99 protein-coding genes and 4 pseudogenes (1 of these 103 running past the window's edge) are annotated in these 113674 nt (G+C 71.1%); 49 read left to right on the top strand and 54 right to left on the bottom strand.

Annotated elements, in window-relative coordinates:
• The first annotated feature begins 224 nt into the window (after positions 1-224).
• Positions 225-1117 (top strand): annotated as a pseudogene (locus tag QQM39_RS36575) (DMT family transporter).
• A 33-nt stretch (positions 1118-1150) separates the two neighbouring features.
• Positions 1151-1669, top strand: a complete 519-nt coding sequence (locus tag QQM39_RS36570) for an NUDIX hydrolase (RefSeq protein ID WP_302001876.1) — start codon at positions 1151-1153, stop codon at positions 1667-1669.
• Here QQM39_RS36570 and QQM39_RS36565 read toward each other — a convergent pair.
• Positions 1648-2439: a hypothetical protein gene (locus tag QQM39_RS36565; protein ID WP_302001875.1), complete on the bottom strand. Its 792-nt coding sequence runs from the start codon at positions 2437-2439 to the stop codon at positions 1648-1650. The two genes, QQM39_RS36570 and QQM39_RS36565, sit on opposite strands and share 22 nt — an antisense overlap.
• Positions 2440-2504: 65 nt before the next feature.
• Between QQM39_RS36565 and QQM39_RS36560 the strand changes: the two genes are divergently transcribed.
• Positions 2505-2897 (top strand): YidH family protein, encoded by a 393-nt coding sequence (locus QQM39_RS36560; RefSeq protein ID WP_302001874.1) that lies wholly within the window; start codon positions 2505-2507, stop codon positions 2895-2897.
• A complete protein-coding gene (locus QQM39_RS36555) occupies positions 2894-3223 on the top strand; it encodes a DUF202 domain-containing protein (RefSeq protein WP_302001873.1) in 330 nt (109 codons plus the stop codon). Before QQM39_RS36560 ends, QQM39_RS36555 begins: the two co-directional genes overlap by 4 nt.
• A gap of 33 nt (positions 3224-3256) precedes the next feature.
• On the opposite strand, the gene QQM39_RS36550 is transcribed toward QQM39_RS36555, so the two are convergent.
• Positions 3257-4234, bottom strand: a complete 978-nt coding sequence (locus QQM39_RS36550) for an NADP-dependent oxidoreductase (protein ID WP_302001872.1) — start codon at positions 4232-4234, stop codon at positions 3257-3259.
• A gap of 113 nt (positions 4235-4347) precedes the next feature.
• On the opposite strand from QQM39_RS36550, the gene QQM39_RS36545 reads away from it, so the two are divergent.
• The 3 genes from QQM39_RS36545 to QQM39_RS36535 all read left to right on the top strand — a co-directional run bounded on the left by QQM39_RS36545 (position 4348) and on the right by QQM39_RS36535 (position 7072).
• The gene (locus tag QQM39_RS36545; protein ID WP_302001871.1) at positions 4348-4644 is read left to right on the top strand and encodes a hypothetical protein; all 297 of its coding nucleotides are present in this window, start codon (positions 4348-4350) and stop codon (positions 4642-4644) included.
• Between the two features lie 184 nt (positions 4645-4828).
• Positions 4829-5851, top strand: a complete 1023-nt coding sequence (locus QQM39_RS36540; protein ID WP_302001869.1) for a phosphotransferase family protein — start codon at positions 4829-4831, stop codon at positions 5849-5851.
• A 6-nt stretch (positions 5852-5857) separates the two neighbouring features.
• Positions 5858-7072 (top strand): acyl-CoA dehydrogenase family protein, encoded by a 1215-nt coding sequence (locus tag QQM39_RS36535; protein WP_302001868.1) that lies wholly within the window; start codon positions 5858-5860, stop codon positions 7070-7072.
• 258 nt (positions 7073-7330) lie between these two features.
• Here QQM39_RS36535 and QQM39_RS36530 read toward each other — a convergent pair whose 3' ends face one another.
• Genes QQM39_RS36530 through QQM39_RS36520 form a run of 3 tightly spaced genes read right to left on the bottom strand, consistent with a single transcriptional unit; the run spans position 7331 to position 10414 of the window.
• Positions 7331-7924: a TetR/AcrR family transcriptional regulator gene (locus tag QQM39_RS36530; RefSeq protein ID WP_302001867.1), complete on the bottom strand. Its 594-nt coding sequence runs from the start codon at positions 7922-7924 to the stop codon at positions 7331-7333.
• A gap of 55 nt (positions 7925-7979) precedes the next feature.
• Complete coding sequence (locus QQM39_RS36525; protein ID WP_302001866.1) at positions 7980-9644, bottom strand: class I adenylate-forming enzyme family protein; 1665 nt, start codon at positions 9642-9644, stop codon at positions 7980-7982.
• Positions 9641-10414, bottom strand: a complete 774-nt coding sequence (locus QQM39_RS36520; RefSeq protein ID WP_302001864.1) for an SDR family oxidoreductase — start codon at positions 10412-10414, stop codon at positions 9641-9643. The genes QQM39_RS36525 and QQM39_RS36520 overlap by 4 nt, the downstream gene beginning before the upstream one ends.
• A gap of 162 nt (positions 10415-10576) precedes the next feature.
• Between QQM39_RS36520 and QQM39_RS36515 the strand changes: the two genes are divergently transcribed.
• Both QQM39_RS36515 and QQM39_RS36510 read left to right on the top strand, forming a co-directional pair.
• The gene (locus QQM39_RS36515) at positions 10577-11815 is read left to right on the top strand and encodes a DUF1343 domain-containing protein (protein ID WP_302001863.1); all 1239 of its coding nucleotides are present in this window, start codon (positions 10577-10579) and stop codon (positions 11813-11815) included.
• A gap of 107 nt (positions 11816-11922) precedes the next feature.
• A complete protein-coding gene (locus tag QQM39_RS36510) occupies positions 11923-13269 on the top strand; it encodes a serine-threonine protein kinase (protein WP_302001862.1) in 1347 nt (448 codons plus the stop codon).
• Between the two features lie 3 nt (positions 13270-13272).
• Here QQM39_RS36510 and QQM39_RS36505 read toward each other — a convergent pair whose 3' ends face one another.
• On the bottom strand, positions 13273-16068 hold the full coding sequence (locus QQM39_RS36505; RefSeq protein WP_302001861.1) for a penicillin acylase family protein: 2796 nt from the start codon (positions 16066-16068) through the stop codon (positions 13273-13275).
• Positions 16069-16298: 230 nt separating this feature from the next.
• Here QQM39_RS36505 and QQM39_RS36500 point away from each other — a divergent pair, with 230 nt between their 5' ends.
• Together QQM39_RS36500 and QQM39_RS36495 are read left to right on the top strand one after the other, a co-directional pair.
• On the top strand, positions 16299-16904 hold the full coding sequence (locus QQM39_RS36500) for a hypothetical protein (RefSeq protein ID WP_302001859.1): 606 nt from the start codon (positions 16299-16301) through the stop codon (positions 16902-16904).
• Between the two features lie 111 nt (positions 16905-17015).
• Complete coding sequence (locus tag QQM39_RS36495; protein WP_302001858.1) at positions 17016-17747, top strand: 3-keto-5-aminohexanoate cleavage protein; 732 nt, start codon at positions 17016-17018, stop codon at positions 17745-17747.
• Here the strand turns inward: QQM39_RS36495 and QQM39_RS36490 are convergent.
• A complete protein-coding gene (locus tag QQM39_RS36490; RefSeq protein WP_302001856.1) occupies positions 17717-18220 on the bottom strand; it encodes a hypothetical protein in 504 nt (167 codons plus the stop codon). The genes QQM39_RS36495 and QQM39_RS36490 overlap by 31 nt on opposite strands.
• 373 nt (positions 18221-18593) lie before the next feature.
• Between QQM39_RS36490 and QQM39_RS36485 the strand changes: the two genes are divergently transcribed.
• Complete coding sequence (locus QQM39_RS36485) at positions 18594-19661, top strand: RNA ligase (ATP) (RefSeq protein WP_302001855.1); 1068 nt, start codon at positions 18594-18596, stop codon at positions 19659-19661.
• 296 nt (positions 19662-19957) lie between these two features.
• On the opposite strand, the gene soxR is transcribed toward QQM39_RS36485, so the two are convergent.
• The gene (gene soxR / locus QQM39_RS36480; protein WP_302001854.1) at positions 19958-20515 is read right to left on the bottom strand and encodes a redox-sensitive transcriptional activator SoxR; all 558 of its coding nucleotides are present in this window, start codon (positions 20513-20515) and stop codon (positions 19958-19960) included.
• Positions 20516-20634: 119 nt separating this feature from the next.
• Here soxR and QQM39_RS36475 point away from each other — a divergent pair, with 119 nt between their 5' ends.
• On the top strand, positions 20635-21096 hold the full coding sequence (locus tag QQM39_RS36475; protein ID WP_302001853.1) for a MaoC family dehydratase: 462 nt from the start codon (positions 20635-20637) through the stop codon (positions 21094-21096).
• 17 nt (positions 21097-21113) lie between these two features.
• On the opposite strand, the gene QQM39_RS36470 is transcribed toward QQM39_RS36475, so the two are convergent.
• From QQM39_RS36470 to QQM39_RS36460, 3 genes are all read right to left on the bottom strand, one after another.
• Positions 21114-21737: a TetR/AcrR family transcriptional regulator gene (locus QQM39_RS36470; RefSeq protein ID WP_302001852.1), complete on the bottom strand. Its 624-nt coding sequence runs from the start codon at positions 21735-21737 to the stop codon at positions 21114-21116.
• 145 nt (positions 21738-21882) lie between these two features.
• On the bottom strand, positions 21883-22170 hold the full coding sequence (locus QQM39_RS36465; protein WP_302001851.1) for a YiaA/YiaB family inner membrane protein: 288 nt from the start codon (positions 22168-22170) through the stop codon (positions 21883-21885).
• Positions 22171-22243: 73 nt separating this feature from the next.
• Complete coding sequence (locus QQM39_RS36460; protein ID WP_302001850.1) at positions 22244-23395, bottom strand: acyl-CoA dehydrogenase family protein; 1152 nt, start codon at positions 23393-23395, stop codon at positions 22244-22246.
• Positions 23396-23518: 123 nt separating this feature from the next.
• Between QQM39_RS36460 and QQM39_RS36455 the strand changes: the two genes are divergently transcribed.
• The 3 genes and pseudogenes from QQM39_RS36455 to QQM39_RS36445 all read left to right on the top strand — a co-directional run bounded on the left by QQM39_RS36455 (position 23519) and on the right by QQM39_RS36445 (position 26022).
• A complete protein-coding gene (locus QQM39_RS36455; protein ID WP_302001849.1) occupies positions 23519-24160 on the top strand; it encodes a TetR/AcrR family transcriptional regulator in 642 nt (213 codons plus the stop codon).
• 47 nt (positions 24161-24207) lie between these two features.
• The gene (locus QQM39_RS36450; protein WP_302001848.1) at positions 24208-24918 is read left to right on the top strand and encodes a helix-turn-helix transcriptional regulator; all 711 of its coding nucleotides are present in this window, start codon (positions 24208-24210) and stop codon (positions 24916-24918) included.
• A 230-nt stretch (positions 24919-25148) separates the two neighbouring features.
• Positions 25149-26022, top strand: a pseudogene (locus QQM39_RS36445) (DMT family transporter).
• A 1-nt stretch (position 26023) separates the two neighbouring features.
• Here the strand turns inward: QQM39_RS36445 and QQM39_RS36440 are convergent.
• From QQM39_RS36440 to QQM39_RS36375, 14 genes are all read right to left on the bottom strand, one after another.
• Positions 26024-27346 (bottom strand): MFS transporter, encoded by a 1323-nt coding sequence (locus tag QQM39_RS36440; protein WP_302001847.1) that lies wholly within the window; start codon positions 27344-27346, stop codon positions 26024-26026.
• A 192-nt stretch (positions 27347-27538) separates the two neighbouring features.
• Entirely contained in the window at positions 27539-28621 is a 1083-nt protein-coding gene (locus QQM39_RS36435) for a Zn-dependent alcohol dehydrogenase (RefSeq protein WP_302001846.1), read from the bottom strand.
• Between the two features lie 59 nt (positions 28622-28680).
• The gene (locus tag QQM39_RS36430) at positions 28681-30069 is read right to left on the bottom strand and encodes an aldehyde dehydrogenase family protein (RefSeq protein WP_302001845.1); all 1389 of its coding nucleotides are present in this window, start codon (positions 30067-30069) and stop codon (positions 28681-28683) included.
• Positions 30070-30175: 106 nt separating this feature from the next.
• Positions 30176-30637 (bottom strand): DUF3574 domain-containing protein, encoded by a 462-nt coding sequence (locus QQM39_RS36425; protein WP_302001844.1) that lies wholly within the window; start codon positions 30635-30637, stop codon positions 30176-30178.
• 29 nt (positions 30638-30666) lie between these two features.
• Positions 30667-32004 (bottom strand): ABC transporter ATP-binding protein, encoded by a 1338-nt coding sequence (locus QQM39_RS36420; protein ID WP_302001843.1) that lies wholly within the window; start codon positions 32002-32004, stop codon positions 30667-30669.
• Positions 32005-32129: 125 nt separating this feature from the next.
• Positions 32130-32810 (bottom strand): class F sortase, encoded by a 681-nt coding sequence (locus QQM39_RS36415; protein ID WP_302001842.1) that lies wholly within the window; start codon positions 32808-32810, stop codon positions 32130-32132.
• Complete coding sequence (locus QQM39_RS36410; RefSeq protein WP_302001841.1) at positions 32797-33450, bottom strand: hypothetical protein; 654 nt, start codon at positions 33448-33450, stop codon at positions 32797-32799. The genes QQM39_RS36415 and QQM39_RS36410 overlap by 14 nt, the downstream gene beginning before the upstream one ends.
• A 99-nt stretch (positions 33451-33549) precedes the next feature.
• Positions 33550-34785 carry an MFS transporter gene (locus QQM39_RS36405; protein WP_302001840.1) on the bottom strand — a complete coding sequence of 412 codons (1236 nt, stop codon included), beginning with the start codon at positions 34783-34785 and terminating at the stop codon, positions 33550-33552.
• A 50-nt stretch (positions 34786-34835) separates the two neighbouring features.
• Positions 34836-36254: a CitMHS family transporter gene (locus QQM39_RS36400; RefSeq protein WP_302001838.1), complete on the bottom strand. Its 1419-nt coding sequence runs from the start codon at positions 36252-36254 to the stop codon at positions 34836-34838.
• Positions 36255-36388: 134 nt separating this feature from the next.
• Positions 36389-38641 (bottom strand): molybdopterin oxidoreductase family protein, encoded by a 2253-nt coding sequence (locus QQM39_RS36395; protein ID WP_302001837.1) that lies wholly within the window; start codon positions 38639-38641, stop codon positions 36389-36391.
• Positions 38642-38787: 146 nt separating this feature from the next.
• Positions 38788-43689, bottom strand: a complete 4902-nt coding sequence (locus QQM39_RS36390; RefSeq protein WP_302001836.1) for an NB-ARC domain-containing protein — start codon at positions 43687-43689, stop codon at positions 38788-38790.
• Positions 43686-44075 (bottom strand): hypothetical protein, encoded by a 390-nt coding sequence (locus QQM39_RS36385; protein ID WP_302001835.1) that lies wholly within the window; start codon positions 44073-44075, stop codon positions 43686-43688. Before QQM39_RS36385 ends, QQM39_RS36390 begins: the two co-directional genes overlap by 4 nt.
• A 138-nt stretch (positions 44076-44213) precedes the next feature.
• Entirely contained in the window at positions 44214-44828 is a 615-nt protein-coding gene (locus QQM39_RS36380; RefSeq protein WP_302001833.1) for a TetR/AcrR family transcriptional regulator, read from the bottom strand.
• 97 nt (positions 44829-44925) lie between these two features.
• Positions 44926-45447 (bottom strand): hypothetical protein, encoded by a 522-nt coding sequence (locus QQM39_RS36375; protein WP_302001832.1) that lies wholly within the window; start codon positions 45445-45447, stop codon positions 44926-44928.
• A 160-nt stretch (positions 45448-45607) separates the two neighbouring features.
• Between QQM39_RS36375 and hmgA the strand changes: the two genes are divergently transcribed.
• From hmgA to QQM39_RS36360, 3 genes are all read left to right on the top strand, one after another.
• Positions 45608-46924 carry a homogentisate 1,2-dioxygenase gene (gene hmgA / locus QQM39_RS36370; RefSeq protein ID WP_302001831.1) on the top strand — a complete coding sequence of 439 codons (1317 nt, stop codon included), beginning with the start codon at positions 45608-45610 and terminating at the stop codon, positions 46922-46924.
• Between the two features lie 27 nt (positions 46925-46951).
• A complete protein-coding gene (locus QQM39_RS36365) occupies positions 46952-47701 on the top strand; it encodes a GntR family transcriptional regulator (RefSeq protein WP_302001830.1) in 750 nt (249 codons plus the stop codon).
• 140 nt (positions 47702-47841) lie between these two features.
• Entirely contained in the window at positions 47842-48990 is a 1149-nt protein-coding gene (locus QQM39_RS36360; protein WP_302001829.1) for a type ISP restriction/modification enzyme, read from the top strand.
• A gap of 48 nt (positions 48991-49038) precedes the next feature.
• On the opposite strand, the gene QQM39_RS36355 is transcribed toward QQM39_RS36360, so the two are convergent.
• Positions 49039-49752 (bottom strand): TetR/AcrR family transcriptional regulator, encoded by a 714-nt coding sequence (locus tag QQM39_RS36355; RefSeq protein WP_302001828.1) that lies wholly within the window; start codon positions 49750-49752, stop codon positions 49039-49041.
• A gap of 63 nt (positions 49753-49815) precedes the next feature.
• Between QQM39_RS36355 and QQM39_RS36350 the strand changes: the two genes are divergently transcribed.
• Positions 49816-50769, top strand: coding sequence for an ATP-binding cassette domain-containing protein (locus QQM39_RS36350; RefSeq protein WP_302001827.1), 954 nt, complete (start codon positions 49816-49818; stop codon positions 50767-50769).
• Positions 50766-51548 (top strand): ABC transporter permease, encoded by a 783-nt coding sequence (locus QQM39_RS36345; RefSeq protein ID WP_302001826.1) that lies wholly within the window; start codon positions 50766-50768, stop codon positions 51546-51548. The genes QQM39_RS36350 and QQM39_RS36345 overlap by 4 nt, the downstream gene beginning before the upstream one ends.
• Before the next feature lie 178 nt (positions 51549-51726).
• Here QQM39_RS36345 and QQM39_RS36340 read toward each other — a convergent pair whose 3' ends face one another.
• The 3 genes from QQM39_RS36340 to QQM39_RS36330 form a co-directional block, all read right to left on the bottom strand.
• The gene (locus QQM39_RS36340; protein ID WP_302001825.1) at positions 51727-51996 is read right to left on the bottom strand and encodes a hypothetical protein; all 270 of its coding nucleotides are present in this window, start codon (positions 51994-51996) and stop codon (positions 51727-51729) included.
• A 126-nt stretch (positions 51997-52122) separates the two neighbouring features.
• Complete coding sequence (locus QQM39_RS36335) at positions 52123-52941, bottom strand: anti-sigma factor (protein WP_302001824.1); 819 nt, start codon at positions 52939-52941, stop codon at positions 52123-52125.
• Positions 52938-53480: a sigma-70 family RNA polymerase sigma factor gene (locus QQM39_RS36330; protein ID WP_302001823.1), complete on the bottom strand. Its 543-nt coding sequence runs from the start codon at positions 53478-53480 to the stop codon at positions 52938-52940. The genes QQM39_RS36335 and QQM39_RS36330 overlap by 4 nt, the downstream gene beginning before the upstream one ends.
• A gap of 230 nt (positions 53481-53710) precedes the next feature.
• Between QQM39_RS36330 and QQM39_RS36325 the strand changes: the two genes are divergently transcribed.
• The 4 genes from QQM39_RS36325 to QQM39_RS36310 all read left to right on the top strand — a co-directional run bounded on the left by QQM39_RS36325 (position 53711) and on the right by QQM39_RS36310 (position 60460).
• The gene (locus QQM39_RS36325; protein ID WP_302001822.1) at positions 53711-55246 is read left to right on the top strand and encodes a DUF4331 domain-containing protein; all 1536 of its coding nucleotides are present in this window, start codon (positions 53711-53713) and stop codon (positions 55244-55246) included.
• A 94-nt stretch (positions 55247-55340) separates the two neighbouring features.
• Positions 55341-57029, top strand: a complete 1689-nt coding sequence (locus QQM39_RS36320; RefSeq protein ID WP_302001821.1) for a lipopolysaccharide assembly protein LapB — start codon at positions 55341-55343, stop codon at positions 57027-57029.
• A complete protein-coding gene (locus QQM39_RS36315; protein ID WP_302001820.1) occupies positions 57026-58675 on the top strand; it encodes a nickel transporter in 1650 nt (549 codons plus the stop codon). Before QQM39_RS36320 ends, QQM39_RS36315 begins: the two co-directional genes overlap by 4 nt.
• 156 nt (positions 58676-58831) lie before the next feature.
• Positions 58832-60460: a serine/threonine-protein kinase gene (locus QQM39_RS36310; RefSeq protein ID WP_302001819.1), complete on the top strand. Its 1629-nt coding sequence runs from the start codon at positions 58832-58834 to the stop codon at positions 60458-60460.
• Between the two features lie 21 nt (positions 60461-60481).
• Here QQM39_RS36310 and QQM39_RS36305 read toward each other — a convergent pair whose 3' ends face one another.
• Complete coding sequence (locus QQM39_RS36305; RefSeq protein ID WP_302001818.1) at positions 60482-61291, bottom strand: SGNH/GDSL hydrolase family protein; 810 nt, start codon at positions 61289-61291, stop codon at positions 60482-60484.
• Between the two features lie 314 nt (positions 61292-61605).
• On the opposite strand from QQM39_RS36305, the gene QQM39_RS36300 reads away from it, so the two are divergent.
• The 7 genes from QQM39_RS36300 to QQM39_RS36270 all read left to right on the top strand — a co-directional run bounded on the left by QQM39_RS36300 (position 61606) and on the right by QQM39_RS36270 (position 71446).
• The gene (locus QQM39_RS36300; RefSeq protein WP_302001817.1) at positions 61606-62811 is read left to right on the top strand and encodes a S8 family peptidase; all 1206 of its coding nucleotides are present in this window, start codon (positions 61606-61608) and stop codon (positions 62809-62811) included.
• Between the two features lie 228 nt (positions 62812-63039).
• Positions 63040-63417, top strand: coding sequence for a hypothetical protein (locus QQM39_RS36295; protein ID WP_302001816.1), 378 nt, complete (start codon positions 63040-63042; stop codon positions 63415-63417).
• A gap of 1 nt (position 63418) precedes the next feature.
• The gene (locus QQM39_RS36290; protein ID WP_302001815.1) at positions 63419-64540 is read left to right on the top strand and encodes a GNAT family N-acetyltransferase; all 1122 of its coding nucleotides are present in this window, start codon (positions 63419-63421) and stop codon (positions 64538-64540) included.
• Between the two features lie 373 nt (positions 64541-64913).
• Positions 64914-65735 carry a glycosyltransferase family 2 protein gene (locus QQM39_RS36285; protein WP_302001814.1) on the top strand — a complete coding sequence of 274 codons (822 nt, stop codon included), beginning with the start codon at positions 64914-64916 and terminating at the stop codon, positions 65733-65735.
• Positions 65732-66751 (top strand): glycosyltransferase family 2 protein, encoded by a 1020-nt coding sequence (locus QQM39_RS36280; protein WP_302001812.1) that lies wholly within the window; start codon positions 65732-65734, stop codon positions 66749-66751. The genes QQM39_RS36285 and QQM39_RS36280 overlap by 4 nt, the downstream gene beginning before the upstream one ends.
• Positions 66748-67548: a polysaccharide deacetylase family protein gene (locus QQM39_RS36275; RefSeq protein ID WP_302001811.1), complete on the top strand. Its 801-nt coding sequence runs from the start codon at positions 66748-66750 to the stop codon at positions 67546-67548. The genes QQM39_RS36280 and QQM39_RS36275 overlap by 4 nt, the downstream gene beginning before the upstream one ends.
• Positions 67541-71446: a lipopolysaccharide biosynthesis protein gene (locus QQM39_RS36270; RefSeq protein ID WP_302001810.1), complete on the top strand. Its 3906-nt coding sequence runs from the start codon at positions 67541-67543 to the stop codon at positions 71444-71446. The genes QQM39_RS36275 and QQM39_RS36270 overlap by 8 nt, the downstream gene beginning before the upstream one ends.
• Before the next feature lie 46 nt (positions 71447-71492).
• Here the strand turns inward: QQM39_RS36270 and QQM39_RS36265 are convergent, their stop codons facing one another.
• The gene (locus QQM39_RS36265) at positions 71493-72905 is read right to left on the bottom strand and encodes a xylan 1,4-beta-xylosidase (RefSeq protein ID WP_302001809.1); all 1413 of its coding nucleotides are present in this window, start codon (positions 72903-72905) and stop codon (positions 71493-71495) included.
• Between the two features lie 101 nt (positions 72906-73006).
• Between QQM39_RS36265 and QQM39_RS36260 the strand changes: the two genes are divergently transcribed.
• Together QQM39_RS36260 and QQM39_RS36255 are read left to right on the top strand one after the other, a co-directional pair.
• Positions 73007-74119: a DUF5925 domain-containing protein gene (locus tag QQM39_RS36260; RefSeq protein ID WP_302001808.1), complete on the top strand. Its 1113-nt coding sequence runs from the start codon at positions 73007-73009 to the stop codon at positions 74117-74119.
• 23 nt (positions 74120-74142) lie between these two features.
• Positions 74143-74913 (top strand): DUF72 domain-containing protein, encoded by a 771-nt coding sequence (locus QQM39_RS36255; RefSeq protein WP_302001807.1) that lies wholly within the window; start codon positions 74143-74145, stop codon positions 74911-74913.
• Here QQM39_RS36255 and QQM39_RS36250 read toward each other — a convergent pair whose 3' ends face one another.
• On the bottom strand, positions 74914-75282 hold the full coding sequence (locus tag QQM39_RS36250) for a GntR family transcriptional regulator (RefSeq protein WP_181449789.1): 369 nt from the start codon (positions 75280-75282) through the stop codon (positions 74914-74916). It lies immediately after the preceding gene.
• A gap of 71 nt (positions 75283-75353) precedes the next feature.
• Between QQM39_RS36250 and QQM39_RS36245 the strand changes: the two genes are divergently transcribed.
• Positions 75354-76283, top strand: a complete 930-nt coding sequence (locus QQM39_RS36245) for a GNAT family N-acetyltransferase (protein WP_302001806.1) — start codon at positions 75354-75356, stop codon at positions 76281-76283.
• Positions 76264-76764, top strand: a complete 501-nt coding sequence (locus QQM39_RS36240; protein ID WP_302001805.1) for a DUF402 domain-containing protein — start codon at positions 76264-76266, stop codon at positions 76762-76764. The genes QQM39_RS36245 and QQM39_RS36240 overlap by 20 nt, the downstream gene beginning before the upstream one ends.
• Positions 76765-76838: 74 nt before the next feature.
• On the opposite strand, the gene QQM39_RS36235 is transcribed toward QQM39_RS36240, so the two are convergent.
• Positions 76839-77459 (bottom strand): bifunctional 2-polyprenyl-6-hydroxyphenol methylase/3-demethylubiquinol 3-O-methyltransferase UbiG, encoded by a 621-nt coding sequence (locus tag QQM39_RS36235; RefSeq protein ID WP_302001804.1) that lies wholly within the window; start codon positions 77457-77459, stop codon positions 76839-76841.
• A gap of 138 nt (positions 77460-77597) precedes the next feature.
• Here QQM39_RS36235 and QQM39_RS36230 point away from each other — a divergent pair, with 138 nt between their 5' ends.
• On the top strand, positions 77598-77735 hold the full coding sequence (locus QQM39_RS36230; RefSeq protein ID WP_302001803.1) for a hypothetical protein: 138 nt from the start codon (positions 77598-77600) through the stop codon (positions 77733-77735).
• A 27-nt stretch (positions 77736-77762) separates the two neighbouring features.
• On the opposite strand, the gene QQM39_RS36225 is transcribed toward QQM39_RS36230, so the two are convergent.
• Positions 77763-78212: a GNAT family N-acetyltransferase gene (locus tag QQM39_RS36225; RefSeq protein ID WP_302001802.1), complete on the bottom strand. Its 450-nt coding sequence runs from the start codon at positions 78210-78212 to the stop codon at positions 77763-77765.
• 167 nt (positions 78213-78379) lie between these two features.
• On the opposite strand from QQM39_RS36225, the gene QQM39_RS36220 reads away from it, so the two are divergent.
• A complete protein-coding gene (locus QQM39_RS36220; protein ID WP_302001801.1) occupies positions 78380-79372 on the top strand; it encodes a lytic polysaccharide monooxygenase in 993 nt (330 codons plus the stop codon).
• A 99-nt stretch (positions 79373-79471) separates the two neighbouring features.
• On the opposite strand, the gene QQM39_RS36215 is transcribed toward QQM39_RS36220, so the two are convergent.
• Positions 79472-80344 carry a triacylglycerol lipase gene (locus tag QQM39_RS36215; RefSeq protein WP_302001800.1) on the bottom strand — a complete coding sequence of 291 codons (873 nt, stop codon included), beginning with the start codon at positions 80342-80344 and terminating at the stop codon, positions 79472-79474.
• Positions 80345-80515: 171 nt separating this feature from the next.
• The gene (locus QQM39_RS36210) at positions 80516-80962 is read right to left on the bottom strand and encodes a MarR family winged helix-turn-helix transcriptional regulator (protein ID WP_302001799.1); all 447 of its coding nucleotides are present in this window, start codon (positions 80960-80962) and stop codon (positions 80516-80518) included.
• A 104-nt stretch (positions 80963-81066) separates the two neighbouring features.
• Here QQM39_RS36210 and QQM39_RS36205 point away from each other — a divergent pair, with 104 nt between their 5' ends.
• A complete protein-coding gene (locus tag QQM39_RS36205; RefSeq protein WP_302003855.1) occupies positions 81067-81441 on the top strand; it encodes a cupin domain-containing protein in 375 nt (124 codons plus the stop codon).
• Here QQM39_RS36205 and QQM39_RS36200 read toward each other — a convergent pair.
• Both QQM39_RS36200 and QQM39_RS36195 read right to left on the bottom strand, forming a co-directional pair.
• On the bottom strand, positions 81419-82459 hold the full coding sequence (locus QQM39_RS36200) for a hypothetical protein (RefSeq protein ID WP_302001798.1): 1041 nt from the start codon (positions 82457-82459) through the stop codon (positions 81419-81421). The genes QQM39_RS36205 and QQM39_RS36200 overlap by 23 nt on opposite strands.
• Positions 82456-85913, bottom strand: a pseudogene (locus QQM39_RS36195) (DNA polymerase III subunit alpha). Before QQM39_RS36195 ends, QQM39_RS36200 begins: the two are co-directional and overlap by 4 nt.
• Positions 85914-86089: 176 nt before the next feature.
• On the opposite strand from QQM39_RS36195, the gene QQM39_RS36190 reads away from it, so the two are divergent.
• A complete protein-coding gene (locus QQM39_RS36190) occupies positions 86090-87133 on the top strand; it encodes a DUF3533 domain-containing protein (protein WP_302001797.1) in 1044 nt (347 codons plus the stop codon).
• 94 nt (positions 87134-87227) lie between these two features.
• Here QQM39_RS36190 and QQM39_RS36185 read toward each other — a convergent pair whose 3' ends face one another.
• The 3 genes from QQM39_RS36185 to QQM39_RS36175 form a co-directional block, all read right to left on the bottom strand.
• Complete coding sequence (locus tag QQM39_RS36185; protein ID WP_302001796.1) at positions 87228-88310, bottom strand: S1 family peptidase; 1083 nt, start codon at positions 88308-88310, stop codon at positions 87228-87230.
• A gap of 449 nt (positions 88311-88759) precedes the next feature.
• Complete coding sequence (locus QQM39_RS36180; RefSeq protein WP_302001795.1) at positions 88760-89665, bottom strand: S1 family peptidase; 906 nt, start codon at positions 89663-89665, stop codon at positions 88760-88762.
• Between the two features lie 366 nt (positions 89666-90031).
• Positions 90032-91279: a DUF5685 family protein gene (locus QQM39_RS36175; protein ID WP_302001794.1), complete on the bottom strand. Its 1248-nt coding sequence runs from the start codon at positions 91277-91279 to the stop codon at positions 90032-90034.
• Positions 91280-91602: 323 nt separating this feature from the next.
• Here QQM39_RS36175 and QQM39_RS36170 point away from each other — a divergent pair, with 323 nt between their 5' ends.
• Positions 91603-92040, top strand: a complete 438-nt coding sequence (locus QQM39_RS36170; protein WP_062701561.1) for a cell division protein SepF — start codon at positions 91603-91605, stop codon at positions 92038-92040.
• 51 nt (positions 92041-92091) lie between these two features.
• Here the strand turns inward: QQM39_RS36170 and QQM39_RS36165 are convergent, their stop codons facing one another.
• Both QQM39_RS36165 and QQM39_RS36160 read right to left on the bottom strand, forming a co-directional pair.
• A complete protein-coding gene (locus QQM39_RS36165; protein WP_302001792.1) occupies positions 92092-93282 on the bottom strand; it encodes an acyl-CoA dehydrogenase family protein in 1191 nt (396 codons plus the stop codon).
• Positions 93283-93469: 187 nt separating this feature from the next.
• Complete coding sequence (locus QQM39_RS36160) at positions 93470-95071, bottom strand: MFS transporter (protein ID WP_302001791.1); 1602 nt, start codon at positions 95069-95071, stop codon at positions 93470-93472.
• 478 nt (positions 95072-95549) lie between these two features.
• Here QQM39_RS36160 and QQM39_RS36155 point away from each other — a divergent pair, with 478 nt between their 5' ends.
• The gene (locus QQM39_RS36155) at positions 95550-96611 is read left to right on the top strand and encodes a phosphatase PAP2 family protein (RefSeq protein ID WP_302001790.1); all 1062 of its coding nucleotides are present in this window, start codon (positions 95550-95552) and stop codon (positions 96609-96611) included.
• 102 nt (positions 96612-96713) lie between these two features.
• Here QQM39_RS36155 and QQM39_RS36150 read toward each other — a convergent pair whose 3' ends face one another.
• On the bottom strand, positions 96714-96929 hold the full coding sequence (locus tag QQM39_RS36150) for an I78 family peptidase inhibitor (RefSeq protein ID WP_302001789.1): 216 nt from the start codon (positions 96927-96929) through the stop codon (positions 96714-96716).
• A gap of 466 nt (positions 96930-97395) precedes the next feature.
• On the opposite strand from QQM39_RS36150, the gene ctaD reads away from it, so the two are divergent.
• The gene (gene ctaD / locus QQM39_RS36145) at positions 97396-99075 is read left to right on the top strand and encodes a cytochrome c oxidase subunit I (RefSeq protein ID WP_302001788.1); all 1680 of its coding nucleotides are present in this window, start codon (positions 97396-97398) and stop codon (positions 99073-99075) included.
• Positions 99076-99106: 31 nt separating this feature from the next.
• Here ctaD and QQM39_RS36140 read toward each other — a convergent pair whose 3' ends face one another.
• The 3 genes from QQM39_RS36140 to QQM39_RS36130 form a co-directional block, all read right to left on the bottom strand.
• A complete protein-coding gene (locus QQM39_RS36140) occupies positions 99107-99514 on the bottom strand; it encodes a hypothetical protein (RefSeq protein ID WP_367669468.1) in 408 nt (135 codons plus the stop codon).
• A 69-nt stretch (positions 99515-99583) separates the two neighbouring features.
• On the bottom strand, positions 99584-100879 hold the full coding sequence (locus tag QQM39_RS36135) for an ABC transporter substrate-binding protein (protein WP_302001787.1): 1296 nt from the start codon (positions 100877-100879) through the stop codon (positions 99584-99586).
• Entirely contained in the window at positions 100854-101435 is a 582-nt protein-coding gene (locus tag QQM39_RS36130; protein WP_302001786.1) for a hypothetical protein, read from the bottom strand. Before QQM39_RS36130 ends, QQM39_RS36135 begins: the two co-directional genes overlap by 26 nt.
• Before the next feature lie 156 nt (positions 101436-101591).
• Between QQM39_RS36130 and QQM39_RS36125 the strand changes: the two genes are divergently transcribed.
• The 3 genes from QQM39_RS36125 to QQM39_RS36115 are packed head-to-tail and all read left to right on the top strand — an operon-like array spanning position 101592 to position 105585.
• Positions 101592-102068: a hypothetical protein gene (locus QQM39_RS36125; RefSeq protein WP_302001785.1), complete on the top strand. Its 477-nt coding sequence runs from the start codon at positions 101592-101594 to the stop codon at positions 102066-102068.
• Positions 102068-104905, top strand: coding sequence for an ATP-binding cassette domain-containing protein (locus QQM39_RS36120; protein WP_302001784.1), 2838 nt, complete (start codon positions 102068-102070; stop codon positions 104903-104905). Before QQM39_RS36125 ends, QQM39_RS36120 begins: the two co-directional genes overlap by 1 nt.
• Positions 104902-105585, top strand: a complete 684-nt coding sequence (locus tag QQM39_RS36115) for an ATP-binding cassette domain-containing protein (protein WP_302001783.1) — start codon at positions 104902-104904, stop codon at positions 105583-105585. The genes QQM39_RS36120 and QQM39_RS36115 overlap by 4 nt, the downstream gene beginning before the upstream one ends.
• On the opposite strand, the gene QQM39_RS36110 is transcribed toward QQM39_RS36115, so the two are convergent.
• Together QQM39_RS36110 and QQM39_RS36105 are read right to left on the bottom strand one after the other, a co-directional pair.
• Positions 105518-106060: a transglycosylase family protein gene (locus QQM39_RS36110; RefSeq protein WP_302001782.1), complete on the bottom strand. Its 543-nt coding sequence runs from the start codon at positions 106058-106060 to the stop codon at positions 105518-105520. The two genes, QQM39_RS36115 and QQM39_RS36110, sit on opposite strands and share 68 nt — an antisense overlap.
• Before the next feature lie 118 nt (positions 106061-106178).
• Positions 106179-106844 (bottom strand): transglycosylase family protein, encoded by a 666-nt coding sequence (locus QQM39_RS36105; RefSeq protein WP_302001781.1) that lies wholly within the window; start codon positions 106842-106844, stop codon positions 106179-106181.
• A gap of 537 nt (positions 106845-107381) precedes the next feature.
• Here QQM39_RS36105 and QQM39_RS36100 point away from each other — a divergent pair.
• Positions 107382-108164 carry a hypothetical protein gene (locus QQM39_RS36100; RefSeq protein WP_302001780.1) on the top strand — a complete coding sequence of 261 codons (783 nt, stop codon included), beginning with the start codon at positions 107382-107384 and terminating at the stop codon, positions 108162-108164.
• A gap of 103 nt (positions 108165-108267) precedes the next feature.
• Entirely contained in the window at positions 108268-108618 is a 351-nt protein-coding gene (locus tag QQM39_RS36095) for a hypothetical protein (RefSeq protein WP_302001779.1), read from the top strand.
• 47 nt (positions 108619-108665) lie between these two features.
• Here the strand turns inward: QQM39_RS36095 and der are convergent, their stop codons facing one another.
• From der to aroH, 5 genes are all read right to left on the bottom strand, one after another.
• On the bottom strand, positions 108666-110144 hold the full coding sequence (der, locus tag QQM39_RS36090; protein WP_302001778.1) for a ribosome biogenesis GTPase Der: 1479 nt from the start codon (positions 110142-110144) through the stop codon (positions 108666-108668).
• Between the two features lie 81 nt (positions 110145-110225).
• Positions 110226-110813: a 1-acyl-sn-glycerol-3-phosphate acyltransferase gene (locus QQM39_RS36085; protein ID WP_302003854.1), complete on the bottom strand. Its 588-nt coding sequence runs from the start codon at positions 110811-110813 to the stop codon at positions 110226-110228.
• Between the two features lie 53 nt (positions 110814-110866).
• A complete protein-coding gene (cmk, locus tag QQM39_RS36080; RefSeq protein ID WP_302001776.1) occupies positions 110867-111553 on the bottom strand; it encodes a (d)CMP kinase in 687 nt (228 codons plus the stop codon).
• 406 nt (positions 111554-111959) lie between these two features.
• Positions 111960-113045: a prephenate dehydrogenase gene (locus QQM39_RS36075; RefSeq protein ID WP_302001775.1), complete on the bottom strand. Its 1086-nt coding sequence runs from the start codon at positions 113043-113045 to the stop codon at positions 111960-111962.
• Positions 113042-113404, bottom strand: a complete 363-nt coding sequence (gene aroH, locus QQM39_RS36070; protein ID WP_302001774.1) for a chorismate mutase — start codon at positions 113402-113404, stop codon at positions 113042-113044. Before aroH ends, QQM39_RS36075 begins: the two co-directional genes overlap by 4 nt.
• Before the next feature lie 153 nt (positions 113405-113557).
• Between aroH and QQM39_RS36065 the strand changes: the two are divergent.
• Positions 113558-113674: pseudogene (locus QQM39_RS36065) on the top strand (DUF6529 family protein); its annotated part runs 93 nt beyond the window's last position; the annotation flags it as partial.

Genomic DNA, 113674 nt, shown 5'->3' with positions numbered 1-113674 from the left:
CAAGGGCCGCTGCCGCGTTACACGCGTCAACTCGCGTGACTGATGGGGTAGTTGTGACTCGACCGTCGCCCGCAATGCCCGATTTGTTCGGAGCGTGTGGCGTACGTCATGGCGTCGCTGCCCGTCGGCATCGCAGGATTGCGGGACGCGCATGCCGGGCTCTGGGGCCGCTACAGTCGGCCCTTACGCGCCCCGTCCGCCCGGCAGGATTCGAGGTTCGCAGCGTGTCGCTTCAGATTCTGATACTCGCCGTGAGCGCCGCATGCTGCCTGGGCTTCGGCTTCGTACTGCAGCAGAACGCGGCCCAGAAGGCGCCACTGAGCGACTTCCTCTCCCCCGGATCCTGCTCGACCTGATGAAGGTGCCGCGCTGGCTCGGCGGTATCGGGCTCATGGTGGTCGGCATGGCACTGGGCGCGATGGCACTGGGTCAGGGCAAGATCTCCCTGGTGGAGCCACTGCTGGCGACGAACCTGCTGTTCGCGCTCATGCTCTCGCGCCGCCAGACCAAGCAGTCACTGGGCCGCCAGGGCTGGGCGGGCCTCGCCCTGCTCGCGGGCGGCGTGACGGCGTTCATCGTCGCCGGACAGCCACACGGCGGGACGGCGACCAGCGACCCGCTCCGGCACTGGCTGATCATCGGCGTCATGATCGGAGTTGCCCTGCTGCTCACGACATACGCCAAGCGCTCGCGGCTCAGCGCGGGTCCGGCGCTGCTGGCGACGGCCGCCGGCCTGCTGTACGGCGTCCAGGACGCCCTGACCCGCGTGACCGGCCAGCGTTTCGCCGAGGGCGGCATGGCGGAGGTCCTGACCGGCTGGCAGCCGTACGCCGTGGTGGCGCTCGGCCTCACCGGCCTGATCCTCGTCCAGAGCGCCTTCGAGACGGCGTCCCTGCGCATGTCCCTGCCCGCCCTGACCGCGGCCCAGCCGCTGGCCGGCATCGCCTGCGGCGTCGGCTTCCTCGGCGACCGGCTGCGCACCGACGCGGGAGCACTGGCGTGGGAGGCCGCGGGGCTCGCCGGGATCGTGGTGGGCATCATCCTCCTCGGGACGCATTCCGCGATGCCGAGCGGGGCGGTCCGGCCGACGCGGGCCGCGGCGGTGGCGACGACCTGACCGCACGGGTGCCGCCCTGGTTGGATGGCCCCCATGAGCACTGCTGACGAGATCCTCGACATCGTCGACGAGCAGGACCGGGTCGTGGGGCAGTCGCCGCGCGGCGAGGCCTACGCCAAGGGGCTGCGCCACCGCTGTGTCTTCATCGAGGCCCGGGACGCGCAGGGCCGCCTGTTCGTGCATCGCCGCACCCCGACGAAGCTGGTGTTCCCGTCGCGGTACGACATGTTCGTCGGCGGAGTGGTCGGCGCGGGCGAGTCCTACGAGGACGCCGCTCTGCGCGAGGCCGAGGAGGAACTCGGCGTGAGCGGCCTGCCGCGTCCCTCGTACCTCTTCAAGTTCCTCTACGACGACGGCGCCGGACAGACCTGGTGGTCGGCGGTGTACGAGGTGCGCTGCGAGCTGCCGGTGAGCCCGCAGGCGGAGGAGGTCGCCTGGCACGACTTCCTGCCGGAGGCCGAGGTCGAGCGGCGGCTGACCGAGTGGGTGTGGGTGCCGGACGGGCTGGCGGCGTACGAGCGACTCAGGGCCTACCGGGCGGCGGCCGGCTGATCCACCCGCGGACCGCCCGCGAGCGCGTCGGCAAGAGCCCGCTCCTGGTCGGCGGTGAGGCCCAGGCCGGGCGGCACGGTGCGCGGACTGTACTGCCCGTCGCACAGCGCCAACGGGCTGCCGGGCTCGGCCGTGGTCCCGCTGAGCGGGCTGCGGCCCCGTACCGCCCAGGTGGGCCCGTCCCAGAACTGGTGGTCCAGGAGCCGCTCCGCCACGTCGGGCGCGGCGTCCTCGGCCACCCCCACCGCCCTGAGCGCACCGGATATCCGAGCCACCGCCTCCGCCTCGGGCACCTCCGCGTCGCCGAAGGCGGGCAGCAGCAGGAGCAGCCGCAGCCCGGAATCCACGACCCCCGCCGCGTCGGCCGGGGCGGACTCGGCCACAGCGACCAGCTCCGGCCAGGACAGTCCCGGGCCGCTGTAGTGGCCGTCGAGCGAGGCCAGGCAGGCGTGCCGGTCCCAGTCGGGGTGGGCGATCAGAAAGTCCGTGCCCGAGTCGTCCGGGAAGTTCCGGTGGACGATCCACAGCACATGCCCGCCCGCCATGGGTATGCGGAACGCCGGCCAGATCTGCTCCGCCCCGTAGAGCGCCTCGGCTGCCTCGTCGACGTCGGCCGAGTCGGCGCCGAAGACCTCCGGATCCGCCACGAACTCGTCCCGGACCGGGGCGTAGAACGCGGGCCAGAACCCGGGCGTCCCGAGCAGCTGCTCGGCGGGGGCGATGCCGTGTCCGGGCATCGCGTACCCGGCCAGTGACGTGGGAACTTCCATGCCCCGAACCGTAGCGGGCGGCACTGACAACGCCCCCTCGCAGCCGCCCGGATAGGGTCGTGCATGTGATCGAGTTCGTACGAAACGTCCGGCTGTGGTTCGCGCCGCAGCAGATCCGGCAGGAGGGCGGCACCCCCGACTACCGGTTCTCGCTGGCGAACGAGCGCACCTTCCTGGCCTGGTTGCGTACCGCGCTCGCGCTCATCGGCGGCGGCTTCGCCGTGGACCAGTTCCTGCCGGACCTGCGCTGGGGCTGGCGCGTCGGGCTGGCGCTGGCACTGCTCGCGGCGGGCGTGTTGTGTTCGTTGCGCGCGGTCAATCACTGGGTGCGCTGCGAGCGGGCGATGCGCCGGGGCGAGGACCTGCCGGTGTCCCGGTTCCCGGCGTTGCTGGGCATCGTGGTCGCGGTCGTGGCCGTCGCGATGGTCGTCGTCGTGCTCGTGGGGTGGGAAGGGTGACCACCGTGGCGGGAGCGGAGCCGGTGCGGGATCCGGGGCTGCAACCCGAGCGGACGCGCCTGGCGTGGCGCCGTACGACGCTGGCCGGCACCGTGGCCGCCGTACTCGCCGCGAAGACCGCGCTGCACGGCCGGCTCTCGGTGGTCGGCGTCGTCGTCTGCGCCCTGTGTTTCGGGCTGTGGCTGGGCTTCCTGGCTCTCGCCCACCGCCGCATCCGCGTCCTGGCCTCGTCGGCCGAACCGGCGGCACTCGCGCCCCGGCATGCCGCGGCCACGGTCCTGTTGACCGTGGCCCTGGCCGTGTGCGGCGCCGCCCTCGTCCTCTGACCCGGCACCCTCTGGAGGCCCCGGACAGCACACCTAGTCCGCCGCCTGCCACAGCCTCTCCGGCGCCGCCGCCTCCTCCGTCTCCCAGTCCACCGTCATCACGATCTTGCCGCGCGTGCGGCCCTCCTGGCTGAGCCGGTGCGCGTCCGCCGCCCGCTCCAGCGGGAACGTCTGTGAGACATGCACGGACACCACCCCCTCCTCCGCCAGCTCGGACAGCCGCAGCAGGTCCTCCGCGTCGGGGCGGACGAAGTAGTAGCGGCCGCCGTAGTCGAAGACGTCCGGGTCGGCGATCGACACCAGGCGGCCTTCCGGGGCCAGGAGGTTGGCCGAGGCCTTCAGCGCGTCGCCGCCGACCGTGTCGAAGGCCGCGTCCACGCCTTCGGGCGCGAGCCCTCGCACCCGTTCGGTCAGGCCGTCGCCGTACTCGACCGGCTCGCCGCCGAGGCCGCGTACGAAGTCGTGGTTGTGCCCGCTCGCCGTACCGATGACCCGGGCGCCCAGATGGCGGGCGAGCTGGACGGCGATGGAGCCCACCCCGCCGGCCGCGGCGTGCACGAGGACGGTCTCGCCTCGCCTGACCTGGAGCACCTTGATCAGCACCTGATACGCCGTCAGCCCCACCAGGGGCAGACCGGCGGCCTCCTCCCAGGTGAGGTTGCGGGGCTTGCGCGCGAGGGTGCGGAGCGGCGCCGCGACGTACTCGGCGAAGGTCCCGCGGGAGAGGAGGTCCTCGCGTACGTAGCCGATGACCTCGTCGCCGACGCCGAACTCCGCGACGGACACGCCCGGTTGGACCACGACACCCGACACGTCCCACCCCGGGACCACCGGGAAGGCCGGCTCGAGCATCCGGTCCATATAGCCCTCGCGGCACTTCCAGTCGACCGGGTTGACCGCCGCCGCCCGCACCTTGACCAGCACCGAGTCGGGGCCGACCTTCGGGTCGCGCACCTCTCCGTATGCGAGCACCTCGGGGCCGCCGTAGCGTGTGTAGCTGATGCCCTTCATGGGTTCGACCCTCTGTGGTCACAGGACGCCACGCAAGCCCGAATGACCTGATATGCGCCGTTCGCGTGGCAGCCTGTCCGTCGTCACAACCCGCACCTCCGAAGGCGAGCAGCATGACCACCCTTCATGTGGAACACCCCTCCCACACGCACGCCCACGGCCCCGACTGCGGACACGCCGCGGTGCCGCACGGCGACCACACCGACTACGCGCACGACGGCCACCTCCATCGCGAGCACAGCGGCCACTGGGATGAGTGCGAGAAGGACGGGCACGTCGCGCACGAGAGCCACAGCCACCAGCACGGCGCCGACTGCGGACACGAGAGCGTCCTGCACGGCGACCACGTCGACTACGTGCACGACGGCCACCGGCACGCCGCCCACGAGGGCCACTGGGACGACCACTGAGCCCACCGAACGCCCACGAAAGCCGTACTGGCCGAGAAAACACCACCGACAGCTCCCCGGCGCACCGCGCGGGGAGCTGTCGGCCTATCGTGGCCCCGATCACGTTCGGCTCCCGCACTGGACTACATACCGACTGGTCGGCATCATGAGTCCAGTCCCGTTCACCTGCCTTCAGGAGCGATGTATGAGCCCCGACCATCCGCCCGGTCTCGATCTCGACCGGCTGCGCGGCCTGCTCGAGCGCGAGCGGCCCGGTCTGGCGCAGGGTCCGCTGACCGGCCGGCTGATCGAAGGCGGACGGTCGAACCTCACCTACGCGGTCTCCGACGGCACCTCGAAGTGGGTCGTACGACGCCCCCCGCTCGGCCATGTCCTCGCCACCGCGCACGACATGAAGCGCGAGCACCGGGTCATCAGCGGGCTGTATCCGACGAACGTGCCGGTGCCGCGGCCGGTGCTGCTGTGCGAGGACGAGGAGGTGCTCGGGGCGCCGTTCTACGTCATGGAGTTCGTCGAGGGCACCCCGTACCGCACCGCCGACCAGCTGGCCCCGCTCGGCCCTGAGCGCACCCGGGGCGCGGTGCTGTCCCTGGTGGACACGCTCGTCGAGCTGCACGCGGTGGATCCGGCGGAGGCCGGGCTCGCGGACTTCGGCCGCCCCGAGGGTTTCCTGGACCGGCAACTGCGCCGCTGGGGCAAGCAGTTGGACGCCTCCCGCAACCGCGACCTGGCCGGCATCGACGAGCTGCACGCCACCCTCGGACGGCGGCTGCCCGCCTCCCCCGCCCCGGCCGTCGTGCACGGCGACTACCGGCTCGACAACGTGCTCATCGGTGACGACGACCGGATCAAGGCGATCCTGGACTGGGAGATGTCCACGCTCGGCGATCCGCTGACCGACCTGGGCCTGCTGGTGATGTACAGCATGCCGCTGGGCATGGCGGACTCCCCGGTCTCCACGACCGCCGAGGCTCCCGGACATCCCTCGCCCGGTGAGCTGATCGAGCGGTACGCCGCGCGCTCGGGACGCGATGTCTCCGCGGTCTCCTGGTACACGGCGTTCGCCTGGTTCAAGCTCGCCGTGATCCTGGAGGGCATCCACTACCGCTACACGCTGGGCCAGACGGTCGGCCGCGGCTTCGACCGCATCGGCGACCTGGTTCCCGTCTTCATCGAGCACGGTCTGACCACTCTTCAGGAAGGCTGACGGCATATGGACTTCGCGTTCGACGCACGTACCGAGGAGCTGCGCGGCAAGCTGCTGGCCTTCATGGACGAGCACGTCTATCCGGCCGAGGCCGTGGCGGAGGAGCAGCGGGCCGCGCTGGCCTCCCCCTGGGACACCCCTGACGTGGTCGAGGAGCTGAAGGCCGAGGCACGCCGCCAGGGCCTGTGGAACCTCTTCCTCCCCGACGCCGAGTACGGTGCCGGGCTGACCAACCTCCAGTACGCCCCGCTCGCCGAGATCACCGGCCGCTCCCCGCAGCTCGCGCCCACCGCGCTGAACTGCGCGGCGCCGGACACCGGGAACATGGAGGTGCTGTCGCAGTTCGGCGACGAGCAGCAGAGGAAGCAGTGGCTGGAGCCGCTGCTGGCCGGTGAGATCCGCTCGGCGTTCGCGATGACCGAGCCGGAGGTGGCCTCGTCCGACGCCACCAACATCACCACGTACATCGAGCGGGACGGCGACGAGTACGTCATCACCGGCCGCAAGTGGTACATCTCCGGGGCGATGAACCCGGACTGCAAGATCTTCATCGTGATGGGCAAGACGGACCCGGACGGCGACGACATCCGCCGTCAGCAGTCGATGGTCCTGGTCCCGCGCGACACCCCGGGCGTGACGGTCAAGCGTGCCATGCAGGTGTTCGGCTACGAGGACCACTACCACGGCGGCCACGCCGAGGTGATCTTCGACCACGCGCGCGTACCGGTGTCCAACCTCATCGGTGAGGAGGGCGGCGGATTCGCCATCGCCCAGGCGCGGCTCGGGCCGGGCCGTATCCACCACTGCATGCGGCTGATCGGCATGGCGGAGCGGGCGATCGAGCTGATGTGCCGCCGGGCCGCGTCCCGTACGGCCTTCGGCAAGGCGCTGGCCCAGCAGGGCGTGGTGCACAACTGGATCGCCGACGCGCGGGTGACGGTCGAGCAGCTGCGGCTGCTGGTGCTGAAGACGGCCTGGCTGATGGACACCGTCGGCAATCGAGGTGCCCACACGGAGATCCAGGCCATCAAGATCGCCACGCCGCGTGCGGTCGTCGACATCATCGACCGGGCGATCCAGTTGCACGGCGCGGGTGGTGTCAGCCAGGACTTCCCGTTGGCCGAGCTGTACGCCGGGGCGCGGACGCTGATGATCGCCGACGGGCCGGACGAGGTGCATCAGCGGTCGCTGGCGCGGCGGGAGTTGAAGAAGTACCTGTGACTCCGTCGGCGGCGGGGGGGGTTCTCGCCCCCGCCGCCCCTACCCGTCCCATCCCTGGGGGCTGCCGCCCCCGGACCCCCGCTTCGGCCCTGAACGGGCCTCGTCCTCAAACGCCGGAGGGGCTGACGTACTCAGCCCGTCCGGCGTTTGAGGAGCGGGGGTCCAGGGGGCGGAGCCCCCTGGGAACGGGGTCGAAGGGGCGGAGCCCCTGGGGATGGGAAGGGTAGGGGCGGCGGGGGCGGAAGAAGCCTCGGTCGCCTAGGGTCGCAGCGCCCGCAGCAGCAGGTCCGCCAGGTGGTCGGCGACCTCCTGGGGGCTCATCGGGCCGTCGGGCCGGTACCAGGTCGACAGATGGTGGACGGACCCGAAGTGGTAGTCGACGACCAGGTCGGCGGGGGTCGCCTTCGAGAAGACGCCCGTCTCCTGGCCCTCCTCGACGAGCGCGCGGAAGCGTTCGTGGTAGCGCCGGCGCTCGGCGCGCACCTGCTTGTTCTTCTCCGGGCTCAGGTGGTGCATGGACCGCCAGAAGATCATCGCGTCGTCGAGGTTGTCGATGGTCGTCACCACGACGTCCGCCGCCGCGGCCCGCAGCCGCTTCTCCACCGGCTCGTCGGCCTGCGCGAAGGCGTCCAGGCGCTCCTGCTGGAGGCGCAGCACGCGCGCGTACACCTCGTGCAGGAGGTCGTCCTTGGAGCCGAAGTAGTGGTACAGCGCCCCCTTGGTGACGCCGGCCGCCTCGACGATCTCCTGCACCGAGGTGCGGTCGTAGCCCTGCTCGGCGAAGAGCCGGGTGGCGGCGGCGAGCAGCCGCTGCGGGACGGGCGTACCGTCACCGTCCGTCGTCCTGGCCACTGTGCCGCCACCTGCCTTTCCGAGATGTCTGCCTGCTGCCCAGCAGTCTTGCTGTCTAGCCGTCGTTCGCGCGGGAACGAAGTTCCCGACGGAGGATCTTCCCACTTGCCGTCTTGGGCAAGTCGGGCAGGATCTCCACCTGCCGCGGATATTTGTAGGCGGCCAGTCTCTCCCTGCAGTACGCCGCGAGTGCGTCGGGGTCCGTTTCCGCACCCGGACGGAGGCTGATGTACGCCTTGACGGTCTCCCCGCGGTACCCGTCGGGCACCCCGACGACGGCCGCCTCGCGCACCGCCGGGTGGGTGTAGAGCACGTCCTCGACCTCGCGCGGCCACACCTTGAAGCCGGACGCGTTGATCATGTCCTTCTTGCGGTCGACGACGTACAGCCAGCCCTCGGCGTCCATGAAGCCGATGTCGCCGGTGCGCAGCTCGCCGTCCGGGAAGGTCTCGGCGGTGGCGTCGGGGCGCTGCCAGTAGCCGGGCACGACCTGCGGGCCGCGTACGAGGATCTCGCCCTGTTCGCCGAAGGGGACCTCTTGGCCGGCGTCGTCGACGATGCGTACGACCGTCTCGGGCCCCGGCAGCCCCACGGCGAGCGTGCCGGAGACCGGGTCCACGGGGGCCTCCCGGCCGGGCGGGACGGAGGCGCAGGGGGCGGTGCACTCGGTGAGGCCGTAGCCGTTGCGGATGTACGGCCCGAGGCCCGCCCGGAACTTCTCCACCAGGGCGGGCGGCAGTGGGGCGCCGCCGGAGGAGATCATCCGGAAGGAGGCGAAGTGGTCCCGGGTGACCGCCGGGTGGGCGGCCAGCGCCATGAACGCGGTCGACGGGCCGACGGTGTAGTGCGGCCCGTGCTCGGCGAAGGCGTCGAGCACGACACCCGCCTCGAAGCGGTACGCCAGCACGAGGGTGCCCGCGCTGTCGAGACAGGCGCCGAGCTGGCAGACCATCCCGGTGATGTGGAACAGGGGCGCGAGTGCGAAGTAGACGGGCGCCTCGGGCAGTTCCAGTCCGGTCCGCTGCCGCTCGGCGTTGTACATGATGTTGCCGTGCGTGTTGGTGGCGCCCTTGGGGGTGCCGCTGGTGCCCGACGTGTAGCTGATCAGCGCGAGGTCGGACGGACCGAGGTCACGGCCCTCCGGCGCCTTGTGCCCGGCGCGTGCGACGACCGCGAGGTCCTCGGCGTCGTCGGCCTGCGGCAGCCGTTCGAAGCTCAGCACGCGCGCGTCGTCGCGAGTCTGGAAATCCAACTCACAGCCGGTGAGTGCGATCCGCACCGGCGACCCGGCCGCCGTCTCGCGCAGATACGACTCCCAGGCCCGGTCGGAACAGATCAGCGCGGCCACGTCACCGTCCCGCAGGACGTGGCCGACCTCCCCCGCCTTGTACATCGGGTTGACGGGCACCACGATCGCCCCCGCCTTCCAGGCGCCGAGCAGCGCGAGCACGAAGTGCGGGGAGTTCTGCAGCAGGATCGCCACCCGGTCGCCGCGCTCCAGGCCGCGAGCGGCGAGGTGCCCGGCGACGGAGTCGCTGAGCTCGTCGACCTCGCGGTAGGTCAGCCGGCCGTCGAAGTAGGCGAGGAAGGTGCGCTCCGGGGTCTCGGCGACCACCCGGCGCAGGGCGTGCACGAGGGTGTCGGCCGGGTCGATCGGGGCGCGCTGGGCGTCGCCGAGCAGGGCCAGCCAGGGCTTGGCCGCGTAACGGGACTGGGTCACCTGGCCTCCTCCCACTTCTGCTGGATGTGGTTCATGCCGGCCAGCCAGCGGTCGGGCGTGGCGGCCCGCGCCTCGTAGTATCCGGCGACCTCGGGGTGCGGCAGGATCAGGAAGCGATCCTCCGCCATGCCCTTGAACAGGGCGTCCGCGACGTCGTCCGGCTCGATGGCGGTCGGGTGGAGCACCAGGTCGCCCGCGCTGCCGGTGGCGGCGAGCATGTCGGTGCGCACGCCCTGGGGGCAGATGGCGTGCACCTTCAGGCCACGGTGCCGGTACGTCAGCGACAGGTACTCGGCGAAGGCATAGGCACCGTGCTTGGTGACGGCGTAGGGCGCGGCGCCGATCATGGTGAGCAGTCCGGCGGCGGAGACGGTGGAGACGAAGCGGCCGCTGCCCCGCTCCAGCCAGTTGGGGAGCAGTTCGTTGGCGGCACGCACGTGTGCCATGACATTGACGTCCCAGGACACCGTCCAGGCCTTCTCGTCGAGAGGCTGACCCGGGCCCTCGCCTTCGAAGGCGACACCGGCGTTGGCGCAGTAGACGTCGACGGTGCCGTCGAGCGCCTCGCGGGCCTCGGAGACGATCGCGGAGGCATCGCCCGGCACCGCGACGCCTCCGATCTCGTCGGCGACCGCCTGGGCCTTCCCGGCATCCAGATCGTTGACGACGACGCGAGCTCCCTCGGCGGCGAAGCGACGGGCAAGGGCCGCGCCGATGCCACCCCCAGCCCCGGTAACGACGACTCCGGCACCCTGAACGGCTTCCACCATCGGTCTCCTTCGACTGCGGCTCTCCTGCGGGGGGACAGACTAACCGGTCGGTATGTCACAAGGAAGAGGCACTGCGACGCCCTCGGGGACGCGGATAATTACGCGACGAGCCACACCACCGGCACCTTCCCCACAACCTGCGGGAGCAATACCGTGCCCCCCATGCGCCTATCCAGACGAGCCCTACTCGCAGCGACAACGGCAGCAGCTTCACTCACGACGGCCTCCGAGGCCTCCGGTGCCGAGCGCCGCAGGCACGTACGCACAGGCTTCGAGAACCTCACCGCCGACGCCTACGCCCAGCTCAGCGGCCAGCGCGTCGGCATCGTCACCAACCCCACGGGCGTAACCCGCGACGCCCGCCACATCGTAGACGTCATGCACGCCGACGACAGGGTGAACCTGGGGGCCGTCTTCGGCCCCGAACACGGCTTCCGCGGCACCGCCCAGGCAGGCGGCTCCGAGGGCCGCTACGACGACCCCGCGACCGGCCTCCCGGTCTACGACACGTACCTCAAGAGCGGCCGCCCCCTCGCCGACATCTTCACCGCGTCCGGCGTGGACACGATCGTCTTCGACATCCAGGACGTGGGCGCCCGCTTCTACACGTACATCTGGACGCTCTACGACTGCATGGAGGCGGCCCAGCTCGCCGGCAAACGCTTCGTCGTGCTCGACCGCCCGAACCCGGTGACCGGGCGAGCGGCCCAAGGCCCGGTGCTGCACAAGGAGTTCGCCACCTTCGTCGGCCGCCAGCCCATCTCCCAGGCGCACGGTATGACGGTCGCGGAGCTGGCGCGGCTGTTCAACGGGGAGTTCCTGACCACGCCGGTGCCGCTGGAGGCCGTACGGATGACGGGCTGGCGGCGGTCAGAGTTCTACGACGCCTGGGGCCTGCCCTGGGTGCCGCCGAGCCCGAACATGCCCACCCCGGACACCGCGCTGGTGTACTCGGGGACCTGCCTCTTCGAGGGCACGAACCTGTCGGAGGGCCGCGGGACGACACGGCCGTTCGAACTGCTCGGCGCGGAGGGCATCGACGGACGCTGGGCGGCCGCCGTGAGCGAACTCGACCTGCCCGGCGCGCACTTCAGGGAGGCGTACTTCGCGCCCACGTTCTCGAAGTTCCAGGGCAAGACCATCGGCGGCGTGCAGATCCATGTGCACGACCGGGCCGCGTACGACCCCGTCCGCACCGGGATCGCCCTGCTCGTGACCGCCAAGAAGGCCTGGGGCGGCTTCGGTTGGCGCCCCGACAACTGGATCGACAAGCTCACCGGTTCCACACGGGTACGCACGATGATCGACGCGGGCGCGAGCGCCGACGAGGTGGTGGCGGGCTGGCAGCAGGAGCTCGCGGCGTTCCGGCGGATGCGCGGGGAGTACCTGCTGTACAAATGAGCGCCCCACTTATGTGCCCCGGACGAGTGACGACGTATGGCCATTCGCGCCCGGTAGCAGGACGATGCGCCCGTGTCGCACCACTACGGGGGACGAGGGGACCTGTGATGGCGAATCCGGCGATGAGCGTGAATCCCTACTGGGAGCTGACCTTCGACGCGGACGGGGATCCGGACGCAGGCAAGCGGGACCGGCTGCTGGCCGGGGTGGCGCGGCACCACGTCCGTGATCTGATCGTCTTCGCGCACGGCTGGAACAACGACCGCTCGGGGGCGACCCGGCTCTACGGCCGCTTCTTCGCGCCGATCCCGCGGCTCGCCCCGGCGGCGAAGATCGGGTACGTGGGTGTGGTCTGGCCGTCGATGCGGTTCTCGGACGAGCCGATCCCGGACTTTCCGCGGGCCGTGGCGGCGGAGATGCCTCGCCGCCCGGTGCTCGACAAGGACACGCGGCACGCGCTGCTGGAGACGTTCCCGGGGCGGGCGACCGTGATCGACCAGATCGCCCGGATGCTCGACCAACAGCCTCGTGAGGAAGCCGAGTTGGAGGAGTTCGGGCGGCTGGTGCGGATCCTGGTGGACGTCGTGCCGCCGGGGCCGCAGGTGCTGTTCGCGGCGGACACGCTGGCGGAGGGGGTGCCGCAGAGCTCGCCGGACATGTTCTCGGTGTCCACCGCCGCCGTGTGCGAGGAGTTCGCGCAGGCGCTGACGCATCTGGAGGCGCCGGACGGAGCGCCGGACGGTGCGGCCGCCTTCTCGTTGCCGAATCCGTGGGAGGGAGCACACGAGTTGCTGCGGCAGGCGACGTACTACGCCATGAAGCGGCGGGCGGGCACGGTCGGTGAGCGCGGGCTCGGCCGGGTGATCGGGCAGCTGGCGGCACGTTCGCCCGAGGTGCGGGTGCATCTCGTCGGGCACAGCTTCGGCGCGCGGCTGGTGTCGTTCGCGCTGCGCGGGCTACCGAAGGGCGTGCGGTCGGTGAAGTCCGTGACGCTGCTCCAAGGTGCCTTCTCGCACTACGCGTTCGCGTCCCGGCTGCCGCACGACGCGCGGGCGGGTGGGGTGTTGGAGGGCCAGCACAACCGTATCGACGGACCGCTGGTCTGCTGCTACTCGCGGCACGACTCGGCCCTGTCCACGATGTATCCGCTGGCCTCCCGCATGGCAGGGGACGCGCGGGGGATCGCGGCGTTGGACATCGGCCGGACGCTGGGGAACAAGTGGGGTGCGATGGGGCACGACGGGGTGCAGGCGGTGCCGGGGACGCGGTCGTCGAAGCTGGCCGACGCGCTGAAGGCGGAGCTCCCCGCTGCGGGCTGCGTGAACATCGACGCGGCGTCCGTGGTCAGACGTGGCGGACCGCCGGCGGGAGCGCACAGCGACATCGTGCACCGGGAGCTTGCGCAGGTGGTGGTGGCGGCGGGCCGCATCGACCGGCCCGCCGCCGACCACTGATCGTCACCTGTGTGACGTGAACTCCACGACCTGCTGATACGTCGGCCGGTTCTGCCAGCTGATCTTGGAGTGTTTGATGCCGCCCAGGGTGCGCTGGACGATCGAGTCGGCGCACCACTGGTCGCCCGCCGAGCACTGGTCGTCGCCGGGGTAGACCTGGGCCGCGGTCTTGTCGGCCGCCTCCTTCAGGGTGCTGATCAGGATGTCCCGGCAGGCGCTGAGGCTGCCGCCGCCGCAGTACTTCCGGTCGAGCGGGCCCTGCACCGACTCACCGAGCACGGCCCGGATGTCCTTGTCGACATAGCTCCACCAGCCGTACTGGAAGGAGCTGCCGGCGTGCGAGCCGGTCGGGCCGTGTGCGGCGGACGGGGACTCGTCGATGGGCAGGTTGTTGGTCATGGCGGCGTACAGCTCGCTGCCGAGGCCCGGTTCGAACTCGGCCTTCACCAGCAGCGGCCACCACGCGTCCAGGATGCGGATCGCGTCGGCGTGGGCGTACGTCTTCGAGCCGGCCGACGTCTCGGTGCGCTTGGCGCCCGCCGAGATCCACGCCTGGAGCTTGCTCACCGCCGCCGCGGCCGTGGAGTCGGTCACCGTGGAGCTGCCCACGACCTTGAGCAGATCCGGGAGCACGCCCTCGGCGCGGAGGTCGGCCAGACCCGCATCCGCCATGGCCTTCACCAGCGAGGCCCGGGTCACGCCGCCCGCGGCGACCAGCTTCTTCACCCGGTCCTCCAGCAGGTTGCCGCGGTGGACCGAGCCGTCGCCCCAGGGAGCGGTCGTGTAGTCCTTGGCCTGCTTGTTGTTCCAGGAGATGTAGTAGTCCTGGTCGAGGGAGTTGGGGTGGGCCGACGGCGGGGTGTACTGGGCCGTGTTCGTCGCCGGGTCCCAGCCCCGCCACTCGTACGCCGACTGCGCCCACACCGGGAACTCCGCGTCGACGCCGGTCGCCCGGACCGGGTTGTCGCCGCTGTTGTAGTAGGCGGTGTGCTCGGAGTCGGCGTAGAACCAGTTGAAGGTGTAGTTGATGTGCTGCACCGCCTCCTGGAAGTCCTCCGGGCCCTTCACGTAGTCGGGGTCGTTCAGCATCTGGAAGCCGATGATCGAGTCGGCCTCGTGCATGAAGGACGAGCGCAGGGTGGTGTAGGCGACCTTCTTGCCGCCGACGGTCGCGCGGTGCGTGACGGGTCCGTACTCCGTGCGCCAGACCCGCATCGTGTACGACCCCGCGGCGGTCCCGTCGGCGGTCGTCGGCTTCCAGGCGTTCTTCTGCTCGACCTTCTCCATCGCCGTGCAGGTGCCGCGGTACAGGTAGTGGTAGTCGTCCTGGCACAGCTCGACGGCGTAGGTGTCGATGATGTCCTGGCCGGAGGTCGTCGCGCTCCACGAGTAGTCCTGGCCGCGGCCGAGTTCGACGTACATGCTCAGGCCGGCGAAAGAGGCGCCGCGGGCGCTGATGCCCGGGCCCTGGATCTCCTGGAGCAGCAGCAGCTGGGGCGCGAAGTAGCCGGTCTGCGGGCCGAAGACGGCGACCGGGTGGCCGCTCGCGGTGTGCTCGCCGCTCACCACGAGGGCGTTGGACATGCCCCGCTTGGCCGAGGTCATGGCGGTCCGGGCCGCCGTGGTGGAGGCGGTCGTCGCGGCGGAGCCGGCCGCGCTGCCCGTACGGTCGTGGACGAGCTGCTCCTCGGTCACCGAGCCGGCGTCGGGCAGGGCCTCGCCCTGCGGGTCGTCGGGCTTGGTGGCATACGGGAAGCTCTTGTCGTGGACGGTGACGACCGCCTCGGGGTCGTTGCGTTCGCGGAACGACTCCCAGAGCTTGGTGCCCTCGGCCACGCCGTACTTCTCCTGGGCGGCCAGCAGGGAGAGGGCGTTGTTGACCTCGCCGCCGCCTCCGGAGCCGAACAGGGCGCCGATCACGGACGCCAGTGCGACCAGGTCGGTGGGTTTGAAGTGCTCGATCGTGCCGGCGTTGGTGACCGAGTCCTTGTGGCCGGTCAGGACGTACTCGCCGGGGAAGTAACGGCCGCTGTCGGAGGCGTCGATGTAGGAGTTGATGCCGTCGACGTAGGCGTTCACGTCGGCGAGGGCCTGCTTGCCCCGGTCGCCGGCCGCGGCGACGGCGTTGTCGATCTGGGCCTGCAGATCGGCCTCGGTGTACGGCGCGTGACGGTAGAACTCCTGCTCAAGGCCCTGGTTGGAAGCCGCGCCGCCGGCGAACGAGGTCAACTGGCCGCGTCCGACGTGCCGGAAGACGTCCATCAGCCACAGCCGGTCCTGGGCGGCCGCATAGCCGGCGCCGAACTCCGTGCCGTATCTGGTGGTACCGGTGATGTGCGGTACGCCCGTCTTCTTGTCTCGGACGATCGTCACGTCACCGCGCCCGGCGGGTTTGACGGTGGAGGCGACTTGATCGGACGGAACGCCGAACGAGGCGTCGTTGAAGAAGTTGTTGATCGTCGCGTTGGTGAGGCCGGAGTAGCCCTTGGCCAGGTTGGCGTAGGGGCCCAGCTGGTCCGAGGCGTGGTCCGGCAGGGTGCCGAAGGCCTGGTTGGCGAGGATCTGGGCGAGGGTGGCGTTGCCGTTCTGGCCCGGCGGCAGGATGTCGGAGCACTGGTTCCCGCAGTGGTCGACGGCCGTGGCCTCGGCCGCCGCCGCCTCGGGCGCGGTGGCGGCTTGGGAAAGTGGCGACAAAAGACCGGCAATCAGGGCGCATATGGATGCCGTCTTCAGGAACCCGGGGAATCGGTCGGGAGTTCTCACTCTGTCTGGGGCGTTACGTGGGGTACGCCGTGGCATGGCAGCTCCTACCGACGAGGGTGGGCCGGATGTTACCGGCGGTATCCCCGGGATTGAAGATGAACATGCGTCACTTTTTGGAGTCACCAGGGCTCGCTATGGAGGTCATCGGAAAACGAATGGAGCCGAATCGCTTGTCGATACGTCTATTCGTCAACGTCGCGCGAAGTCCGTGCGGCGACGCCGAAGTGACCGAAGTACAGGTGCAGGTGTGACGGAGGTGCAGGGCGATGGCCGGTTTCCGGAGTCTGGCGAGACAGGTGCGAGACCCGCGGTGCGATCTGGCGCTGCGGCGCTACTCGCTGCGTAAGTGCCTTGAGCGGTTCGCCCCTTACGGGCACAGGGCGACCTGGGACCACTTGTGCTCCCGGGCAGGGTTCGGTCCGGAGGACCGGTCCCCCGATCCGGCGCGGCTCGTGGCCGCGTTGGACGAACTGGAGGAAGCGCGTTCGGTCTGGCTCGCCTATGAGGTCGAGTTCGCCGAGCGGCGCAAGAAGGAGAAGCACGACGGGCTGCGCAGGCCGGGCACCGTGGACGACTGGCACCGGCTGACCTGGGGCGGTTTCGGGGTCGCCTGGTGCGACGACCCCGAGGTCCACCCGCAGGAACCGCTGGCCGTGGTGCTGCGCCGGCTGATCTCCGCGCTGGAGCGGGAACCGGGCTCGGAGTGCCCGGTGTGCGGCGGGGAGCGGCTGATCTGGAAGTACGACCTGGCCCATGAACCGTCGTCGGGTCCGGTCTGCACGGACTGCGGAATCGTGGTGCCGCGTCCGGTTCTCACGCCCGAAGCGCTGGCGGCGTCGCGGCGCGAACGGCGGCTGCTGATGTCCGCCTAGTACGACGGGGGTGCGCCGGGGATGCCGCACCCCCTCTTTGTCGGCGGACGGTTCGATGTCTCCCCCTTCTTCCCGTCTGCCGTTGTCAGTGGTGACTGGCACCATCGAGACATGATCCAGGTGTGTCTCAACGGGCCCCGAGGGGCGGTTGACGGTGCGGTGGTGCCTCTCTCGCCGGAGGCGCTGGCCGACTCCGCGGCCGAGGCCGTCGCGGCCGGGGCCACGGACATCCATGTCCATCCCAAGACCCCCTGCGGGCAGGACAGTCTGTCGCCGCGGGTGCTCGCGCCCACGCTGGAGGCGATACGGGCCCGGGTTCCGGTTCCGGTCGGCGTGACGACGGGCGCGTGGGCGGAACCGGATCCCGAAGCACGGCTGGAGCGCATCCGGAGCTGGACGGTGCTGCCGGACCACGCCTCGGTGAACTGGCATGAAGACGGCGCCGAGGAGGTGGCCGCCGCCCTGATCGACCGGGGCGTCGGTGTCGAGGCCGGCATCTGGTCCGGCACCGACGGAGCGGCACGGTTCGCCGCCTCACCGCTGGGGCCGAGAGTGCTGCGGGTGCTGGCGGAGGTGACGGACAGGTCCGCGGAGTCGGCCGAGGAGACCGCCCGAGCGCTGCTGACCGACCTGGGCTCGGCGTTCGGCCGTCCGGTGCTGCTGCACGGGGAGGACGCGGGGGCGTGGCCGGTGCTGCGGCTGGCGGGGCGGCTGGGGCTGGCGGGGCGTATCGGGCTGGAGGACACGCTGGTCCTGCCGGACGGGGAACGGGCCGGGTCGAACGGGCAGTTGGTGGCGGCGGGGCTGGTCCACTACGGGTGGTGGTCCCAGCGCTCGTCGTGAGGGAGGCCGAGGAGTTCGGCGCGAGTCGCGAGCTCGTACTCGTCCGCCGCGTGCAGGCGTGCGGCGCCCGGGCCGGAGAGCCAGGCGCGCAGGTCCGTGACTCCGGCGTCCACGGTGTCGTCGTACCACCAGGAGAAGGGGGAGTCGTCGGACAGCAGGTCGTACAGCCAGACGTCGGCGCAGTGGGCGAGATGCGCGTCGGCGACCGGGCCGGGAACCCGTCCCTCCAGGAACGGGGTCACCGTCCTGGCGATCGTGGCGCAGGTGTCGAAGATCTCGTCGATGCCGTACGGCGGCTCGGGTGTCGTGAGGGCGCCCTGCCACCAGGCCTGCACAAACGCCTCGATCGCGGCGACCTGCTCGGCCGGCCAGGAGCGCCGGTCCACCCGGGACAGCCCGTGAGCCCCGAACCCGATCGCGCCCAGGGTGCCGTCGGCCGGCGCCCGTGCGCCCTGCGGCAGCAGGCGCCGCATCACGGCCTCGTGGTCGTCGATGGGGGTCCCCCCTTTGGGGGGTCGGGCACCTCGAAGAGGTAGTACCGCACCACGTCCACGGGCATCCGCACGTCCGGCGTGCGCAGTTACGCGGTCTCCTGGGGCGCGTGGCAGTAGCCGCAGCCGGTCTCGGCGGGGCTCGTGAAACCGCCGAAGACGGTGTCGATCTCGGCGAGGGCTGAGTCAAGGGCGGCTGAGGACATGGGGCTGGTCCCGTTTCAGGACTCCGTGCGCGACGGAGTGCCGGCCGAAGAGTGCGACGATACCAGCCGCTAATCGGCTCGCTCCAGCCCTTTCCCGTCCGGACAGTTGGGGGCGATGAAACGAACCTGAGGTCCTGAAGGAGCCCCTCATGTCGACGCTGCGCGTCACCGCCGAAGTGCTGACCGTCCACGAGCATCCCAACGCCGACGCCCTGGAGCTGGCCCAAGTGGGTCTGTACCGGGCCGTCGTCGCCAAGGGCGCGTACCGCACCGGTGAGGCCGCCGTGTACATCCCCGAGCAGTCCGTGCTGCCGGCCGGACTGATCGAGGAACTGGGGCTGACCGGACGGCTGGCGGGGAGCAGGGCCGACCGGGTCAGGGCGGTGCGGCTGCGCGGTGAGCTGTCGCAGGGGATCGTGTGCCGGCCGAAGGCGCTGGCCGACGTCGATCTGGCGCGGGCGGCCGCGGAGGGGACCGACTTCGCGGAGGTGCTCGGGGTCACCAAGTGGGTGCCGCCGATCCCGCCCACGATGTCCGGTGAGGTGGAGTCTGCGCCGGGTCTGCTGCCCTGGGTCGACATCGAGAACATCCAGCGGTATCCGGACATCTTCGAGCCGGGTGAGCGCGTGGTGCTGACCGAGAAGCTGCACGGCTCGGCGTGCCTGCTCACGTATGTCGCCGACGAGGGCCGGGTGTACGTCTCCTCCAAGGGCTTCGGCGCGAAGTCGCTGGCGCTGCGGGAGGATCCGCGCAATCTGTACTGGCGGACGGTGCGGGGGCACGGCGTCGCCGAGGCGGCGGTTCGGGTGGCCGAGCGACTGGGCGCGCGCCGGGTGGGCATCTTCGGCGAGGTGTACGGCGCGGGGGTGCAGGACCTGACGTACGGGGCCGATGGGCGACGGGAGACCTTGGGTTACGCCGTGTTCGATGTGTCGGCGGAGATCGACGGTCGGGTGCGGTGGCTGGACGCCGCGGAGGTGCTGGAGGGGGAACTGCCTTTGGTGCCGCGGCTGTTCGAGGGGCCGTACGACATCGAGCGGGTGCTGGGAGTCGCCAGTGGGCGGGAGACGGTGTCCGGGCGGGAGCTTCATCTGCGGGAGGGTGTGGTGATACGGCCGGTCAGTGAGCGGTACAGCGCGGTGACCGGCAGGCGGGCGATCGCGAAGGCGGTGAGTCCGGCGTATCTGACTCGGAAGGGTGGGACCGAGTACGAGTGAGCCTGGGCTTGGCGGTACCCGGTGCTGGTGCCGGGGGGAGGCGCTCGCCGGCGCCGGCCGGGTGCCGCCGTCTTTGGGACGGGCGCCGCCCCAGCGGCCCGACTGCCCGCAGGCGAGGCCGGCTGCGGCTGCAGCTGCAGCTGCAGCCGCAGCATGATGCCTCAGCGGCGCTGTCGCTCGCAGGCTACGGGGCTCAGCGAAACAGCCAACGGCCCCGCAGCCGGCCAAGGGGCGCGGGGAACTGCGCGACCGGCCAACCACAACCCGCAGCCGCCCCACGAGCCAAAGCCCCGAGCTCATGGGCGAACCAACCCGGCACGCCGGCGCAGCGCGTCAGCAGCGGTCCCCGGCCTCCTGCTCCCGCCTCTCGGCCCTGCCCGCTCCCCCTTCTGCCGGCCCCCCGGCTCCGCCAGCAGGCGCGACCCCGTCAGTCGTTCGCCGAAGACATCGTCCGGGTTGGACAGGACGCATGTGTCGAGGGAGAGGCAGCCGCAGCCGATGCAGTCGGTCAAGTGGTCGCGCAGGCGGTTCAGTTGCTTGATGCGTTCGTCCAGTTCCGAGCGCCAGGTCTCCGACAGACGCGCCCAGTCCTCGTTCGTGGGCGTGCGCTCCTCGGGGAGTTGGGCGAGGGCCTCGCGGATCGTGGCCAGCGGGATGCCGACGCGTTGCGCGGCCCGGACGAAGGCGACCCGGCGGAGGGTGTCACGGGTGTAGCGGCGCTGGTTGCCGGAGGTGCGGCGGCTGCTGATCAGACCCTTGGACTCGTAGAAGTGCAAGGCGGAGACGGCGGCGCCGCTACGGGCGGCGAGCTGGCCGACCGTGAGCTCGTGGATCTTCTCGGGGATCTGGGGCACGCCTCAAACCTACCTATCGTGTCATCGCCCGGTTCCGTTGACAGGGGCTCCACGGCCTAGCATGCTAAGCAGTTGCTTAGATATTGGCATCCGAGATACGCGACGCGAGAGGCCTGGACATGGCAGAGCCGAGGATCTTCACCTCCGCCGACGACCTGAAGGCGGCGGTGGGCGAGCAGCTGGGACACACGGACTGGCTGGAGGTCGACCAGAAGCGGATCGACTTGTTCGCGGAGGCCACCGGTGACCACCAGTGGATCCATGTCGATCCGGAGAAGGCCGCCGCCGGGCCCTTCGGGACCACCATCGCCCACGGCTATCTCACGCTGTCCCTGCTCCCGCTCTTCGGACCCCAGCTCATCAAGGTCGAAGGCGTGAAGATGGGCGTCAACTACGGGACGAACAAGGTGCGTTTCCCCGCCCCGGTGCCGGTCGGCTCGCGGCTGCGTGCCACCGCCACCATCTCCGGCGTGGACGACGTGGCGGGCGGCGTCCAGGTCACCGTCGCGTTCAGCGTGGAGCGCGAGGGCGGGGACAAGCCCGTATGCGTCGCCGAGTCCGTCTCGCGGTACTACCTGTAGCCGGAAGGCGTCCGGCCCTACTTCGCTCCCACCATCCGCAGCACGAGGTCGGCGTAGAGCGCGCCGACCTCGTCGGGTGTCCAGGGGCCGTCGACGTTGAACCAGCGGGCCACGTCGATGCACAGGGAGAGCACGGCGAGGGTCGTGCCCTTCACGTCCAGCACGTCGAACTCACCGGCCGTCACGCCGTCCTCGATGATCGCGCGCACCTCGGCGTCGCACTGCCGGCGCAGCGCGAGGATCTCGGCGCGGGCGTCCGGGCCGAGCGAGTCCAGCTCGTACTGCACGACCCGGGCGGTCGTGCGCCCGCCGGCGTGCCAGCGGACGAAGGAGCTCACCGCGTCGGCGAGCCGCTCGGCCGCCGTGCCCTCACGGCGGGAAGCCGTACGCAGGATCTCGAGCGCCTTCTCGTGGCCGATCCTGCTGATGCGGTGGAGCAGCTCTTCCTTGGTCTTGTAGTGGATGTAGAGCGCGGCCGGGCTCATCCCGGCGCGGCCCGCGATGTCACGGGTCGTCGTGGCGTGGTAGCCGCGCTCGGCGAAGGCCTCCACGGCAGCGATCAGCAGCCGCCGTGCCGCGTCGGGCGTGACCTCACCCCACGCCGACGTGTCGCCGCCGGCCGTCTCCTCCGCCGTACTCATCGCTCACTCGCCCCTCTCGCTGACAGAGGAACCACCATACCGCCGATACTGAGCGAGCGCTTAGGGCGTCCGGCCCGGAGGGGCCGGCCCCGGCTGTCGGCCCCAGCTGCCGGCCTCGGCTGCCGGCCTGGGGCTTCCCGCGGGCTCAGATCTTCTCGAAGGGGTCGTGCTCGGCGAGCAGCTTCTCCAGCCGTGCCTGGTCCACCCGGCTGACGATCTGCCCGGCCTCCTGACGGTCCCGGATCACCTTGGCCAGCGTGAACGCCGACGTCACCAGGTAGAGGACCGCGATCGCGAGAAAGCCGCGCACCCAGGCGTCGGCGCTCAGCTGGTAGATGCCGATGCCGGTGGCGGCCATGGCGATGGCGAAGGACGCGACGGACTGGCCGTAGAAGGCGGCCGTACTCTGCTGCTTGACCGGTGTGTCACTCATGGGCAACAGGGTCGGCGATGGTGGCACCGGCCACATCCGCTGAAGTACTCAGCCGCGTACTCAGCCCGCCCGCTCAGAAGGCCGAAACCCCGGTCAGCGCCCGCCCGATGACCAGCTTCTGGATCTGGCTCGTGCCCTCGTAGAGGGTCATCACGCGGGCGTCGCGCAGGAGTTTGCCCGCCGGGTACTCGTCGATGTACCCGTAACCGCCGAAGACCTGAAGGGCGTTGTTGGCGGCGCGTACGGCGGCCTCGGAGGCGAAGAGCTTGGCCTTGGAGGACTCGACGGCGAAGGGCTGCCCGCGGTCGATGAGGTCGGCGACCCGCCAGGTCAGCAGCCGGGCCGCGTCCACGTCGACGGCGACGTCACTGATCAGCTCCTGGACCAGCTGGTGATGGGCGATGGACTTGCCGAACTGTTCGCGCTCGCCGGCGTACCGGACGGCCGCGTCCAGCGCGGCCTGGGCTATGCCGACGCACCCCGCCGCGACCGACATCCGCCCCTTGGCCAGGGCCGACATCGCCACCGAGAAGCCCTTGCCCTCCTCCCCCAGCATGGCCGCGGCAGGCACCCGTACGTCCTGAAGCACCAGCTCCGCGGTGGCCTGGCCGCGCAGGCCGAGCTTGCCGTGGATGGTGCGGCGGGTCAGGCCGGGGGTGTCGGTGGGGACCAGGAAGGCCGAGACGCCCTTGTGGCCCGGCGCGTCGGTGGAGCGGGCGAAGAGCAGGACGACGTCGGCCCAGGTGCCGTTCGTGATGAACATCTTGGTGCCGTTGATCACGTAGTCGTCGCCGTCGCGTACGGCCCGCGTGGCGAGGTTGCCCGCGTCGGAGCCGGTGCCCGGCTCGGTGAGGCCGAAGCAGCCGACGTACTCGCCGGAGGTGAGGCCCGGCAGCCAGCGGCGCTTGTGCTCCTCGCTCCCCCAGGCCGCGATGGTCTTGGCGACCAGGCCGAGGGAGACCGACACGATGCCGCGCACCGAGGAGTCGCCGCGGCCCAGTTCCTCCGTGACCAGGCAGTACGCGAGGTGGTCGCCGCCGGAGCCGCCGTACTCCTCGTCGATCGTCAGGCCCAGGAAGCCGACCTCGCCGAGCTTCTTGACGATCGAACGGTCCACCTCCTCGGCGCGGTCCCACTCGACCACGTGCGGGGCGATCTCGCGGTCCACGAAGTCCCTCGCGAGTTGCCGCACGGCGGTCTGCTCCTCGCTGAGCTCCAGGTTCATGCCGAGTCACCCCACAGACGGTGGCCATCCCGGCGGACGGTGGCCGCGGGAAGCCGTACATTGAAAGCCGTACATTTAAATTAGCACTGCTAGTTTCCATTCGGCAGCCCTACTATGTGCGCCATGGCCCGACCGCGCAAGCCCCTCCTCAGCTACGACCGGATCGTCGAGACGGCTCGCGAACTCGTGGACGCGGAGGGCCTGTCGGCCGTCTCCACGCGCCGCCTCGCCGCCGAGCTGGGGGTGAGCGGGCCGTCCCTCTACAACCACTTCCGCACGAAGGACGAGATCCTGGAGGCGGTCGCCGACTCGGTCAGCGCCCAGGTCGATCTGACGATGTTCGAGGACGGCCGGGACTGGCGGACCGCGCTGCACGACTGGGCCGTCTCCTACCGGGCCGCCCTGCGCGACCATCCGAACATCGTCCCGGTCCTCGCCCAGGGCCCCGGCCGCCGCCCCGCCGGGCTGCGCCTCGCCGACGCCGTCTACGGCGCGATGGTCGCCGCGGGCTGGCCGCCGGCCCAGGCCACCTCCATCGGCGCGCTGATGCGGTACTTCATCATGGGCTCGGCGCTCGGCTCGTTCGCCGGCGGCTTCGTGGACGACGCGAGCGCGTACGACCCCGCCGACTATCCCCACCTCGGACAGGCCCACCTCCTCGCCGAGCAGCAGGAGAAGATCGACGAGCGGGCCTTCGAGACGGGCCTCGCGGCGCTGCTGGACGGGTTGGCGCGGCAGTATGAGCAGGTCGGGCGCGTCGGCTAGCCACGGTTCGGCGGACGCCGAAGTGTCCGTGCCGCACGCTGGGATCCATGACCACCAGGGATCCCCAGGTGCCCCAGCTGGCCCGGCTCGCCGCGCTGATCGCCGACGAGACCCGGGCCGCCTGTCTGCTGGCGCTGCTCGACGGGCGGGCGTGGACCGCCGGTGAGCTGGCGCGGCACGCCGGGGTCGCCGCGTCGACGCTGAGCGAGCATCTGAGCAAGCTCGTCGCGGGCGGGCTGCTCGCCGAGGAGCGGCAGGGACGGCACCGGTACGTCCGCCTGGCCGACGCACGGGTGGCGCAGCTGGTGGAGGACCTGGCCGCACAGGTATCGCCGGACGCTGTGGTACGGCCGCGGAATCTGCGGGAGTCCAGCGCCGGGTCCGCGATGGCGCGGGGCCGCACCTGCTACGACCATCTCGCCGGGCGGCTCGGCATCGCGGTCACGGACGCGCTGACCGCGCGCGGGCTGCTCAGGCAGGACACCGGGTTCGCGCTGACGGATGCGGGGCTCGGCTGGTTCGGCTCCGCGGGTATCCGCCTCGACTCTTCGAGTCGCCGCCCGCTGGCCCGCGCCTGCCTGGACTGGACCGAACGCCGACCGCATCTGGCGGGGGTCGCAGGTGCCGCCATGTGCCGCCATGTGCTGGACGCGGGGTGGTGCGTGCGGATCGGTTCCGAGCGAGCGGTGAAGGTGACTCCGTCGGGGGAGCGGGCACTTCGGGAGCTGCTTGGCATCGAAGCGGGGGCATTGCGGTGAGCTGGGCGGCTAAGGGGGCGGGGGCCTTGTGGTGTGCCGGGTGCGGCTGCGTGGGGGCTGGTCGCGCCCACGCGGCGGTAGCCGCAGATTCAACACAGCCCCGCGCCCCTGGTTGGCGGCAGCAGACGCCGCTTTGACCGGTGCCGCGCCTCTCAGAGCCGCACGGCCCACCGCCCCGTCCGAAATCCGCAAGCCCTCGGTCCCTCTCCCCTCCTAGCCTCTGGAGCATGATGAACGTCTCCCCCGCCCGCCGCACCGAGTTGCTCGCCGCCGGCGCGGCGACCGTCACCGTCATCCTCTGGGCCTCCGCCTTCGTCTCCATCCGCAGCGCCGGCTCCGAGTACTCGCCCGGCGCCCTCGCGCTGGGGCGGCTGCTCGTCGGTGCCGTGGTGCTGGGCGGGATCTGCCTCGTCCGACGGGAGGGGGTACCGTCTCGGGCGGCCTGGCCCGGGATCGCGATATCGGGGCTGCTGTGGTTCGGGTTCTACAGCGTCGTGCTGAACTGGGGCGAGCAGCAGGTGGACGCCGGTACGGCGGCTCTCGTGGTGAACATCGGGCCCATCCTCATCGCGCTGCTGGGCGCCCGGCTGCTCGGGGACCCGATGCCGCCGCGGCTGCTGGCGGGGATGGCGGTGTCGTTCGCCGGTGCGGTGACCGTGGGCCTGTCGATGTCGGGCGGGGGCGGGTCCTCGGTGCTCGGCGTGGTGCTGTGCCTGCTCGCCGCGGTCGGATACGCGGGCGGGGTGGTGGCACAGAAACCGGCCCTGGGTCATGCGAGCCCGCTCCAGGTGACGACGTTCGGGTGCCTGGTCGGCGCGGTCCTCTGCCTGCCGTTCAGCGGGCAGCTCATCGACGACGCGGCCGACGCCTCCGTCTCCGCGACCCTCAACCTGGTCTACCTGGGCGTCTTTTCACTGGCGCTCGCCGGTGCCCGCCCTTGTCGTGCTGATGTCCTGGCTGGCGCTGGGCGAGGTGCCGGGGCTGCTCACCCTGGCGGGTGGGGCGCTGTGTCTGGCGGGGGTCGCCGTGTCGCGGTCCCGGACGCGGTCCGCTCGGGTCGTGGCGGCCGCGCCGCAACCCGAACAGACCCGCGAATCGGCGTGAGTCAGCGTGAACGCGCCCTGTCCGCAAGGACCTTGATGGACAGCAGGGCGATCACCGACAGGCCGATGATGTAGCCGGACACCGCCATCGAGGTGCCCGTGGCCTCCAGCAGCAGCACCATGACGAACGGGGCGAGGCCGCCGCCGAGCACGGCCGCGATCTGGTAGCCGAGGGAGGCGCCCGTGTAGCGCATCTCGGGCGTGAACAGCTCGGCGAACAGGGCCGCCTGGGGGCCGTACATGATGCTGAGGAAACAGCTGGCGACGAACGTGCCGACCGCCAGCCACAGCAGCGAGCCGGTGTCGATCAGCAGGAACAGCGGTACGGCCCACAGGCCGATGCCGGCCGCGCCGATGGCGTAGATGCGGATACGGCCGATCTTGTCGGAGAGCGCGGCGGCGGCCGGGATCAGCACCAGCTGGGTGAGGCTGATGCACAGCGACACGGTGAGGACGGCGCTCTTCTTCATGCCGAGCTCGCGGGTGGTGTAGTCGAGAACGCCGGTGATGATGAGGTAGAAGGTCGCGGTGTTCACGGCGAAGGAGCCGCCGGCGAGGAGGACCGTGCCGAGGTGGCCGCGCAGGATCGTGCGCAGCGGGGAGGACTGCTCGGCCTTCTCCTGCTGGGCCAGCTTCTTCTCCGCCTCCCGGAATGCCGGGGTCTCCTCGACCCGCGTGTGGATGTACCAGGCGAGCACGAGGACGAACAGGCCGACGAGGAACGGCACGCGCCAGCCCCAGGCCGCGAAGGAGGCGTCGGTCGTGAAGGCTCCGGCCAGCAGGAACACCGTGTTGGCGGTCACCACGCCGATGGGCACGCCGAGTTGGACGAAGCTGCCGTAGATACCGCGCTTGCCCTCGGGGGCGTACTCGGTGGCCATCAGCATCGCGCCGCCCCACTGGGCGCCGACGGCGATGCCCTGCAGCACGCGGAAGAGAACCAGCAGGATCGGCGCGGCGACGCCGATCGTGTCGTACGTCGGGAGCAGGCCGATGCCGGTGGTGGCGAGGCCCATGAGGGTGAGCGCGAGGACCAGCATCGGCTTGCGGCCGCGCTTGTCGCCCAGGTGGCCTGCGACGATGCCGCCCAGAGGGCGGGCCAGGAAGCCGACGGCGAAGGTGGCGAAGGAGGCGAGTGCTCCCGCGGTGGGGCTGCCGGACGGGAAGTACAGATCGCCGAGGACGAGAGCGGCGGCGATGCCGAAGACGAAGTAGTCGTACCACTCGACGGCTGAGGCGAGGGCCGCCGCGGTGGCTACGCGGCGACGACTGCCTGCGGCGGGAGCGGTGGTGCTGAGCGGCTCGGCGGAAGGGGCCGTGTCCATGCTGCACACTCCGGGTGGGTGCGGGGACGGAGCGGGGGGTGGTTCGGGTTCCGGGAACGTACTGACCGGACGGTATGGCCGTCAACGGGCCGAACACCAGGACTTTTACCTGTACGTGGCACACAGAACGGAGTGCGGACATGCCTCGGACCCCGGCCTCGCCCAGAGGCCGGGGTGCGCCGAGCGGGGGCGCTAGAAGATCACCAGCGCCCTGCCGCCCTTGCCCGCCAGCATGTTGTCGAACGCCGCCGGGATGCCCTCCAGGGCGATCCGTTCCGTCACCAGCGCGCCCAGGTCCAGGCGGCCCGCGCGGACGTGCTCGGCCAGTACCGGCAGGTCACGGGCCGGGTCGGAGTTGCCGTAGACGCAGCCGGAGAGGGTCCTGCCCCAGTGGAAGATCTCCAGGGCGTTGAAGGTGACCTGCTGGTCCTTGCCGCCGATGCCGACGACCGTGGTGCGGCCGCCGCGGCGGGTGGAGTCCCAGGCCGTGCGGATCGTCGTCGCGCGGCCCACGCACTCGACGGCCACGTCGACGCCCTGCTTGCCGGTCAGGGCGCGGATCTCGCGGGCCGTGTTCTCGGAGGCGACGACGTAGTCCGTGGCGCCCGCCGCACGGGCCAGCTCCTCCTTCTCCGGGGAGACATCGACCGCGACGATCTTCGCCGCGCCCGCGATCCGGGCGGCCTGCAGGGCGGCGAGGCCCACTCCCCCGACGCCGTACACCGCGACCGTCTCCCCCGGCTGGACCCGCGCCGAGTGGTGCACGGCGCCGTAGCCGGTGAGGACGGCGCAGCCCAGCAGGGCGGCGTCGGTGAGCGGGACGCCGTCCGGGAGCGGCAGCAGGCAGCCGGCCGACACGACCGTCTCCTCGGCGAACGCGGCGACGTTCAGGCCGGGGTGGAGGTCGGTGCCCGCCGCGGTACGGGCGTAGACGTCGGCGGCGCCGTTCAGCGCGTTGGCGCACAGCCAGACCTCGCCGAGCGAGCAGGCGTGGCAACTTCCGCAGGACGGCGCCCAGTTGAGGACGACTCCGTCGCCCGGCGCGACGTGGGTGACGCCCTCGCCCACGGCCACGACCGTACCGGCGCCCTCGTGGCCGAGGACCGCGGGGACCGGGACGCGCATGGTGCCGTTGGACAGGGACAGGTCGGAGTGGCAGACGCCGGCGGCGGCGAGACGGACGCGGACCTGGCCGGGGCCGGGGTCGGGCAGGTCGATCTCGGTGACTTCGAGCGGGGCACCGATGGCGGGCAGGACGGCGGCACGGACGGCCATGAGGAGCGACTCCCTTGGAACCTTGGGACCTTTGGACCTTGGAGACCTGGGCACGGGCCTCAGAACTGGAGGGACTTGGTCTGGAGGTACTCGGCCAGGCCGTGCGCGCCGAGTTCGCGGCCCACCCCCGACTGCTTGTAGCCGCCGAAGGGGGCAAGGGGGTTGAAGCGGCCGCCGTTGATGTCGACCTGCCCCGTGTCCATACGGCGCGCGAAGGCCACCGCCTCCGCCTCCTCGCCCGCCCAGACGGCGCCCGCGAGGCCGTAGACCGTGCCGTTGGCGATGCGCAGGGCGTCCTCCTCGTCCTCGTAGCGGAGGATCGACAGGACCGGGCCGAAGATCTCCTCCTGCGCGATGGTCATCTCGGGCGTCACATCGGCGAAGACGGTCGGGCTGACGAAGTAGCCCTGCTCGCGCGGCGCTTGGGGGCCGCCCGCGACCAGCCGCGCCCCCTCGGCGACGCCCTTCTCGATGTAGCCGAGCACCCGCTCCCGCTGCTTGGCGTTCACCACCGGACCGATGCGCTCGCCGTACTTCGCGGCGGCGGCGCCGGCCAGTTCCACGGCCTCGTCGTACTGGTCCCGGTGCACCAGCATCCGCGTCCAGGCGCTGCATGTCTGCCCGGAGTTGGACATGACGTTGGCGACGCCGACGTTGACCGCCTTGGCCAGGTCGGCGCTCGGCAGGATGACGTTGGCGGACTTGCCGCCCAGTTCCAGGGCGACCTTCTTGATCGCCGCGCCGGCCACCGCGGCGATCTGCCGGCCGACGGCCGTGGAACCGGTGAAGGAGACCAGGTCGACGTACGGGTGCTCGGCGAGTGCCTGGCCGGCGACCGGGCCGCGGCCGGTGACCAGGTTGAAGACGCCCGCGGGGACACCTGCCTCGTGCACCGCCTCGGCGAAGAGCTGGGCGACCAGCGGGGTGTCCTCGGCGGGCTTCAGCACCACCGTGCAGCCCGCCGCCAGCGCCGGGGCGGCCTTGGCGACGATCTGGTGGAGCGGGTAGTTCCAGGGCGTGATGGCGCCGACCACGCCGATGGGCTCGTGGTGGACGGTCGAGTTGCCGACCTTCTCCTCGAAGGCGTACGTCGCCGCCAGCTCGGCGTACGAGCCCGCGACCGCGATGGGCACGCCCGCGTGTACCCCCTGCGAGAACTTCAGCGGCGAGCCGAGCTCGGCGGTGACCGTCTCGGCGATCTCGTCCTTGCGGGCCTCCAGGACGTCCCGGAGGGCGGCCAGCCGCGCGGCCCGTTCGGCGGGCGGCGTCGCGGCCCAGCCCGGGAGGGCGGCACGGGCGGCCCGTACGGCGGTGTCGACGTCCTCGGCGGTGCCGGCCGGGACCCGGCCGACGACCTGCTCGTCGGCCGGGTTGATCACCTCGATCACGTCCCGGCCCGCGGCGGGGTGCCAGGCGCCGTCGATGTACATGCCGTCGTGTGCCTTCATCGCGTTTCCTCCCGGGCGGGCCGTTCGTCGACCGGCTGCCGTGTTGGTCGTCCAGCACACAAACTAGCGGCGATAGTTTTTGCGCACCAGGGCGGGCCCTATGACATCAGAAGTCGACGCGCGCCTCGTCGTCCACCCTCCCCACCGCCTCCTGGCCGAAGGTCTTCTCGTAAGCCCGGCGGATCTCCTCGATCCTGCGGTCGCTGCTCTCCGCCTCCGCCTGCGGATAGAGCAGGATCAACTCGTACGACCGCTCCTTCTCGATCGTCCCGCTCGCGTCCCGCCACTGTCCGCGTCCGGACTGGATCGTGAGCCCGTCCGGGAAGTCCGGCGTTACCTCCTTGTCGACGAACGCCATGAACTGCCGGTCGGTGACGGCGGGACCGCCGTCGGGGCGTGCGGTGCCGAAGAAGAGCTGGGTCTCGATGTACGGCTCCCCGCGCCGCGACTCGGAGGCGGCGGGTGTGTCCGCGTCATCGAGGGTGGCGTACGCGGTCGGCGCGGCGATGGCGAGGAGGAGGCCAACGGTGCTGAGGACGGCCCGAGTTCGGGTGAAGTGCACGTTCATGTCCCATAGCTAGCCATATCTGGCGGATTTCACTCGTCCAGATCGGGCAGCCGCGCCGGATCCGGGCAGATCCGTTCGCCGTGGTGGTCGAAGACGAACAGGTGGGCGATGTCGACGAGGAGGGGGACCTGCATGCCGTGCCGGAGGTCGAAGTCGGGGGTGGTGCGGACGATCAGGTCGCCGGGGAGGCGGCCCTCGGGCGGCGCCGGCTCGGGGACCGCGTCGGCCGGATGTTCCAGCGTCACCACGGGCCCGGCGCGCAGGGTGCCCGCCCGGCTGCGGAGCCGGTCCAGCACGGTGCCGGTGTCACGGCGGCGGCGCCGGACCGGGGGGACGGGGCGTGGAGCCTCCAGGTCGGGTACGAGCGCGGGGCGGGAGCCGGTGTTGAAGTGGACGAGGACCTCGTGCCCCTGGAACTCCACATGCTCGACCAGGCCGGTGATGTGCACCTCGCCGGGGCGGGCGGCGGCGGGCTTGGCGATCCGGACCGCCTCCGAGCGCAGGCCCACGATGACCTCGCGGCCCTGCTGGACCCGGAGCAACTGGTGGTCCGGGGAGAGGGGTTCGGGCAGGCGGAGGTACTGCTTGCCGAGGCTGATGGTCATCGCGCCGTCGAGCGGGGCGCGTACGACGCCGCGCAGGAGGTTGATGCGCGGGGTGCCGATGAAGGCGGCGACGAAGACGTTGCGGGGCAGGGCGTACACCGAGCGCGGGGTGCCGAGCTGCTGGAGGACGCCGCCGCGCAGGACGGCGACCCGGTCGCCGAGCGACATCGCCTCGGCCTGGTCGTGGGTGACGTACACCGTGGTGACGCCCAGCTTCCGGGTGAGGCCCGAGATCTCGGCGCGCAGGTGGCCTCGGAGTTTGGCGTCGAGGTTGGACAGCGGCTCGTCCATCAGGAACGCGGTGGGGTGGCGGGCGATGGCCCGGCCCATGGCCACACGCTGGCGTTCGCCGCCGGAAAGCTGGGCGGGGAAGCGGTCGAGGAGGTCCTCGATGCCCAGCATGCGGGCGGTGGTGTCGACGCGCGGGCGCGGGTCCGCGCCGGGAGCCTCGATACGCAGCGGGAAGCCGATGTTGTCGCGGGTGGTCATGTTCGGGTAGAGGGCGAAGTTCTGGAAGACCATCGCCATCTGCCGGGCGGCGGGCAGCAGGTCGTTGGCGTACTCGCCGTCCAGCAGCAACTCGCCCTCGTCGATCTCCTCCAGACCGGCGATCATCCTGAGCACGGTGGACTTGCCGCAGCCGGAGGGTCCGAGGAGGACGAGGAACTCGCCGGGCTCGATGTCCAGCGAGAGCCGGTCGACGACGCGGACGCCTCGCGCGTATGTCTTGCTCACGTCGTGCAGAGAGATGGCGCGTGTCATACCTGCTGCCTCCGGGGCCTGTCCGGAGCGCCGCTGCTCCGTGTGTCCGAAAGCCTCGTGCGGGTCGTACGGGGCCCGTGAGTCACGGAAGCTAACGGAATGTGCCCGGCCGGGGAAGGGCCCGGTCACTTCGTGGCGGTCAGGTGGGCGAAGACCACCACGTTGCTCGTGTAACCCGTCCGCCGGCCGAACAGGCCACCGCAGGTGATCACGCGGAGTTCCGGGCGCCTGGTCGGGCCGTAGACCTCCTTGTCGGGGAAGCCCGCCTTGTCGTAGACCTTCACCCGGTCCACGGTGTACACGGCGGTACGGCCGTCCTCACGCCGCGTCTCGATCTGCTTGCCGCGCTTCACCGAGGCGAGCCCGGCGAACACGGCGGCACCGGTGCTGGTGTCGCGGTGGCCGACGGCGATGGCGGTGCCGGGCTCGCCGGGTGTGGGGCCGCCCCTGTACCAGCCGACGATGTTCGGGTTGTCGATGGGCGGTGTCTCCAACTCCCGGTTGCTGTCGAGCCCGAGGCCCATGATCGGGGCGTCGATGCCCAGGGCCGGGATGCGGATGGACGTCGGCCTCGAGCGCGGCAGGGGGCGGGGCGGGGGCGTCGGCTCGGCGGAGGAGGCGGCGTGGGCCGGGCCTGCGGCCGCCAGGGAGCCGGGGCCGTGGTCTCCTTCCGGCGCGGTCGGCGTGCCATGTCCGTCGCAGCGCACCACCACCAGCACCAGGACGACCGTGAGCATGGCCGTCCTGGCAAGGCGGTAGGCGCGGGTCCGGTGCCAGGGCCTGCGTCTGCGCCTACGCGGCACCATCGGGCCGCCGGCGGGTCCTGCGGACGTACGCGGTGCCGCCGACGGCGACCAGGCCCACAACTGCCGCGGCCGTCACCGGTGCGTACGCGGCCGCGGTGTCGACGAGGCCGCCGCCGCCCGCGTGCACACCGCCCTTCGGGCCGTGGTCGCCGCGCCCCCATCCCTCGTTGTTGTCGTGGCGGTCCTCGATGTGCCCGTGCGGACCGCCCCTTCCCTCCCGCTTGTCGTCGCAGTTGACGCGGAAGAGCTTTCTCTTGGTGTTGGTGACGTCCACGGTCCAGGTGATCATGTACTGCCCGTCCGCCAGCCCCAGCGTGCCGGTGTGACCGGCGCCCCCTGCGAGCTGGATGGTGCCGGTGACGGTGGCGGCGCTGGGCAGCGGAGGCTGCGGCGTGATGGTGTACTCGATCGAGGGGAGAGTGTCGAAGTTGACGGCGTCGAGGTAGAACCTGCAGACTACCGCCTCGTCATCCGGGGTCCCAATGGGCATGCCCTCGCTATGGATCCTGATGTCGCCGTTCGCCTGGGCCGACGCCGTCGGCGCCGCCACCCACGACGCGCCCGCCGCGGCAAGGGCGGTGAGGACGACAGTGGCGCCCGCACGGGCGCGGAAGCTTCGTGAGGGTGTCAGGGTGGGCATACACGCTCCTCAGATTCAGACGATTTTCATACAAATCGCTCTTTCGCCTGACTCTCCTTCACGTGCACGGCGACTCGCCGCACGACGCCCGGCGCGTCGTCAAAGATCGCTCGTCCGGCCCAATCGCGAGCGCTTCGGCCGCTCCCGCACGGCCGCTCCTGGCCCCTCCGGCCGCCCCGGCGTGCGCAGCGCGACCCCCGCCGACAGCAGCAACAGCGCCCCCAGCATCACGAACGGCGCCGCCACCCCCGCGAGGCCGGCGATCAGGCCGGCCGACGCCGGTGCGGCCACCTGGCCGAGGCGGTTGCCGGTCAGCCGCAGGGCGAGGGCGGTGGAGCGGGCGCCGTCGGGGGCCGCCTGGACGACCGTCGTCATGGACAGCGGCTGGCCTACGCCGAGGCAGAAGCCGAGCACCGCCAGCATCAGGGCCAGCGCCCACACGGGCACCGGCAGCGCGATCCCCGCGCACAGCAGGGCGGCCAGCAGACAGGTCACGGTCAGCAGCAGGGTGCGGCCGAGCAGCCGCAGCAGGGGCGTCAGGACCAGACGGCACGCGATGGTGGCCGCCGCGCGCAGGCTCAGCAGGAGGCCGATCACCGACGGCGCGATGCCCCGGTGCTCGCCGACCACCGGGAGGTAGGCGGTGAGGATGTCGGTCGCGGACAGCACGGCGAGGCTGATGAAGATGCCGGCGGGCACACCGCGGGCGCGCAGGATGCGCTGGACGGGGACGCGTTCGCCTTGTTCCTCGCGGGGCTTGGACGTCGTACGGCTCTCTATGCGCCACAGCGAGGTGAGCGCGACCGCGCCGCCCGCGCCCGCCACCAGCAGGGCGAGGGCGCTGGTGCCCGCCATGTCCCGGCCGCCGATCAGCGCGCCCGCGGCGATCGGGCCGGCCAACTGGCCGAGGGAGGCGCCGATGGTGAAGTGGCCGAAGTTGCGGTCCTGTTCGTGCGGGGCGGACTGGCGGGCGACGAGCGACTGGGCGCCGATGACGAAGCAGAGGTGGCCGAGGCCCATCACCCCGCTCCAGACGGCCATCGCCCAGAGGGAGTTCGCGAGGCCGCTCAGCGCGCAGCCGCCCGATATCAGCACGACGCCGACGGGCAGCAGCGGCGCACAGCGGCCGTGGTCGGTGCGGCGGCCCAGCGGGACGGCGGCGAACAGCGGGAGCAGGGCGTACACCCCCGCGATCACACCGATCGCCCGCTCGTCCGCGCCCAACGCCAGCGCCCGGTAGGAGACGGCGGGCCGGGCCATCGACACCGCCCCCTGCGCGAAGCTGAAGGCGATGACGAGGCGGAGCAGCCAGCCGCGGTTCCCACCGGGCGCCATGAACGTGTCCTCCTGGAAAGGTCCTTGCGGATCAGGTTGGTTCAGGCGGTTCAGATGATGCCGAAGAGCATTCCCGCCGCGAGGATGATCAGGCAGGTGAGCGCCGCCCACTTCACGACGAACTTGGTGTGGTCGCCGAACTCCACCTTGGCCATGCCGACCAGGACGTACACGGCCGGGACGAGCGGGCTCGACATGTGCAGCGGCTGGCCGACCAGGGAGGCGCGGGCCATCTCCAGCGGGGAGACGCCGTGGGCCGCGCCGGCCTCGGCGAGGACCGGGAGGACGCCGAAGTAGAAGCCGTCGTTCGACATGAAGTAGGTGAGCGGAAGGCTCAGCAGACCGGTGACCAGGGCCATGTGCGGGCCCATGCCCTCGGGGATGACGTCCACCATCCACCTGGCCATGTGGTCGACCATGCCGGTGCCCTGCAGGACGCCGGTGAAGACGGCGGCGGCGAAGACCATGCCGGAGACGTTCAGGACGTTGTCGGCGTGCGCGGCGAGGCGGGCCTTCTGGTCGGGGATGTGCGGGAAGTTCACGGTGAGCACGAGCGCGGCGCCGAGCAGGAACAGCACCGGGATCGGCAGCCACTCCATGATCATGGCGGTGAGCAGGGTGAGTGTGACCAGCGCGTTGAACCAGTACAGCTTGGGGCGCAGGGTGGCGCGGTTGGGGTCGAGGACCGTGAAGCGCTCCTCGTCGTCGTCCTCGTCCTCGGCGTCGGTGCCGGAGCCGGCGCCGCCGGAGGTCACGGGGGTCTTGGTGTCACCGGAGCCGCCGGCGCCCACGAGAACCGTCTCGGACTCCTTCTCCTCGACCTTCTCGTCCACCAGGACCTCGTCCAGCGTGAGCACGCCCAGGCGCTTGCGCTCGCGCAGACCCAGGAAGTACGAGAGGACGAAGACACCCAGCAGGCCGACGAGCAGGGCCGGGATCATCGGGACGAAGATCTCGCTGGCGTCGAGCTTGAGCGCGGTCGCGGCGCGGGCGGTCGGGCCGCCCCACGGCAGGGTGTTCATCACGCCGTTGGCCATGGCGGCGACACCGGTCATCACGACCAGGCTCATCTTCAGGCGCTTGTACAGCGGGTACATCGCCGAGACCGTGATCATGAAGGTGGTCGAGCCGTCGCCGTCGAGCGAGACGATCGCGGCGAGGATCGCCGTACCGACGACGATCCGCATCGGGTCGGCCTTGGCGAACTTCAGAATCCCCCGAACGATCGGGTCGAAGAGGCCGACATCGATCATCACACCGAAGTAGACGATCGCGAACATGAGCATCGCCGCCGTGGGGGCGAGGCTGGTGACGCCGTCGATGACGTAGTCACCGAGCTTGGCGCCCTTCCCGACGAAGACGCAGAACAGTGCCGGGATCAGCACGAGCGCCGCGATCGGCGACATCTTCTTCATCATGATCAGAACCAGGAAGGTCGCGATCATGGCGAAGCCAAGGATGGTCAGCATGAGTGGATACCTAACGTTCGCCCTTGAACGACCCACCAGGGCCGGCGGTGGGACGACGTTAGGTCCCTTCAAACAGCGTTAACAAGACGTTGACATGCGAGCAATAAGCGCAAAACTCCAGGTCAGAGCTTTGCTCAGGTCAGAGCCGTGATCTTTTCGGCCAGCGGGACCACTTCGACGGGCACTCCGTTGAGCACCGCGTTGCCCGACAGCGGGTCGAGCAGGCTGCCGTCGAGGAGCTGGTTGACGTTGACGCCGGGGTCGGCGGCGGCGTGGCTCAGGCGGGTGCCGGGGCGGTCGTGCCCCCAGCCGTGCGGCAGGCTCACCACTCCGGGGCGTACCCCGTCGGTGACCTCGGCGGGGGCGGTCACCTCTCCCCCGGCGCCCTTGAGGCGTACGGCCGCCCCGTGGCGCACGCCGAGCCGCTCGGCGTCCTCGGGGTGGATGTGCAGGGTGCAGCGGTTGGTGCCGCCGGTCAGGGCGGGCACGTTGTGCATCCAGCTGTTGTTGGAGCGCAGATGTCGGCGGCCGACGAGGACGAGTCCGTCGGGGCGGTCCCGCAGCGCCTCACGGAGGCGGGGCAGGTCGTCGGCGATGGGCCCGGGCAGCAGCTCGACCTTGCCGCTGGCGGTCTTCAGCGGCTGCGGCAGGCGGGGCTGGAGCGGGCCGAGGTCGATGCCGTGCGGGTGGTCCAGCAGCTTCTGAAGGGTCAGGCCGTCGGGGCGGGCGCCGAAGCCGTCGCCGTACGGGCCGAGGCGCAGCATCATGTCGAGGCGCCGCTCGGGGCCGGTGAGGCCGGTGAGCTGGGCGGCGAGCTCGTGGGGGTCACGCCCGTGGACGGGCGAGTGGGCTTCCTTGACGGCCTTGCCGAGGGTCTGGCCGATGGCCAGGTCGTCGACCGCGGACGGGTCGGCGCCGTGCATGCCGGTGGCGGCCAGGATGAGCCGGGCCAGGATCTCGGTCTCGGGCATGCGGCCGGGCTCCAGCGGCACGGCGGGGCGGGTGTAGCGGACCTGGTTGCGCACGGCGAGGGTGTTGAGGGCGAAGTCGTGGTGCGGGCTCTGCGACGGCGGGGGCGGCGGCAGCACGACGTGGGCATGGCGCGAGGTCTCGTTGAGGTACGGGTCGACGCTGACCATGAAGTCGAGCGAGCCGAGGGCCTTGTCGAGGCGGTTGCCGTCGGGGGCCGACAGGACGGGGTTGGCGGCGACGGTGACGACGGCCCGGATCGGCTCGCCCTCCTCGGTGGCGGTGTCGATCTCCTCGGCCAGTACGGAGAGCGGCAGCTCGCCCTTCGCCTCGGGGTGCTGCCCGACCCGGGAGCGCCAGCGCCCGAGCGCGAAGCCGCGACCGGGACCTGCGGGGCGGGGCGTCTTGTCGGTGGCCGCCTGTGGGAAGAGGGCGCCGCCGGGGCGGTCGAGGTTGCCGGTGAGGATGTTCAGTACGTCGACCAGCCAGCTGGCCAGGGTGCCGTGCGGGACGGTGCAGCTGCCGATGCGGCCGTAGACGGCGGCGGTGGGGGCGGCGGCGAGTTCGCGGGCGAGGGCGCGGATGGTGCCGGCGTCCACGTCGCAGGCGTCGGCGACGGCTTCGGGGGTGAAGTCCCGTACGGCGTCCCGGAGTTCGTCGAGTCCCTGGAGGTGCGGCGTCAGGTCCCGCGGATCGGCCAGGTCCTCCTCGAAGAGCGTGTACGCCATCGCCGCGAGCAGCAGCGCGTCCGTGCCGGGCCGGATCGCGATGTGCCGGTCGGCGAGTTTCGCGGTGCGGGTGCGGCGCGGGTCGATGACGGTGAGGGTGCCGCCGCGGGCCTTGAGCGCCTTCAGCTTGCCGGGGAAGTCCGGGGCGGTGCACAGGCTGCCGTTGGACTCCAGGGGATTGGCGCCGATGAGGAGCAGATGGTCGGTGTGGTCCAGGTCCGGTACGGGGATCGCGTGGGCGTCGCCGTAGAGCAGGCCGCTGGAGACGTGCTTGGGCATCTGGTCGACCGTGGACGCGGTGAAGAGGCTGCGGGTGCCCAGGCCGGCGAGCAGCACCGGCGGGTAGAGGGCACCGGCCATGGTGTGCACGTTGGGGTTGCCGAGCACGACGCCCACCGAGTTCGGGCCGTACTGCTCGACGACCGGGCGGATACCGGCGGCGACCGCGTCGAAGGCCTCCTCCCAGGTGGCCTCCCGCAGCTCGCCGTCCTTGCGCACGAGCGGGGTGCGCAGCCGGTCGGGGTCGCCGTCGACGGCGCCGAAGGAGGCGCCCTTGGGGCAGATGAAGCCCTGGCTGAACACGTCGTCGCGGTCACCGCGGGCACCGGTGACCTTCGTCCCCTCGATGGTGAGCGTCAGGCCACAGGTGGCCTCGCACAGGGGGCAGATGCGCAGTGCGGTGCGGGACACGGGTCCTCCCGGTGGGTGGCGTTGACGATGACGCACGGACATGGGGCCGAGCATACCGACCAGTAGGCATGGTGGGGAGCCCCCTCAGGGGGTGAGGTCGGGAACTCGTCGGCCGCCAGGACCCGGCGTGGCATCCGGCGCCGGCTTCACCCGGATTCCTCACCGGCGGTACGGAAGACGGTGATCTGGTCGCGGGTGATGAGGAGGAAGGGGCGGTACCGGTTGTCCTCGGGGAGGTCGCAGGGGCGGCCGTCGAGAAGGTTGAGAAGGGCGTCGAGGAAGGCGCGGGTCTCGGGGTCGTCGACGCGGTGGGTGTCGCGCGCTTCGCGGAGCAGGGTCCGCTGGTCGGCGAAGGTTTCCGGGCTGAGCGTGCAGGCGCTGAAGACGCCGAAGGCGAAGCCGAGGATCTCGGTGCCGGTGAGACTGCCCGGCCAGGTGAGCTCGCCTCGGAAGAGCCCGACGCTCTCCGCCGTGCGGGCGAGGACGTGCCCGTAGGTGTGCCCCGGCGGCAGGTGGGGCGAGCCACCGCGGACCAGGGTGAGCAGGGCGTTCAGCAGGTCCACCTCGTCCTCGAGAGGGAACTGCTCGCGGGCGCGCAGACCGGCCGCCCGGTGTTCCAGCACGCGCTCCAGGCGAGGAGCGTCCGTGGTCAGGAACGTGGCGGCCGCCACGACAGAACCGATGAGGGAGGGCAGTTCACTGACGAAGCGGCCGCGTCCGGACAGCGAGTCCCGGAACACCCGCAGATGGCTTTCCTGGTCGAGAGCAAGGGCCGCCAGCTGCATGTCGGGCGATATCGAGAGCCGGAACCCGATCCGTTCGGTCATCTGCCGCACAGGACCGGCGTACGGGCCGGCGTCGTCGATCCGGAAGGGCTGCTGGTCGATGATGCTGATCAGGGCCGCGCAGAGTTCGACCTCCAGGTGGTGGCCGCCTCGGCGGTACTCACGGCGGAGCCTGCGCAGGTGGTCCTGCCAGCGGGCCTGCTCCAGCACCCGCAGGTTCAGTGCGCTCACACCGTCGGTGAAGGCCCCCGGGCCGTTTTCCATCGCCGCGGACATGGTCTCGGCGGTGAAGTCGATGACCTCCTTGACCTGCCGCCCTGTCTCCTCGACCAGGTCCCGCAGCTCACCGGGGGTGAGAACGCCGCCGCCCGCCCGGATCCGCGCGTAGGCGGCGCGATCGGAACGGACCTGCGCCACCGCCGCGGCGTATGGATGGCCTTCCGGCAGTGCGGCCTGCGCGGTGGGCCCGAGCGGAGTCAACTCGGCGATGAGCACGTCCGCGAGAGCGGCCTCGGCGGCCCAGCCCGGCCCCCGGTCCCCGAGGGCGCGCCGGTAGGCGGACAGTTCCGCGCCGAGCGGGGCACGCGTCTCCGGCGCGGACGTCAAGGCCCGTACGGTTGCTTCCACCAGGCGCTGCACCTCCGCCTCGGGCAGGAGATCGTCCGCGGGCGGGGTCGGCTCTTGTGCCCGGGCGAGATCCCTCGCCATCTCCACGACCGGGCCGTAGTACAGCTCGGTGTCGGCGGGTCGGCCGTCGAGCAGGGCGGCCAGCGCGTGATGGAGGTCGGCCTCGTCGAAGCGGCCACTGCGCCGCGCTTCGCCGGCCAGGTCCGTCAGCTCTCGGATGGCTCTGTCCCGGGCCTTGGGGCTGCGCGTCATGGCGGTCACCGTCAGCACGACGAGCGCGTCGGCCATGGTGGTCGGCAAGGGGACCATGATCTGCCGTCCGTCGGCGACGGCCACTGCCGCCTCGTCGAGCAGTTCGCGGTAGGGGCCGCTGTAGGACGCCGCGGGCGGCTCTCCGCCGACCAGGGCCATCAGCTCGTCGGCGAACGCGGCTTCGTCGTCGGCTCCGTGCCGTACGGCCTCCAGCCGCACCTTGCCGAGTTCCTCCAGCAGCGGTGCACAGGCCTCCGGGACGGCGACGCGCGCGGCGACAGCCCGCTCCAGCAGGTCCTCGGCGGGGAGCCGCATGTGGTCGCTGAGCTCGTTGAGAACGCCCACGAGGCAGGGTGCGTACGGGTTGCTCTCCGGGAGGGAGGCGCAGCGCCCCGCCAGGACTCCGAGGAGCGCGTTCATGTACCGCTCCTCGGGGACGTCCCCCCACAGTCGGGCATCGCGCCGGGATCGCCGCAGCGCGGTCGCCCACTCGTCGTGACGATCCGGCGCGGACAGCAGCACGGCGAGGGTGTTGGTCGCGAAGAGCGCGGCTTTTTCCGGCGGATAGAGCAGCCTGTCGTAGGAACGGCGATGGTCGATCAACGGCAGGAACTCCACGAACCGTCCGCTCGCGGGCCGCGGGCCGGTCCCCGCGAGCGCGCGGACGAACTCCACCGCCTCGGCGAATCGCGCGCCGTGAGCGGCCAGCCGGTCGGCGAAGGCGTCGAGTGCCTGGGACCAGCCGGCGGGTGGGGCCACCGTGCCGGTGATGAGACGGTGCAGGACGTCGTCGGGCAGCTCCTGCGGAGGTCCCGACTCCTTGTGCAGGTCCGGGCGCTGACGGAACTGTTCGACGTGGGCGAGCTTGGCGACGTCCTCGACCTGTGCCCCGAACCGGGCGGGGGCGACGCCGTCGGCGGTGGCGTCCTCGTTGAGGAAGCGCATCGACACGCCCGGGACCAGCGGGAGCCCCTCGGCGAAGCAGTCCAGCGCGCTGCGGTGATCGCCCGCGTCCAGGTGGGCCTCGCCCAGGTTGCGCCAGGCGGTGGCCACCGCGGCGGCCGGGCCGGTGGCGGTGAGCAGGGTGATCGCCTCCGGCAGCCGTTCGCGCGCCTCGGCCGTCCGGTCGGCGTTGGCGAGCGCGGACGCGAGCAACAGCAGCGCCATGCCCTCCCGGTCACGCCGGCCCTGACCGCGAAATTCCGTGACGGCTTCGCCGAGCAGGGCGATCGCCTTGTCACACTCGCCGAGCGTGTCGTGGAGGCGGCCCCTGCGCAGCACCACCTCGGTGGTCGGCCGTCCCGCCCGCTGCAACGCCTCCTCCGCCTGGTCCAGCAGGGCGAAGGCCCGCTCCCGCTCCGCGAACGGCCGGTAGCCGAAGGCCTGCCAGTCGGCCATCAGCAGGAGGGCCCGAGCGAGTCCCGACGCGTCACCGAGGTCCTCGTACAGTTCGATGGCCAGGTCCGTGTACCGGCAGGCGGAGTCGGGGTCGGAGTGCATGAGCAGTGCGCCCAGCTCCTCCTGGATGCGCGCCATCCCCGAGGAGTCACCGGTCTGCTCGGCGATTTCGAGCGCCTCGCGCAAAAGGCGCGTGGCACTGACCGCGTCTCCGCGGAAGGCACGCTCCTGGCCCAGTTCGGCGAGCAGCAGCGCGGTGTGACCGAGGTCGAACCGGGAACGGCTCACCTCCAGCCCGCGCTCCAGCCATTCGGGGTGCGCCAGTTCCCGCCGGTTACGCAGCAGCACGCGGGTGCGCAACGCGAGGTCGAGGGCGTCCTGGTCGGGGAGGTCGAAGCCGCCGACCTCCTCGACATGGGGAATGTACGGGTCGAGATCGCCCCAGCCGTGCGGGGGCAGAGCCGTGAACCCGTCGGCGACTCCCAGGACGAACCGCGTATAGCGCTCACGCACGCCTTCCGGTTCCGAGGAGGACACCAGCAGGGCACGGGCGTACGCCCGAAGCAGTTGGTGCTGCTGGTACCACCCCTCCTGCGGGGCGACGGTCAGCAGGGCACGGTGTCTGAGCCGGTCCAGCCCCGGCCGCGGGTCGTCGTCGTCCCATACGGCGCGGCACAGCGCACGGTCGAAATCGACGCCGTAGGCGAACACTCCGAGGGCTCGGAAGCGGGCCTGGTCTGCTGGCCGCAGGCGGGCGTAGCTGAGGGACAGCACGGTTTCCAGGCTGTCCTCACGGGTCTCCCCCAGTTCCAGCCTGATCCGGCGAAAAGGGCTCCCCGCGGGGATACCTCCGCGCAGCTCGGCGACCAGGTCGACGATCTCCGTGGCGGGCCGCTCCTGCAACTGCACCTGTCCGGCGGCCAGTTCGAGGGCGAGGGGGTGAAAGCCGACGACTTCCGCCAAGTCCCTCAGATGGTGCTCCGCGAGGTCCGGTTCGCCGGCCAGCAGGTTGCGCAGCATCCGCACCGCGTCGGCCGGCTCCAGTGGGCGCACCTCCAGCCGGGTGCTGCGCAGCTGGGCGACGACCAGCTGAGAGCGCGTGGTGATCAGGTGGGCGGCGCCCGCGGGGGCGGCGCGCTGCAGCAGGCGGGCGACGTGGGTCGACTCGCCTTCCCAGACGTCGTCGAGGACGACCAGGACCGGCCCCGGGCAGTGCTCGGCGACCAGTCGGGTCAGTGCGGAGCGGACCCGGTCGACGAGGACTTCCGGTGGCGCGTCGTCGGCGTCGAAGTCGGGATCGGCGTGCCGGGCCCAGGCCAGCAGGTGGGTGACCGCCGACGGGGCCGGGCCGAGCGAGGCCCACAGCACCGCGCCGAACTCGGGCTCCGTCGCGGCCTTCAACGCCAGCGCGGTCTTGCCGATCCCGCCCATGCCCTGCAGGCCGGTGACCGCGACGCTGCCTCCTGCGCGCAGGACTTCCCGGATCCGGGTGAGTTCGCGTTCCCGGCCGACGAAGTGCGGCGGCGGGTTGGGCGCCGCCGGACGCGTCCAGGCCGGCGGCCGGTTCTGGGTGAGGATCAGATCACCGGCGACGTACTGGGCACCGCCGATGATGACGTTCACACCCTCGACATGCCCGCTGACGTCGATACCGCCGAGCAGTCCGAGCCGGAGGCAGTCCTCCCGGAAGTGCTCGAGCAGCAGGTCGAGCTGGTGTCGGAGCGCCTGATCGGTCCGCGCGGACCGGCTCAGCGACGCCGCCGAGGAGAGGGGGGCGGCGTCCCGCAGCGCGGCGGCCGCCGTGGTCAGCGGGCCTTGGCCACAGACCTGTTCCAGCAGGTCCGGCCGCTCGCGCGCCCCCCAGAGCAGGGCCCCGGAGACGATTCCGTAGGGGACGCTCAGGGTGGGGTCCTCGCTGAGGAGACGAGCGAAGAGCCGGAAGTCGCGGGAGAAGCCGGCCCGCCACCCGGCGTAGGCGTCGCTCACCCGAATCTCGTGATCGCCTCGGCCACTTGAGTGGCGAGGGCGACGATGCCCGGGCCTATCTCGCCGAGTCGTGCGGCGGCGCGCGTGAGGGCCTCGCCGCGCAGCCGCAGGCGGCCCTGGTCGGGGCTGTCGCCCTCGGTCTCCCGGACGGCGTCCTCGGCGGCGAGGACCACCTCGTCGACCTCGGCCGCGTGCTCCGCCGGTACCCTGCTCAGCTCGGCCGTGAGCTGATCGACCAGCTGCTGGAGCCGCTCCCGCTCGTCCGCGGACCCGGGCCCCGCTCCCACCGTGATGGACAGATTCCCATGGACCTCCTGGGTCCCCCCGATGACAACGTTCTGCCCCTGCACCGACCCGCCGATGGAGACGGGGTTGTCTGCACCCATGCCCCAGAGAGTCGCATAGGCGGACGGTTCGTACCATCGGAAAACCGTAATCCGCGGGCGCCGACTGGCGAACCGTCAGGATGCGTGAGAAATGGGCGCGTTGAGCTGCCCGGCCGGCTCGACCCGGTCGGCCACGCGTCAGTCCAGGACCCGCGCCAGATACGCCCGCAGCATCTCCCGCGCCTCCTCGATGATCCGCTCGTCACCCTCCGGCGCCACCCGGAAGGCCAGGTGGACCAGGGTGTCGGCGGTCTCGACGGCGATGAGGAAGACGCGGCGCAGGCCTTCGTCCGGTTCGCGGTCGAGGAAGCCGGAGAGCAGGTCGGTGAGGCGGTCGGCGACGCGATGGTTGGGTTCGCCGCGGGTGCCGACGGGGATCTGGTTGCCGAAGTCGACGAGGGAGAAGCCGGGCGCGGTGCGCTTCATGGCGAGGTACTCGTCGAGCACGGCGTCCATGGCGGCGCGCCAGCCTCCCTCCTCGGCGCCCTTCAGGCGCTCGGCGACACGGGCGGTGTAGCGCTCGAGGTTGCGCTGGGCGAGGGCGTCGGCCATCTGGCGTTTGTTGCCGAAGAAGCGGTAGACCGAGCCGATGGGAACGCCTGCGCGCTGGGCGACGGCCCGCGTGCTCAGGTCGTCGTAGCCGACCTCGTCGAGGAGGTCGGCGCAGGCGTCGAGGATCCTGGTGAGCCGTTCGGCACTGCGCCGCTGCACGGGCGCCCGGCGAAGCGTTTCTGGGTGGGGCACGGTCTTCATGATGCCTTTCCGCCTCGCTCCGGTGAACCTCGGCCCCCTGTACGGAGGCGGGTGCCCGGTGCACTCAGTGCCGCGGTGCACTGGGCCGACGTCGGCGTCACGGTCGCTCCGTCTCCGATGCGGTGATGTCGGCCGCGCTCTCGACGGGGGCGCCGTCCACCGCCCACACCGTGCCGTCGTCGGCGTACAGGCGGGCGGTGACCTTGTGCGTGCCGCGCGGGACGAGGTCGGCCGGCAGGCGGTACTCGGGGGTGCGGAGCCTGGTGACGAGACGGCCGTCCACGAAGAGGTACGCAAGCCCCTGGCCGGCCACCGCCCGCGCCTTCGCACGGGCTGACGAGAAGCGGAAGCCGCGAACGCTCAGCCGTACGTCCCAGCTGTCGTCGCCGCTGTCCGGGTCCGGCTGCACCTCGATGCCGACCTCGGGCGCGCTGCCCTCGTCCACCTCGCGGTAGTGCCGCCCGTCGCCGTCGGTGTCGTCGAGGACCCTGCCCACCGGGGAGGGCGACGCGCCGTTCTCCCCCGGTATCCGGGCATCACCGGAGCCGCAGCCCGCGGATCCGGTCAGCAGCAGGACACAGACCGCGAGCACGGCGAGCGGGGTCCGTGTCCTCGACATGCCGGGAGACTAGAACACCGGTCCGACAGCCGGATCCCCCTGAGGTCTGGTCCGCGTCCGGTTCTCGTCCTACCTCCTGAGGAGGATCAGCGGATCTCTTGCGCTCCTGAAACCGCAATCCTACGGTGAAGCATAGGAATCAGACCTCAAGGGAGCGATCATGAGCGGGGACGCGCGGAAGACCGCGGAAGGGCTGACCTACCTCACCGGTTTCGGCAACGAGCACAGCTCGGAGGCGGTGCCCGGCGCCCTCCCCGAGGGCCGCAACTCACCCCAGCGAGCCCCGCTCGGCCTCTACGCCGAGCAGCTGAGCGGTTCGGCGTTCACCGAGCCGAGGGCACACAACCGCCGCTCGTGGCTGTACCGCATCCGCCCGTCGGCCGCGCACCCGGCGTTCACCCGCGCGGACAACGGCGCGATCCGTACGGCCCCCTTCACGCAGTCCGTGCCGGACCCGAACCGGCTGCGCTGGAACCCCCTGCCCGAACCCGGCCCCGGAACCGACTTCCTCGCCGGCCTGTGGACCCTCGGCGGCAACGGCGACGCGACCCAGCGCACCGGGATGGCCGTGCACCTGTATCACGCCAACTCGTCGATGAACCGCGTCTTCAGCGACGCCGACGGCGAGCTGCTGATCGTGCCGGAGCGCGGCGGGCTGCTGCTGTGCACGGAGTTCGGGCTGCTGCATGTGGAGCCGGGACATGTGGCGCTGGTTCCACGTGGGGTGCGCTTCCGTGTGGAGCTGTTGGATGCCTCAGCGCGCGGTTATGTGTGCGAGAACTATGGGGCGCCCTTCCATCTCCCCGACCTCGGCCCGATCGGCGCCAACGGCCTGGCGAACGCCCGCGACTTCCAGGCGCCGGTCGCCGCCTACGAGGACACCGAGGGCCCGGTGGAGGTGGTGAACAAGTTCTGCGGCAACCTCTGGACGGCCACCTACGACCACTCACCCCTCGACGTGGTCGCCTGGCACGGCAACCATGTGCCGTACATCTATGACCTGCGCCGTTTCAATGTGATCGGCACCATCTCGTACGACCACCCCGACCCGTCGATCTTCACGGTGCTGACGTCCCCGTCCGACACCCCCGGCCTGGCCGGCGTCGACTTCGTGGTCTTCGCGCCGCGCTGGCTGGTGGGCGAGGACACCTTCCGGCCGCCGTACTTCCACCGGAACGTGATGAGCGAGTACATGGGGCTCATCGAGGGCGCCTACGACGCGAAGGCGGAGGGCTTCGTGCCCGGGGGCGGCTCGCTGCACAACATGATGTCGGCGCACGGCCCGGACCGGGAGACGTTCGACCGCGCGAGCGCGGCCGAGCTGAAGCCGCAGAAGGTCGACGACGGGCTTGCGTTCATGTTCGAGACGCGGTGGCCGGTGACGCTCACACCGCAAGCGGCCGGGGCAGAACACCTGCAACAGCGCTACGACGACGTCTGGCAGGGCCTGGAGCGGCACTTCCGCCCCTTGCACTGAAGATCCCCGACCGGTACGGATGGCCCCGTGACCTCCTTCGCCCCGGACTCCATCGTCCTGAACCGCAAGCTGCCGCTCTGGTACCAGGTGTCGCAGTCGCTGCGCGCCTCGATACTGGGCCGCCGGCCTCAGGACCCGCTGCGCCTGCCCACCGAGGAGCAGTTGGCGGAGCACTACGGCGTGAGCGTGCTGACCATGCGACAGGCGCTGAAGGAGCTGGAGGACGAGGGCCTGATCACGCGCCACCGCAGACGCGGCACCTTCATCGAGCCGGACGTCCGCCGGGGCACCCCCGTGCGGCTGCTCGGCTCGGTGGACGCGATCGTGGCCCAGCAGTCCGGCATGGCGACCGAGCTGCTGGACCACGGCAGGGCGCCGGTGCCGGCCGAACTCGCCGAGTACTTCCCGGACGTCGACGAGGTGGCGACGTACCACCGCCTGCGCAGCGACGAGAAGACCGGCGAGCCGACCAACCACGCCCGCAACTACGTCCGTCCCGAACTGGCCGCGCGTATCGGCCTCGACGACCTCGTCCGCTGGCCGATGACCAAGGTGCTGCGGGATGTCATCGGGGCGGACATCAGCCGCATCACGGACACGGTCGAGGCCCGCCTGGCCGACCCGGAGACGGCCCGGCTGCTCCAAGTGCCGCTGCTCAGCCCGATCCTGCACTACACGGGCGTGACGTACGACAAGGACGGGCAGGTGCTGGACACGGCGGTCATCCACTACCGGGGCGACCGCTTCTCCTTCACGGTGACCCTGGAAGCCACGTAGGCGCTCCGCTGGAAGCATCGTCATGAATCCGCGAGCCGGTGGGGGCTGGTCGCGCCCGCGCGGCGGAGCCGCGTATCGAGACAGCCCCGCGCCCCTTACGGGGCGCGGCCCCCACCCGCGTGTCGGAGCCAAGTCGTACGATGCCCAGCGTGACGCACGACGACGCTCCGCTGCTGGCGGACCTCATGCCGTGGTCCGTCGCACCGCCGCGGCTCGGCCGGGGGTGGCCGGCGGGCCCTGACGCGGCGTCCCTGAAGGCCCGCTGGGACGCCCTCGTGAAGGCCGAGGGCCCCGACCGGGAAGCCCTGCTGGAGCCGACGCGCTCTCGCGGCCTGCACTCGGCGGTCGGCCAGCTGCCGGGCCAGTCCACCGGCACGCAGAAGCTGATCCGCGCGACAGGCCCCTGCGCCGAGCCGGTACGCGTGCTGCACGCCCCCTTCGACGAGCAGTGGCTGATCCCCGACCACCGTCTGATCGACGCGGCCCGCCCCGAGCTGTGGCGGGTGGCGGACGAGCACCAGGTCTTCGTCCTCCAGGCGCCCGACTCCGCCTTGCTGGCAACCTCGCTGCTCCCGCTGGCCCGCCCCGGCCGCATCCACCCCCTCTACCGCCGTCCCGGCGGCGAGGAACCCAATCTGGCCCCGGGCCTGCTGACGCACCTGACGTCCCGACTCGGCCACTCCCCCACCCCGGTGGACGTCCTGGCCTGGATCCTGGCCACCGCCCGCCCCGACCTCACCGTCCCTCTCACCGAGGACCCCGAACTCTGGTCGGGCGGCGTGGAGTTGGGGCACCGGCTGCTGTGGCTCATGCGCCGCGACGGCGATCGCCCGAAGCTCCCGGGCGGCCGCCGCCCGTACGTCCGCGCCCCCCTCCCGTCCCGCCCACTGAGCGTCCACTACGACCGCGACGAGGAGACCCTCCACCTCGACGACGGCCGCATCTCCCCCGTGCCGCCGGATGCCTGGGACTTCGAGGTGAGCGAGGTGCGGGTCCTGGAGGAGTGGTTCGCGGCCCGCACCACCGAGCCGGAACCGGGCACGCTGACGGCGATCCGCCCGACGACCTGGCCACAGACATGGACGTCGGAGCTCCTGGAGCTGATCACGATCCTGGCGCTCCTCGCGGAACTGGAGCCACAGCGCGAGGAGTTGAGGGTGACGGCTCCGATCACGACTGCGGACTTGAGGAAGGCGGGCGTGCTACCGGTGCCGGAGACGGCACGCCGCCCGGCATCGGTCCTGGACCACCACGAGGAAGGCCCGGAGGGCCAATTCGCGTTGCTCTAGTTCCTGGGCTCAGTTCCCGGGCTCAGTTCTTGGGCTCAGTTCTTGGGCTCAGTTCTTGGGTTCGAAGGCGTCCAGCATCCGGTTCAGCATCAACTCGAAGGCGCCCTCCAGGTCGATCGGCCCCGGGTCCTCCGTGAACGCCGCGGCCAGCCTCGGGTAGGCCCCCGTGGCCACCTGACTCCCCAGGTAGGCGATCCGCACCGCGTTCTCCTGCTCCTGCGTCCAGGGCAGCGACCGCGTCCGTTCGGCGCCGGCCAGTTCCGTCGCGACGTACGACGTCACACAGCCGTTCAGCATCCCGACGAGCTGCATCTTCATGCCGTAGGGCGCATTCAGCGGATCCAGGCAGGCCAGGCAGTGCTCCAGGTAGCGCAGGGCGTTCGGGCTGAAGCCGTAGACCGGTGACATCAGGCGCGTCAGCCACGGGTGCCGGTGCATCAGCGCCCGGGTCTGCTGGGCGACGCGGCGCATCTCCGCCCGCCAGTCGCCGCCCGGCTCCCACAGCTCGTGCTCCGCGCTGACCGCGTCGACCATCAGCTCGTGCAGGTCCTCCTTGCGGGGGACGTAGTTGTACAGCGACATCGTGCCGCACCCCAGCTCGCCGGCCACCCGCCGCATCGACACCGCGTCCAGCCCCTCGGCGTCGGCGATCCGCACCGCCGCCGCCGCGATGTCGGCACGGGTGTACGCCGGTTTCGGCCCGCGCCCCGTCCGTTCGGGCCGGGCCCAGATCACTCCGGGTTCGGCAGCCTTGCCCGCCATCGATCATCACCTCGGCCACCATCCTAGTTACGTACACCGTACGTAGTGCGCTATGGTCGGGCCATGACTTCTACGTACGCTGTACTTAGTGAAGGTCTGGAGCGACGGTTCGGCGAGGTGCACGCCCTGCGCGGACTGGACCTCGCGGTCGCGGAGGGGACGATCTGCGGGGTCCTCGGGCGTAACGGCGCGGGCAAGACGACGGCCGTACGGCTGCTGACGACACTGCTGCGCCCGGACGCGGGCTCGGCGCGCATCGCCGGGCACGACCTGGTGCGGGAGGCCGCGGCCGTACGGCGCCGGATCGGCGTCACCGGGCAGTACGCATCGGTCGACGGGGAACTCACCGGCCGCCAGAACCTCCAGCTGTTCGCCCGGCTGCACCGGGTGCGCGGGCCGGCTGGGCGGGCCGGCGAGCTCCTGGACCGCTTCGGGCTGGCCGAGGCTGCCGACCGGCCGGCGTCCACCTACTCGGGCGGGATGCGGCGCCGCCTGGACCTGGCGGCGAGTCTCATCCGCCGCCCGGACGTCCTCTTCCTCGACGAACCGACGACCGGCCTCGACCCCGCCAGCCGCAACCAGATCTGGGACGCGGTGCGCGAGCTGACCGCCGACGGCACGACCGTGCTGCTGACCACGCAGTATCTGGAGGAGGCCGACCGGCTCGCCGACGACATCGCCCTCGTGGACCGCGGCCGGGTCGCGCACACGGGCTCACCGGCCCAGTTCAAGGCGCTGATCGGCGCGCACGTCGAGGTCGTCGTCCCCGACGCCGACGTCATGGTGAAGGCGGCGGCCGTACTGGATCAACTCACCGGCGCCGAGCCGTCGTTCGACCACGAGCGGCGCGCCGTCGCCGCGGTCACCCGTGACAGCACGCTCACGCTCCCGCGCCTGGTGCGCGAACTCGACGCGGCGGGCGTGCCGTTGCTCGACGCGAGCCTCAAACCACCGACTCTCGACGACGTGTTCCTGCGACTCACCCAGGAAGCCCAGGAAGAGGAGCGTGCGGCATGAGCACCCTGGCGTACGACGGCGGCGCGATGCTGGGCCGGCAGCTGCGGCGGATCCGGAACAACCCGGGGCTGCTCATCCTGACCCAGACCATGCCGATCACCATGCTGCTGTTCTTCGGCTACGTCTTCGGCAGCGCGCTGGCGATGCCCGGCGCGCAGTACCGGTCCTTCCTGGTGCCCGGCCTGCTGGTGGCGACCGCGGCCAACGGGCTCATGACCGGCATGTTCCAGGCCGCCCAGGACACGCACCGGGGCGTGATGGACCGGTTCCGGACGCTGCCCATGAGCCGGGCCGCGGTACCGCTGGGACAGGCGGTCGCGGATCTGGTCGTGACGGCCGCCGGGACGGTGCCGCTCCTGCTGGTCGGGCTCGCGGTGGGGTGGCGGATCGAGGGGTCGGCGCTCGAAGCGGCGGGCGCGGTGGGGCTGTTGCTGCTGTTCCGGTTCGCGATGGCGTGGATCGGGATCTTCCTCGGCCTGCTCACGCGGAACGAGGAGGCCGCCGGTCAGCTGGGCGGGGCGACGTTCGTCCTGCCGCTGCTGTCCAACGCCTACATTCCGACCGACGGTCTGCCGGGCTGGCTGCGCACGCTCGCCGAGTGGAATCCGATCAGCGCGGTCACGACGGCCCTGCGGGACCTCTTCGGCAACGCGCCCGTACCGGATGGTGCCGCGTGGCCGGTCGCCCATCCCTTCGCGGGGTCGCTCGCCTGGTGCGCCGTACTGATCGCGGTGTTCGCGCCGCTCGCCGTGCGCAGGTACGCGCACGGCGAGCGGTGACGATGAAGCCGGAAGACTGAGCGGGGGTTGGGGAGTTACGCCCGCGCTCGGCCGGCACGCCGGGGCGCCGCCGCCTGCCGTGGGGATGACGGACGGCGGCAACGCGGTACGGCGCCGGGACGGTGCGGCATGTCGAGCGCGGGCCTTGGAAGGCGTTCGCCGGGAACGCCGGTGTGACTCAGCGCCCGCCGAACAGCGAACGGCGCAGCCGACGCAGGGGGGCGAAGAGCGAGACGCGGCGGACCCGCGCACCCTGGTCGCTGCGCTCGTGCGTCTTGTCACGAGTGGTCAGTTCACGCATCAGCGAGGTCGCTTCGGCCGCCTCCGTCTGCGGCACGGCGGGACCCGCCAGCACCGAGAGATGGCGGTCGAGGCGCGAACTGGTCGCGCTGCTCCCGCAGGTGATCGCAGGGACCCTCGCCCTGCTGCGCACTGTTATCTGATCCATGTCACTCCCCACCCGTACGAGTCCACCCGGCCCGGGCAGGTTAACCCTATCGCCCCGGTGGGGCACGCATGTATCGCGGTCACAGGATTCACCTTCCCCGTAAGGGTGTTGACAACGCATCCCCGATTACTCTCCGAATCCAACCGATTTCAGGGCGAGTTGGACAACCGGCTGGCTGGTGGGTTGCGGTGAGCCGCCGTCAGGCTCGACGGTTACAGCCAGTGACGTCGCGGACTTGTCGAGACCGGCCGCGACCAAGGGCGTGTCGCCGTCGAAGAGCCCCAGGGAGCGCGGTTGTACCTCGGGGCGCATCAGCCAGAGCTGGTGCACCCGGCCGCTCGGCGGCTCGCCGTATCCGCTCAGAGTGACGACGGCACGCCCCTTGGATGCCGAGGCGACCACTCCGATTGTCCGCCCCCGCGCGTCCTCGCCGGCGGCGGCTCGGGCGTCGGGAGCCGCGAGAACGTTAGCGATCTCACTTGCCTGAGCCCGCTGCGCGTCCAGCTGGTCCCGCGTCTTGTCGGCCTGGACGGCGAAGAGGGAGGCGACGACGAGGGCAGCGGCGGCCGTAGCGGTGGCGAAGGGCACCAGCAAGAGGCGCGTCCTGGGCGCACGGGTGCGCGGCGGCGGCTGGGCACCCCACACATGCGGCGGCAACTGAGGCGCACGCGCGCGTGCCGACTCCCGCCCGGCGGACTCCTGCGGAGTCGTGCGTACGGCTGCCAGGACCCGGTCGCGCAGCGCGGCCGGCGGCGGGGCGGCCGTCGACCAGGCGAGCCGGACGGCGTCCTCGGACAGGGCCCGCACCTCGGCGGGGCAGCTGTCACAGGTCTTCAGATGCTTCTCGAAGCGGAGCCGCTCGGCGGGTTCCAGGGCGTCGAGGGCGTAGGGGGCGGCGAGGGAGTGCAGGTCCCCGCGCCGGAGCAGTCGGTCGGCGAGGCTCACGCGAAACCTCCCAGGCACTTGCGCAGCTGGGTGAGTCCGTCGCGCATCCGGGTCTTGACCGTGCCCAGCGGCAGGGAGAGCCGCTCGGCCACTTCACGGTACGTGTAGCCGTCGTAGTAGGCGAGGGTGACGGACTGGCGCTGTAAGGCGGTGAGTCGGTCCAGGCAGCGGCGCACCCATTCACGTTCGAGTCCGGCCTCGACCTCCTCGGCGACGTGGTCGAAGGCGGGGTGGTTGGCGCGGATCGCCTCGCGCTGCTCGCGCTCACCCGCAGCTCGGGCGCTGCGCACCCGGTCGACGGCGCGGCGGTGGGCGAGAGTGAGGATCCAGGACAGGGCGCTCCCCCGGCCGGGGTCGAACTTCGCGGCGGACCGCCACAGTTCGAGCAGCACTTCCTGGCTCACCTCCTCGGACTGCGCGGGGTCGCGCACCACACGCCGCACGAGCCCGTACACCGGCCCGGAGACCAGCCCGTACAGCTCCTCGAAGGCCTTCTGGTCACCGCCCGCCACGAGCACCAGCAGCTCGTCCGCCTCCAAGTCGTCTCCCCCTCCGGCCAGACCGCAGCGCGGCCGTCTCGTCCCACGAGGCATTCGCAACGAACCCACCTCCGGATGGGGTTACGGATCAGCGCGCCGAAAACGCGGGTCGCCCGCGGATGAAACAACTTTTCAGTTCGGCCGTAAGAACGCTTGGGATTCGACCAATCCACCCTGGCGACGGCTCCGAATCGGGTTCGTCAGGCAAGTTGGCACTGAGGACGGACGGCATGACACCTATTTCCAGGAGCGGTGCGGGACGCAAGCACCTCGCGACCCTCGTATGCGGTGCGCTGGCCGCCGGGGGGCTCGCAGCCGCCGGCGTCGCCGCGCTGGAGCCGGGGGCGGCCTACGCCTCCAGCCACCGGGAGGCCCCGCTGATCTCGGGGACCCCGCAGTACGACAACACGGACGTGTACGCGTTCGTCAGCCCGGACAAGCCGGACACGACGACGATCATCGCGAACTGGATCCCGTTCGAGGAGCCGGCCGGCGGCCCGAACTTCTTCACGTTCGCCGAGGACGCCCAGTACGACATCCACATCGACAACAACGGTGACGCGCAGGGCGAGTTGCTCTACCGCTTCACCTTCGACACGCACATCAAGAACAAGAAGACGTTCCTGTACAACACCGGTCCGGTCGAGAGCCTCGACGACAAGGACCTCAACATCACGCAGACGTACGACATCGAGCTGCTGAAGCTCAAGGACCAGCACCTGGTGTCGAAGACGAAGGTCGCCAACGACGTACCGGTGGCGCCCTCGAACGTCGGCAAGGCATCCATGCCGGACTACGCCAAGCTGCGCGAACAGGCCGTCCACAAGCTCGCCGGGGACGCGACGTCGTTCGCCGGACAGGCCGACGACCCGTTCTTCCTCGACCTGCGGGTCTTCGACCTCCTCTACGGCGGGAACCTCTCCGAGGTCGGCAACGACACGCTCAAGGGCTACAACGTCAACTCGATCGCCCTGCAGGTCCCGACCCACATGATCACCGAGTCGGCGGACCAGCCGATCGTCGGCATCTGGTCGACGACCCAGCGCCAGAACGCCAAGGGGTACTACGAGCAGGTCTCGCGCCTCGGCAACCCGCTCGTGAACGAGGTCGTGAACCCCCTCAAGGACAAGGACAAGTTCAACGCGTCCGCGCCCTGGGACGACGCCCAGTTCCTGAAGAACGTCACCAACCCCGAGCTGCCGAAGCTCATCGAGGCGATCTACAAGATCCCGGCGCCGGACGAGCCGCGCAACGACCTGGTCGACGTCTTCCTCAAGGGCGTGAAGGACCTCAACCAGCCGCCGCACGTGACACCGTCGGAGATGCTGCGCCTGAACACCTCGATCAAGCCGGCCGCCGAACCCAAGCGGCTCGGCGTCCTCGACGGCGACACCGCGGGCTTCCCGAACGGCCGTCGCCTCACCGACGACGTGATCGACGCCTCGCTCCAGGTCGTCGAGGGTGAACTGCTGGGCGCCAAGAACGACTTGGGCGACGCGGTCGACAAGAACGACAAGGACTTCGAGAAGGCCTTCCCGTACGTCGCCCTGCCCACCGAGGGCTCCCGCGGCCCGCTCGCCAAGGGCACGGACGGCGAGACCGACGTCCGCAGCCAGCTCGGCGACGCCCTCCAGCCGGCCGGCGCCTCCGGCGCCACCGACGACAGGACGCTGATCGCCGCCTCGGCAGGCGCCGGCGCCATCGGAGTCCTGCTGATCGGCGCGGCCCTGATGTGGTGGCGCCGGATGCGGGACCGCGCGTACTAGGCGCTCCGCGGGGAGTGCCGCAGTTCCCCGCGCAGCACTCACCCCCCACGGCGCGGGCCGCGCCGCCGCACGCGACAACGACCAAGGAGAGGGCATGGCCCCGCGTACGAACGACAACGCACCGGAGAACGAGGAGAACAACAAATCCACCGGTGCGGATGCCGCTGCCGCGGGGGGCAAGGGGGAGGCCGGTGAGCGGGTTGCCGCTGTGCGGCGAGCGGGGGCGGCGAGGAGGCGGGAGGGGCAGAGGGCGCCGGGCGAGACGCCGGCCCGCGTCATTCAGCCCGTCCGGCGTTTGAGGACGAGGCCCGTTCAGGGCCGAAGCGGGGATCTGGGGGCGGCAGCCCCCAGCGGGGTCGAAGGGGCGGAGCCCCTTCAGGATGGGACGGGTGGGGGCGGCGGGGGCGAGAAAAGCCCTGCCCAGCGCATCACGGCCATACGCCGCGCCGCCACCGCCGCACGCCGCAGCCGCACCCTGCACCTCACCGGCTGCGCCGCCCTCCTCGCCATCGCCCTCACCGCCGGCTCCATCGCCTTCGGCGCCGCAAGCGACAACACCAACCAAAGCGTCGAAACCACGTCCGCCGTATCACCGGGCCTGCTCGCCGGCGGCGACCTCGACGCAGGCATCACCTCCCTCCAGGCCCACCTACGCGCCCAGCCAAGGGACTTCACCAGCTGGTCCACCCTCGGCCTCGCCTACGTCGAACAGGCCCGCACCAAGGGCGACCCCTCGCGCTACCCCCAGGCCGACAGGGCCTTCCAGCACTCCCTCTCCCTCGAACCCGACAACGACCAGGCCCTCGCCGGCCGCGCCGCACTCGCCGCGGCCCGGCACGACTTCGAGGACGCCCTGAACTACGCCGACCAGGCCCTGAAGGTGAACCCGTACAGCGAACGCGCCCTGTGCACCCGAGTCGACGCCTTGGTCGAACTCGGCCGCTACCCCGAGGCCGCCAAGGCCGCCGACACCGCCGACGACCGCCGCCCCGGCATCCCGGTCTTCACGCGGTACGCCTACGTGCACGAGCTGCGCGGTGACGTACGGACCGCCGAGCGCGTACTGGAACAGGCACTCTCCTCCGCCGTCACGCCCGGCGACATCGCGTACGTCGCCACCCAGCTCGGCCAACTCGCCTGGAACCAGGGCGACTACGACACGGCCCTCACCCACTACGCCCGCGCGCTGGCCGCCGACGAGAACTACGTCCCGGCCCTCGAAGGCCGCGCCCGCGCCCAGGCGGCGAGCGGTGACAGGACCGGCGCGCTCAAGGGCCTGAGGGACGTCGTCTCCCGCTACCCCCTCCCCGGCCCGCTCGTCGAACTCGGCGAGCTGTACGAGGCGACCGGCGACAAGGTCAAGGCCGACGACCAGTACGCCCTGGTCGACGCCTGGACGGCCCTCGCCCGCGCCAACGGCGTCAACGCCGACCTCGACACCGCCCTCGCGGCCGCCGACCACGGCGACAGGGCCTCGGCCCTGCGCGCCGCCCGCGCCGAGTGGAAGCGCCGCCAGACCGTGCACACGGCGGACGCCCTCGCCTGGGCACTGCACGTCAACGGCAAGGACGAGGAAGCCCTCCCCTACGCCCGCAGGGCCACGGCCACCGGCTACCGCAACGCCGCGTTCCTCCACCACCGCGGGATCATCGAGCGCGCCACGGGCCACACCGAGGACGCCCGCGAGCACCTCCGGGCCGCGCTGAGACTGAACCCCGGCTTCTCACCGCTGGGCGCCCGAGAAGCCCGTACGGCACTCAAGGACCTGGAGGCGGCCAAGTGACTCCCCGTCGACTGTTCGCCTCGTCCGCCGCCGTCCTCACGGCGGCCTGCGCGCTCGCCCTGTTCCCCTCCGCTCCCGCGAGCGCGCACCCCCTCGGCAACTTCACCGTCAACCGCTACGACGGCCTCGTCGCCGCCCCCGGCGAACTGCGCGTCCACCACGTCGAGGACCTCGCCGAGATCCCGGCGACGCAGGCGAAGCCGGACATCGAGAAGGCGGGCGGTATGACGGCGTGGGCCCGGCAGCGGTGCGCGCAGGCCGCGCGGGGCAGCGAGGTCACCGTGGACGGCCGTACGGTCGCTCTGCAGCTGAACAGCAGCCACGCGCGCGTGCGGCCCGGTCAGGCGGGGCTCGACACGCTCCGCGTGGAGTGCCGGCTGACGGCACCGCTCCCCGAGGACGCCTCGGTCGCCCTCGGCTTCCGCGGCGCGGGCGCGGAAGCCGGCCCCGGCTGGCGGGAGATCACGGCGCGCGGCGACCGTATGACACTCACCGCCTCGGACGTGCCGAAGGAGTCCGTCTCCCGCGAACTGACCGAGTACCCCGAGGAGTTGCTGTCCTCCCCGGCCGACACCAGGACCGCGTCGGTACGCGTTCGCCCCGGCGGACCGGCCCTGGCCGAGGCGGAGCAGGACACCCCCGCCTCCTCCGTCCTGCCGCGCGGCGCCGACCGCTGGACGCGCGCTTTGGACGACCTGGTCGCCCGCCGGGACCTCACCGTCGGCTTCGCCGCCCTCGCCCTGGTCATCGCGGTCTTCCTCGGCGCGATGCACGCGCTCGCCCCGGGCCACGGCAAGACCCTGATGGCCGCGGTGGCGGCGGCCCGCGGTGGCCGGGCCCGCATGAAGGACGTTCTGCCCCTGGCCGCCTCGGTGACGGTCACGCACACCCTGGGCGTCGTCGCCCTGGGCGTCCTGGTCACGGCCGGCTCGGCGGCGGCACCCTCGGTGATCACCTGGCTGGGCATCGCGAGCGGCGCCCTGGTACTCGCGGCGGGCGCGACCCTCGTACGCCGGGCCTGGCACATCCGCAGGCAGGGACACTCATGCATACCCGACCCCGCGCACCCGCACGAACACGCCACCGACCACGCCCACAAGCGCCGGCCTGTCCTGGCCGCCGCGCACACCCATGCGCACACCCCAGCCGACCACCACCACGACCACAGCCACAGCCACAGCCACAGCCACAGCCACAGCCACCAGCACGACCCCGACCACACCCGCAGTCACGCCCAAACCCACACCCACGGCCCGCTCACCCACACCCACAACGGCTTCACCCACACCCACTCCACCGCCCCCACCCTCCGCGGCACGATCCTCCTCGGCTTCGCCGGCGGGCTCGTGCCCAGTCCCTCCGCGGTCGTCGTGCTCGTGGGCGCGGCGGCGCTCGGGAAGGCGTGGTTCGGGCTGCTGCTCGTCGTCGCGTACGGCGTCGGCCTCGCCCTCACCCTCACCGCGGCCGGGTTCGCCGTCGTGCGGCTGGGTACGGGAATGACGCGGGTTCTGGACAAACGCCCGCGCTGGGCAGCGAGCCCGGTGACAGCCTGGGTGCGCCGAGCGGCCCCCCTGTGGACCGCGTTGATCGTCGTGGCCCTTGGGGCCGCATTGGTAGTCAGGGGGGCGTCATCTGCGCTCAACTGAGCTACTTTTTTGACATCCTCCTGCACCCTGAAGGTACGGGATTCCAGCCTTGGAGACTGAGGTTCACGGGCACTCGACCGCTGACGCGATGTCACCCCTCCGGCGTGTCCCGCCGCGACATGGGAAGTATACGAGTCGGCTGCGAATGGGGGGCTCATGTCCGAAGAATCGGGCAGTGAACGTCTGATCGCGGGCCGCTACCGCCTCCTGTCCCCGCTCGGCGAGGGCGGCATGGGCACCGTGTGGCGGGCCCGCGACGAGCTGCTGCACCGCGAGGTCGCCGTCAAGGAGGTGCGGGCGCCGCACGGGCTGCCGGGGCCGGAGGTCGAGCGGATGTACGCCCGGCTGGAGCGCGAGGCATGGGCGGCGGCGCGGGTCGCCAACCGCAATGTCGTCACGGTGTACGACGTGGCCACGCAGGACGGCAGACCCTGGATCGTGATGGAGCTGGTCCGCGGTATCTCGCTGGCCGAGCTGCTGGACGCCGAGGGTCCGCTGAGCCCGCAGCGCGTCGCGCACGTCGGCGCCGAGGTGCTGGCCGCGCTGCGGGCCGCGCACGAGGCGGGGGTGCTGCACCGGGACGTGAAGCCGGCCAACGTGCTGATGTCGAACGACGGCCGGGTCGTCCTCACCGACTTCGGTATCGCCATGGTGGAGGGCAGCTCCGCGCTGACGATGACCGGCGAGGTCATCGGCTCGCCCGAGTTCCTCGCCCCGGAACGGGCGCTGGGCCGCACACCCGGCCCGGAGTCCGACCTGTGGTCGCTCGGCGTACTCCTCTACGCGGCCGTGGAGGGCAACTCCCCGTTCCGCCAGGACACCCCGCTGAGCACCCTGCGCGCGATCGTCGACGAGGAGCTGCCGCCGCCCCGCCGGGCCGGTCCGCTCACCCCCGTCATCGAGGGGCTGCTGCGCAAGGACCCGGCCGAACGGCTGCCGGCCGACCTGGCCGAACAGGACCTGCGGATCATCGGGGCGGGCGGCACTCCTCGCGCGGACACCGCGGGGGCGGGCCCCTACGCGCCGACCGTCGCGGCCTTCCCCGCACCGGGGCGGACCGCCCCGACGGCCCCGGTCCCGCCGCCCACGCCGACCTATCCCTTCACCGGCACCCCTGCCTCCGCCACGAGACCCGACGGTCCCGACCGTCCCGACCGCAACCGCCGCGCCGTCGTCGCCCTGATCGCGGGCCTCACCGCCCTCGCACTGGCTCTGGCGGGTCTGACGTACGCCCTCCTCAACCGCGAGGGCAACGGCGACGAGGCGGGCGGCGACACCACCAGCCAGGTGAGCGACCCGACCGCGCCGACCGAGACCGGGGACGAGAACACCTCCGGCGGGGACGAGAGCCCGACACCGAGCCCGAGCAGCAGCCGTACGACCGCTCCGGCGCCGCAGTCCGTGAAGGTGACGCTGGCGGGGGCCGACACGGAGTACTCCGGGTCCTGTCCGCCGCCGAGCGGCGAGGCGCCGTCCTTCACGGCCACGTTCACGGTGGGGCGGCTGCCGGCCGAGGTCAGCTATCGCTGGGTGTCCAAGGACGGCGAGGTCATGGATTCGGGCTGGAAGACCCTGTCGTTCCCGGAGGGCGGTGAACGGACCAAGCAGGACAGGGCGTTCGTGACGACGTACGACGAGAGCGGGACATTCGAGAACGAGATCAGTGTCGAGGTCCGCGACCCGGTGGAGACCACGTCCGACTCGGTGCCGTTCTCGGTGACGTGCGTGACGGAGACCCCGACGGGCGGGGTCTCGCCCTCACCTACCGTGTCGCCGAGCTCGTAGGAGAGCCGGCGTCCCGGGAGATCAGGCCACGCTGTTCAGCACCGGCAGATAACCACCCGACTGGCCCGCGGCCGTCGGGTGGTACGACTCCGGGATGTTGAGCCAGTTCACGGCGTGCATCCACGAGCTGCCGGAGCAGATTTCGTGCCCGGTGAAGGTGGGCCGCACGTCGCCGAAGGTGAACCCGTGGTCCAGGGCTCGCTTCTCGGTCGCGGCGTCGATGTAGTCGGCCGCCTCGTTGAGCGCCCTGCGCTTGGTCTCGGACAGGCCGAGGCACGAGGACACGCCCAGCTTGTAGAAGCGGGGGTAGCCGAGCACGACCACATGGGCGGACGGGGCCTTGGTCCGGATGGCGGTGTAGACGGTGTCGAGGCGGCCGGGCAGCGTCGAGTCGACGAACGCCTTCGCGGTGTTGATCCGTGAGACGCAGGCGCTGTCGGACTGGAGCACACAGGTTGTCATGATGTCGGCGAAGCCTGCGTCGTTGCCGCCGATCGTGATGGACACGAGTGCGGTGGTGGAGTTGAGCGGGCCGAGCTGACCGGCCGTGACATCACTCGTACGAGCGCCGGAGCAGGCGGTGAAGTCGAACGTCGAGGGTGAGTTCGCGGCGGCCCACAGGTACGGGTACGCCTTCGTGCTGCGCTTGCAGTCGCCGCTGGAGCTGATGTAGCTGCCCGCGCCGAGGCCCGAGGAGTAGGAGTCGCCGAGGGCCACATAGCCGCCGGTGGCAGCGGTGTCGGCGGCCTGCGCGGTGGCGGTCCCGGTGAGGGCGGCACTGACGGCGAGGAGGAGTGAGGCGACGTATGCGGTAAATCGGGAACGTCTCATGGAACCTCCCTATAGCAGGATCTCTGCCATAACCGTCGTACCAACTACGCGTGTTGACGGGAAGTGTCCATGCCAAGACTTTTCCGGTCATCGCGGGTCGCCACCCATGAGTTGCCCATGGGTTTGATTTCGTGTTCATGACAGAATTGTTGACAGGTCGTCAACTCCCTTGTCCTCCATGACCGGAGCACAGATCCTTTACCTCGGCTCGGAACGGGAACGCGCTGTTCCGGGCCGTGCGTGCGAGGACGCGCGCACCCCCCACATGTGCGCGCACCACCCATGCGCGCCGCCAGGAGGAGGACTCCCTCGTAATGGCACAACTGCGTAGCAAGAAGTTCCGGTTCGCCGCGATAACCAGCCTGGCGACCCCCGCCCTCGTCGGCGGACTCACGTCCCTCCCCGCCCAGGCCGCCCCGGCCGAGGGCAAGGTCCTGGCCGCCGGTTCCCTCACGGCGATCAAGGACAGCTACATCGTCACGCTCAAGAAGAACGCCGGCCTCAAGGCCGCCTCGAGCGCGGGCAAGAGCCTGATCAAGGAGTACGGCGGCTCGGTGAACAAGACGTTCGGCACCGCGCTGAACGGCTATGCCGCCACCCTCTCCGCGACCGAGGCCAAGAGACTCGCCGCCGACCCGGCGGTGGCCACGGTCGAGCAGAACCAGCGCGTCAAGATGGACGCCACGCAGTCCAGCGCCCCCTGGGGCCTGGACCGCATCGACCAGACCTCGCTTCCGCTGTCCGGCACCTACACCTACCCGGACACCGCGGGCAGCGGCGTGACCGTGTACGTCATCGACACCGGCGTCCGCATCACGCACCAGCAGATCGCCGGCCGGGCCACCAACGGCTACGACGCCGTCGACGGTGACAACGTCGCCCAGGACGGCAACGGGCACGGCACCCACGTGGCCACCACGATCGCGGGTTCGACCTACGGCGTCGCCAAGAGCGCGAAGATCGTGGCGGTCCGGGTGCTGAACAACAGCGGCTCGGGCACCACGGCGGGCGTGGTCGCGGGCATCGACTGGGTGACGGCGAACCACTCGGGTCCCTCGGTCGCCAACATGTCGCTCGGCGGCGGCGTTTCCACCGCTCTGGACACGGCCGTGCGCAACTCCATCGCCAGCGGCGTGACCTACGCCGTTGCGGCCGGAAACAGCTCCACCAACGCCTCGTCCTCCTCCCCGGCCCGGGTCACCGAGGCCATCACGGTCGGCGCCACCACCAGCTCGGACGCCCGGGCCAGCTACTCGAACTACGGCTCGGTCCTGGACATCTTCGCGCCCGGCTCCTCGATCACGGCGGGCTGGTACACCAGCGACACCGCCACGAACACCATCTCCGGTACGTCGATGGCCACCCCGCACGTCGCGGGCGCGGCCGCCGTCTATCTGGCGGGCCACACCTCGGCCACCCCGGCCGCGGTCGCGTCGGCCCTGACGAGCGGCGCCACCACCAACGTGGTCACCAGCCCCGGCAGCGGCTCGCCGAACCGGCTGCTGAAGCTCGTGTCGTAGCGGCTCCCGTGACAACTCCCGTCACAGCACACCGCACAAGCTGAACGACCCGTCCCCCGGAGACGCCCGCCGTCTCCGGGGGACGTCTTGACGGCCCCCACGGAGCTGAGCCACATTGAAGCCCGGCATCCGGCGCTTCGGGGGGCAAAGTCGCCAATGCAGACCTTACGTATCAAGGCACGTATCAAGACAGCTTCATCCAGAGCCGAGGCTCAGGACAGCGAGCGTGTGCGACCAGGACCGGGGAGGGACCTGGCACCGCTGCTCGCGGGCGCCGCCACGGCGGCGGGGGGATTCGGCGCGGTGCTCGCGCTGGTCGACTCGGGCTCGCCGCTGCGCGGCCCGTTCACGCTGTTCTTCCTGCTCGCCGCACCGGCCGCGGCGATCGCCGCCGCGCTGCGCGGACTGGAACCCTTCGGCCGGACCGTCGCCTCGGTCGCGGGCGCGGTCGTCGTCAACATGCTGGTGGCCCAGGGCATGCTCGCCGTGCACCGGTGGTCGGTACGCGGCGGGATCGTGGCCGTGACCGCCATCAGCGCCGTCATTCTCCTGCTGGTCCTGCTGCGGCGGCTGCGCGGCCGTACGACGCGAAGGCGGACTGACTGACGTGGACATCAGCGTGTACCGTCCCGGCGAGCTCAGCTCCGCCGACCGGGCGGCGTGGACCTCGATGCAGTCCAAGGCCCATCTGCAGGGTTCGCCCGAGCTGGCCAACCCGTTCCTGTCCCCCGAGTTCGCGCTCGCGGTCGGCCGTTGCCGGCGCGGGGTGCGGATCGCGGTCGTACGGGAGGGTGGTGAGCCGGCCGCGTTCTTCCCGTTCCAGCGGACGGCGGCCGGTGTCGGCCGGGCGATCGGCCTCGGTGTCTCGGACGCCCAGGGTCTGGTGCACCGGCCCGGGTTCACCTGGGACGCCCGGGAGCTGCTGAGGGCGAGCGGGCTCGCCGTATGGGAGTTCGACCACCTGGTGGCGGGCCAGGCGGCGTTCGAGGCGGAGGCGAACGGCATGTTCCCGTCCCCGGTCATGGACGTCGACCAGGGGTACGAGGCGTATCTGAGCCGACTCCGGGAGCGTTCGCCGAAGTTCACGAAGTCGACGCTCGCCAAGGAGCGCAAGCTGGGCCGGGACCACGAGGGTGTGCGGTATGTGCACGACGAGCGCGATCCGGCCGCGCTGCGCACGCTGATGGCCTGGAAGTCCGCGCAGTACCGCAGAACCGGGCGCAGTGACCGCTTCGCGCACGAGTGGATCACCCGGCTCGTGGATCAGCTGTTCCACACCCGCTCCGAGCCGTTCGCGGGGATCCTGTCGGTGCTGTACGCGGGCGGCAAGCCGATCGCCGCGCACTTCGGGCTGCGCACCGAACGGGTGCTGGCCTGCTGGTTCCCGGCCTACGACCCGGCGTTCTCGAAGTACTCGCCGGGGCTGGTGCTGCATCTGCGCATGGCCGAGGCGGCCGCCGCCGACGGCATCGCCTATCTCGATCTCGGCCGGGGCCAGAAGGAGTACAAGGACTCCCTGAAGACACGCGAGCTGATGGTGTCGGAGGGGTGGGTGACCCGGCGTCACCCGGTCGCGTTCGGACACCGGGCACGCCGTGCCCCGGTCCGGGCGCTGCGCAACACCGTGCAGACCCGGCCGGAGCTGTTCGAACCGGCGGACCGGCTGCTCAAGCGCATGGGGAGGATCCGCTCCAGGCAGGCAAATCCGGTCAAACCAACAAAAACGTGAGAGCTCGTTCCAGCTCTTGCCATACAGGCTCAATCATCAATACCGTCGTACATCTCACGCGCATCGGACTGTCATCAGCGGCTCAGGGGAGGGCTCAAGGACCGCGACAGTCCCGGCGCGGGGCGCGGTAGGGGGGTGCTCGGTGACCGTGTTCGCATGTGTGACCGAGTCGTGCCGCGCGACCGGCTGCCGTTTGGGCGGCGGTCGGTCAGATTTGCCAGCTCACTTCACGTACACGGAAAGCCAGTCAGCAGAAAGCCAGTTACGAGAAAGCCGGTCTTCCGTGCCGTGAGTGAGAACCCCCCTTTCGAACCGGACAAAATACCGGGCCGCCCAGGGGCGGGCGGTCCACCGGACGAGAGGGACCAGACTCATGAGTTCTGTTCTGCGCCCGGCGGTTGCAGACCAAGATCCGTCAACAGCCGGCAAGTACCGGCCCGTCTCCTCGCACCTGGCCATCGCGCCACCGGTGAGCGTGGTGATCCCGGCCATGAACGAGGCGGAGAATCTGCCGTACGTCTTCAAGACACTCCCGGACTGGATACACGAAGTCGTCCTGGTGGACGGCAACTCCACCGACAACACCGTCGAAGTGGCCCGTGAGCTGTGGCCGGACGTCAAGGTCGTGCGGCAGCGCGGCAAGGGCAAGGGGGATGCCCTGATCAGCGGGTTCGAGGCGGCCACCGGCGACATCATCGTGATGGTCGACGCGGACGGCTCGGCCGACGGCCAGGAGATCGTGTCGTACGTCTCCGCCCTCGTCTCGGGCGCGGACTTCGCCAAGGGGTCCCGCTTCGCCAACGGCGGCGGCACCGACGACATGACGCCGATCCGCAAGCTCGGCAACTGGGCGCTGTGCACGGCCGTCAACCGCAAGTTCGGCGCCCGCTACACCGATCTCTGCTACGGATACAACGCGTTCTGGCGGCACTGCCTGGACAAGATCGACCTCGACTGCACCGGCTTCGAGGTGGAGACCCTGATGAACATCCGGGTCGTCAAGGCGGGTCTGAAGGTGCAGGAGATCCCGAGCCACGAGTACCTCCGCATCCACGGCACGAGCAATCTGCGGGCCGTGCGGGACGGGCTGCGGGTGCTCAAGGTGATCCTCAAGGAGCGCTCCAACCGGCGTGCCCTGCGCAGCCGCAGGAACCACTCCCCGATGCTCGACTCGGTGCGGGGAGAGGCGTCTTGAGCGGACCCGACATCTCCGTCGTGATCTGCGTGTACACCGAGGACCGCTGGGAGGACATCCTCGCGGCGGTCTCCTCGGTGCGGGCGCAGTCGTATCCGGCGCTGGAGACGCTGCTGGTCGTCGACCACAACGAGGCGCTCCTGGACCGGCTGACGAAGGAATACAAAGAGGCGACCGGTGTGCGGGTGCTCGCCAACGCGGGCCCCCGCGGGCTGTCCGCGGGCCGAAACACCGGCATCGCGGCCTCGTACGGCGAGGTGATCGCCTTCCTCGACGACGACGCCGTGGCCGAGCACGCATGGCTCCGGCACTTCGCCGCGGGGTACGCGGATCCCCACGTCATGGCCGTCGGCGGGCGCACGGAGCCGATCTGGGCGTCGGGGCGCCGGCCGGCCTGGTTCCCGGAGGAGTTCGACTGGGTGGTCGGCTGCACCTACCGCGGCCTGCCGCGCGGCCGGGTGAAGGTGCGCAACGTCCTCGGCGGCAACGCCTCGTTCCGGCGTACGGCGTTCGACTTCGCGGGCGGCTTCGCCTCCGGCATCGGGCGCGACGGCGACCGGCTGCCGCTGGGCTGCGAGGAGACGGAGCTGTGCATCCGGCTGACGCGGGCCCGCCCGGACGCGGTGCTGCTGATCGACGACCGTGCGGTGATCCACCACCGGGTGCCCGGAGCGCGCGAGCACTTCCGGTACTTCCGCACGCGTACGTACGCCGAGGGTCTGTCGAAGGCGCTGGTGGCCCGAAGTGTGGGTGCCGGCAAGGGACTTGAGTCCGAGCGCCGGTACACCACCCGGGTGCTGCCGGCCGGGGTGGCGCGCGGGTTGCGGGATGCGGTGCTGGCGCGGCCGGGCGGTGCGGGGCGGGCGGGCGCGATCGTCGCGGGGGTGCTGACGGCGGCCGGTGGGTACGTGGTGGGGAGTGTCCGGGCGCGCCGGGGCGGCGTTGCGTACTCGGTGGCCGGGGTCGACAGGGAAGCCGGCGAGGGGGAAGCCGGCGTCGAGGGGGGCATCAGATGAGCGACGCGCGCGTGCCGATTCTCATGTACCACGCGGTCTCCACCTCACCGAACGACGCCACCCGCGATCTGTCGGTGGCGCCGGAGGCGTTCGCGGAGCAGATGGCGCTGATCGGCGACCTGGGCCTGACCCCGGTCAGGACGGCCGATCTAGCGGCGCGCTGGCGCTCGGGCGGACCGCTGCCCGAGCGGCCGGTGCTGATCACCTTCGACGACGGCTACGAGGGCGTGCACCGGCACGCCCTGCCCGTGCTCGCCAAGCACGGCTTCCCGGCCACGCTGTTCGTCTCCACGGGCTGGCTCAAGGGCCCGCACGACACCAGCGGCGGACTGGACACCATGCTCGACTGGGGCCAGGTCCGCGAACTCGTCGAGGCGGACGTCGAGATCGGCGGCCACAGCCACACCCACCCGCAGCTCGACCAGCTCCCGGACGGCAGGCTGCGCTCCGAGCTGATTCTGTGCAAGGAGATCATCAGCGACGAACTCGGCACCGTCCCGGCCTCGTTCGCCTACCCGTACGGCTACTCCAGCCGCCGGGTGCGCGAGGCGGTGCACGAGACGGGGTACGCCCAGGCGCTCGCCGTCAACAACGGCCTCGCGCGGCGGCGGCAGGGGCCGTACGCCCTCACCCGCCTCACCGTGCGCCGAGGCACCGGCGTCGAGGAGTTCCGGCGGATGGTCGAGGGCCGTGCGATCACCCGCGCCTTCGCCAGGGACCGTGCCCTGACCAAGGGGTACGCCGTGGTCCGCAGAGCCCGACAGGTCCGCCGGAAGGCCATCCGTTCCCGTGTCTGACACGACGACCACGACCGAGCCCGCATCGACCGACGCGACGGCGCCCGAGCAGTCGGGGCGCCGGCTTCGCCTGCCCGGCCTGGGCGGGCCCTCCGGGGGCAGTCAGCTGTTCCGCAACGCCTACGCCCTGATGATCAACACCGGCGTCTCCGCCGTACTGGGGCTCGGTTTCTGGCTGGCCGCGGCCCGCTACTACTCCGAGACCGCGGTCGGCCAGGGCTCCGCCGCGATCGCCGCGATGAAGTTCCTCGCGGGTCTGACCGCGGTGGCGCTGACGGGCGCGCTGGCCCGTTTCATCCCGGTGGCGGGCCGCAGGAGCGGCCGGCTCATCTTCCGGACGTACGCGGGAAGTTGCGTGATCGTGGCACTGGCCGCGGGCGTCTTCCTGCTGACGCTGGACCTGTGGGGGCCGTCGTACCGGTTCCTGAACGGGGCGGCGGGCGGGCTCTTCTTCGTCGTCGCCGTCGTCGCCTGGAACCTGCTCACGCTCCAGGACGGCGTGCTGACCGGGCTGCGCAGTGCGGTGTGGGTGCCGGTCGGCAACACCGTGTTCTCCGCGGTGAAGCTGGGTCTGCTGCTGGCGTTCGCGGTGGCGATCCCCACCGCCGGTGTCTTCGTGTCGTGGGTCGCGGCGATCGCGGTGTCGGTGCTGCCGCTGGGCTGGCTGGTGTTCCGGCGCCTGGTGCCGCGCCATGAGGAGGCGACCGAGGAGCATGCCCGTCCGCCGTCCCTGAAGGAGATCGGGAGGTTCCTGGCCGGCGACTACACCGGCTCGCTGTTCTCCCTCGCCGTGGTCTATCTGATCCCGGTGATCGTGGCCGCGCAGGTCTCCGCCGAGGACAACGCGTACTTCTACATCACGGCCACCATAGGCGGCACGGTCAATCTGCTCGCCATCAACATGGGCGCCTCCCTCACGGTCGAGGGCTCGCACGATCCGGGGCGGCTGGCGGCCAACACCCGGGCCGCGCTCAGGCGCATGGCGCGGATCATGGTGCCGGTCGCCGCGATCCTGTTCTTCGGGGCGCCCAGGATCCTGGGCGTCTTCGGCCAGGGTTACGCGGACGCGGCGACCCCGCTGCTGCGCTGGTTCGCGGTCGGCGCGCTGCTGCGGGTCGTGATGGAGACGTACTTCGCGGTCCTGCGCGCCCAGAGCCGCACCGCCGGACTGGCCTGGCTGCAGGGCCTGCTGTGCGCCCTGGTGCTCGGCCTGACGCTGCTGCTGCTTCCGCGCATGGGCCTGACCGGCGCCGGTGTCGCCGAGATCGTCTCCCTCGCGGTGATCGTCGCGATCGCCGCGCCCAAGCTGTACCGGACCGCGAAGGCGACGTCGGCCGAGGTCCCGGAGGACGCGGCCCCCGACGGTGACCTCGCCGACCTGGGGGCGCCCGAGGTCTCCGAGGGGGCGCGGGGGCGCATGCCCGCCTGGGCGCTCGACACGGACACCCTCGCGCTCGGCATCCACGTCGACTTCGACCACCTGGAACGCCGCCCGGACGTCCGCCCGGGGCCGGGTACGCCGCCCACGGGCACACCGCCGGTACGCCTCGAACACCGGCCGGACCACCGCCCGACCTGGGCCCGCAAGGCCGAGGTCGGGCTGCCGGCCGAGATGGGGGTCCCCCCGCTCGAGCGAATTCGAGAGTGGGGGAGCGAGCCGGGCTCGGAGGCTTCGCCGGGGCCCGCCGAGGTGGACGCGCCGTTCGGGGTCGACTTCGACGTCTCGGGCGCGCGCGACGAGGCCGTACCGGAGGAGCACGAGGAGGCTGCCGTACGGGAGGAGGCCGTCGTACGGCAGGAGTCCGCCGTACGGGAAGAGCCGCCCATGCCCGAAGAGGCCGTACGACAGCCCGACGCGTCCTCGCTCACCTGGCGTGAGCGGCTGCTGCCCACCCGCCTCGGAGTGGTCCTCGGCTGTCTGCTGATCGCCGCGCTGCTGCTGTACTGGGTGCCCGCGCTGCGGCTCGGCGAGGCCGATCTGGACGGGATGGGCGGGCTCGGGCTGATCTCCGTGCTGCCGCTGCCCACGCTGGTGGGGGCCGCGCTGCTGGCGGTGGTGTTCGCCTCGCTGCTGTGGCTGGGCCGGGAGCACAGGGCGTTGCTGCTGGTCACCCTGGTCGCGACGGTCGTGTCGCTGCACTCCCTGCCCGCCCTGACCGAGACCGAGCCGCGGTTCGCGACGGCTTGGCAGCACCTGGGCTTCCTCGACTACATCGACCGCACCGGGTCCGCGGTGCCCGACCTGGACGCGCGCTGGAGCTGGCCGGGCTTCTTCGCGGTGGCCGCGTTCGCCGCGAAGGCGTGCGGGGTCGGTGACCTCACCGAGGTCATCCGCTGGTGGCCGCTGACCATGCAACTCCTCTATCTGGTCCCGATGTTCCTGCTGGTGCGCTCGATGCGGGCGAGCTGGCGGGCCAAGTGGACCGGCAGCTGGATCTTCGTGCTCAGCGGCTGGGTGGGGCAGGACTACTTCTCGCCGCAAGGCTTCACCTACCTGCTGTACCTGGTGTTCGCGGCGATCCTGCTGGTCTGGTTCCGGGCGCCGCACGTGATCTGGACGAAGCGGCGGCCCGGCGAGGTCGAGGTCGAGCCGACGGACCGGCGGCAGCGGGCCGTGCTGCTGATGGTCGTGACCGGGCTGTTCGCGGCGAGCGTCCCGGCCCACCAGCTCACGCCGTTCGTGATGCTGGGCGTGCTGACGGCGCTCGTCCTGATCGGCAAGTCCGAACTGCGCGGCCTGCCCATCCTGTTCGGCGTCATGGTGACGGTCTGGATCGGTTTCATGGCCGAGCCGTACTGGTCCGGGCACTTCGACGAACTCTTCGGCGGGGTCGGCGGCGTCGGCGGCAACGTGTCGTCCTCCGTCTCCGGCCGTATCGAGGGCGGCAGCTCCACCCACAAGCTGGTGCTGTACACACGCGTGCTGCTCGCCGGCAGCGTGATGGCGATGGCCTGCTGGGGCTGGTGGCGCCGGCGCTTCCACCACTACCGGGAGCGCTCGCTGCTCGTCCTCACCTTCGTGCCGTTCCTGGGCTTCGGCATGCAGTCCTACGGAGGCGAGATGGCGCTGCGGGTCTTCATGTTCGCCCTGCCCGGCGCGGCCCTGCTGGCCGGACTCGCCCTCTTCCCGCGCACCGGCGTCACCGCCAAGGAGCGCGACAAGGACAAGGTGAGCCTCGCCCCGCTGGCCGCGCTCATGGCGGGCCTGGTGCTCATGGGCGGCTTCCTGGTGGCCCGCTGGGGCAACGAGCCGTTCGAGCGGGTGCGGCCCGGCGAGGTCGCCGCCATGGAGTACGTGTACGCCCATGACGATCCGAGCCTGCGACTGCTGTGGCTGAGCGACGACCCGGTCAACGTGGTCACGCCGTCGATGCCGTGGGGCTCGCGGGACATGGAGAAGGTGGAGTACCTGCCGACGCCGGCGCCGATCGACCCGGTGCTGGTTTCGGGGCTGGTGAAGTCGCTCAAGGACGCAGGCCCGAACTCGTATCTGATGATCAACCGCGGTCAGGTCATCTATCTGCGGATGGACGTGGGCTATTCGGCGACCTGGGAGTCGCGGCTGATCCAGAACCTGGACAGGCGGCAGGAGTTGAAGAAGGTCTTCGTCAACGCCGACGTGACGATGTACGCGCTGCGGAAGCAGCCCGCGGGCGAGGTGCCGAAGGCCGATCCCGGTCCGATCGGGCCGCAGGTGACCTGGACGCCGTGGTCGGTGATCGGGGGCCTCGCGGCGCTCGCACTGATCGTGCTGCTGATGGCCCGCGAGGTCGTCCGGGTGGCGGTGCCGCCGAGCGTGCGGCAACTGCGGTGGCTGCAGAGCAGCTTCTGGTTCTCGCTGCCGCTGCTGGCGGTGCTGCTGGCCTCGCTCGTGCAGCGGTTCCTGACGATCGAATAGCCGATCGGGCAGGGGCAGGCAGACGGTCCCGCGGAGGTGAAGTGGCTCAGCGCTTGAGCCACTTCACCTCGTACGCCTGCAGCTCGATCTTCTTGCCGTCGATCTTCGCGCTGGTCCGCCGGTCGAGGGTGTTCACGACGAGGACCGTCTTGTCCGTGGCCAGGACCCGGACGTCGGGCTTGTCCACGGACACCTTTTTGTACTCGGTGCCGGGCCGGAACTCCGTGCCGAACCGGGAGACCAGGTCGTACATCGGCAGCTTCTCTCCGCCGCCCGCGGTGTCGGTCGGCGTCCACAGACAGCCGGCGCACTCGGTGCCCTTCTCCTCCTGCGGGTTCCAGTAGAAGCCGGAGGTGGCGCCGCCCTTGGCCAGCGCGATCATTCCGGCGGCCTGGACGGCGACGCGGCGGGCCTCGGACCAGCCCTTGCGGTCGTCGTTGCCGTCGGCGGGCTCGACGTAGTACTCGGCCCACCACAGCGGCAGGTCACCGGTCTGCCGCCGCACCCACTGGCCCACGGCCGTGAACTTGTCGGTGGCCGTGAACTCGTCGGGCAGCAGCTCGTCGTCCCGGGTGTAGCTGGAGCCGTCCACGACGACGAAGTCGGCGCCCACCTTGTGCTCGTTCCAGTACGCGAAGGCGTCGACGATGCGCTGGTCCAGGGCGCCCCAGCTGCCCTTCAGGGCCGTCGAGGCCTCCTCCGCGCGCGGGTCGACGCTGTCCATCACGAGGTACGGGCCGCCGACCATGATGTCCGGGTTGACCTTCTTCAGCGCCTTGTGGACGAGGTTGTAGAGCCGGGTGTAGCCCTCGTAGTCCCAGCGGGCCTCGGCGTCGTTCCAGAAGCCCTTGAACTCGTTCCACACGATGAAGTGGCGTACGTCCGGATAGCGCTTGGCGACGGTCACGGCCAGCGCGGCGAAGTCCTCGAAGTGCTCGGGCTCGGGCGCCGTCTCCAGGGCGGCCTGGCTCCAGTCGGTGTTGTCGACGCCGGCCCTGCCGCCCTTCATCCAGTCGGGGGCGCAGCACAGGGTGACGACCGGGGTGCTGCCGGAGGCGCGGACGAAGTCGATACGGCGGTCCGTGGCCTCGAAGTCGTAACGGCCTTGGACCGGCTCGGGGTTGTCGGCGCCCCAGCCCATGATGTGCTGGATCTGCGGCAGTCCCCCGGCGTCCGCGAGCCGTCCCTCGACGCGCTGCACGGCCGCGGCGGCGCCCTCGTCGGCGCTGTACTGGGTGTGGGTGAATCCCCAGCCGACCTCGGGGTTCGTGGCGTCCGGAGTGGCGGTCGGGTTGCCGTGCACCTTGTCGCCGTCGCGTGTGGTGCCCTCGGTGCTCGCGCCGTTTCCGGGAAGCGTGTTGAGCAGGGTCACCACCAGGGCCAGAGCGGCCACGCCCACACCGAGCAGCGCGGTGAGCCGCCACCGCCGTGCCCCCGAATTCCACCCATGACGTCCCATCAAGGACAACGGTAACGGGGGCGACAGCCGCTCGGGCGGGTTTCGTCACTCTGGACCTTTGGCGGTACGTGCCGCGGAAACCGGGTGCACCGGGCCGCCGCGTGACGGATCATGGCCGCATGTCTGCGAACCCACACGACGCTCTGCCGATCCGGCTCAACGTCGACGACAGCGACTCGCCGTCCGACGTCGTCGACGCGCTGTTCCTCGGCCGCTTCGCGACGGGCGAGCAGCCGTACTCGCACGCGGTGAACATCGACCGCGTACGGCCCGGGGTGACGCTCCTGCCGCCGGGCGCCCGGGTGCTGCGCACCGCCCGCGACGACGACCGCAGCGCGACGCTGGCGGAGGGCGACGGCTGGACCCTGCTGGTCTCCCGCTGGAACCGGGGCGCCGACGTCACGGTGACGGCGACCAGCGAGGAACTTGCCGCGCGCGTGCTGGGCGAGGCCACGGACGGCGCGGCGGACGAGCCCGAGCCGCAGCCGGAGAACGTGACCATGGGTTTTTGGTACGTCTCCCCCAGGCGCGGCCCGCACCGCACGACCCGGCAGATCTCGGCGGGCACCTGGGACGAGGTGCGGGCCAACTACACCGCGCCGGTCGCGGACGCGATGGACCGGCTGATGAAGACGACCCCGGAGGACATCGCGGGCCGTCTGCTCCTGCTGCACGGCCCGCCGGGCACCGGCAAGACGTCGGCGCTGCGGACGCTGGCCCGCTCCTGGCGGGACTGGTGCCAGGTGGACTGCGTGCTGGACCCGGAGCGGCTGTTCAGTGACGTCGGCTATCTGATGGACATCGCGATCGGCGAGGAGGACGCGACGGGCAAGGGCCGCTGGCGGCTGCTGCTCCTGGAGGACTGCGACGAGCTGATCCGCGGCGAGGCCAAGCACACGGCGGGCCAGGCGCTGTCGCGGTTGCTGAACCTGACGGACGGCCTGCTGGGCCAGGGCCGTAACGTCCTGGTCGGCGTGACGACCAACGAGGACCTGGAGCGGCTCCACCCCGCCGTCGTCCGCCCCGGCCGCTGTCTGGCCCGTATCGAGGTGGGGCCGCTGACGCGCGGGGAGGCGGTGAACTGGCTGGGCACCGACCAGGGTGTCGGCCGGGAGGGGGCCACGCTGGCGGAGCTGTACGCGCTGAAGCGGGGCACCTCCCCGACGTCGCTGCCGGAGCCGCGGGACGGGGCGGACGCGGGGCTGTACCTCTAGCCCTCCGGTGCTTTCATGGGGGTATGACCCTGTTCCTCGGGACGTCGGGATGGCAGTACAAGGACTGGCGGGGTGCCTTCTATCCCCCCGATGTGCCCATGCGCCGGTGGCTGGAGGAGTACACGGAGTGCTTCGCCACGGTGGAGATCAACAACGCGTTCTACCGGTTGCCGACGCGGGAGAACTTCGAGGCCTGGCGTGAACGGGTGCCGCGGGACTTCGTGGTCGCGGTGAAGGCGAGCCGCTACCTCACCCACATCAAGCGCCTCAAGGACCCCGAGGAGCCGGTCCACCGTCTGATGTCCCACGCGGCGGGGCTGGGCGACCGACTGGGGCCGGTCCTCCTCCAACTCCCGCCGACTCTGCGCGCCGACCCCGAGCTCCTGGACGCCTGCCTGGCCTGCTTCCCGTCCGGAACGCGGATCGCGGTCGAGCCCCGCCACGAGTCCTGGTGGACGCCGGAGATCCGCGAGGTCCTGGAGTCCCGGGAGGCCGCCCTGTGCTGGGCCGACGTCCAGGCCCGGCCGGTGACCCCGCTGTGGCGCACCACGGACTGGGGGTACGTCCGCTTCCATGAGGGCCGCGCCCGCCCCTGGCCCCGCTACGGCCGACGCTCCCTGGAGACCTGGGTCGACCGGATCGCGACCACCTGGTCCGACGCCGAGGACATGTACGCGTACTTCAACAACGACCCCGGCGGGGCGGCGGTGCAGGACGCGGTGGTCTTCGGGAGGGCGGCGACGCGAGCGGGCCTCACGGTCACCCGCACGCCGGAGTTGGCTGCACGCCGCTGACTACTCCCCGTATGCCGCCCGCAGGGCATCCCGTACGGCCGCCAACGCGTCGGCCTCCGCGAGCCCAAGCCTGCGAGCCCGCTCCACGTAGGCCTGCGCGGCCGAGGCCAGCTCACGCTCCGCGGCCGAGCCGGCGGCGGCCACGAACGTGCCGTTGCGCCCGCGCGTCTCGATCACCCCGTCGCTCTCCAGCGCCCGGTACGCCTTGGCGACCGTGTTGGCCGCCAGTCCGAGCGACTCCGCCAGCCCTCGCACCGTGGGCAGCCGGTACCCGACGGGCAGCACCCCCGATCGCGCCTGCTCGGAGATCTGCGCCCGCACCTGCTCGTACGGCGCCGCACTGTCGTCGATGTGGATCTTCAAGGTCACGCAGTGATTGTCCCGTACCTGCCGGAAAATGAGAGGCAGCCCGGCGGATCCCGCCAGTAGCGTGCGCCGTGATGACTATCACCGTGCGCCCCCTGCGTCCCGAGGTCCGAGCCGACGTCGAGGGCTTCGCCCACGTCCGGCACCTCGCCCTCCCCTTCTTTCTGGTGACCCCGGAGTCCATCGCCTACGACGCCGCCCACATCCACCCGGACGCCCACTACCGGCCGCTCGTCGCGGAGGAGGACGGCGAGGTGATCGGCACCGCCCAGGTCGGGCTCGTCAACGACAGCCCGGAGCCCGGCCAGGCCTACGTCAACGTGTACGTCCACCCGGAGCGCACCCGCCGCGGCGCGGGCACGCTGCTGGTCCGCACCGCCGAGGAGTACCTGGCCGAGCGAGGAGCGACCAGGCTGTTCGCCTGGATCCTCGACGCACCGGGCAACCGCGCCTTCGCCGAACGGCACGGCTACCGCGAGAGCCGCTCGGCACACTTCCTCCGCCTGGACCTGGCGCACGGCACCCTGCCCCCGCTCCAGGCCCCGCCCCCGGGCGTGGAGCTGCGCACAGGGGCCGACTTCGCGGACGATCCCCGCCCGCTGTTCGAGCTGGACGCGGAGGCGGCGTCGGACGAACCGAGCGACGTCGCCTACGAGTTCACGGACTACGAGGCCTGGCTGGAGGAGACCTGGAACCACCCCCTCCTCAGCCGCGAGCTGACCTCCGTCGCCGTCGCCGACGGCCGCCCCGTCGCCTTCAGCGTGGCCCGCACGGACGGTGGCACCCGGTACGGCACGGTCATCACCGGCACCGCCCGCGCCTTCCGCGGACGCGGCCTCGCCAAGCTCGCCAAGAACGACTCCCTGCACCGCGCCCGTGCCGCCGGGCTCACGGAGGCGTTCACGGGCAACGACACCGGCAACGGCCCGATGCTCGCGATCAACAAGTGGTTCGGGTACGAGATCTGCGCGACGGAGGTGCGCTATGTCCGCGAACTCGGCTGATCAGGCCCGCGTGCTGGACGTGGTCCTGGTCAAGGGCGGCCGTACGAAGATCCGTTACGAGGCCGAACTGCTCGCCGACGACGGCACCCGCGTCGCCGTCCGCGCTCCCTGGTCCGGCGCCGGCGTCCGCGACTTCGGCTTCGTCCGCTTCGAGCCGGGCGACGTCTTCACCGAGTACTACTGGCGCGACCGCTGGTACGCCGTGAAGGAGGTCCGCGACGCCACGGGGGCCCTCAAGGGCTGGTACTGCGACATCACCCGCCCGGCCACGCTGTCCGGCGCGGAGCTGGTCGTCGAGGACCTCGACCTGGACCTGTGGTGCTCCGCCGACGGCTCGGACGTACGCCGTCTGGACGAGGACGAGTTCGCCGAGAGCGGCCTCCCGCGGACGGATCCGCGGGCCGCCGCGGCCGCCGTGTCCGCGCTGGACGCACTGGAGGCGCTGGCGCGCGGGGAGGGCTTCGCGGGGCTGCTCGGATAGTTCCCGAAGGCCTGCTGGGCCTGCTGGACCTGCTGGACCTGCTGGGACAGCTGCCGAAGGCACCACCCCCTGGGTCAGGCCGCCCCCGCCACCACCGCGTACCGCTCGTCGTCCACGTCCTTCCCCCACAGCCGGGCGTCACCGGACAGTCGCTCCACGCGCACGTCCCGGGCGAGGGGTGCAAGAAGAGCGGTGAGCCGTGCCGCCGGTATACCGACCGACGGCACGGTCGTCCCCCACACCCCCTCCACCAGCACGAACCGCCCTCCCGGGCGCAGCAGCCCGCGCCAGTGCCGCAGGACGCGGCCCGGGTCGGGCAGGGCCCACAGGACATGCCGTACGAGCACCACGTCGAACCGCTCCTCCCCCACCGGTGGCACCACCGCGTCACCGACGAGGAACGCCGCGTCCCGCCCGGCGAGCTTGGCGCGGGCGAGGTCGACCATCGCCGGGGCCCGGTCCACCCCGGTGACCCGGTGTCCCTGTTCGGCCGCGAGGAGCGACAGGCTGCCGGTGCCGCAGCCGAGGTCGAGGACGTCGGACGGGCGCGCGGGCAGCCAGGACCGCAGTCGGGAGGCCCAGGCCTGGCGCACCTCGGGGTCGCGCAGGCCGTGGTCCGGCTCGTCGTCGAAGGAGGCGGCCGCCGCGTCCCAGTCCATGCCCGCCTCTGTGATGGCGTGTTCACCGTTCGTCATGGGCCAAGAGTGACACCCGCCACTGACAGTCGGATGGTGACAGCCGCCACTGACAGGACCAGCGGCGATGAGGAACTCTCGCCAAAAGGGTCTACCTCCGTGACAACGCGGAACTCGGTGGCCCTGAAGGAGGCAGCCATGCGCCGTGTAACCGTGCAGAAGCCCCTGAAGAGGAAGACGGATGCCCGCCGGCTCCGGGAGGAGGCGGACGAGTCCTCCTCGGGACGACCGGAGGTCCGCAAGGACATCGCGCGGACCTGGTGGCCGGAAGGCTGAAACGCCCTGCTGGTCGACTGAGACAACTCAGCCGAGCCGCTTGCGGTAGTGGACGCGGTCGTACGGGCCGTCCACGCGACGCTCGACGACCTCGTAGCCGTACTTCGGGTAGATCTTCTGGTTCTCCCACATCAGGGCGTTCGTGTAGAGCCTGATCTCGGGCAGGTCGAGCGCACGCGCGCGTGCGTCCACGAAGTGCAGCAGCCGTCGCCCCACGCCCCTGCCGTGCGCGTCGGGGTGGACAGCGATGCTGTCGAGGAACAGATGGTCCTCGTGCACCTCGAGCACGACGAGCCCGATCACGGGATCGCCCGCCACGAACACCTTCCCCTCGGCCACGTTCGCCGAGTGGTCCGCCAGCATGGGCACGGGCGCCCGTCCGATGCGCTCGATATAGCGGTCGTAGGCGGCGTCGGTCACGGCCTTCACCACGGATACGTCGGCGGCGACCGCCGGCCTGATGTCGTCGTCCGTCATACCGCGACGGTACCTACCTGATCGCAGTCCGAACACTCCCTTAAGGCGACCCTAAAGATCGCCATCACCCGCCTCCAGCAGGCGATTTCGCGGTTTCCTCGGGCTAGCTTCTGATCGCCCCCACGGGATTCACCCCACGCGTCAGAGCCCCCTTGAGGAGATCTTCCATGCCCGCACGCCGCAAGGCCGCCGCCGTCGCCGTCCTCGGCCTGACCCCGCTCACACTGACCGCGCTCGCCAGTGCCCCCGCCTCGGCGCACGGTTCGATGGGCGATCCGGTCAGCCGGGTCTCGCAGTGTCACGCGGAAGGCCCCGAGAGCCCGAAGTCCGCCGCCTGCAAGGCGGCGGTCGCGGCCGGCGGCACCCAGGCCCTCTACGACTGGAACGGCATACGCATCGGCGACGCGGCCGGCCGGCACCAGGAGCTGATCCCGGACGGCAAGCTGTGCAGCGCGAACAGCGACGCGTTCAAGGGCCTCGACCTGGCCCGCGCCGACTGGCCGGCGACGAGCGTGAGCAGCGGGTCGTACACCTTCAAGTACCGCGTGACCGCCCCGCACAAGGGCACGTTCAAGGTGTACCTCACCAAGGCCGGTTACAACCCGACCCAGCCGCTGGCCTGGGACGACCTGGACCTGGCGAACCCGGTGGCGACGGCCACCGACCCGGCGGCCGCGGGCGGCTTCTACACCTTCTCCGGCCACCTGCCCCAGCGCTCCGGCAAGCAACTGCTGTACGCGGTCTGGCAGCGCTCGGACAGCCCGGAGGCGTTCTACTCCTGCTCGGACGTCACGTTCGGGGGCGGCGGCAGCGGTGGCGGCGCCGGTGGCGAGGCCTCGGCGGCACCGAGCGCCTCCGCGCCCTCCGAGGAGCAGATCGAGGACGGTGCCGACGAGTCGACGGTCGAGCACCACGGCCACGGTGACCAGGACGCCGGTACGTCGGCGGAGCCGGTCGCGGCGGCCGAGAAGGACCGGTCCACCGCCCCGGCCAACCGGCCGAAGGCCGCCGGCGCCACCGAGAACCTCGCCGAGACGGGCGGGGACAGCGGCACGGCGTATCTCGCGATGGGCGGTGCGGCGACTCTGGCGCTCGGGTCGGCGGTCCTGTTCGCGTCGATGCGCAGGCGGGCGGCGGCCGGCGGGCGCCACGGCCGCTGACGCCGCTGACGCCGCGGACACCCAAGGCTCCGGGGTCTGACCGGCGGCTCAGGCCGGTCAGACCCCGGCGGGGCGTCCCGCGCTCACGTGCTCACGTGCTCAACCGATCGCCGACGCACATGTGGTGGGTGTGGCGCGCGCCGGGTCGAGTGCGTTGGCCACCTCGTGGAAGGCGATCCGGTCGGTCAGCCCCAGGAACGCATGCTCGGATATGTCGACCGCGCACAGGTCCTGGATCAGGACGTTTTTTACGTCCGGCCCGTTCAGGAACTGACTCCGGTACGGCGTGACCACCTCGTCGTACTTGGTGGCGATGACCGTGTAGCGGACGCCGGGGACAGTGTCGCCGCCCTCGTTGAGCTTGGTCATGAAGTCGGATCCGACGACCTGCTGGGCGAGGGCGGGAGTGGCCGCGGAGAGCAGGTCCTCCGCACCGGGGAAGTACGGCAGCAGGTTGGTGAGCCCGGCCAGAGTGGTGCCGTGGTTGTTGGGCGCGATGCCGACGAGGGCGTTCACCTTGGCGGCACCGCCGAGGAACTTGAGGTAGTAGCGGGGCATCATGCCGCCCTGTGAGTGGCCGACGAGGTCGGCCTTGGCGGCGCCGGTGGCGGCGAGCACCTTGTCGACATAGGCGGACAGTTGCTCCGCCGACTTGTCGATGGGGCCGAGGGCGTGGAAGAACGGCACACCCGGCAGCTGCCCGTAGTCGAGGGAGAAGACGCAGTAACCGCGATCCTCCAGATAGGGCGCGAGTCCCAGCCAGTTGTCGACGGAGTTCGCGAAGGTGCCGTGCACGAGGACGACGGGGCGGGGGTGGGCGGCGGACGGCTTGCAGGAGTAGTCGTTCCAGCCACTGTTCGAGGTCGCCGCCGCCTCGGCCGCCTGGGCGGTGGTGGCGGCGGGGACGACGGCGACCGCGGTGGTCAGCAGCAGCGCGGCCAGGGGTCTGAACGCGCGTTTCCAGGGCAGCATCGTGTGATCTCCTTGCGGCTCAAGGGAGGTGCGACGGCCTTACCCTGTGATCCGGATCACGAGGATGCTGTTCACTCGTCAAGTTACGGGCGAGTAGTACAGGTGTGAAGTTACGCGTCAGTAAAAACTTCCAGTGGTAGTAAGGGGCGCTTCACCACTGCTGATGAACCGTCACCAGGCAGGCCTGATGGGGCCATAGGGCGCGATTCGCCCCAACTGCCCGAGCATCGCCCGCACTTCACCCTCACCGAGCACCTCGACCCAAGCCCGCACGGCATCCGCGGCAGCCTCCTCGGCCGCACGGGTGCAGGCCCACCCCCGGCCGGTCAGCACGATCAGCCGGGCGCGCGCGTCATCGGGATGCGGCCGACGCTCGGCGTAGCCCTTGCGCACGATCTCGTCGACCAACTGACTCGCCGCCTGCTTGGTCACGCCGAGATGCGCGGCGAGGTCGGTGACCGTCGCACCGTCCGGGGCGAGCCGGGCGAACGCGAAACCGTGGGCGGGCCGCAGCCCCTCGAAGCCCCGGGCGACCACACCGTCATGGATGCGTTGTGTGAGCTCACCGGCGACGGCGAGCAGGCTGGCGGACAGGGCCATGGCTTCTGAGTTCTGCACGGAGGCATTGAAACACCCTTGACGGATTGGTCAAGCCGCTTGACCATAGCTCCATACAGTCAAGCAGCTTGACCATTTCGGCCGTCTACGCCCAGGAGGCACCTGTGCCGGTCATCCGCGCATCCGAAGCCGTCACCCACGAAATCCACGGCGCCCGCTTCGTCTCGTACGCCACCCCCCGGACCGGCAGCAAGGAGCTGTGCGCCTGGCGCGGTGAGATCCCCGCAGGGACCAAGGCGCCCGCCCACACCGTCAACCGGGAGGAGATCCTGCACCTGCTCGACGGCGAGCTGCTGGTCACGCTCGACGACCACACCGACCGGATCACGGCGGGCGACACTCTGGTCATCAACCCCGGCGCGACCCTGACCGTGGAGAACCCGACCGACCGGACCGCCGTCACCTGGGTCACCACGTCCATCGGCCTGGCTGCGGAGCTGGCCGACGGGACGCGCATCACGCCGCCGTGGGCCAACTGAGCCCTAAGCGGCGAGCGAGCGCCCCCGGCATCACCGCATGCGGCCCGAACTTCGCTCGCGCGCGGTCCGCGACCTCCTCGATGCGGCGGGCCTTCTCGTCGAGCGGGTCGAAGGAGAGCTGGTGAGAGGCGCGCTCGGCGGGGTCGAGACCCTCGGCGCGCAGGGCGAGGGCACGGACGCGGGCGCGTTGGAGGCCGAGGGCGTCGTACATGCCGTAGGCCGCCCTGGTCAGCGCCGCCGAGTGAGCCGTCGGCTCCTTCAGCGTACGGCTGCGGGTCGTCGAGATGGGGGTCCCCCCGCTCGAGCCTGTTCGAGAGTGGGGGAGGTCGGCGTAGCGAGCGGTGAGGGTCAGGGTGCGGCAGACCTTGTCCAGGGCGCGCAGCCGGGCGCCCAGTTCCTCGGCGGCGGAGAGCAGGGCGTGACGGTGTCGGTCGGGGTCCAACTCATCGCGGGTGAAGGGGCGTTCGGTGGCCAGCGAGCGCGACACGGCGTTCGGCACCACCCGGCCGCGGTCGATTCCGCTCGCCTTCTCCCGCAGCTCACGCCCGACCTTCACGCCGACCAGGCGCTGGAGCGTGGACAGGGGCGCGGCGGCGACGAGGCCGAGGGTGTCGAGGCCGTACTCGCACAGGGTGCGGGCGGTCGCGGCACCGACGCCGGGCAGCGCGCCGACGGGCTTGCCGGCGAGGAACTCCGCGACGGCGTCCGGCTCCTCAGGGACGGCACAGGTCACCCCCGGCCGGGCGTCCCGCAGGGCGACACGGGCCAGCATCGGCCCCGGCCCGGCGCCGATCACGCAGTCGACGCCGTGGTGGGCGAGGGCGCGCACCCGGATCACCGACGCCAGCTCGACCGCGTCGCGCCCGAAGTACCGTTCGGCGCCCCGCAGATCGACCAGCGCCCCGTCCGGCGGCAGCGCCTGAACGACCGGCGTGAAGTCCTCGAGCAGTCCGAGCAGCCCCGGCAGGGCCGCCTCGTGCATCGGCGGCAGCTGGAAACGTACGCAGAGGATAGTCATCCCGCACTCCCCGGACTCTGGTGCCACAACTTCCGTACCTGTGAAGGCGATTGACCCGCCGGCCGCAGATCGGCCCACGGGTTCAGTTCGTATCCGGTGGGCAGGTGGATTCGCCGGCCGTGCGCCGGATCCCCACCGTCCCCCGCCGGCACCGACATGGGCTCCGCCAACCGCGCCGCCACCACGTCCAGGCCGCCCTCGTCACGCAGTTCGATCAGCTCGGCGAGGTTCCAGGCGGCGGCACCCACCACACTCAGACTGCGCGGACCGCGCCGCTGCACGACCCCCCGCACCAGCAGCAGCCAGGAGTGGAAGACGGTGTGGGCGCACGCGTCGTGCGAGTCGTCGAAGAAGGCGAGATCCACCAGCCCCGTCCCGTCGTCCAGGGTGCTGAAGATGACCCGCTTGCCGGACCGGATCGGCGGCGTCTGGGTGGCCGCCTTGGCGCCGGCGACCAGCACCGTCTCCCCGTGCCGGGCATCGCGCAGCCGCTTCGCCGAAACGACACCCAACTCGTCGAGGAAGGCCCGGTGATCGTCCATCAGATTGCGCGAGGCATCCATCGACAGCACACCCAGCTCGGCACTGAGCCGCTCCGCCGAGCTGAGGTCGGGCAGCCCGGCCGCGGCCGTCTTCCGCCCACCCTCCAGGGGCAGTTGACCTCCGCCACCACCCCGGGCCCCCCGGTGCAGCTCGGTCAGGTGCAGTTGCAGATCACGCCGGTTGGCCCCGAAGGCATCCAACGCGCCGACCTGCGCGAGCCTCTGAGCAAGCGGACGACTGGGCCGCCCCCGCTCCCAGAAGTCGAGCAGCGAGGCGTACGGCTGCCCCTCCGCGATCCGCGCCGCCTCGGCCTTACTGATGCCGTACACATCGGAGAGGGCGAGCCGCAGCCCCCAAACCCCTCTCGAATCCCTGGATTCAGACACCAGTTCGATAAGGTGTGCGACCCCCGACGCATTCACGTCCAACGGCAGGATCGGCACCCCACGCCGCCGCGCGTCCGCCAGCAGCAGCCGCTTCGGATACATCCCGGGGTCATGGGTGAGCAGCCCCGCGTAGAAGGCAGCCGGATGATGCGCCTTCAGCCAGGCCGACTGGTACGTCGGCACGGCGAAGGCGACCGCGTGCGCCTTGCAGAAGCCGTACGACCCGAAGGCCTCGACGATCTCCCAGGTCCGCCGGATGGTCTCCGCGTCATACCCGCTCGCCGCCGCATGCCGCGCGAACCACACCCGGATCCGCCCCTGCGATTCAGGATCCGACAACCCCCGCCGCACCCGATCCGCCTCATCCCGCCCGCACCCGGTCATGATGTGCACGATGTCGATGATCTGCTCATGGAAGACGACGACCCCGTACGTCTCCCGCAGCGGCTCCTCCAGATCCCGGTGCGGATAGCGCACCGGCGCCCGCCCGTGCCGCGCCTCGATGAACGGCCGCACCATGTCGGCGGCGACCGGCCCGGGCCGGAAGAGCGAGATGTCGACGACGAGATCATGGAAGGTGGCCGGCTGAAGCCGCCCCACCAGGTCCCGCTGCCCCGGCGACTCGATCTGGAAGCAGCCGAGCGTCTCCGTCGAACGAATAAGCCGGTACGTCGCCGGGTCACCCTCCCCCCGCTCGAAGTCGAGCGCGTCCAGATCGATCCGCTCCCCCGTGACCCGCTCCACCTCCGCGACCGCATGCGCCATCGCCGACTGCATCCGCACGCCCAGCACATCGAGCTTGAGCAGCCCGAGGTCCTCGACGTCGTCCTTGTCGAACTGGGACATGGGGAAGCCCTCGCCGCTGGTCGGCATGACGGGCGTACGGGACAACAGAGAGGCATCAGACAGCAGCACCCCACACGGATGCATGGCGATCCCCCGCGGAAGGGCGTCGAGAGCCTCCGTCAGCTCCCACAACTTGCCGTACTTCTCCCGCTCCCCCGCCAGCTTCCTGAGCTCGGGCAGCTCGTCCAGTGCCGCCCGGGCATCCCGCGCCCGGATGTGCGGAAAAGACTTGGCGATGCGGTCGATGTCGGCCGGGTCCATGGACAGAGCCGCACCCACATCCCGGATCGCATGCCGCACCCGATAGGTCTCCGGCATCGAGACGGTCGCGACCCTCTCACGCCCGAACCGGTCGATGATCGCGCGATAGACCTCCAGCCGCCGCGCGGACTCCACGTCGATGTCGATGTCGGGCAGCACCAGCCGCCGCTTGGACAGGAAGCGCTCCATCAACAGCCCGTGCTCCACGGGATCGGCGTGCGCGATGCCGAGCAGATGGTTGACGAGCGACCCCGCACCGGACCCACGCGCGGCCACCCGAATCCCCATCTTCCGCACGTCATCCACGACTTGAGCGACCGTCAGGAAATAGGAGGCGAACCCGTGATGGGCGATGATGTCCAGCTCCTGATGCATCCGCTCCCAGTACGCCCGCCGCCCGTCATAGCCGCGCAGCACCATGCCCGCCACCGCCCGCGAGGCCAGCGCCCGCTGGGCGGTGCGCTGCCCGGCGCCGACGAGATACGGCTCGGGGAAGTGAACGCTGCCGATACCGAGGTCGTCCTCGGGATCGACGAGACACTCGGCGGCGGCAGCCCCGGTCTGCTCCAACAACCTGTACGCGGCATCGCGCCGAAAGCCCGCAGCCTCGACAACCCGCTCGGCGACCCGCGCCATCTCACCCGCGCCCTTGAGCCAGGCCTCACCGGAGTCCAGTTCCTTGGTGGAGTCGATGGGCACGAGCCGGCGCGCGGCGTCCAGCACATCGGCGACCGGCCCCAGGCCAGGATCCGCGTACCGGACGGCATTGCTCAGCACAGGCCGCACCCGCTGCTCGGCGGCGAAGCCGACGGTGCGGGCGGCCAGCCTCAGTGATCCCGGACCGGTGCCCTTACGCCCGTGCCAGACGGCCTCCAGCCGCAGGGAGTCCCCGTAGACCTCCCGCCAGGGCCCGAGCAGCCGGGCCGCCCGATCGGGACGACCAGCGGCAAGCGCACGCCCCACATCGGAGTCGGCACCGAGCAGGACGGTCAGACCGTCCCCCGATTCTCGCGCAGGGGCAACAGCGGCGGCCCTTCACCGGCATGCGCAGCCGAAACGATCCGACACAGATCGCCCCACCCCCGGGCCCCATCCCGAGCAAGAAAGGTGACCCGAGGCATCGACTCATCGACAAAGGCGCCACCCCGCACCGGAACCCGGCGCCGCCGCCCCACAGACTCCTCCACCCCCGAGAGCCCGAACCCCTCCACAGCCAGCTCCACACCGAACAACGGCCGCACCCCGGCCGCCGCACAGGCCTTGGCGAACCGAACCGCGCCCCCGAGCGAGTCCCGATCGGTGAGAGCCAGGGCATCCATACCCCGCTCGGAGGCACGCTCGGCCAGCCGCTCCGGGTGCGAGGCGCCGTACCGCAGGGAGAACCCGGAGACGGTGTGCAGATGCGTGAAACCCGGCACACGCACCTCCCGACTCATGAGCCCGAGACCGGCCGAACAGCAGCTCTCGAACATCAGTTCCCAACTCTCCCACCCCCACCATAGACCATTTCCGGACCGTTTCTCGAACATCCGTACGACATCCGTTCGGCCGCCTCCCACCTGCGCAAACGCCCGGCGGACCGGACCGTGGGGGCATGACGCAGACCACGGGCGCCACCCCTCCACCCAGCTCCTTCATGGCCGAGGTGAAGGACGCCGTCACCCCACGAGCCACGCTGCTCGTGACCGGCGTGGTCGCCCTCGCTCTGCTCTTCATCGCCTCCTACGTGGGCGCGCTCCACGACCCCAAGCCCAAGGACGTGCCCTTCGGGGTCGTGGCACCCCAGGCCACCGCCCAGCAGGCGGTGACCCGGCTCGAGAAACTGCCCGGTGAGCCCCTGGACCCGCACTCCGTGGCCGACGAGGCGACGGCCCGCAAGCAGATCCTGAACCGCGACATCGACGGCGCCCTGCTGATCGACCCGACCGGCACCACCGACACCCTCCTGGTGGCCACCGGAGGTGGCAGAGTCCTGGCCACCACCCTGGAAACACTCCTCACCACCCTGGAGAAATCCGAGGCCCGCACCCTCCGCACCCTCGACGTGGCCCCGGCCGACCGCCACGACGCCAACGGGCTCACGTCCTTCTACGTGACCGTGGGCTGGTGCGTGGGCGGCTACCTCTGCGCGTCGATCATGACGATCAGCTCGGGCGCCGGCCGCCCCACCCCGAGACGCTCGGTGATCCGCCTCATCGCCATGGCCGTAGTCGCCCTCGTCGGCGGCCTCGGCGGCGCCCTGATCGTCGGCCCGATCCTGGGCGCCCTACCCGGCAGCATCGCCGCGCTCTGGGGCGTCGGCGCCCTGATCATCTTCGCGGTAGGCGCGGCCACGCTCGCCTTCCAGGCCATCTTCGGCCTGGCCGGCATCGGCCTGGTCATCCTGATCATCGTCATCCTGGGCAACCCGAGCGCGGGCGGCGCCCTCCCACCCCCACTGCTCCCCCCGTTCTGGAGAGACATCGGCCCGGCACTACCACCGGGCGCGGGAACATGGGCAACCCGCTCGATCGCCTACTTCAAGGGCAACGACACGACCGGCTCACTCCTGGTCCTCTCGGCATGGGCGGCGGCAGGAACCGCGATCACGCTACTGGCGGCACGACTGCGAACAGGCCCCAGGGCAAAGGCGTCGTAGACGCACCCGCACCCACGTACGGCGCCCCCCCACGCCCACACGAAAAGTCCCGCCCCTCACACACAGGGGCGGGACTTCACGAAGCGACGAACGGTCAGCCGATCTCGGTACCCGTGGCCGACAGCGCCTCCGTCACCGGCTGGAAGAACGTCTCCCCACCGGAGGTGCAGTCACCGCTACCACCAGACGTGAGTCCGATCGCCTTGTCACCGGAGAACAGCGAGCCACCACTGTCACCGGGCTCGGCGCAGACGTCGGTCTGGATCAGACCGTTGACGATGTCGCCGTTGCCGTAGTTCACGGTGGCGTCAAGGCCGGTGACCTTGCCCTCGTGCACCTGGGTGGTCGAACCGCTCCGCGTGACGGCCATACCGACGGTGGCCTCGGCGGCCCCGCTGATGGCCTGCGAGGAGCCGTTGTAGAGGTTGACCTCGCTCGGGTGGTCGACCTCGGCGGTGTACTTGACCAGCCCGTAGTCGTTGTCCGGGAAGCTGGACGTCTCGTTGGTGCCGATCTCGTTTCCGCTGGAGTCCGACCAGGTGGAGATACCTTCGGTGCAGTGCCCGGCGGTCAGGAAGAACGGCTCACCGCCCTTGACGACGTTGAAGCCGAGCGAGCAACGCCCACCGTTACCGGTGATGGCGTCACCACCCGCGACGAAGGGCTTGAACTCCCCCTTCGTCCGCTTGAGTTCCGCCGTGGCACCCAGCCCGTCGACGACCTTGCCGAGCTTGGCCCACTCGGCGTCGGACACCGTGCGGTCGGCGGTGACGACGACCTTGTTGGTCGCCGGGTCCGTCACCCAGGCGGTGCCGGGGATGGTCGCGTCCTGCTTGAGCGTCGTACGGGCGCTCTTCAGCTCGGCGAGGGAGTTCTCGACGATTCTGGCCTTGGCGCCGGCCGCCTCGACGGTGTCGGCGGCGGCCTCGTCGAGGACGTTCACGACAAGGTTCTTGGTCTGCGCGTCGTAGTAGGTACCCGCGGCATCCGCGCCGAGGTCCTTCGCCAGCGTCGAGGCGAGCTTTCCGGCCGCGCCGACCGACAGCGTCTTCAGCGCGGGCGCCTCGGGCGTCTCACTCGCGTTCGCAGTCTGCAAGGTCACTCCCGCGGCAACCAGCGCGGCGATGCCCGCACCTGCCACGGCTGCACGCCGCTTGGGTATGCGTCGGTGCTTCAACTTACGTCCTCCTGTGGGGGGTCGGCCCGAGAGGTTGTGGGGACCTCACGAACCGGAAGGCGTACGGCCACGAAGGCGGCTCACAACAAATGTCGCGCCCGGGCCGGTTGAACAACGCTCACTATTCCGATGCCCTCAGGGAGCGCACAAGGTCGACTTCCGGACGCGCGTAGAACACGGTTGCACGCCCCTCGCCACCTTGACCGTGCACAGTCACACCCGCTCTCTTCACCCAGCAAACACCACGAGCAAGCTATTCATCAGCAGCGCGTAAGGTCTACTCCTGTCTTGAATTCGACCCTCCGTGCGGAGACCACCGTGACGCGGGCAAGAGTGAGCCCCCGCACGACAGTTGCGTGCGGGGGCTCACATGCTGCTGGTCGCAGGTCAATCCACGCCGATCAGGCCATACAGATCAGGCCATACGGATTCCGGCGTTCGACCGAACGTCAGTAGACGCTGACGCCATAGGCGCTCAGGGCCTCCGTGACCGGCTGGAAGAAGGTCGTGCCACCGGAGCTGCAGTTGCCGCTGCCGCCGGAGGTCAGACCGTACGCGGTGCCGTTGCTGCCGTAGAGCGAACCGCCGGAGTCACCGGGCTCGGCGCAGACGGTGGTCTGGATCAGACCGCCGACGACGTCACCGCCGCCGTAGTTGACGGTCGCGTTCAGGGCGGTGACCCGGCCGCTGTGCGTACCGGTGGTGGAGCCGTCACGGATGACGGTGGTGCCCACGCTCGGCGTGGCCGCGCGGGTGATGTCCACGCCGTTCGCGGTGCCGGGCCGGCTGACGGACCCGGAGTAGCGCACGATGCCGTAGTCGTTGCCCGGGAAGCTGGAGCCGGCGGTCGAGCCGATGACCGTGGTGCGGCCGGAGTTGGAGTACCAGGTCCCGGCGCCGTCGGTGCAGTGGCCGGCGGTCAGGAAGTACTGGTTGCCGCTGCTGTCCTGGACGTTGAAGCCGAGCGAGCAGCGCCAGCTACTCGCATAGATGGCGTCGCCGCCCTGGATGAACTTGCTGAACTTGCCGGCGGTCCGCTTGATCGTGAGCGCGTCGGCATTGCTGCCCGCCTGCTCCTTGATCTTCGCTATCTCCGCCTGGGAGACCGTGCTGTCGACGGTCACCGTGACACGGTTGGTCTTGCTGTCGACCGCCCAGGCGGTGCCCGGGATGTCAGCCTTCAGCACCGAGCCGCTGGCGCTCTTGAGCTCAGCGGCACTGAAGGTGGTGGGAGAGTCCGCTGCGGTCGCGTTGGGGATCGCGATCGCGGCTGCGGCCACGAGGCCGGAGGAAACGGCGATCAGCCGGGTCCGTCTCGTAATGCCACTGCGGGGGGTGGTGCGCTTGATCCTCACGTTTCGTTCCCTCCAAGGGAAGTCGGGGGCCCGCGTGGGGTGGGGCCCGTGAGGCGCAGTCAGCTGGCCGATCGTCTCCGGATTCCGAACACGCCGTGCCCCTGACAAGCGCTGAGGGGGAGTATTCGGCCGAACAGCGGGTAGCCGCAAGGGCGCCTTTCGGCCGTCAATCTTTGAACGATCTGTGCGAGTTGGCTGTCTCTGCCCCTGTCAGCGCCCCTGTCGGCCCGTCCTTCGGCGCAGGTTGCGCTCCCCGGAGCCCGAGCCCATCGGCGTCCTCGAGATCGACGTCACACACGCCCCACGCCCCCCGGGATGTCCGGAAGTCACCTCTCCGGACATCCTCCAGCGACCGCGAGACGGGCCCTAGCAGCCGTCGCAGGGGCAGCAGCAGTCGCAGCCGTCACAGTCGCAGTCACGGCAGCAGCCCTCGCGCTTCTTGCGGGACCACGGACCCTCGTACTCCTTCGCGCAGCACAGCTTGCAGGTGCAGCACAGCAGCCAGAACATCCCGCAGCCGGCCCAGAACCCACGCCGCCCCTTCGGCGGCTGAGCGGCCGGCCCACCACCGAACCCACCGAAGTCACCACCACCGCCACCACCGTGGCCACCCCCACCGGGCACTCCCCCACCGCCCGCGTACGGATTCCCGCCGGCATACGGGTTCTGGCCGGCATACGGATTCTGCGGCACCCCGTACGGCCCCTGCCCCTGCGGCGGCTGCCCATAGGGCCCAGGCTGATGCGACGCACACATCGGCACCGTGCCGAACGCCCGGTCCACCGACCGCCGCAGCTCATGCACGAGCAGCAGATGCGCGAGCTTGGCGTCCGTGAACTCCACCTCGCGCAGCGCCAGCCGCACCCCCCGCACGGCGTCGTCGGCGAGCCGGCGCGCCTCGGGCAGCGAGGTCCCGGTCGCGGTGAGCGGGTTCCACGCACCCGACGCGGCGTCGTCCGCCTGGTCCTCCACGGCGTCCAGGAGGTGCGCCAGCCGTCCGAAGAGGCGCCCGGCCTCGGCGAGCGGCTCGGCGTTGTGCGGCCGTCCGGCCAGGATCGCGGTGTGCGCGAAGGCGGCGGCGGTCGCCGTCTCGGTCGGTTCGGTGACGGCGAGGATCGGCGTGCCGGGCCCGGCGAGCGCCTCGATGCCGACCTGCCGGTCCACGGCGTCGACGAGTACGGCGGTGTCGAACCCGACGACCGACCCGGTACGGGCACCCGCCGCACCCCAGCCGGCGGCCACCCGGCGCGCGGCGAGCGCCACGGGCTTACGGGCCAGCAGCCCGTCCCCGTCGGCCACGTGGTCACGCACCTTGGCCGAGGCGAGCACCAGCGAGACGGCGGCGGCGAGCCGCGCACCCTCCCCCTGGGCGACGGACGCGGTCCGCATCCCGCGCAACGCGCACGGTCCCGCCGTACGCCGCATTCCACTGTTCCTGTCGGACTGAGCCTCCGTCAGAACAGAGATGAGGAGCCCGTCGTAGTTCGTCACGATCCGCGCGAACTGACCATGGTCCCCGCGCAACGAGAGGCACAACCCGCACAAATGCGCCATCCATTCACCGGCGAGCTTCTCCCCGAGCCGATGACGACAGGGCCTGACGATTCCGAACACGACGTTCCCCCGTGGTTCTTACGACGCTTCTCACGACGCTGAGCTGCCGCATCGTATCGACCGTGGTACAGATCGCCACGGCCGCCTCGTTCACCCGTACGCACCCAGCATCACCCATACGCCGTGAAGAATCATATTTCACTCACAGTCAGCAGCCGTACGTGGCATGCCCCTTGGGGGACACGGGCTCTCGACGGATTCGCTGTGCACCAGTACCGTCACAAACCCCCCGCGCGGCGTCTATCCACTTGGCGCGACGTCCGCATCATGGATGACCATAGGGATACGGAATGTAAGAGAGACCGCTGTGAGAGGAGGCGTCCATGGGATCGGTGCGCAAGGCGAGTGCCTGGCTGGGCCTCGTTGACGACAACGATGACGAGCGTTACTACGACGACGACTACTCCGAAGGGACCGAGCCCGGGGATGCCTGGGTCACCGACCCGCGGGTCAAGGTGGCCACGGATGTCGCCGAGGAGAAGGGCCGCCGCATCGGCACGGTCACTCCGGACAGCTTCCGGGACGCCCGCGCCATCGGCGAGCTGTTCCGGGACGGGGTTCCGGTCATCATGAACCTCACGGCCATGGAGCCGGCCGACGCCAAGCGCGTCGTCGACTTCGCGGCGGGGCTCATCTTCGGTCTGCGCGGTTCGATCGACCGCGTGTCCAACCGTGTGTTCCTGCTGACTCCGGCCGACACGGAGATCATCAGCGGGGAGGCGTCGCAGCACCGCACGGACGGCTTCTACAACCAGAGCTGAGGCAGGGCCGCTCACCGGCCCTGCCCCCTGGTGGGTTCAGCCTGGTGGGGTTCAGCGGAAGGCGTCGAGCCCGGTGAGCGCCTTGCCCAGCACGAGCTGGTGCATCTCGACGGTGCCTTCGTAGGTGAGCACCGATTCGAGGTTGGTCGCGTGCCGCATCACGGGGTATTCGAGCGAGATCCCGTTGGCACCGAGGATGGTCCGGGCCGTACGGCAGATGTCGATGGCCTCGCGGACGTTGTTGAGCTTGCCGAAGCTGACCTGCTCGGGACGCAGGCGGCCGGCGTCCATACGCCGCCCCAGATGATGGGCGAGCAGAATCCCCTTGTGCAGTTCGAGCGCCATGTCGGCGAGCTTGGCCTGGGTGAGCTGGAAGCCACCGATCGGCCGACCGAACTGCTCCCGCGTCTTCGCGTATTCGACGGCGGCCTCGAAACAGGACCGCGCCGCACCCATGGCACCCCACACGATCCCGTAGCGGGCGTGCGAGAGACAGCTGAGCGGCCCCTTGAGCCCGACCACCTCGGGCAGCACGGCATCGGCGGGCAACCGTACGTCGTCGAGGACGAGTTCACTGGTGACGGAGGCGCGCAGCGACAGCTTGTGCTTGATCTCCGGGGCGGAGAACCCGGCGCTGCCGGCCGGCACGACGAACCCGCGGATCCCCTCATCGGTCTGCGCCCACACGACGGCGACCCCGGCGACGGACCCGTTGGTGATCCACATCTTGCGCCCGTTGAGCACCCAGCCGGAGCCGTCCCGCTTGGCGTACGTCCGCATGGAGCCCGGGTCGGACCCATGATCCGGCTCGGTCAGCCCGAAGCACCCGATGACCTCACCGGAAGCCATACGAGGCAGCCACTCCTGCTTCTGCTCCTCGCTCCCGAACCGGTGAATGGCGTACATGGCGAGGGAGCCCTGCACGGAGACGAGCGACCGGATCCCGGAGTCGGCGGCCTCCAGCTCCAGACAGGCGAGCCCGTACTGCACGGCGGAGGCACCGGCACACCCGTACCCGTCGAGGGACATCCCGAGAGCGCCGATCTCCCCCAGCTCGCGGGCGATCTCACGAATCCCCGGCAGCTCGCCCTTCTCGTACCACTCGGCGACATACGGCACCACCCGATCCGCGGCCCACTCCCGCACGGTGCTCCGAATCGCCAGGTCCTCGGGCTCCAGGAGGTCGTCGATGCCGAGGGGGTCGGCGGGGTCGAACGGGGGCAACTTCGAGGACGCGGACATGGGACACCCTCCGGCAACGATTAAAACTAGCGCCGCTAGTTACGACTCTGGCAGACGCTACGACGCAGTGTCCCGCACGTCCAGTAGGACTCCCCCCGCACGCCGAGCCGCTGCCCACGCACCGCAAGCCGCCGACGGCGACGGACCCCGTGCGTGGGCGGGAGAAGGTTGTTCACACAGAGACTGTTCACACAGAGACGCGGGACTCCGCGACTTCCCTCTGCGCAGGCAACTCCACGGCAGGCGCCTCACACTGCATGGCCCGCGGCAACCGCACCGCCATCACCGCCCCCAGCAGCAACAACCCCGCGCTCACCAGCAACGTCACATGCAGCCCGTGCACAAAACAGTCCCGAGCCGCCCGCTGCAGGGCCACCCCCGCAGGCCCGCCCAGCTGCGCGGCGACCTCGTAGGCCTCCCCCAACGAGTGCGAGGCCGCCGTGGAGGCCGACGCCGGAACACCCGACACGCTCGTCAGCCCGGGGGCATACGCCGCGTTCATCACGCTGCCCAGCAGCGCGATGCCGATCCCCGCACCCAGCTGGTACGACGTCTCGCCGATCGCCGCCGCCCCGCCGGCCTGCTCGGGCGGAGCCTCGCTCAGCATCGACTCGTACGCCCCGAAGAGCGTCGTCTCCAGCCCGAAGCCCAGCAGCACGAACCCGGACAGCAGCAGCACGGGATTGTCCTCGCCGCCCATCGCCGTCAGCAGCAGCACCGCCACGGCCGTCAGAACGAACCCGGCGCACACCATCCGACGCGGCCCGAACCGCCGCAGCAGCCGCGCGCCCGCCAGCCCCGCCGCCATCGCCGCGAACGTCAGCGGCAGCAGCCGTAGCCCCGTCTCCAGCGGCGACAGCCCCAGCACCAGCTGCAGATACTGCGCCGCGATCAGTTCCAGCCCCACGAGCGCGAGCATCGCCAGCACGATGCACCCGACGGACGTACTGAAGGCAGGCCGGGCGAACATCCGCAGGTCCACCAGCGGATACTCCCGGCGCCGCTGCCGTCGTACGAAAAGAACCAGCAGCACCGCGCCGACGACCAGCGGCGCCACGGTGAACACGCTGGCCACCGCCTCCCCGCCGCCGAGCCGCTTCACGCCCAGGACGACACCGAACAGGCCGGCCGCCGCCATCAGCGCGCCGACCACGTCCCAGGGGCCCTTGCCGTCGCCCTTCGACTCGGGCAGCAGCAGTCGTCCCACCGGGAGGCTGACCAGCATCAGCGGGATGTTGACGAGGAAGACCGAGCCCCACCAGAAGTGCTCGAGGAGGAAGCCGCCGAGCAGCGGCCCGACCGCCGCGCCCACAGCGGCCACCGCGCTCCAGATGCCGATCGCGAGGGCCCGCTCACGCCGGTCGGGGAAGACCTGGCGCAGGATGGACAGGGTCGCGGGCATGATCATCGCGCCGCCGACGCCGAGCAGGGCGCGGGCCAGGATCAGCACCTGTGGGTCGTGTGCGAGGGCCGCGAGACCGGAGGCGAGGCCGAAGAGGCCGTATCCGAGAAGCAGGACCCGTCTGCGGCCCACGCGGTCACCGAGCGTGCCGAAGAGAATCAGCAGCGAGGCGCAGACCAGCGGATAGATGTCGACGATCCAGAGCAGTTCTATCGCGCCGGGCCTGAGGTCCTCGGTGACGGCGGGCACCGCCACGTGCAGCACGGTCGCGTCGACGGCGACGAGGAGCAGGCTGACGCACAGGACGACCAGGACGACCCAGCGGTTGGCACCGGCCCCGGCCGCCCGACGGCGCAGCGCAGCGGCAGCCGTGGTCGGACCGGACATGTACGTACCTCCCAGATGTTCCCTCGCCCCGGCGGGCTCACGGGGTGGGGACTCCCCGTGACTCGGCCGGAGAGGAGCGGTGGTCTCCGGCCCGCGCAACGAAGGGCGAGTGACTCGTCAGAGTACGCGAGTCCGCGTCGGTGCCGAGTGGCGGACCTCTCAGACTCCGCGCAGAGCGCGTGTGGCGTACGCCACGTCCGGTCGCACCGCCGCCCCTCCCGCTCCTCCTGGCCCCTGCTCGGATCCGGGCCGGCCCGGTGAGCTCCAGGGGAATTCCATCCCATCATTCGGTGAACCAATTCATAAGCAGCGAAAAACGAGCTTCCGAAATGATCAAAGGAATTGAAGGATGTAGCGCCCAGTGATTACGGATTCCTTGGAAATAAACCTCCTCCTGAGAGGAATCCCACATCACATCGTCATCACAAAGCCGTGGAATCGCCCTTGAACTGCGCTCACTCGCTGTAACGTCGATTGGGTGCGTACCGAACGAAAGCTGACCCGTCTGGACCGGGTCTTCGCCAGGCTGGACCGGGAGCCGGAACGTCCGGCCCACATCGATGTGCCGGGGATGACCCCGCACAGGATCGTGCTGTTCGCCGCGACTCTGGCCTTCTACGGGGCCATCGTGTGGGCCGTCGTCATCACCTCGTGGCTGGTCCGGCTCGACTGGCAGGTCATGTTCTTCCGTCCGTACCAGCAGTGGGCGGAGATCCACGCGTTCGTCGACTACTACGTGGTGCTCGGCCAGCGCGGCCCGACCGCCGTGATGGTCGCGGCCTGGCTGGGCTGGCGTTCCTGGCGGCAGCACACGCTGCGGCCGCTGATCGCGCTCGGCGTCTCGCTGCTGCTGCTGAACGTCACGGTCGGCGCCGCGAAGCTCGGCATGGGCCGCCTCGGACCGCACTACGCGACGACCGTCGGCTCCAACGAGATGTGGCTGGGCGGCGATATATTCCCCAGCGGCCACACCGCCAATGCCGTGGTGACCTGGGGAATTCTGGCGTATCTGGCCTCGACCCCGAGAGCGCGCCGCTGGCTGTCGGCCCTGTCGGCGGTGACCTCGCTGGGCGTCGGCCTGTCCACCGTCTACCTCGGTACGCACTGGCTGAGCGACGTTCTGCTCGGCTGGGCCGCCGGTCTGCTGATCATGCTCGCCCTGCCGTGGTTCGAGCCGCTGATCGCCCGCTCCGAGAGCTGGATCTTCGACCTGCGCGACCGCTGGCGCGAGCGCCGGGCCGGCGCCATGTCCTCCCCCACTCTCGAACCGGCTCGAGCGGGGGGACCCCCGTCGGCCGCCCCGGTCGGGGCCCCCGTGCTGCTCAAGCCGCGCGCCACGGCCGCCGACGACGAGGTCGCGGCACGCGAGTCGGCCCCCGCGCCCCGCTCGCCCCGGGCGCCCGTCTATCTGGCGCCCGGCCCGCACACGGCCCGCGCGGAGCGCACTCCGGTCACCCCGATCGGCAGCCGCCGCCCGCCGCACCCGGACCGCATCACCCGCGGCGCGGCCCCGGCAGCCCGCCCTCTCACGGGCGGCTGACCTTCCCGGACAGCGCGGTTCGGTACGCACGACCACCCCGCAGCACGACGGCCCCGGTTCCTCGACAGGAGCCGGGGCCGTCGCCCTGTGTCAGCCTTTTCGTCAGCCCTTCCAGGCCCGAGCCACCTGGCCGTCCTTGACCTCGAAGTTCAGGCGGCCGCTCCGGTATTCCATGGTGATGATCGCCCCCGGCGGCAGCGAACGCACCGTCGACCACCCTCGGTCACGGGCGAGCCGCTCGGCCCGGTCGGCGTCGAGACCGACATATGTGTCCGGGCTGTCCTGGGGTTCGGCGGGGGGTTTCGGAATGGGTGCCATACCGCCACGCTAGGGCCTGAGCGAAGGATCGGGCCAGAGCGGACCGGGAACCTTTGTAGCGGCCATCCAGGTCACACATCCCCCTCCGGTCACGCTTTTGTCACAGAACCACGACACGCGTTTCGGCCACTCTTCGTCACACGGACGAGCGGTTCCGTAGGCCTTCCGCAGGCACTTCCGCAGGCATTCGATCGTAATTTCCGCGTGTCGCACCGGCCGGACCAATGGCCCGCCGGAAAAGTTCCCGGGGAACTATCCCCGGACTCCTTGACGGACTCCTATTCCCCCGATTCCGCGGGGGCCGCGGGAGCCGGTATCGCACAGAAAGTACATGGTTCTACCACAGAATCTCCGTACGCCCCCTGTCGGAGCGCTGCCGACGCGAGCATCATGGCGTGAGCTCGCGTCGGCGCGTGCGGCGCGGGCTTTCAGCGGGCCCGGGGCGCTACGAGCGAAGGGGCGAGCGATGGGGACGCAGACCGTACGGGCGACGGCACGGCCCGAGCGGACCGGAGAGCCCGGACGGGTGATCGTCGACTGGCTGACCACCACCGACCACAAGAAGATCGGCCATCTCTACCTGATCACGTCGTTCGGGTTCTTCCTGGCCGGCGGGGTCATGGCCCTGCTGATGCGGGCCGAGCTGGCCCGGCCCGGGACGCAGTTGCTGAGCAACGAGCAGTTCAACCAGCTGTTCACCATGCACGGCACGATCATGCTGCTGCTGTTCGCGACCCCGACCTTCGCGGGCTTCGCCAACGAGCTGATGCCGCTGCAGATCGGCGCCCCGGACGTGGCCTTCCCACGGCTGAACATGTTCTCGTACTGGCTGTTCCTGTTCGGCGGCCTGATCGTGATGGGCTCGCTGATCGTGCCGAGCGGGCCGGCCTCCTTCGGCTGGTTCGCCTACGCGCCGCTCAACAGCCTGGAGCGCTCGCCCGGCATCGGCGCCGACCTGTGGATCATGGGTCTCGCGCTGGCGGGCTTCGGCACGATCCTCGGCGCGGTCAACTTCATCACCACGATCATCGGGATGCGCGCCCCCGGCATGACGATGTTCCGGATGCCGATCTTCGTGTGGAACACGCTGTTCACGTCGATCCTGATCCTGATGGCGTTCCCGGTGCTGGCGGCGGCATTGCTGGTGCTGGAGGCGGACCGCCGGTTCGGCTCGGTGGTGTTCGAGGCGGGCAGCGGCGGGGCGCTGCTGTGGCAGCACCTGTTCTGGTTCTTCGGCCATCCCGAGGTGTACATCATCGCGCTGCCGTTCTTCGGCATCATCAGCGAGATCATCCCGGTCTTCGCGCGCAAGCCGCTGTTCGGCTATCTGACACTCGTCGCGGCGACGATGGCGATCACCGGTCTGTCGATGGTGGTGTGGGCGCACCACATGTTCGTCACGGGCGCGGTGCTGCTGCCGTTCTTCTCCTTCATGAGCTTCCTGATCGCGGTGCCGACGGGTGTGAAGTTCTTCAACTGGACCGGCACCATGATCAAGGGCTCGCTGTCCTTCGAGACCCCGATGCTGTGGGCGTTCGGCTTCCTGGTGACGTTCCTGTTCGGCGGGCTGACCGGGGTGATCCTGGCGTCGCCGCCGATGGACTTCCACGTCTCCGACTCGTACTTCGTCGTCGCCCACTTCCACTACGTCGTCTTCGGCACCGTCGTCTTCGCGATCTTCGCCGGGTTCCACTTCTGGTGGCCCAAGTTCACCGGGAAGATGCTCGACGAGCGACTGGGCAAGATCCACTTCTGGACGCTGTTCGTCGGCTTCCACACCACGTTCCTGGTGCAGCACTGGCTGGGCGCGGAGGGCATGCCCCGCCGGTACGCCGACTACCTCGCCGCCGACGGCTTCACGGCGCTGAACACGATCTCGACGATCGGCGCGTTCCTGCTCGGCCTCTCCACGCTGCCGTTCCTCTACAACGTCTGGAAGACCGCGAAGTACGGCCAGAAGGTCCAGGTCGACGACCCCTGGGGCTACGGCCGCTCCCTGGAGTGGGCGACCTCCTGCCCGCCCCCGCGGCACAACTTCACCGCGCTGCCGCGGATCCGCTCCGAGTCCCCGGCGTTCGACCTGCACCACCCGGCGCACGCGCTGGAGGCTCCGCAGCCGGAGCCGAAGAGCGAGCAAGCCCCCTAGGCCCTGTCGTCAAATTTCCCGCCTGCCCGGCCTACGGGCGGACGCCGGGCATTTGACGACAGGGCCTGGCTAAAGGCGTGGCCGGCACCCGGCACTCCACGCTCAGGTTGCCCTGCCGGGTCTCGTACGGGACTCGGGAAGCGAGGGAGTGCACCTGCATGGCACCCGGCGCCAAGCGGTGCGGCTCCCCCTCCGTCACGCGCGCGTACGCGTCCCAGTGCCCCTCGGGCAGCGCGACACTGCTCGGCAGGGCGGCGCGCAGGCGGCCGGTCGTGGCCGGGGTCAGGGGCAGGGTGACCTCCTCGTGGCCCTCGCGGTGGCGCAGGACCAGGTGGGCCGCCTCGGTGACTCCGGCCGAGGTGACGTCGAAGGTCAGCCCGCCGGCCGAATCCGCGATGCAGTCGGCACGCAGGGGTACTGCCTGCGACACGGGCGTCATACGCTGCGGTTCCTCCCTCGGCTCTGTGCTCTGTCGGTTGGACCGACGATGCGGCCTTTTGGTTGCCCGTCACGGCTGATACGACAGCTGCGGGACCTCGAAGCACGTGCCGTTCATGTCTCCTTGGGAGACCCAGCCTTTGCCGTCCTCCCAGCGGGCCACGGACAGACAGGTCCGACGGCTCTTCGGCGGCTCGGCCAGCCGCTCGAACCTGACCGGGATCAGCAGGCCGTCGGCGGTGTACCCCTGGCTGCGGTTCATGAAGTCGTCGACACACGCGCGCGTGACGCCCTGTTCGGCACACGACTTCGCCGCGTCCGTGAACCACATCGCCGCGGCCCAGCCCTCCAACTGCCACTGGGAGTGCGCCTTCAGCCCGTCGGTGGCGTCCCGGAACTCCCGTACGGCGTCCAGGTCCGTGTCCTCGTGATTGCGGGACGACCCGGTGGCCCACAGGGCGTTGCGGCAGCGCGGGGAGTCCTTGTACTCCTCGGCGACGGTGGAGGTCCAGTTCTGGACGTTCGTGACCTTGGCGGTGACGTCGGCGCCGACGTCGTCCATCGCCTCGCACAGCCGGGCGTTGCCGTGGCTGTCGATGGCGTCGAAGACGAGGTCGGCGCCCTGCTCCTTCAGATCGGCCGCGACCGCCCGGAAGTTGGACAGCGCGAAGTCGACCTGCTCGGTGACCACCTTGTAGCCCTCGGCCTTCAGCCCCCGCTCGACGAGCCGGGCGTAGGCGGCGGACGCGGGCTGGTTGTAGGAGACTACGGCGGCCGTACGGGCGCCGTGCTCGCGCTTGAAGTAGCGGTAGATCTCGGTGCCGCCGTACTGCTTGCCGTCCCAGCCGGTGGTGCCGTGGCGGGGCGCGAGGCTGCCGTAGATGCCGTAGAGGTGCGGGTAGGTGTCGTAGGCGGCCCCGATGGGCTGGCCGCCGATGTCGGGCACGCGCGCGCGTGAGACGCGGGAGGCGCCGGCGTAGTCCAGGGCGGTGGTGGCGACCAGGGCGACGACCTCGTCCTCGTCGATCAGCTCGTGCACGCACTCGTTGTTGCCGACGCCGCTGCCGCCGTCGTCGCACTCGCGCACCTCGACCCGGCGCCCGTCGATGCCTCCGCGCGCGTTGAGGCGGTCGAAGAAGGCCTTGGCGCCGTCGCGGGGGCCGGTGAAGGCGCTGCCGCCGACGGGGCTGGTGGCGCTGGTGATGATGCCGACGCGGATCGGGGTGCGGTCACCGGCGGGCGCCGAGGGAGTGCTCCGGTCGCGGTGCTCGAAGTCGCTCTCCGGCAGCCGGCTGCCGCACGCCGTACTCAGAGCCAGTACCACCACGGCGATCGCCGCCTCAGCACCCCGGGATCGGCGACCCATTGCCGCTCAACTGGACCAGCGCGCACAGTGTCTTGGCGGACACCTTCCAGGTGCCGTCCTGTTCGACCGCGGTCCCGGAGGCGTTCGGCAGGGCGGTCGCGCCCTTCAGGGTGAGGTCGTACGTCACGTTCGCCTCGGTCGGCGAGGTGAACTCGACCTTGGAGACCTTCGCCTGGACCTGTCCGCCGCGCTCGTCACCGCTGAACGCCTGCAGGACCGGCGCCATCCGGTCGCCGTTCTCCAGGACGGTCCGCTTGTCCTCCAGGGACGTCTTCGGGTCGAAGAACTTCTGCCAGTTCTGCTCGATCTCCGTCTCGGCGGCCCCCACGTCGGCGGGCGCCGTCGCGGCCGGCGACCGCTCGGTCGGCTCGGTCCGCTCGACGGTCGGTGTCGGCGGCGTCTCGTTGCCGCCGCCTCCCTCGTCGTCGCTGCAGGCCACGAGGGCCGGGGCGAGGAACAGGAGCAGGGCGGCCGCCGCCGCGGTCCCCCGTCCCGCCGCCCGTGGGCAACGCCTCCTGTGTGCGTTGCTCCGCCTGAGGTCGCTCCCGAGAACCATCTGGCTCACCACCGGGTGTCGATCCGGGCCGTGCGCGCCCGGTGCTTTCAGGGTCAGCTTGCAGGAGGCATAGTGCAAGCCATTGGCTGACATGGACAGGCACATGCGCAGAAACCCGCTGTGCGTGCCCCGAAACCCGACGTGTGGGAGCCGGCGATGCGGACAGCCCGACTGCGGACCGTGCACCCCGTCCTCTGGGCCGGCTGGGCCGCGCTCGCGGCGGGCGCGGTGCTGTGCGTCATCGGCTGGTACGGCATCTCCGGCGAGCGCTTCGCCGAGCGGCAGCTGCCGTATCTCGCGTCCTGCACGATTCCCGGCGCCGCGCTGATCATCGCCGGGGCGGTGCTGCTGACCCACGGCCGAGGCGCCCTCGCCGCCGCCCGCGTGGAGGAGCTGTACGGCCTTCTGGTGGCCGCCGAGCCCGCCGACGCGGAGGAGTCCCGGCAGGCGGCCGCGGCGCCGCTCGCGGTCAGCGCGGACCTGCTGATGGTGCCCGGCGGCACCCTCTGGCACCGCGCGGACTGCCCGCTGGTCGCCGGGAAGGTGGAGGCGGTGCCGGTCGACGCGAAGCTGGTGAGGAGCGGCGAACTGGGCCCGTGCCCGATCTGTGAGCCCGCCGAAGCGGACGACTGATGTCCTCCCTGACGTACGACCTCACCCTGGCCGGACTGTCGGTCGGCAGCGCCGCCGCGCTCACCGGGATCGGTCTGGTCGTGACGTACCGCGCGACCGGGGTGCTGAACTTCGCGCACGGGGCGATCGCGATGGTGTGCGCGTATGTGCTGCGGCAGTGCGTGGTGGAGTGGGACTGGCCGCTGTGGGCGAGCGCTGCGGTGACACTGCTGGTGCTCGCGCCCGGCATCGGGATGGTGCTGGAACGGTTCGTCTTCCGGCCGCTCGCGGTCCTGGGCAGCGACCCGGCGCAGACCCTGGTCGCGTCCATCGGGGTGTTCGTGCTGCTGGTGGGCGGGGCGGCGCTGTGGTGGGGCCTGGGGGCGCGGGACGACGCGCCGGAGCTGGTGTCGGCGGATCCGTGGGGTCAGCTGGCGGTGGCGCTGATGCTGGCGGCCGGGGTCGGGGCGGTCATCCGCTGGACACGCTTCGGGCGGGAACTCCGTGCCGTGGTGGACGACCGCCAACTTGCCGCGCTCGGCGGCATCGACGCGGACCGGGTGGCGGCGGCGGGCTGGGCGTTCGGCTCGTTCACGGCGGGCCTGACGGGCGTGCTGCTGGCGCCGTACGTCCGCCTGGACCCGTACGGCATGCCGCTGCTGGTCATGGAGGTGGTCGCGGTCGCGGTGGCCGCACGCATGCGCAGCCTGCCGGTCGCGGTGATCGCGGCCCTGGGCATCGGCGTGGCCCAGAGCCAGCTGACGCGCCTGCACCCCTCCGGCTGGGGCGCGCCCCTCCTGCAGGCCGTCGGCACGAACCTCTTCGTCGTGGCCCTGCTGATCGCCGCCCTGGCCCTCCCCCGCGTCGGCACCCGCGACGCCCTGCCCCGCACGGCCACCGCGCGCGTGCCGACCCCGCCGGGCGCCTGGATCGTGGCGGCGGTTCTCTTCCTGCTCCCCCTGGGCTTCGCGGGCTCGGACCTGCACACGTCGGTACAGGTGCCGGCGCTGGCCGTGGTGCTGCTGTCCCTGGTCGTGGTCACGGGCCGGGGCGGCCAGATCTCCCTCGGCCAGGCGGCGTACGCGGGCCTGGGCGCCCTGTTCACGGCCCTGCTGGCGGCGGGCCGCTTCCCGGGTCTGCCGCGCCTGCCGGAACTCGCGGCACTGGGGCTGGCGGTCGTCCTCGTAGCCCCCTTAGGCCTCCTCACCGGCTGGCCGGCGATCAGCCGCCGGGGTCTCGCCCTGGCGCTGGCGACCTTCGCGGTGGGCGTCGGCGTGAGCCGCTTCGTCTTCACCCAGCCGTACGCCATCTCGGGCCTCCCCCTGGACCGCCCGGCCGGGTTCGAGGGCGACCGCGCCTACTACGTCCTGGAACTGGCCCTCCTCGCGGCCGCCCTGCTGACGACCCGGCTGCTGCGCCGGGGCCGCACGGGCCGGGCCCTGGCGGCGATGCGGGACCACGAGTCAGGGGCATCGGCGGCAGGCGTCCAGGTGCCCTCCTTGAAGCTCCTGGCCTTCGTCTCCGGCGCCGCCCTGGCGGCGCTGGGCGGCGGCCTGCTCGGCATGGGCCTGCGCGCCTTCGACCCGACCGCCTACGACCCGGTCCGCGGCCTCCTCTGGTTCGCCGCGGTAGTCGTCCTGGGCGCCGACAGCACCCTGGGCGCCCTGCTGGCGGCTGCCCTCCTGGTCGGCCTCGACGCGGGCGCCCGGGGCGGGGTGGCGGCGGCCCTGATCGGGGTGCTGGCGGTGCTGGTGGGCCGCTTCCCCGGGGGACCGTACGAGGCACTGCGTGCGGCGACGGGGAGGCTGCGGCGGAGGGCGAGGCTTACGGCGTCGGGGGCGGAGGTGCGGAGGCGACTGCGACCACCGGAGCGAGGACCTGCATCTCAGCCGACCTCGGCGGGGGTGACGGCGCCAGGGCCGACGGGGGCGACACGCGGGGACGAGCGGGGTGGTGCGAGCGGCGGAACCGATGGACGCAAGGCACCCGGCAGGTCCGCGGCGCAGCCCCGACCAGCCGGGGCCGCCGACGGCGCTGAGCCCCCACAAGGGCCACTCGCACCCGACGACGAAAGCAGTACGGGCGGTGCGGGTGGGAACCCAAACGCGGCCGAAGGCCGCGTGCACCCCCACGCACCCGCACCCGCACCCGCACCCGGCAACGCCACCCTCACCACCCACCACCTCCAAGTCCGCTACGGCACCTTCACCGCCCTCGACGACGTCACCCTCACCGTCCCACCCGGCCACATCACCGCGATCATCGGCCCCAACGGCGCCGGAAAGAGCACCCTGTTCCACTGCCTGGCCGGCACCCACCGCCCCGCCCACGGCCAAGTCCTGCTCGGCACCCGGGACATCACCCGTATGCCGGCCCACGCCCGCACCCGCCTCGGCATCGCCCGCACCTTCCAGCAACTGGCCGTATTCCCCTCCTTGACCGTCGCCGAAAACGTCCGCGTAGGCGCCGAGCAGGGCCGAGTCCGAGACCCCGCGGCCGTGGAACGCGCCCTCGCACTCCTCGACCTCGACGGCCCCGTACGGGCCATGCCCGCCGCCGACCTCCCCACCGGCACACTGCGCCGCGTCGAACTGGCCCGCGCCCTCGCCGGCAGCCCGCGCGTGCTGCTGCTCGACGAACCCGCCGCCGGCCTCGACACCGCAGAAGTCACCGCACTGGCCCGGGTCCTGAAGGCCCTCGCCGCCGACGGCACGGCCCTGCTCGTCGTCGAGCACGACCTCGACCTGGTCGCCGACCTCGCCGACACCGTGCACGTCATGGCGGCGGGCCGCGTCGTCGCCTCCGGCCCACCCGGCCACGTGCTCGACCTCGCAGGCTCCCAGGAGACCCCCGTATGACCACGATCTCGCTGCGCCACGCGCGCGTGCGCTACGGCCCCGTGGAGGCCCTGCACGGCGTCACCCTCCCCGCCCCCGGCCCCGGCCCCGGCCTCACCGTTCTGCTGGGACGGAACGGATCCGGCCGTACGACCGCGCTGCGCGCCCTGGCCGGCACCGTGCCCCTGTCGGGCGGCGCGGTGGTGTGGGACGGCGCCGACGTGACCCGTATGCCCGCATACGAGCGGGCCCGCCGCGGTCTGTGCCTGGTCCCCGAGCGGCAGGCGACGTTCGGCTCCCTCACCGTGCGCGAGAACCTCGAACTCGCGGCCGACTCGTACGACATCGCCCTCGACGTCTACCCCCGGCTCGCGCCTCTCCTCGCGCGCCGCGCCGGCACCCTCTCCGGCGGCGAGCAGCGCATGCTCGCCCTCGCCCGTGCCCTGCTGGCACGCGCGCGCGTGGTGCTCGTGGACGAGCCCGCGCAGGGCATGTCGCCCGCGGTGGCGGCCCGTACGTACGAACTGCTGAGCGGACTCGACGCCTGCGTGATCGTCACCGAGCAGCGCCTGCCGCGCGTGCTGCGCGGCAAGGCGGCACTCGTCCACGAACTGCGGCGGGGTGCGGTCGTGTTCAGCGGAGAGAGCGGCGAGTGGGAGCGCCGTGCAGCGCGCCGAACCGGGTCGAGCCCTTCCGGATGAGCTGCGATGTCTTCGAGGTCAGGCGATCCACGACGCTGGGTTTCTCCAGTTGCATACGGCCCTTGAGCCCGTACCGCCTGGAGCACTGCGGCCAGGCCCCCCACCCCTGCACGGCCACCACTTTCCGGGCGATCGTGATCTGCTCCTTGCGGGTGGCGAGATCCGCGCGCGGGGCGTACTTCCCCCCGCCGAAGCCCTCCCAGGTCGACTGCGAGAACTGCAGTCCCCCGTAGTGGCCGTTGCCGGTGTTGATGCTCCAATTGCCGCCGCTCTCGCACTTGGCGACACAGCCCCAGGGCCACTGGTCCTTGGCACAGCCGTACGCCGCGGGTTTGGGCGGCGGTCCGGGGGCCGGTGGTGGTGCCGTATGGACGTGCTGCGTCGGGTGCGTTGGCTGCGCCGCGTGCGACGTTCCCGGGAGAACCGCGGTGAACAGTGCGGCGGCCAGGGCGATCGTGAGTCGTGTGCATTTCATATCAGCACGCTAGGCAGCTTATTACGGTCGGCCGGGGCGGCGCGTCCGACGGCCGCCGGGGCCCCACCCGGTCGGCGGACCGAGTGGGGCCCCGCGCCCGGGGCAGCGGGCGACGCGCTCAGAGTTCGAGGCGCTGTCCGGGCACGATCAGATGGGGATCACCGCCGATGACGGACTTGTTGGCGGCGTAGAGCCGCTCCCAGGTGGTCCCGTGCCGGGCGGCGATGCCGCTGAGCGTGTCGCCCTCACGGACGGTGTGGTCACCGCGGGACGAGCCGCGGTTCGGGTGTCCCGCCGAACGCTCCGGCGTCTGCGAGGGAGTCGACGGGGCCGCCTTGGCGGAGGAGGAGGCCGAGCCGGTGGCGGGAGCCGCGGGTGCGCCTCCGGACGCTCCGGCACGAGCCGAACAGGTCGGCCACGCACCCCACCCCTGGGCGCGCTGGACCTTGGTGGCCACGGCGATCTGCTGGGCCTTGCTTGCCTGGTCCGCCGTCGGCGCGTAGGCCGTACCGCCGTACGCGCGCCAGGTGGAGGGGGCGAACTGCAGTCCGCCGTAGTAGCCGTTGCCGGTGTTGATGTGCCAGTTGCCGCCGCTCTCGCACTGTGCGATGCGGTCCCACACTCCGCCGTCCGCCGCCGCGGCGTTGCCGGTGGCGGCCAGCAGCCCGAGCGGGGCGAGCAGTACCGCCCCGGCGAGGACCGCCGTCGTACGAGTCCGGCTCCGGTTCGGAGCCTGCTGCGTCTTGAGACCGTTGCCGTGAGTGTTATCGGCACATTCGGACATGTAGTTCCCTCTCGAAGCACTCGGGATCCCCCAGGGCGAAGCGCCCCTCCCACGCCATGGGGCGCGTGAGTCGCGCTCACCCCGTCCGCCGGAGTCGGTACTGCGAGCTGGCTTGTTGCGGCCGGCGGACGTACCCGAGCGGTGCTCGTTGCACACGGCCGAGGAATGTAGGGAGGGCGCCCGGTCGGCACAACCAACTCCTTGTCATTCCAGGCCAGTTCGCCGTTACCTCCGGTATCGGCGATTTCCGGCCACCCACTTCATTCGCTGATTTCCGGATTTGTCGACCAACCACCCCGGTGATCTGTGACGCACCCCACGCCACCAACTTCCTTGTACTCACGAAGAGTTGACGGTGAGTACGTGATTCCGCACCCGAGGTGACCGTGCGCTGTGGATGGTTCGATTCCGTTCGCCCAGGTGCGTGACTCCCGCCACAGATCGTCCGTTGTCTTCTTCATGAGCCCGGCACCCGCCCGGTTCACGGGCCGGGAGCCACCCGGCCCCGCCACGCACCGCATCCCGAGGGAGCCAACCGTGCCGCGCATGCTCGACGTCAGCGACGAGGTACGTGCCGAGATCGGCGACGAAGAAGCCGACCGGCTGCTCGCCGGAGAGAACGCCCCCGGCAGTTACGACTGCACGTCCTGCCGCACCCCGGGCGACTCCGAACAGGAGCGCACCAGCACCGTCCTGTTCATCGGGGACGAGACCGCAGTCCTCGCCTTCGCCCACGCCACCTGCCTGCCCTCGCAGGTCGTCCAGGTCACCGAGGAGCAGTTGCAGGGTGCCGTGAAGTCCATCACCGGCGACCGGGTCGATCTGGAGCCGGAGTCGATCGTGCCGGAGCAGGCCGTGCTCGGCGTGACCAGCGGACTGGTGCTGATCGCGGGGGAACTGCACCCCGCCCTGGTCGTCGAACCGACCGGGCCCATCGTGCGCCCCGGGTCGCTCGGTGCCGGGGACGACTTCCTGCCGCTGCTCATCGAGCAGGGGTTCATGCCGGTGACGGAGCTGGCCGATGTACCGCCGGTGCTGCACGGCTGGTCCGTGCTGCTGGCCATGGGGCAGCTGCACGCGGTCCTCCAGCCCGGGACCAACGGCGGGCAGCCGGTCGCCTGGTGGCAGGCGCATCAGCCGTTGCTGGTGACCGACGGCTGGCGGGCCGCCGCGAACAAGCACCAGCAGGTGCTGATGTTCGCGGCACCGGTGGGTTCGATCGGGCGCCAGCCCCGGGAGGACCTGCTGCGGGAGGCGCTGGACAAGGCCGCGGCGAACGGCAAACTGGTCGGCGCGGCGTTGCCTCTCGCGGGCACCTGAGAGCGCCTGCCTCGCACCCCAGGGACGCTGCTGGCGCCCCCGATGAGCAGGCGATCCTTCGCGGCGGCCGCATCTCTTCGAGCGCGGGGTCGTTTGGACATACGTGCATGCATACGACGTTCCCCGCCATCAGGGCGGCCCCTCGCCCACGCCGATCTACGACGCGCTCTACGCCGAGTACGTCAAGTCCTTCCGTTCGCTGCCGGGTGATCGCAGCGGTGAGGAGGAGCTGGGGTTCATCGCGTTCGGGAACATCCCGCGGAGTACGGGCTCGTACGGGGGTCACCGCCCGGGGTCGTTCAGCAGTTCGTACACCGCCTACAGTGCGGGGGCCCACAGTGCGCGCCAGGGCCACGGCCAGCAGCCGCAGTGGCAGCGCGTCGGGCACATCGGACCGCAGGGCACGGGGATGCACCACGTCCCGGCCGCGCTGCCACCGGCGCGCAGAGGCTGAACACACGGAAGGGCGGCCCTCACCGGGCCGCCCTTCCGTCATGTCCGTTACTTCTTCTTGCCGCGCTTCTCCCGCACCCGCACCGAGATATGGATCGGCGTGCCCTCGAAGCCGAACTCCTCGCGCAGCCGGCGCTCGATGAACCGGCGGTAGCCCGCCTCGATGAACCCGGAGGCGAAGAGCACGAACCGCGGGGGCTTGGTGCCGGCCTGGGTGCCGAACAGGATGCGGGGCTGCTTGCCGCCGCGGACCGGGTGGGGGTGGGCGGCTACCAGCTCGCCGAGGAAGGCGTTCAGGCGGCCGGTCGGGACGCGGGTCTCCCAGCCGGCGAGGGCTGTCTCGATCGCCGGGACCAGCTTCTCCATGTGCCGGCCGGTGCGCGCGGAGACATTGACCCGCGGCGCCCAGGCGACCTGGCCGAACTCGGTCTCGATCTCGCGCTCCAGGTAGTAGCGGCGCTCCTCGTCGAGGGTGTCCCACTTGTTGTAGGCGATCACCATCGCGCGGCCCGCCTCCACGGCCATCGTGACGATGCGCTGGTCCTGCACCGAGATGGACTCGGAGCCGTCGATCAGGACGACGGCGACCTCGGCCTTCTCGACGGCGGCCGCGGTGCGCAGCGAGGCGTAGTAGTCGGCGCCCTGCTGGAGGTGGACGCGCTTGCGGATGCCCGCCGTGTCGACGAACTTCCAGGTCACGCCGCCCAGTTCGATGAGCTCGTCGACGGGGTCACGGGTCGTACCGGCGATTTCGTTGACGACGACGCGCTCCTCGCCCGCCACCTTGTTCAGCAGGGACGACTTGCCGACGTTCGGGCGGCCGATCAGGGCGATGCGGCGCGGACCGCCGATGCCGCCCCCGCCGAAGGACTCGCGCGGGGCCTCCGGCAGCGCCTCCAGGACGGCGTCCAGCATGTCGCCGGTGCCACGGCCGTGCAGCGCGGAGACGGGGTGCGGCTCCCCCAGCCCCAGCGACCACAGATACGCGGCGTCCGCCTCACCACTGGGACCGTCGACCTTGTTGGCGCAGAGCACCACGGGCTTGCCGGCCTTGCGCAGCAGTCGTACAACCGCCTCGTCGGTGTCAGTGGCGCCCACCTTGGCGTCGACGACGAACACGACGGCGTCGGCGGCCTCGATCGCGAACTCGGCCTGCGCGGCCACGGAGGCGTCGATACCGAAGACGTCCTGCTCCCAGCCGCCGGTGTCGACGACCTTGAAGCGGCGGCCCGCCCACTCGGCCTCGTAGGTCACGCGGTCACGGGTGACGCCGGGCTTGTCCTCGACGACCGCCTCGCGGCGCCCGATGATGCGGTTGACGAGAGTCGACTTGCCGACGTTGGGCCGCCCGACGACGGCGAGGACGGGAAGCGGCCCATGACCGGCCGCCTCAATCGCCCCCTCGACGTCCTCCAGGTCGAAGCCCTCTTCCGCGGCGAGCTCCATGAACTCCGCGTACTCGGCATCGCCAAGCTCTCCGTGCTCGTGCTCTTCGAGCGAGCCCTCGGAGTGGATGTGGTCGTTCATGAAGTCCGTACCTCGTTCATCGTGGTGATCGGTGGACCGCCCGGTGCCTTTGTGCCGGTCTGATCCACTACTCAGTGTCGCCTAGCGGCCGGTCAGTCGCCTGGCGTTTTCCAGGTGCGCGGTGAGCTGCTTCTGGATGCGCTCGGTCGCCTCGTCCAGCGCCTTGCGAGTACGCCGGCCGCTGCCGTCGCCCGCCTCGAAGGGGTCGCCGAAGACGACGTCGATACGGCTGCGCAGCGGAGGCAGCCCCTTTATCAACCGTCCCTGCCGTTCGGAACTTCCCAGCACGGCGATCGGCACTATCGGCGCCCCGCTACGCACCGCGAAGTACGCGAGTCCGGCGCGCAGGGAGGCGAAGTCGCCCCCGCCTCGGGTGCCCTCCGGGAAGATGCCGAGGACACCTCCGGCCGACAGGACGTCGAGGGCCTGCGTGATCGCCGTGCGGTCGGTGGTCTCGCGGTCCACCTTCAGCTGGCCGATGCCGGTCAGGAAGGGGTCGAGCGGACCGACGAACGCCTCCTTCTTGATCAGGAAGTGCGTCGGCCGGGGCGCCACGCCCATGACCATCGGGCCGTCGATGTTGTGGGAGTGGTTGACGGCGAATAGCACCGGCCCGGTCGCGGGCACCTTCCAGGCGCCGAGCACGCGCGGCTTCCACAGCCCGTACATCAGGCCGACGCCGATGCGCCGCCCGACCTCGGCGCCCTTCTCGGAGGGTGTCGTCACTTTCCGGCCCGCTTCTCCTCGACGAGCGTGACGACGCACTCGATGACCTGCTGCAGCGTGAGCTCGGTGGTGTCCACCTCGACCGCGTCGTCCGCCTTGGCGAGCGGCGAGGTCTTGCGGCTGGAGTCGGCCGCGTCCCGCTTCAGCAGCGCCTCGCGGGTCGTGTGCACGTCGGCGCCCTTCAGCTCGCCGGTGCGGCGGGCGGCGCGGGCCTCCGGGGAGGCGGTGAGGAAGATCTTCAGATCCGCGTCGGGCAGCACGGTCGTACCGATGTCACGGCCCTCGACGACGATGCCGATCTCCGCGGAGGTGGCCAGGGAGCGCTGCAGCTCGGTGATCCGGGCGCGCACGTCGGGCACCGCGCTGACCGCGCTGACCTTGGAGGTGACCTCCTGGGTGCGGATCGGGCCGGCCACGTCGGTGCCGTCGACGGTGATCGTCGGGTTCGCCGGGTCGGTGCCGGAGACGATCTCGGGCTTGCCGGCCACGGCGGCGATCGCGGTCGGGTCCTCGATGTCGATCCCGTTGGCCACCATCCACCAGGTGATCGCCCGGTACTGGGCGCCGGTGTCGAGGTAGCTCAGCCCGAGCTGCGCGGCGACGGCCTTCGACGTGCTCGACTTGCCCGTGCCGGAGGGGCCGTCGATGGCGACAATCACGGGCTTGGCGGCACCGTTTTCCACGGGGGAACACCTTCCTGGTGCGGTGAGGCGGGAGGGGCGGGGCGCGAACGTGCCCCGCACAAGGTTACTGGGTGCGGGTCACTCATCCGGCCGCGCACTTCATCAGCCCGCCCGACACGACCACTTCCCAGCGCCGGCCCAGTCATTTCAGCCCGCCCGGCGTTCGAGAACGAGCCCACGCCGTCCCCAGCCCCCACCCACCCACCCGCAGGTGCCTTCGCCTCTTGAGGCCGGTCAGCGTCATCCAGCCCGTCCGGCGTTTGAGGACGAAGCTCGTTCAGGGCCGAAGCGGGGGCCTGGGGGCGGCAGCCCCCAGGGGGGTCGAAGGGGCGGCAGCCCCCAGGGGGGTCGAAGGGGCGGCAGCCCCTGGGGACGGGACGGGTAGGGGCGGCGGGGGCGAGAAACCCTACTGACGGATCGCCCAACCCCGCTCCCGCAGCGCAGCACTGAGCACCGTCGCCGCCTTCGGCTCCACCATCAACTGCACCAGACCGGCCTGCTGCCCCGTCGCATGCTCGATCCGCACGTCCTCGATATTGACCCCGGCCCGCCCCGCATCCGCGAAGATCCGAGCCAGCTGCCCCGGCTGGTCGTCGATCAGCACCGCGACGACCTCGTAGACCCGAGGAGCCGCCCCGTGCTTACCGGGCACGCGCACCTGCCCCGCGTTCCCGCGCCGCAGCACGTCCTCGATCCCGGACGTCCCCTCCAGCCGCTTGACGTCGTCGGACGACTGCAGCGCCCGCAGCGCCCGCACCGTCTCCTCCAGGTCCGCGGCGACATCCGTGAGCAGGTCGGCGACCGGCCCCGGGTTCGCGGAGAGGATGTCGATCCACATCCGCGGATCGGACGCCGCGATCCGCGTCACGTCACGAATGCCCTGACCGCACAGCCGTACGGCCGCCTCCTCGGCGTTCTCCAGCCGCGCGGCGACCATGCTGGACACCAGGTGCGGCATGTGCGACACCAGGGCGACCGCCCGGTCGTGGGCGTCGGCGTCCATCACCACCGGCACCGCACGGCAGTGCGAGACCAGCTCCAGGGCGAGGTTCAGCACCTCGGTGTCGGTGTCGCGGGTCGGCGTCAGCACCCAGGGACGGCCCTCGAAGAGGTCCCCGGTGGCGGCCAGCGGCCCGGACTTCTCCCGGCCCGACATGGGATGCGTACCGATGTACGCGGACAGATCCAGCCCCAGCGCCTCCAGCTCACGCCGCGGCCCGCCCTTGACGCTGGCCACGTCGAGGTAGCCGCGGGCCACACCCCGGCGCATGGCGTCGGCGAGCACCCCGGCCACGTGCGCGGGCGGGGCGGCGACGATCGCGAGGTCCACGGGCCCCTCGGGCGCCTCGTCCGTGCCGGCGCCGAGCGCGGCCGCCGTACGGGCCTGCTCGGGGTCGTGGTCGGCGAGGTGGACGACGACGCCGCGCCCTGCCAGCGCCAGCGCGGCGGACGTACCGATGAGGCCGGTGCCGATGACGAGTGCGGTTCTCACTGGGCGATGTCCTTGCGCAGGGCGGCCGCGGCGCCGAGGTAGACGTGCGCGATGTCGGCGCGGGGCTTGTCGGACTCGATGTGCGCCAGGACGCGCACGACCCGGGGCATGGCGCCGGCGATGTCCAGCTCCTGGGCGCAGATCAGCGGCACGTCGACGATGCCGAGCTTGCGGGCGGCGGCCGCCGGGAAGTCGCTGTGCAGGTCGGGCGTGGCCGTGAACCAGATGCTGATCAGATCGTCCGGGCTCAGGCCGTTGCGCTCCAGAATCGCGGTGAGCAGGGCCCCGACCTGCTCGTCCATGTGGACGGCCTCGTCCCGCTCCAGTTGGACGGCCCCCCGGACCGCTCGTACCGCCACGGCTTGGCTCCTTGCTGCTGTACGGATCGGCTCTTTCGCCGGTCCAGCCTAGTCAGCCCGGCTGCGGCAGACGCATGTCGCCCGCCCGCTGAGACACCGACAGGCGCCCGAAGTCGACTTGGGGCCACTTCCACCCGTGCATCCCGGCTCGTCCACCAGACGCACGAAACACACGTTTTCTGGCACTACCTCCTGGGTTGCTTCTTCTTCGATGCTTTCAGTGCAAAGATGCTGTTGCTCCGCTCGGAGCGACTTCCCGGCCGGCTGCTG

The sequence above is a fragment of the Streptomyces sp. DT2A-34 genome (assembly GCF_030499515.1).
Classification (GTDB): domain Bacteria; phylum Actinomycetota; class Actinomycetes; order Streptomycetales; family Streptomycetaceae; genus Streptomyces.
The sequence above is the reverse complement of the archived record's forward strand: the minus strand, read 5'-3'. Positions and strand labels throughout refer to the sequence as shown.

Coding starts and splice junctions, on each gene's coding strand:
- QQM39_RS36275 (WP_302001811.1), top strand. CDS start 66,748: ATGAGCGACGCGCGCGTGCCGATTCTCATGTACCACGCGGTCTCCACC.
- QQM39_RS36540 (WP_302001869.1), top strand. CDS start 4,829: ATGAGCCCCGACCATCCGCCCGGTCTCGATCTCGACCGGCTGCGCGGC.
- QQM39_RS36235 (WP_302001804.1), bottom strand. CDS start 77,459: ATGACGAACGGTGAACACGCCATCACAGAGGCGGGCATGGACTGGGAC.
- ctaD (WP_302001788.1), top strand. CDS start 97,396: ATGGGGACGCAGACCGTACGGGCGACGGCACGGCCCGAGCGGACCGGA.
- QQM39_RS36455 (WP_302001849.1), top strand. CDS start 23,519: ATGGCCCGACCGCGCAAGCCCCTCCTCAGCTACGACCGGATCGTCGAG.
- QQM39_RS36360 (WP_302001829.1), top strand. CDS start 47,842: ATGCCCAGCGTGACGCACGACGACGCTCCGCTGCTGGCGGACCTCATG.
- QQM39_RS36475 (WP_302001853.1), top strand. CDS start 20,635: ATGGCAGAGCCGAGGATCTTCACCTCCGCCGACGACCTGAAGGCGGCG.
- QQM39_RS36225 (WP_302001802.1), bottom strand. CDS start 78,212: ATGACGGACGACGACATCAGGCCGGCGGTCGCCGCCGACGTATCCGTG.
- QQM39_RS36505 (WP_302001861.1), bottom strand. CDS start 16,068: ATGCCACGGCGTACCCCACGTAACGCCCCAGACAGAGTGAGAACTCCC.
- QQM39_RS36305 (WP_302001818.1), bottom strand. CDS start 61,291: ATGAGACGTTCCCGATTTACCGCATACGTCGCCTCACTCCTCCTCGCC.
- QQM39_RS36535 (WP_302001868.1), top strand. CDS start 5,858: ATGGACTTCGCGTTCGACGCACGTACCGAGGAGCTGCGCGGCAAGCTG.
- QQM39_RS36310 (WP_302001819.1), top strand. CDS start 58,832: ATGTCCGAAGAATCGGGCAGTGAACGTCTGATCGCGGGCCGCTACCGC.
- QQM39_RS36285 (WP_302001814.1), top strand. CDS start 64,914: ATGAGTTCTGTTCTGCGCCCGGCGGTTGCAGACCAAGATCCGTCAACA.
- QQM39_RS36345 (WP_302001826.1), top strand. CDS start 50,766: ATGAGCACCCTGGCGTACGACGGCGGCGCGATGCTGGGCCGGCAGCTG.
- QQM39_RS36220 (WP_302001801.1), top strand. CDS start 78,380: ATGCCCGCACGCCGCAAGGCCGCCGCCGTCGCCGTCCTCGGCCTGACC.
- QQM39_RS36230 (WP_302001803.1), top strand. CDS start 77,598: ATGCGCCGTGTAACCGTGCAGAAGCCCCTGAAGAGGAAGACGGATGCC.
- QQM39_RS36320 (WP_302001821.1), top strand. CDS start 55,341: ATGGCCCCGCGTACGAACGACAACGCACCGGAGAACGAGGAGAACAAC.
- QQM39_RS36400 (WP_302001838.1), bottom strand. CDS start 36,254: ATGCTGACCATCCTTGGCTTCGCCATGATCGCGACCTTCCTGGTTCTG.
- QQM39_RS36500 (WP_302001859.1), top strand. CDS start 16,299: ATGGCCGGTTTCCGGAGTCTGGCGAGACAGGTGCGAGACCCGCGGTGC.
- QQM39_RS36435 (WP_302001846.1), bottom strand. CDS start 28,621: ATGGCCGTCCGTGCCGCCGTCCTGCCCGCCATCGGTGCCCCGCTCGAA.
- QQM39_RS36405 (WP_302001840.1), bottom strand. CDS start 34,785: ATGGCGCCCGGTGGGAACCGCGGCTGGCTGCTCCGCCTCGTCATCGCC.
- QQM39_RS36170 (WP_062701561.1), top strand. CDS start 91,603: ATGGGATCGGTGCGCAAGGCGAGTGCCTGGCTGGGCCTCGTTGACGAC.
- QQM39_RS36140 (WP_367669468.1), bottom strand. CDS start 99,514: ATGACGCCCGTGTCGCAGGCAGTACCCCTGCGTGCCGACTGCATCGCG.
- QQM39_RS36200 (WP_302001798.1), bottom strand. CDS start 82,459: ATGACTATCCTCTGCGTACGTTTCCAGCTGCCGCCGATGCACGAGGCG.
- QQM39_RS36165 (WP_302001792.1), bottom strand. CDS start 93,282: ATGTCCGCGTCCTCGAAGTTGCCCCCGTTCGACCCCGCCGACCCCCTC.
- hmgA (WP_302001831.1), top strand. CDS start 45,608: ATGAGCGGGGACGCGCGGAAGACCGCGGAAGGGCTGACCTACCTCACC.
- QQM39_RS36545 (WP_302001871.1), top strand. CDS start 4,348: ATGACCACCCTTCATGTGGAACACCCCTCCCACACGCACGCCCACGGC.
- QQM39_RS36150 (WP_302001789.1), bottom strand. CDS start 96,929: ATGGCACCCATTCCGAAACCCCCCGCCGAACCCCAGGACAGCCCGGAC.
- QQM39_RS36470 (WP_302001852.1), bottom strand. CDS start 21,737: ATGAGTACGGCGGAGGAGACGGCCGGCGGCGACACGTCGGCGTGGGGT.
- QQM39_RS36570 (WP_302001876.1), top strand. CDS start 1,151: ATGAGCACTGCTGACGAGATCCTCGACATCGTCGACGAGCAGGACCGG.
- QQM39_RS36085 (WP_302003854.1), bottom strand. CDS start 110,813: ATGTACGGGCTGTGGAAGCCGCGCGTGCTCGGCGCCTGGAAGGTGCCC.
- QQM39_RS36110 (WP_302001782.1), bottom strand. CDS start 106,060: ATGAAATGCACACGACTCACGATCGCCCTGGCCGCCGCACTGTTCACC.
- QQM39_RS36120 (WP_302001784.1), top strand. CDS start 102,068: ATGTCCTCCCTGACGTACGACCTCACCCTGGCCGGACTGTCGGTCGGC.
- QQM39_RS36440 (WP_302001847.1), bottom strand. CDS start 27,346: ATGGACACGGCCCCTTCCGCCGAGCCGCTCAGCACCACCGCTCCCGCC.
- QQM39_RS36430 (WP_302001845.1), bottom strand. CDS start 30,069: ATGAAGGCACACGACGGCATGTACATCGACGGCGCCTGGCACCCCGCC.
- der (WP_302001778.1), bottom strand. CDS start 110,144: ATGAACGACCACATCCACTCCGAGGGCTCGCTCGAAGAGCACGAGCAC.
- QQM39_RS36515 (WP_302001863.1), top strand. CDS start 10,577: ATGCGCCTATCCAGACGAGCCCTACTCGCAGCGACAACGGCAGCAGCT.
- QQM39_RS36325 (WP_302001822.1), top strand. CDS start 53,711: ATGACACCTATTTCCAGGAGCGGTGCGGGACGCAAGCACCTCGCGACC.
- QQM39_RS36240 (WP_302001805.1), top strand. CDS start 76,264: ATGTCCGCGAACTCGGCTGATCAGGCCCGCGTGCTGGACGTGGTCCTG.
- QQM39_RS36355 (WP_302001828.1), bottom strand. CDS start 49,752: ATGGCGGGCAAGGCTGCCGAACCCGGAGTGATCTGGGCCCGGCCCGAA.
- QQM39_RS36565 (WP_302001875.1), bottom strand. CDS start 2,439: ATGGAAGTTCCCACGTCACTGGCCGGGTACGCGATGCCCGGACACGGC.
- QQM39_RS36415 (WP_302001842.1), bottom strand. CDS start 32,810: ATGGTGCCGCGTAGGCGCAGACGCAGGCCCTGGCACCGGACCCGCGCC.
- QQM39_RS36375 (WP_302001832.1), bottom strand. CDS start 45,447: ATGTCGAGGACACGGACCCCGCTCGCCGTGCTCGCGGTCTGTGTCCTG.
- QQM39_RS36495 (WP_302001858.1), top strand. CDS start 17,016: ATGATCCAGGTGTGTCTCAACGGGCCCCGAGGGGCGGTTGACGGTGCG.
- QQM39_RS36420 (WP_302001843.1), bottom strand. CDS start 32,004: ATGACACGCGCCATCTCTCTGCACGACGTGAGCAAGACATACGCGCGA.
- QQM39_RS36190 (WP_302001797.1), top strand. CDS start 86,090: ATGACGCAGACCACGGGCGCCACCCCTCCACCCAGCTCCTTCATGGCC.
- QQM39_RS36340 (WP_302001825.1), bottom strand. CDS start 51,996: ATGGATCAGATAACAGTGCGCAGCAGGGCGAGGGTCCCTGCGATCACC.
- QQM39_RS36135 (WP_302001787.1), bottom strand. CDS start 100,879: ATGGGTCGCCGATCCCGGGGTGCTGAGGCGGCGATCGCCGTGGTGGTA.
- QQM39_RS36450 (WP_302001848.1), top strand. CDS start 24,208: ATGACCACCAGGGATCCCCAGGTGCCCCAGCTGGCCCGGCTCGCCGCG.
- QQM39_RS36550 (WP_302001872.1), bottom strand. CDS start 4,234: ATGAAGGGCATCAGCTACACACGCTACGGCGGCCCCGAGGTGCTCGCA.
- QQM39_RS36380 (WP_302001833.1), bottom strand. CDS start 44,828: ATGAAGACCGTGCCCCACCCAGAAACGCTTCGCCGGGCGCCCGTGCAG.
- QQM39_RS36425 (WP_302001844.1), bottom strand. CDS start 30,637: ATGAACGTGCACTTCACCCGAACTCGGGCCGTCCTCAGCACCGTTGGC.
- QQM39_RS36160 (WP_302001791.1), bottom strand. CDS start 95,071: ATGTCCGGTCCGACCACGGCTGCCGCTGCGCTGCGCCGTCGGGCGGCC.
- QQM39_RS36490 (WP_302001856.1), bottom strand. CDS start 18,220: ATGCGGCGCCTGCTGCCGCAGGGCGCACGGGCGCCGGCCGACGGCACC.
- QQM39_RS36265 (WP_302001809.1), bottom strand. CDS start 72,905: ATGGGACGTCATGGGTGGAATTCGGGGGCACGGCGGTGGCGGCTCACC.
- QQM39_RS36130 (WP_302001786.1), bottom strand. CDS start 101,435: ATGGTTCTCGGGAGCGACCTCAGGCGGAGCAACGCACACAGGAGGCGT.
- QQM39_RS36350 (WP_302001827.1), top strand. CDS start 49,816: ATGACTTCTACGTACGCTGTACTTAGTGAAGGTCTGGAGCGACGGTTC.
- QQM39_RS36115 (WP_302001783.1), top strand. CDS start 104,902: ATGACCACGATCTCGCTGCGCCACGCGCGCGTGCGCTACGGCCCCGTG.
- QQM39_RS36460 (WP_302001850.1), bottom strand. CDS start 23,395: ATGAACCTGGAGCTCAGCGAGGAGCAGACCGCCGTGCGGCAACTCGCG.
- QQM39_RS36385 (WP_302001835.1), bottom strand. CDS start 44,075: ATGGGTGCAGACAACCCCGTCTCCATCGGCGGGTCGGTGCAGGGGCAG.
- QQM39_RS36485 (WP_302001855.1), top strand. CDS start 18,594: ATGTCGACGCTGCGCGTCACCGCCGAAGTGCTGACCGTCCACGAGCAT.
- QQM39_RS36255 (WP_302001807.1), top strand. CDS start 74,143: ATGACCCTGTTCCTCGGGACGTCGGGATGGCAGTACAAGGACTGGCGG.
- QQM39_RS36125 (WP_302001785.1), top strand. CDS start 101,592: ATGCGGACAGCCCGACTGCGGACCGTGCACCCCGTCCTCTGGGCCGGC.
- QQM39_RS36465 (WP_302001851.1), bottom strand. CDS start 22,170: ATGAGTGACACACCGGTCAAGCAGCAGAGTACGGCCGCCTTCTACGGC.
- QQM39_RS36300 (WP_302001817.1), top strand. CDS start 61,606: ATGGCACAACTGCGTAGCAAGAAGTTCCGGTTCGCCGCGATAACCAGC.
- QQM39_RS36245 (WP_302001806.1), top strand. CDS start 75,354: ATGACTATCACCGTGCGCCCCCTGCGTCCCGAGGTCCGAGCCGACGTC.
- QQM39_RS36510 (WP_302001862.1), top strand. CDS start 11,923: ATGGCGAATCCGGCGATGAGCGTGAATCCCTACTGGGAGCTGACCTTC.
- QQM39_RS36215 (WP_302001800.1), bottom strand. CDS start 80,344: ATGCTGCCCTGGAAACGCGCGTTCAGACCCCTGGCCGCGCTGCTGCTG.
- QQM39_RS36410 (WP_302001841.1), bottom strand. CDS start 33,450: ATGCCCACCCTGACACCCTCACGAAGCTTCCGCGCCCGTGCGGGCGCC.
- QQM39_RS36105 (WP_302001781.1), bottom strand. CDS start 106,844: ATGTCCGAATGTGCCGATAACACTCACGGCAACGGTCTCAAGACGCAG.
- QQM39_RS36520 (WP_302001864.1), bottom strand. CDS start 10,414: ATGGTGGAAGCCGTTCAGGGTGCCGGAGTCGTCGTTACCGGGGCTGGG.